The sequence below is a fragment of the Slackia exigua ATCC 700122 genome, assembly GCF_000162875.1.
GTDB classification, from domain to species: domain Bacteria; phylum Actinomycetota; class Coriobacteriia; order Coriobacteriales; family Eggerthellaceae; genus Slackia; species Slackia exigua.
Genome location: NZ_GG700630.1, coordinates 1154639 through 1269981, shown reverse-complemented (window position 1 = coordinate 1269981; position 115343 = coordinate 1154639). Strand labels below are relative to the sequence as shown.

Below are 115343 nucleotides of genomic sequence, written 5' to 3'. Positions count from 1 at the left end.
CCAACACGCTGTCGCGCCTGACCGACGAAGGCATCCGCGTGGATTCCGTCGAAGCGGCCGAAGACCTGGTCGCAACCTGGCAGTCCCAGGATACGAACCCATCTTCCTCCAAGAGCGCGGCTGCCCGCTCGTCGAGCGGCCCATCTTCGAAGGGAGGCGCCTGATGTCGCGTCGCAACACCGAACTCCTGCTCCTCCTGCTGGCAGCGCCTCTCGTGCTGCTGCTCTTCGCCATGGTGCTCATGCACGACGGCACAGCTCTCAACACCCAGACCCTCGCCGTGCCTATCGGCCTGTTCGGCGCCTTCGTCGTGGCCCACGCGGCCGTGCGCTTCTTCGCGCCGAATGCCGATCCGGCCATCCTGCCCGTCGTGTTCGCGCTTTCCGGCATCGGCATCGCGTTCGTCACCCGACTGGCTCCCGATCTGGCAGGACGTCAGGTCATCTGGCTGTTTGCCGGCATCATCTGCATGATCGTCGTGCTCGTGGTCGCGCGCAATCTCGACCGCATCGTGCAGCATAAGTACGTCTTCATCGGCATCGGCATCGTGCTTCTGCTTTCTCCGATGCTGCCCGTCGTCGGAACCGAGGTGCTGGGCAGCCGCATCTGGCTGACCATCGGCCCCTTCAGCCTCCAGCCCGGCGAGCTTGCCAAGATCGCCATCGTGCTCTTCCTCGCCGGCTATCTAGCGGAGAACCGAGAGCTCATATCGGTGTTCACCGTGCGCGTCGGCCGCTTCCGCCTGCCCGACGCCGAAACGCTGCTTCCTCTGCTCGCGATGTGGGCGATCTCGTTCGCCGTCGTCGCCCTTGAAAAGGACCTCGGCTCGGCGCTCGTCCTGTTCGTCCTGTTCATCACGATGCTCTATGTGGCATCCGGCAAGAAGATCTACCTGGTCATCGGTTTCGGCGCCGCAGCCATCGGCGCCGCGATCCTGTACATGCTCTTCTCTCACGTGCAGATCCGCGTCGCCACCTGGCTCAATCCCTTCGCCGACCCATCCGGCACGGGCTATCAGCTCTGCCAGACGATCTATTCGCTCGCCGACGGCGGGCTGTTCGGCGTAGGAATCGGCAACGGCCTGGCAAAGAACATCCCGGTCGTCGAATCAGACTTCATCTTCGCCGCTATCGCCGAAGAGGCGGGGCTTCTGGGCGGCGCCGGTGTGCTGCTGCTGTATCTTGCGCTCGCCATCAGGGGATTTGCAACTGCTGCGCGTGCCAAGAGCGACGTCAGCTCTTTCGTGGCCGTGGGCTCCACGATCATCATCGTGCTGCAGGCCTTCGTCATCGTCGGCGGCATCACGCGCCTCATCCCCCTGACCGGCATCACGCTGCCCTTCATCAGCCAGGGCGGATCGTCCCTGCTCGCCAGCTTCATCGCCATCGGCCTGCTGCTGCGCGCGGGCGACGAGGGTACCGGCCTTTCGTCCGAAATAGCCGACGGCACGTCGCGCATGGCGCCCGTCGGCAGCCACGCCGCCGCGGAATCCGGCGTGCTCGGACGCGTTGCGCTCGGAAAACGCCTGACCGCTACGATGATCGCCTTCGCCGTGCTCTTCGCCGTGCTCGTGGCCAACCTCACCTACATCATGGTCGTGAAGGCGGACGACTACCAGAGCTACCCGGGCAACAACCACACCCTTTATAAGGAAGCATCCACCGAACGCGGATCCATATCGACTTACGACGGGGTGGTTCTCGCCGAAAGCGAGGCGCAGGGCGACGGCACGTACGAGCGCGTCTACCCCGAAGGCTCGCTCGCGAGCCATGTGGTCGGCTACTATTCGCAGCGCTACGGCCTCTCGGGCATCGAAGCGTCCATGAACGACTCGCTCAAGGGCCAGGCGAACTTCGCGTCCTGGCAAGACGTGATCGAAAGCGCCGCGGGCATCGAGACGCCGGGCAACGACGTCACGCTCACGTTGAATTCCAATATCCAGGAAACTGCCGAAAAGCAGCTCGCCGGCTACAAGGGCGCCGTCGTGGTCATGGATCCGAAGACCGGCGCGATCCTGGCCATGGCCTCTTCGCCGAACTACGACGCCAACGACGTCGAAGACCTTCTGGACACGAGCGCCGACGACGATACCGGCACGCTGATCAACCGTGCGACGAGCGCGCTGTACGCCCCGGGTTCGACCTTTAAGATCGTGACGCTCTCGGGGCTGCTCGAAAACAATGTCGCAACTCCCGAGACCCAGGTTGATGCGCCGGCGTCGGTCGATATCGGCAACGCGAAGGTCACTAACGACGACGGGGCCGAATACGGCTCGGTCTCCCTCAAGCGCGCGACCGAGGTGTCTTCCAACACCGCCTTCGCCAAGCTCGGCGTCCAGCTCGGGGCAGACAAACTCGTGAAGACCTCGGAGGCGTTCGGCTTCAACAAGAGCTTCGGCGGATTCGAGCTGCCCGTCACGACGAGCCTCATGCCCAATCCCTCGGTCATGACCGAGTGGGAAACCGCCTGGGCGTCGGCCGGACAGCCCGTCGGCGAGCATCCCGGAAGCCCGGCGGGGCCCCAGGCGACGGTGCTGCAGATGGCGCTTGTAGGCTCGGCCGTCGCCAACGACGGCGTGCTTCAGAAGCCGTACTTGGTCGACGGCGTGTACAACGCCAAGGGCGAGCGCAGCTACACGGCGACCCCTTCGGCGATGTCAACCGTCATGAGCAAGCAGACCGCCGACGAGGTCACCGACGTGCTCGAAGGCGTCGTCGATGAAGGCACCGGCTACGGCGCATCCATCCGGGGCGTGCGCGTCGCCGGCAAGACGGGCACGGCGGAGACCGGCAAGGACTATGCGAACAGCTGGTTCGTGGGCTTCGCCCCGGCCGACGACCCATCGGTCGTGGTGGCGGTTCTCGTGGAGGAGGGCGTCAACCATTCGACCGACGACGATTCGGGCCTGGCGAGCGTCCGCGCGGGCGCCATCATGCGCAAGGCGCTCGAAGTGAACGGGACGTTGTGATTTTCGTACGCATCGCGCGAGAACGCACGGTGTGCGCCATAATAGGAGTTTGACGAATATTCGCCTGATGAATCGGTGTATATTCGGGCAAGGCCAGTATATGTCGGCGGACCTTCGGGGGCGCCGTTGGATTCGCGAGACGGAGCATAGGAGAAAACGTGATAGATAGGGTTCTCAACGGCCGCTACCGCATCACAGAGCGCATCGGCATCGGAGGCATGGCGGAAGTCTACAAGGCGCAGGATGAAACCCTGGGTCGCACCGTCGCCGTCAAGGTCATGCTGCCTCAGTATGCTTCCGACCCCGACTTCACCGCGCGCTTCCGCCAGGAAGCCGCGTCGGCCGCCAACCTTCAGAGCCCCTATATCGTCAACGTCTATGACTGGGGACAGGACAACGGCACGTACTTCATCGTCATGGAATACGTGCGCGGCATCGATCTGAAAAGCGCCATACAGGAGCGCGGCGCCATCCATCAGCGCAAGGTGGCCGAAATCGGCAGCCAGGTCTGCCAGGCCCTATCCGTCGCGCATGGCCAGGACATCGTGCATCGCGACATCAAGCCCCAGAACATCATGATCCAACCCGACGGCAATGTGAAGGTCATGGACTTCGGCATCGCACGTGCGAAGAACAGCGTGAAGGACCAGACCTCCAGCGTCCTCGGCACGGCACACTACATCTCCCCCGAGCAGGCACAGGGCAAAGACCTCTCGGGCACGAGCGACATCTATTCCCTCGGCTGCGTGCTCTACGAAGCTGCCACGGGCGTGCTGCCTTTCGACGGCCCCGATGCCGTCAGCGTGGCGATGAAGCAGGTCAACGACGAACCTGCTCCGCCTTCGCAGGAAAACCCCGGCATCAACCCCGACCTCGAAGCCATCATCCTCAAGGCCATGGCGAAAAGCCCGTACCGTCGCTTCACCACGGCGCACGACATGAAGGCCGCGCTCGACGAGTTCCTGCTCGGACGCCCCGTCATGCTCGCAGGCGCCGCCGCCCCGAGCGCAGCGAGCGCCGCGACCAACGTCATGGGATCGGTTCCGCCTATGAGCGCGACCGATGTCGCCGGCATGCCCGGAGGCACGGCCGTCATCCCTGCGATCGATTCCGAAAACGGCTCCCCACACGGCGCCACGGCATATCGCGCGAACGAAACCGCCAAAAAGAAGCGCGGTCCTATCGTGGCGGCCGCGGTGGCGGTCATCGCCGTGCTCATCATCGCCGGCATCGCGGTCTCTTCCCTCTTCGGGGGCAATGCCGTCGTGCCCGACCTGACGAACAGCTCGCAGGACGAAGCGAAGGCCGCGCTCGAGAAGGCCGGCCTCAAATTGGGCGACGTTTCTGAAGACTACAGCTCCGACGTGGTGTCCGGCCACGTCATGAAGCAGGATCCGAAAGCCGATTCGAAGGTCAAAGAGGGTACCAAGGTCAACATCGTCCTTTCCAAAGGGGCTGAAGAAGGCAAGGTTCCCAAGCTCGACGGCATGACGGCTAAGGAAGCCGAGAAAGCCATCACCGACGCCGGATTCGTCGCATCGTTCGGCGGCAATGAAAGCTCCGATGCCGACAAGGACACCGTGAGCTCCCAGAGCCCCGACGCAGGCACCAAGGCCGAAAAAGGCACCACGGTCACGTATAAGATCTCTTCGGGCCCCGAAACCGTCACCGTTCCCGACGTGACGGGGTATTCACGCGATAACGCCACATCAAGGCTTGAGGACGCCGGATTCACGGTCAGCGCGCTCGACGGCGATCACAGCACGAAATACGCAGCTGGAACGGTCATGCGCCAAGATCCTTCGTCGGGCAAGCTCGAAAAGGGCTCGACGGTCACCATCTACATCTCCCTCGGAGCCGAATCCTACGACATTCCCAATGTCATGGGGTTGTCCAAATCGGAGGCTATCGGGAGATTGCGCGAGAAAGGCTTCACCAACGTCGGAACGACCGAGGCTTATAGCAGCGAGTACGCATCCGGCACGGTCATGGGCATGAGCGATTCAGGCTCGACCGATTCCCAAGATACCTACATCGAACTGACCATATCGAAGGGGCCGCAACCTTCGCAGAACGGAAACGGCGACAACAGCCACGGCAGCCACGGCAACGGCGGGAACGGTTCCGATTCGAGCGGCGGCGGCGGAACGGGATCGAACGGAACGGGGCAGGCAGCGTAAGGAACACGCGCCAAGGCCCTTCGAGTCACAGCGGTATTGAAAGGGTCGGGTCAGCACACCATGAGCAAGCGTTTCCATATTCCTTCCTGGGGCTACAAGCTCTTGCTGCTCGTAGCGGCGGCGGTCTGGGGGCTTGGAACCGTCGTCCTGAAGGACACCGTGGATGCGCTTCCGCCATTCTGGCTGGTCGGCATAAGATTCCTGTTTGCAGGGATCATCCTGTCGGCCATCTTCGCGCGCCGCATCGCGCGCAACCTCACGACCGAGACGCTTATCGCGAGCATCTTCCTCGGAGCGCTGCTCGGGCTCGCCTACGGCGCGAACACATCGGGGCTCCTGTACACCACTGCTTCTAAGAGCACGGTCATCACCGCCATGCAGTGCGTTGTGGTGCCGTTTCTCGCCTGGGCCATCTCGCGCACACGCCCGACCCTGTTCAACCTCATCGCCGCCGGCATGGGCATCGTCGGCATCGCCTTCGTATCGCTCGATGGGACAGAAGGATTCACCATCGGGCTCGGCGAGGCCATCACGCTTCTGTCTGCCTTGCTCTTCGCCGTTCAAGTAGCCTTCATGGCGAAGCTCGGCGACGGGCGCGATGCCGTCGTCATGACAGCCGTGCAATTCCTGGTGGGAGGAATCGCCTGTCTGGCCGTAGGCGTGTGCTTCGAGCCTCTGCCTGATTTCACCGTGCTGGCCGACCCCGAGGTCGCACGCAATATCGCCTATATCATCGTATTCGCCTCGGTGCTGGCGCTCACGCTCGAGAACGTAGGGCTTGCCCATGTGGCCGCAGGTCCGGCATCGCTGATTCTCGCAACCGAAAGCGTCTTCGGCGTCGGCTTCGCCATCCTGCTTCTAGGCGAGGCCCTGACCCGCAATATCCTTGCCGGTTTCGTGCTCGTGACGCTTGCCATCGTCCTCAACGAGACCATCCCGATGATCCGCCGCAAACGCCACGTGGTCATGCATCTGGAAAACGAAAGGGCGTTGCGGTAGCGCGGGATGTGCGGGCGGAAGAGCGCACGCGCCGCCCATCCCGCAGCTCGCGCTTCGAAAAGCGGAGAAGCTTGATGCATATCGTCCAGCCGGCATCGACGCGCAAGAAAAACCCGAGAAATTGGATGCGTACCGCCTGACAAGCATGGCCAGACAAACGCCCGACAAGCATAGGTAGATAAGGGAAGGCCGAGAAGAAAAAGGAGGGGCGTCGCCCCGATCAGAGCGACGCCCCTCCTCATTGTAACCACGCAGAGACCCTCGTGCCGTTATTCACGCTCAAGCGGGAACGTCATGCAGTGGGGACCGCCGCCGCCCTTGAGGATCTGCTCGAGATGCGGCTTGATGACGGTAATGCCCAGCGCCTCCATTGCATCATTGACCTTCTTGTTGTTTTCGAAGGAAATAACGCGTTCGTTGCCGATATTCTGCAGGTTGCAGTGATGGCGATACACGCCTTCCTGAGGAACATCGATCAACGTGAAGCCTCGCTTTTCAAGCATGGCGAGGAAGTTGGCGGGAAGGGCATCCTTGCACACGACCGCAACCCTATCGGCAACGATATTGAAGCACATGTCGAGATGCAGGTTATCGCGCGTCGCCGGAACGCCGTACATGGTGTAGCCCTTTTCCTCCATCTGGCGCTTCACGTTCTCAAAGCCATCCCAATCGGTGCGGGCGATAACGCCATGAACGATGGTGTAGGGGTCTAGGAACCAGAAATCCCCGCCTTCGAATGCGCCCGCCGTGCAACGGGCGACGATAGGAACCCCAAGTTCCTTGAGCTTCGCCTCGTACTTTTCGGATTCACCCTGACGGCAGGGCTCACGGAAACGGCCCATGATGACGCCTTCGGCCACCGAGGCGCCGAAGTCACGCGCATACACTTCGTACGGCAAGCCAGGCGTCGGGTCCATCAGCACCACATCCACGCCGTTTTCCTTGTACGCCTGGATCAGCTCGGCATGTTCGCGCTTGAATGCCTCGAGATCGGCCGTTTCGCCCTTTTCCATCCAATCTTCCGTGATGACGTTGATGGGTTCGAAGTTGAAATATGTCGGCGGACATAGGATGACGCGTTTCATCGGGCTGACCGCGCTGTCGTTGTAATGCTTCTTGGACATTTCGAATCCTCCTCTATACGTAGACGGCATTCTTTCCAACTACCTTGGAAACCAATGGATCCTTAAGGCAATCACGGGCCTGCATTGCCAGTCGGCTCGAAGCTAGCTGCCTCGGCCTGGACTCTATCGGCTATATCCTGCTGCTCCTTTATTTCCGCAAACAGCCTCTTGGTGTTCGTTCCCGGCGGTGTCGATTTATCCCTTACCGCATAGAGAACGACACCGATGCACAGCAAGATCAACAAGAGCGGATACTCGACGACGGGATCTGGCAATGCCGCCGGATTACCCGGGAAGGGAATAAGGATCAGCAGGAAGAGAACTCCCGCAATGGCAAGGCCCATATACATAAGCGGCTTTCCACCGGGATAGCGCGCCGGACGCCTTAGGTCGGGATACTTGCTGCGAGCCCTCAGAACGGAGGCGAGCGTAGAGCCCCAAAGCACGATGTAGGAAACGGCAGCGACATCGATCAAGGGAACGAACATCGACTGACCTAAGAATAAGATCGCTGCAGAAATCACGGAGACAAGCAGTATGCACGATGTCGGCGTCTTGTATTGAGGATGAAGCCTTCCGAACACCTTCGGCACCAAGCCTATCTCACCCATGGCATACAGCTGTCGAATCGCTGCGAAGAACACAGCATTGTATACGCCCACGACACCGAGGCAAGCTGCCACGATCAAAAGCGCTCCCAGCACAGGGAAACCGATGGATCCCATCGCCCAGGCGAATGGGGCTGTGTGCAAGAACGCGCCCGTAGAATCTTGCTCGATCAGATCGGTCCAGGGCACGATAAGCGTCGGAGCCAGCACGGTCAGGATGTACAGAATCGTCGCGACCGCAACCGCAAGCACGAGCATCAAACCGATTTTCTTATGGCTTACCGAAGCGGACGCCTCTTGCGCGCCTTTCGCAACGCTTTCCCATCCTGCGACGGAAAACGGAAGCATGGCGAGCAATCCGATAGAGCCCGAGAACACGTCTTTGCCGGCGGAAGCCACTGCCGGATCCGCCATGCGCTCCGCCAATCGAGCGGAAATACCAGCGGGATTCCAGTTGGCAAACGAAACGATGACCATAACAGCGGCGATAGAGCTGACGATGATCGTGATCGTCGTGCCGAAGTTCGCCGAAATCTTCGCTCCTTTGTGCGCTATCACCCCGATGCCGCAGATGAGCAGCAAACCGAGCACGACGGCAGGAAGCGTTATATTGGATCCGAGGACGTTGTACATCACGCCCTGCGTCGTTACTCCTGGCCACAGATTGCCTATCAGCCTCGATAAAGCAAGTGCCTCCCAAGCGCACAGTATGATGTTGACAAGCACGCCAAACCATCCGACGATCATGCCCCAAAATCCTCCGAAGCACAGATATGCATATGACATCTCGCCGCCCGCAAGAGGCATCATGGGAACCGCTTCGTAGTAGGCCAAGATCATGGGAAGCTCGACTAGGAAACACAGGATGAACGCGATGACTGCGCATTCGGGACCGCCGGCGCGCGCAAGCCATGAATTCGTCGTGAGCAACCATGACGTCCCGAATACCGCCGAAAGTCCCAAGCCGAAAAACCCTATCGTCGTAATGGACTTCGCAAGCTTGACCTCAGTTTGCATGCCATCAGCGGTCTTATTGCCCTTCATTGCGTTCTCGCCTCCTCTCCTTCCTTTCGGATAACCCTCAGTCGACCTGAGGCCGTTCATCAGACTGCCGTTACGAACGAATCGTGGTGGCGACCAAAATGGCTTTCACCGCATGCATGCGGTTTTCCCCTTGATCGAAAATCACCGACTGGGGGCCTTCTTTCACATCTTCGGTCATGTCCTCGCCGATATAACCCGGCAGGCAGTGCATGAAGACGGCGTTCTTATCCGCCTTGGTCATCGCGGAGGAATTGATCTGATATGGCATCCAGTCTTTGATGCGCTTGTCCTTCTCTTCCTCGTTCTCGCCCATGCTGTGCCATGTATTGCCGTACACGACGTCTGCTCCGCGAAGCGCTTGGTCGAAGTTCTGGGTAACCTCGATTTTGGAGCCGGACACTTCCGCCTGCTTCAAAGCGCGCTCCCAAATGACAGGAGGAACGTCGTAGCCTTTGGGCGCCGCGATGCTCATATCCATGCCAAACATGGTGGCACCCAGCAGCAAGGAGTTGCACACGTTGTACACATCGCCCGCGTAGCAGATTTTCACGCCCTTGAAGTCACCCTTTTTTTCCTTGATGGTAAGGAGGTCGCACAAAGCCTGGCAGGGATGCTCCAATGCAGTCAGGGCGTTTATGACCGGATGCTTCATGTTCTGGGCGAATTCCTCAACGATTTCTTGGCCGAATGTACGAATGTACAGCCCGTCGAAATAGCGGTCGAGAATGCGCCCCGTGTCGGCGATCGATTCGCCACGGCTTGTCTGCAGCTCGTCGGGACGAAGGTAGAAAGACTGCGCACCGAGCGCCGTCGCGGCCGCATGAAACGAGTTGCGCGTGCGGGTTGATTTCTTCTCGAAGACCATCGCATACGCCTTGTCGCGCAGGTACGCATGAGGTTCACCCATGACCCATTTGCGCTTCAGATCCTGAGCGATCTCGATCAGCTCGTTCATTTGCTCGGAGGTGTAATAGAGCAGTCCGAGGTAATCTTTCCCAGCCAAGTAGTGCTTCATGATGAAACCTCCTACGTCTTTCCGGGGGATGTCCCATACAACCCCTGTTCAAAGGGTACCGACTGATGCACCGAAACATAGCTGTTCGAATCTCTATATATGATGCTGATTGCTGTTCAGTTCTATAGATCGTCTTTATTAATGTCGGCATCCTTGATTCGAGAACCGAGCAACGATACCGAGACCATGATTGCACCGCTCACGGCAAGGCCGATCATGATAGGCTCCACCGCGGTCGTCCCCATAAGGCCCAGACCGAGCAGGATGACGACGGACGAAACGACGATGGAGGCGAGTGCCGCCTTCGCCGTCGCCTTTTTCCAGAACATCCCTAAGATGATGGGAAAGAACAGTGCTCCGGAAAGAATCGCATATGAAGCATCCAATGCAGCGATCACGTTGTTCAGCCATACCGCGACGACTATCGCGACCGCCCCAACGCATGCCGTCATTCTTCTGCTGGCTTTCAGAAGCATTCGATCTTCTTCCAAATACTCCTTCGCGACAGCCTTCGACTTCGTCCTCAGGTATGCCAAAGCCGGCTTTATCACATCATTGGTGAGCAGCGAAGAAGATGCCAGCAATGTTCCTGACGCCGTGGACATAAGCACAGCAAGAACCGCGGTGAGAACCAGGCCGAGCGCACCTGTCGGAAGAACTTCGTCCGCCATCTTCGCGAAAACGAGCTGCGCATCATCGATTCCAGGCATATAAACGGCTGCAGCCATGCCCACCAACGTGCACGCGATCGCGTAGAACAGGATGAATGCTCCGGATGCGATTCCGCTTCGCCTCGCCACCTTCACCGATCGCGCGGTTAGGTATCTTTGCCATAGGTCTTGACCGACAAGGGCGCCAAGGCAGTAGAGGAAGAAGTATTGCACGATGGTCGGGAACCCTATGCTTGTGATGTCGAAGTATGACGAAGGCAATGTTGCCCCTATCGCCGAAAGGCCGCCGGCGGCATGCACGCATGCCGGCATCATCACAAGCGTCACGCCAGCAACGATTAAGATGAATTGAATGAAATCGGTGAGCGTGATCGCCCACATGCCGCCAAGTATCGTATAGGCGACGACAACGACGCCCACAACGAGCATCGATATCGCGGAATCCCATCCGGCAAACCCCTGCAGGATGGTCCCCATGGCGATAACCTGCGTCGCACACACCATCATGGTGTACAGCGCCGATACCAAAGCCGTGACTACGCCGGCCTTCGCGCCGAACCGTTTCGTCAGCAGCTCCGCCACGGTGAGCACCTCGAGTTCTCGAATACGCTTCACGAGCAGAATGCCGACCAGCATCAATCCGAGTCCCAGCATGGACACGAGCCAGATACCGGAAATGCCGTACCGATAGCCCAGCGCCGTGCTCCCGATAGTCGAAGCCCCGCCAAGCAAGACCGCGCTTAGGCAGGCGAATGTGATGCCATATCCGAGCCGGTGCCCCGCGACAAGATAATCGCTCGACGCCTGGGCCTTTCGCGAGGAATACACCCCCACCGCGATTATCACGAGAAAATAGCCGATCACGATTCCGATGTCTAACCCGGTCATAGGAGTGACCTCCGATCATTCGGTCATGACATGTCGAATCATCTCGATGTTCTGAACGGCGCGCTGAAGCCTACCGTTATTTTCCCATCGGAAAACAAGCTCCTGCGCCTGTAAAAACCTCTAACCGTGGAGCGTGATTCTGTACATATCCACATTCGTCGGGGTGATTCGGAGACAAAGCGCTATGGAATATACCGAGCAAGCACTGAGGCGATGAACAGCTCCACGCGCCCGAACGATGACTTGAAAGACCTGCCGCTGAGCGACTCGATCGACTTCAGACGAATCCTCAATGTGTTCTCGTGAATACCGAGCGCACGTGCCGTATCGGGTATCGACTCGTCGTTGAGAAAGAACTGATGGAGGGTGGCCTGGAGCTGAACCTTGCTCTCCTTGTCATGCAGAGCCACCTTGCCGAGCACGTCTTCGAAGAAATCGGAGATGAATTCCGTCTCCATGGACCGGGCATTCTTCGCCAGAACGCGCAGCAGCCCCAAATCATCGTAGAACAGGCATTGGTCATTGACGAGGCTCATGAAGTCTAGGCAGGACAAAGCCTCTTCGCAGGCAGATGCGATGCGTGCCACGGAGTGCACCCTGCTCACGGCGAATCGAACGTCGCCATCGCCTATATAGCGCCTGACCTCCTCGCAGACAGAACGCACGCGCTCGCGATCTTCTTTGCTCACAACCGGACAGAAGAAAACCGCCTTATCATCCTTCACGCAGTACATCACGTCTTTGACGAGGGCGTCGTCGTGGGCCTTCAAGGTCCGTGCGAACCCGTCGTAATCCACCCGCACGGCGGAATCGGATGACGAGACGATAAGCTGGTATGCATCATGAACGTTCCGACGCAGACGGCTTGCCCGTGCCTTGATTTCCCCCGTGGTTTCAAGCGCGCCGTCGATCAGCTCGCTGAGAAACTCGTAATAGTAATGCTCTTCGATCTGCCTAAGCGCCCGTTCCTTGATGAGGCAGAGCATAAGGGCGGAATTCACCTGGTCGATATCGAAATCGCTCACGGAAAGCTCCGGCGACCCAAGGCTCCAGTAGACGGCGTAATACCTGCTCGTCCTTTTATCGACGCGAACGACTTTGCAAGAACCTTCGATGTCGCGAAGAACAAAGGCGCCGGGAAGACTTGAGAATCCGCGCGCCTGCCCCTTGAGAAGGCCCGACACCGAATCCCAATCCATAGGGGACGACCCTCCGAGCACGTACCATCCATCGCTCGCGAATACAGCGACACCGCAGCCGAGGTGGCGACACGCCACATCGCATACCTGTGCGAGTTCTCCCCCGCGAACCATCGCGTCATTAAGGGCGTCACCGAGCTTCAAGGCCTCGTTAACCAGGTAGAACTGCTCTTTAATGATGTATTGCTGAATGGGAGTGCTCAGCCTGACCCATGAATAGCAGTTCGGCACTACCACGATAGGCAAATCAAGGCGCTTGGCGTGCTCAACGGCATCTTCCGGAATCGAATCCACGTAGTACTGCAGCTTGATGAACAACCCTGCAGACCGTTTCTTTGACAGCCCTTCGAAGAAGGCCTTCCATTCCATGGAATTCAAGGAGGTCAGCGACGCGCCGTTGGAAAAGAGGATCTCATAATCGGACATCCAGTTGAAGATCTCAGGATTGTCCATGATAGTCACTGACTTCACAGGCTGGGAAAGAGACACGCCAGGATTCAGCAGGCGGCATTCCTTGAGCTCCGATAGCGAGAGGATTTCGGCGATCGTCGCATCCATCGGATCCTCTTTCCTGGTTTGATTCGCTGGATGCTTGCAATCGCTGCTCAAGCATCCCTTCCGTCGAAGAGTATATCCTCTGCCGGGAGCATGTGTTTATCGAGACGGAAGATGCGACGTGCGCATTCGATTCGCGTACAGCGGCTCAAGGTTGCTACAATCGCGCGCATGAAGATCGTGGCGCCTGCATCCATCTGGTTCTATAAGACGCTCCTCGTCCTCGCGACGCTGTTCTGGGGCTTCTCCTTCGTCGTCGTCAAAGGAGCCTTGGACGACATGACGCCGGGATGGCTCACGAGCATCCGCTTCCTGCTGACCGCGATGATAGTCGGATTCGTCTGCCGGAAGACCATCCGTCGCCATTTCAACCGCGAGCACATCCTATACGGATGCGTGCTGGGCATCGTCGCGTTCTTCGCCTTCTGGGTGCAGAACGTCGGCCTGACCGACACGACCCCCGGACGCAACGCATTCCTAACGGGCACGTATTGCGTCATCGTCCCATTTCTGTACTGGGCCATCGATCGCAAGCGTCCGACTATCTTCAACATCGTCGCCGCGCTGCTCTGCATCGGCGGCGTCGGCTTCATCTCTCTCGGACACGACCTGTCTTTCGCCTTGCGCTGGGGCGACGGTCTGACGCTCTTCTCCGCCTGCTTCATCGCATTGCACATGGTGTTCGTCGCGAAATTCGCCAAGGGCCACGACATGTTGACCCTGACGTTCTTCCAGCTGCTCTCGAGCTCCGTCTTCGGCATGCTCATCAGCACCTTCGCAGAACCTCTTCCCGGCATGGCGGCATTCGCGTCAACCAGCTTCCTCGTCCAGATGGGCTACCTCGTCATCTTCGCGTCCGCGCTCGCGATGGTGTTCCAGAATCTCGGGCAGACACGGGTTCCGCCCACGCAGGCCTCGCTTATCCTGTCGCTCGAAAGCGTGTTCGGCGTGATATTCAGCGTGCTGCTCTACGGCGAAGACATGACCTTGCAGCTCTTCGTTGGATTCGCGCTCATCTTCACCGGCCTCGTCATCTCCGAAACCCTGCCGCGCCCGAAGAAATACCCCGATCCGCCGGAGAAATTCACCGGAGCCCTTGCCGACGACGAAGACTAGCGTCGCCTCTCCCGGCGGATCTCGACGCCGGCATACGCGAGCGGAAGCCCGATAGGAGCCCATGGCTTTTTGATCTGCACCTCAACGGCTTCAACCGTCGGGAATTGCGCAAGGATTTCAGATGCCAGGCCCTCGGCCGCCGCCTCGATCAGCTTGAAAACATGGGCGCGGAGGAAGCCATCAGCGAGGCGGCACACGGCGCCGTAGTCAACGCTGGCAGATAGGTCGTCACGTTCCCCTGCCGGCCTCAGATCAACCTCAAGGCGCAGCGAGACCAGAAGCTTCTGGCCAAGGGCGTTCTCTTCGGGAAACACCCCGTGATACGCGAACACTTCCAAATCGGATATGACGATGGCGTCCATAAGACCTCCTCTATTCAGCGCATTGCGACAGCCTCTAAATTTTGACCTCGAGATTCTTCTCGGTATCCGACCAGGAGCATTCCGCGCGCGCGGCGCAATCGAAGCAGAGCCTCGATGCCTTGTCGGCAGCATAGAGGATGCGCCCCAACTCGGAAGAATCCTCGGAAAAGCGTCGATGCTCCCGCACGGCCGTCACGATGGCATCCTTCTCGTCGGCGGTGAAGGCATCGATGCCTTTCAGAATCTCCCGCGCGTAGCGGGCGCCTGCCTCTTCATGCGGAGTGCCGTGCTCGTACTGGTCCGCCTTGCCGATATCATGCAGAAACGCTGCCGCATACACGACGTCCTTGCGATAGGAAATCCCCTGTTCGAGCACGTGAATATAGGCAATGCGCGCGACGGATGCCAAATGATCGGGACCATGCGTGCAGAAGACGCGCCGTTCCTCGCATGCGGCCAGCCGCTCCATCTGGAAACGGTAGATCGCATGCGCACGAATCTCGGCAATGACGGGCATTTCCGCGAAAAGCGTCTGCACGCGCGACATGAGAATCGTCCTGCGTCCTAGCGCACCATGGCGAAGAACTCGGTCACCAGGGAGGAATCGGTGGTGTATTCCCCTCGCTTGGCGACCGTGACGGTTTTGGTGCCCGGTTTTGAGACGCCGCGCATGGACATGCACATATGCTCGGCTTCGATCATGACGATCGCGCCGCGGGCGCCCGTATGCTCCATGATGGCGTCGGCGACCTGCGCGGTCAGACGCTCCTGCAGCTGAGGACGACGGGCGTACACTTCCACGGTACGTGCAAGTTTCGAGAGCCCGACGACCTTGCCGTTCGGAAGGTAGGCGATATGCGCACGACCGAAGAAGGGAAGCAGGTGATGCTCGCACAGCGAATGGAACGGGATGTCGCGCTCCAGCACGACTTCGTCGCTATCGACCGTGAACGTTGTGCTCAGGTGCTTCTCGGCGCTCTGGTCGAGCCCTCCGCACACCTCCGCATACATGCGCGCGACGCGCTCCGGCGTTTCAAGCAAGCCCTCGCGGTCGGGGTCTTCCCCGATTCCCTCAAGAAGGAGCCGCGTGGCGGCTTCGATTTTCTGCTGATCGATCATGGCACCCCTCATGCACGGGTTGAAATGACGTTCGGACGCACGTGTCGTTGATGCGAAATGCAAGGGTACCACCCTGGGCAGGCGGGCATGATCGAATCGTCGAATCCACATGCCGCGTACGCCGAACAGGAAAAGCTTTGATAGAATGGCTTGCGCGCCTCAGTAGCTCAGGGGATAGAGCACCGCTCTCCTAAAGCGGGTGTCGGCGGTTCGAATCCGCCCTGGGGCACCACCTCGCACCATCGCGGGCCGTCTTGCAGAAGGCGGCCCGTTTTTCGTAGGCAAGGTTATCTATCTATGCTGCGACGTACAGATCGACCCTATAAAATCTCTCATTGCCATTTGGCGCGGACGTTATAATGTCGCCCATATGCAGATCGATGCCGGGAATAGGCACGATCGGGAAGTCATCGGCATCTTCGATGCGGCCGCCGCGATGAGAAGTTCTAGCCTTCGAAGCCATCGGGGTTCATCGACTGCCAACGCCAGGAATCCTCGCACATGCGGTCGATGCCGAGCTTGGTTTGCCAACCCATCTCGCGCTTCGCCTTGGCCGGATCGGCCCAGAACGCCGGAAGGTCCCCGTCGCGGCGACCGTCCACTATATAGGGAATATCGTGGCCGCAGGCGCGTGAGAACGCGTGGACGAGCTCGAGCACCGAGGTGCCTTCGCCGCTGCCCAGGTTGAACGCCTCGATGCCATGGCGCCCCTCCATCCACCGCAAGGCTTCGACATGGCCCTGCGCGAGGTCGACCACGTGGATGTAATCGCGCTGGCAGGTGCCGTCGGGCGTTGGGTAATCGTCGCCGAAGACGTGAAGCACGTCGCGCTTGCCGATCGCCACCTGCGTGATGTAGGGCATGAGGTTGTTCGGGATGCCTTTGGGGTCTTCGCCGATGAGCCCGGACGGATGAGCGCCGACGGGATTGAAATAGCGCAGCAGCACGGCGCTCCAGCGGCCGTCGGAGGCGCAAAGATCGGCGATCATTTGCTCGATCATCCACTTCGTCCAGCCGTACGGGCTGCTGGGAGACCCTTTCGGCATGGTCTCTTCGTACGGCACGGGATTGCCGCCGTACACGGTTGCGGAGCTGGAGAACACGATGGACCGGCAGCCCGCCTCGTTCATCGCACGGAGCAGCTCCATCGTGCCGCCCAGGTTGTTGCCGTAATACTCGAGCGGCTTGGACACGCTTTCGCCCACGGCCTTGAAGCCGGCGAAATGAATGACCGCGTCGATCGGGAAGCGCTCGAAGACGCTGCGCATGGCCTGCGCGTCGAGCAGCGTCGCACGGATGAAATGGAGGCGCGCCGATGCGCCGGCCGGCGCCGTGCCCGTACGCTCATCGGCGACGACGATATCCCTGATGCGGTCGATCGCGACTTCGCTCGAATTCGAGAGATCGTCCACCACGACGACTTCGAAGCCCGCATCCAAAAGCTCGACGCAGGTATGGCTGCCGATGAATCCGGCGCCTCCAGTCACGAGGATGGTCTGCATGATGCCTCCGCCTTCCCTATCGGCTACGTTCGATTCAGTATATCCCGCGCGACCGACAAACCCGCTCTCATGCACGCGACATCGCATAACGCCCCTTTCGAAAGGGGTTGAACCGTTACAATCCTATATGACACACGACACGCACGCCGAGCACCTTTGGAGGCCGCCATGGCATACCGCAACTTCTCCCCTGACATGCAGAACCGTATAGAACACGACCGCGCGCACAGGATCATGAATCCGCATCGCTGCCTAGATGACGCCGCCATCAGGCGCGATCAGAAACGCGATGCGTCGCCGAGGCTGCATCGCCCGCCGTTCGTCCGCGACGTGGACAAGATCATCAACCTTGCGCCGTACAACCGCTATGCAGGAAAAACCCAGGTCTTCAGTTTCGTGCGCAACGACGATATCTCGCGCCGCGGGCTGCACGTGCAGCTCGTGGCGCGTACCGCACGCTCGATCGGGCGCGTGCTGGGGCTGAACGAAGATCTGATCGAAGCCATCGCGCTCGGGCATGACCTGGGCCATACGCCCTTCGGCCATGCAGGCGAAGCCATCTTGAACGACCTGTCCATGCAGAGCATGGGTCGCGCGTTCAACCACAACGTGCACAGCGTGCGCATCCTCGACGCGCTGTACAGCCGCAACGTCAGCCTGCAGACGCTTGACGGCGTCATCTGCCATAACGGCGAAAGCAGCCAGAAGGTTTTCCGTCAGGGAACCATCCATGACTTCGGCGCCTTCGACGACATGGTGGAACGCTGCTACACCGACCCCGAAAGCATCGGTACGCTGCGCCCTTCCACGCTCGAAGGCTGCGTCGTGCGCATCTCGGACATGATCGCGTATGTAGGCAAAGACCGCCAAGATGCGATCAACACCGGCTCCATCGAGTCGGACGACATGTTCTCCGGAGGCGTGATCGGCGTGCAGAATGCCGAGATCATCAATAACCTCACAGTCGACATCGTGGAACACAGCTACATGAAGGATCGCATCGAAATGAGCGACGAAGCCTTCCGCAGCCTGAAGACGGCCAAGGCCGAGAACTACGAGCGCATCTATCTGACCGGCGAGCAGGGCGATGTCTACCGCGATGAAATACGCCCGATGTTCGAAGAGATGTTCGAGGTCGTCGTGCACGACGTCCGGACGCGCAACGAGTCCTCGCCGGTGTGGCGCCATCTGGTCTTGCCGCTTGAACGCCAACGCAGCTGGTACGACAACCTGGAGCCCTACCGCGATGAGCGCCCGGAACAGATCGCTGTGGACTACCTGGCCGGCATGACCGACGAGTACTTCCTGGCGGCGCATGCCTTCATGTGCCCGAACAGCGCGCATACGGTGGAATTCCGCAGCTACTTCGACGGATTCGACTACCGCCGCTAGGTATTCGTGTGCCAACAGGCCGTTTGCGCCGGCACGTACCCTGGACCTCGCGGAGGCGAAGGCAGCTTCTCTCGCGTTGCGGCAGCGGTTGACGAAACGGGCCTGCGCGACGAATAGCGGGGTATCCCGCGCGCGGCGGATTCCTTTTAGTAGCGGCTGTCGAAGATCCGACGCGTCTTCTTGGTCGAGCGCGGAAGCTCGCCCAAGGGGACGCCCCTCGCCTCGGGCGTGCATCCGATCTTCGCCTTGAAGACGGCAGCCAGTTCGGATTCGCAATGCTCCTTGGCTTCGCCTTCAAGCTCCGTCTCGAAGATGAGCGTCAGGATGTCGTGGCCGGATATGGTTTCGATCAGCACCTGGTATTCGGACGACGCGCCGTCGACGAACTGAAGGCACTCCTCGATCTGGGCGGGGAACATGTTGCAGCCCTTCACCTTGATCATGTCGTCGGTGCGTCCGACGAGCGTGTCGATGCGCGGGAATTCGGCACGCCCGCACGGGCAGTCGCCGGGAACGAACCGCGTCAGGTCATGGGTGCGATAACGGATAAGCGGGGCGCCCTGCTTGCGCATCGTGGTCAGCACCAGTTCCCCGACCTCGCCGTCGGGCACGGGAACGCCCGTCTTGGGATCGACGATCTCCGCGTATACGTAGTCGGTGAACAGGTGCATGCCCGCATGCGCGTCGCAGCTGATGCCGATGCCGGGTCCGTAGATCTCGGTCAGCCCGTAGATGTCGTAGATGGTGATGCCCATCTCGTGCTCGATGCGTTCGCGGGTCTTCTGGCCCCAACGCTCGGATCCGATGATGCCGCGCTTCAGGTGGATCTTGTCGCGCAGGCCGCGCTTGTTGATCTCTTCGGCGAGCAGCAGCGCATACGAGCTGGTCGCGGTAATGACCGTGGATCTCAGGTCTTGCATCATCTGCAGCTGCTTGTCGGTATTGCCTGGACCGGTCGGGATGGCCATGGCGCCCAGGCGCTCGCAACCGAATTGAAAGCCGATGCCGGCTGTCCACAGGCCGTAACCTGGGGTTATCTGCACGCGGTCTTCATTCGTGACGCCGGCGATCCGATAGCAGCGGGCGAACATGTCGGCCCAGTCGTCCACATCCTGCCTCGTGTAGGGAATGACGACCGGCGTGCCCGTCGTGCCCGATGAGCTGTGGATGCGCACGACGTCGGCATCGGGAACCGCCTGGATGCCGAGCGGATAGGCGTCGCGCAGATCGGCCTTCTCGGAAAATGGCAGCCGCTCGAAATCCTCCTGGCTCTGGACGTCGTCGAGATCTATGCCCTCGAACTTCTTCGCATAGAAGGGGGAGCGCTCCTTGATGGTGGAAAGCAGCGTTTTGATCTGCGCAAGCTGATCAGCAGTCATGTCCATGGGAAGATCCTTTCGAACGGCGCATCGCATCAAGCGCCGATGCGAGAGACGACACGGTCGACGGCGGCGAGATTCATGTCCCTGAATCGGGGTTTCACGCAGGCGGCAACCGCGCTTTTCAGCTCGTCCGCCGTCAGGCCCAAGACACCTTTGGCGCAGGCCGACGCGAGCAGCACGACGTTCAGCGCCTTCGGATTCCCGATATCGGCGAGCAGCGGCACCTCGTCCACGACAATAAGGGAATCACACCGTTCGCGCAGGGAGGCGAGGGCGGATGCGGACGAATACCCGCTCTGGGCAAGCGCGGCCGTGACAGGCTGAATCGCACGCGATGCGGTCACGAGCGTTCCGGAGGAGGAGAGGAACCGCAGGCATCGAGCGGCCTCGCCCGGTTCGAACGCGATGACGAGATCGGCCTGGCCCCGCGCGACCAGAGGAGATGAAACCGTCTCGCCCGCATTCCCCATGCGCACGTGGCTCACCACGCTGCCGCCGCGCTGCGACATACCGATCGTCTCGGCGGTGCGCACCTGCCATCCACGAGCCTCGGCCGCCTGGGCGAGCACCTTCGCGGCGAGCACCGTGCCCTGGCCGCCGACGCCCGTGAGAACGATATTCCTCATGCGTGCGCCTCCTTGCCCGTCCGAACCTCGACCGGCATGCCGTCAGGCACCGTCATGGCGCCGTATGGGCAGACCTGCACGCACTGGCCGCAGCCCATGCAGATGGTTTCGTCGATCATGATGCGATCGTCCATGAAGCCGATCGCGGGGCACCCTATGGCGGTGATGCAGCGTCGGCACTTCGTGCACGCATCTTGATCGACGATGCAGGCGGATGCCGGGCGAATCAGATTCACGCAGGGCGCTTCGAAGATGACCGCGGAAGGGCCGGCGAAATCGAGCGAGCGCTTCACCGCGTCGATGCTTTCATCCAGGCAGTGCGGATTCGCATGCTCGATCATCCTGACTCCGAGGGCGAACAGCACGGCCTCCACATCGAGCGGATCGGATTTCGTGCCCATGAGCGTATCGCCGGTACCTGGGTGGGGCTGATCGCCCGTCATGGCAGTCGTACGGTTGTCCAGCACGCAGATCACGATATCGTGCGCGTTGTACACGGCGTTCGCGACGCCCGTCATGCCCGACGCGAAGAAGGTCGAGTCCCCGATGAAGGCGATCTGCTTCGCATCGGGCTCCGCAACCTTCAGGCCTTGAGCCATCGTGATACCCGCGCCCATGCATAGGCAGGTGTCGATAGCGTCCAGCGGCTTGGCGTTTCCCAAGGTGTAGCAGCCGATGTCGCCCGAGAAGACGACCTTGCGGCGGCGTGCCGCCCGCTTCGCCGCGTAGAAGGCGCCGCGGTGCGGGCACCCTGCGCACAGGACCGGAGGACGGACCGGGACCTCGATGTCGGGAAGATCGCGCTTCTCCGCGGTCTCGGCACCGGCGCGATCGGACGCCGCCGCCATTGCCGCGGCCGCTGCGGCGGCCGCATCGTCTGCGGCATCCGGCGCGAGCCCGAGCATCCGTTCAAGCTGGGACAGCACGTTGTCGACGAGATTCTCGCCCGCCATCTGCGTATCGCCCGTGCGCTTGCCGCGCACGCGTGCGACGGCGCGGCCGTCCATCGCACGACGCCCCATGAGCGCGCACAGTTCGTCTTCGATCACGTGGTCGAGCTCTTCGAAGACGATGATCTCGTCAAGGCCGTCCACGAATGAGTCGACCAGGTTGGCAGGGAACGGATACGGCGTTCCGATCTGCATGAACCGATAGGCGGGCAGGGCGTCGGAATGCATTGCGGCCAGAATCGCAAGCGCTTCACGCGTGTATGCAGTCGAAACGCCGCCGCACACGATGCCCAGGCGAGCGCTCTCTCCGTGATGTTCGACAGGGTTGAAGCGGCCGAGGCCGCGCGCATCCGAGAAATCCTCGGCAATACGCGCGAGACGCTCGACGATCTCGAGGTGGCCGCGATACGACCGCGCGGGGAAGATGACCCAGCGGCTATCGTCCTTGGTGAAGCCCCGCGCCGGACGGCCATGCGTTTCATCGGGCACATCGACATACGTAGACGAATGGCAGACCCGCGTGGTGGGCCGTACGATGACCGGCGTGCGATAGGCCTCGGACAGCTCGAAAGCCGCCGCCATCATATCCATGCCTTGTTCGATGTTCTCAGGATCGAACACGGGAACCTTCGCGAAGGACGCGAACCGTCGCGTGTCCTGTTCGGTCTGCGACGATATGGGACCTGGATCGTCGGCGACATAGAGCACGCAACCACCCTCGACGCCGACGTAATTCAAACTCATCAGGGGATCTGCCGCCACGTTCAGCCCCACCTGCTTGCAAGTGAAAAGCGTGCGGGCGCCGGCATACGACGCACCGGCCAACATCTCGAGCGCAGCCTTCTCGTTCGTCGACCATTCGACATGAACGTCGTGAGCGCCGCCGGAAGCGACGCGCGCGGCGACGGTCTCGATCACCTCGCTCGACGGCGTGCCCGGATATCCGGCGATGACGGATGCCCCCGCCGCCAACGCCGCATGGGCGAACGCCTCGTTTCCCATGAGAAGCTTCTTGGGCATGCGATTAAGCCTCCGCCATGCCCTGCTTGAAATCCTTGATCTTCCGACGGGCCTCCGCATCCCCCGTGCCGAGCATCTGCACGGCAAGGATGGCGGCGTTCTTCGCGCCGTTGATGGCGACGCAGGCTACCGGAACGCCCGAGGGCATCTGCACCATGGACAGCAGCGAGTCAAGCCCGCCCAGGTCGGACGTCTTCATAGGAACCGCGATGACGGGCAGCGGCGTGTACGCGGCAACGACGCCGCCCAGGTGAGCTGCCTTGCCCGCCGCAGCGATAATGACGCGCAGGCCGCGGGCCTCGGCGGATTCCGCCCATGCATGCACTTCGAGAGGCTTGCGATGGGCCGACGCGACTTTAGCCTCGTAGGCGATGCCGAATTCATCGAGCTGCTTCATGCACGGCTCCATCGCCGGCATGTCCGATACGCTGCCCATGACGATGCCGACGAGCGGCATGGCGCTTTCTCCCATGGGTTCCCCTTTCCAAGACGGTCGGTTACTCCGATGCGAGCTCCGGCATGGGCTCTCGATACGCCGCGGCCGATTCCTTTCCGACGGTGGCGCGCAGCACGAACAGCGTGCCGATCGTAAGCGCGATGCCGACCGGGAGCACGATGATCCAGTTCTGCACGAAGCCGGCGAGCACGTACATCGCGAACGAGATGCCGGCGACAGTCAACGCATAAGGAAGCTGCGTGGAAACATGGTCGATGTGATAGACGTTCGCGCCGGCAGACGCCATGACCGTCGTGTCGGAGATGGGCGAGCAGTGGTCGCCGCAGACCGCGCCCGCCAAGCAGGCGGAAATGCCGATGGTCAGCAGCGTCGGGTCGCCCTGGAAGATCGGCAGCACGATCGGGATGAGGATGCCGAAGGTTCCCCAGCTCGTGCCGGTTGCGAAGGCAAGACCCACGGCGACGAGGAAGATGATCGCGGGCAGCATGGACGCAAGCCCGGCCGCCGCACCCTCCATCAGGCCGGCAACGTAGACATCTGCGCCCAGCGAGTTGGTCGCAAGCTTGAGCGTAAGCGCGAACGTCAGAATGAGCAGCGCGGGAACCATGGCGATGAAGCCGTCGGAGATGGCGGCCGTCGCCTTCTTGAATGTGATGACGCGGCGGGCAAGCAGATATGCGAACGTGATCACGAGCGCGCAGAGCGTGCCGAGCGGCAATCCGACCGACGCCGTGGTGTTGGCGAAAGCGCCGGATACATCGCCGTAGCCTTCGGCGGCGGGATCCCAGAATCCGCCGACGTACATCATGCCGATAACGCAGCCGACGATCAGAACGATGACGGGAACGATCATGTCCCAGAGGGACGAGCGTTTGTTCTCCATGCTCTCATCGTTGCCCAGGCCGCCCAGGTCGCCCGTGCGATACGCTTCGAGCTCTTTCTTCGCCATGGGACCGTAATCGAAGCCCATGACCGAAAGGCCGATGACGAAGACGATGGTGAGCAGCGAATAGAAGTTGTAGGGAATGGCCTGGATGAACAGCTGGATGCCCGTGATGCCGCTGTCGAGGTCGTGAGCCGTGGCGGACACAGCGGCGGCCCACGAGGAAATCGGCGCGATCATGCAGATCGGAGCTGCGGTCGCATCGATGATGTATGAAAGCTTCGCGCGGGAGACGCGCCCGCCGTCGGTCACGGGACGCATGACCGCGCCGACCGTCAGGCAGTTGAAGTAGTCGTCCACGAAGAGCAAGACGCCCAGCGCGAAGGTGGCGAGCTGGGTGCCGATGCGGCTCTTGACGTGCTTCGCGGCCCACGAGCCGAACGCGGCAGAGCCGCCGGCGTTGTTGATCAGCGCGACCATGATGCCGAGCATGATCAGGAACAGGAAGATTCCCGCATTCCCCGGATCTCCGATGGCGTTGACGAAGCCGACGTTCGCCTCTTCCCCGCCGGCCGTGGTCACGGTGCCGGAGATGATGTAGGTAAGGGTGTTGACGGGATCGAACCCCGCAAGCAAGGCGGCGCCGACCACGATGCCGACGAACAGAGACGTATACGTCTCTTTCGTGATGAGGGCCAAAACAATGGCCACTAGAGGCGGGACGAGCGCCCAGAACGTTCCGACGAATTCCATGTCCTTCTCCTTCTACCCTGGCAGTGCAGGCCATGACGAATCACGGCCCGTGAGGAGGAATGGCACCCATCCGCGCCGGCCCTGATAGCTCATCCGCATCGGCGGCAGTCCGCAGGATATTGTCCTGCGTCCCAGGCTCGCAGCGTCGGAAACCGCTGCGCCCTTCGGCGGTCCGTCCCTTTCGCCCCGCGTCTTTCCGGACATGCATGCGGAGCTACTGATGAAGGCCGCGCCTCTATCACGCCTGTCACTTACAACAAGTCTTTACATTATATCCGCTGCCAAACGAAGGAACGGCGCATTTTCAATGCTTCGGGGAAAGGCATCCTGACCTGAAAACGGTATCGGATGATCCCGCGAGAGACGGCGCTTCCTTGCATATATCGAACGGTCAAGGTATCATTCGAAGGCATCTTTCACGGAGAGATGACCGAGAGGCCGAAGGTGCTCGCCTGCTAAGTGAGTATGCCCCAAAAGGGCATCTGGGGTTCGAATCCCCATCTCTCCGCCAGAACACGCAACGGCCCGAACTGCATTCCTGCAGTTCGGGCCTTTTTTGCTCAAAACCCGACGAACGCCCGGTTCTTTCGACCGAACTCCGTCTATCGGCGAATCGAAGTCACAGATGGCGCCATCTCCTCGATGGCCGCTGCGGACGCGCCTTCCCCCTCCTGCTTCACGCCGACGAGCCGCGAGAACACCTTCATCGCCACGGCGATGTTCGCGTCGGGGAAATCGTACGGGGTCGTATGCACGTCGGGATAGTCGAACCCGTTGCCGATGTAGAACATGCATCCCGGAGCTTTCTGCTGATAGTAGCCGAAGTCTTCGGATGCACGCACGGGCGACGGGTCGGGCAGGGTATGCCACGCAACGCCTGCGGCTTCCGCTGCGGCGCGCACCGCATCGGCGCACTGCTTCGCATTGATCGTCGCCGGGAAGACGTCGCTCAGCTCGAACTCGACGGTCATGCCCGCCTCGGCGGCATGCTCGCGCGCCAGGGATTCGAGCGCGGCTTGCAGCTCATCGATCTCTTCTTCGTATTGGGCGCGCAGGGTCATGAGCAGACGACCTTCGCCAGCGTTCACGCCGAAGTTCGCCGACCCGACGTCCACCTGCACGATCGTGCACATGACGTATCCCTTATGGTCCTCGGGCCGCGTCAGCCCCGGCACCGCATCCACGACCTTCGCGATGGCGAACGCCGGATTGATGCCGTTCTCAGGTTCGGCGGCATGCGAGGTCTTGCCGTGGAACGCGATGGCGAGCCCGCGGGATGCCGGCATCGTGGGGCCGTCTATCACGTTGACGGTCCCCGCCTCCATCCGAGACCAGTTGTGGAACGCGTACACCTCATCGACGCGTTCGCGCTCGATGACCTCGCACGCCACGCGTGCGCCGTCGCCGACCTCTTCGGCATCCTGGAAGATGAAAACGACGTTCTTGTCGGCGCCCTTCTGGTCGACCTCAAGCGCAAGCCCGACAAGGGACGCGGAATGCCCGTCGTGCCCGCACTTGTGCGAAACGCCGGGGTTGCGCGATGACCAGGGCATCCGGATTCCTTCATCGATCGGCAGCGCATCGAAGTCGGCACGCACGGCCACGGTCTCGCTCGAACCGTGGCAGATGTAACGCGCGTAGAAATATCCTTTGCCCTCGTCGATGATCTCCAGGTTGCGCGTATGGGCATGCAGGAAATCGATCAGGCGCCGGCGCGTCCAGACCTCATGGTTCGAGAGTTCGGGATGGGCGTGCAGCTCGTGACGGAGCTCGGTAACCAGTTCCACGTTGTCCATGCGCATTCCTCGATTCGGAAACGCAACCTCGCGACGCGGCGGCTTTCACCTGCGCCCCGTCTGAGGCATCGTTTTATAGAATGCGCAATTCTATGCACGCATGCATGGTGATGAAAGGAGAAATATCCATCTGCACGTATATTTTTCGCAACGCATACAGATTTGCATCGCGAATTCGACATGAGACGAGATCGCGCCGCTCCCTTACCACGCCCGCTTCTGGGCGCCGAGATTCGAAGAGCGTTCCTCGGGCATCACGCGCACGCCGGCCGACGAACAGGCGCAGCTGCGCGCCCACCAGCCCTTGAGCTTCGCCGCAGACACGATGGCCAGCGCCGATGCGATATCGTCGACCATGGCGAAGGTGGCCGATCCGCTTCCGGAAAGCAGGACTTCCGGCGCGCCCGTCGCGGAGATGCCGACGCCTGGCTGGGCGGCGAGCCATGCGCGTATCTCGGAAAGCTCGGGAAGCACCCGCTCGGATGCCTGCGCGAGGTTGTTGAACAACGCGACATCGGCTGCGTTCGTCACATACGCCGCCTGGACGCCCAGGCGTAAATCCGAACCATCCCTCGTGCCGGACGAGGCATCATCCATCGCTGCCTTCGTCTGCATGCCCGGGCCGGACGCCGATGCGGCTTCCTCCTTTGCTGCGCCGGCGTCCGCGGCTTCGTCGAATGCCCGATACGCCTCCGCGGTGGAAACGCCTGCATCGGGGCGCACGACGACAAGGCCGCGGCGCATAGGGACAAGCTCATGATCGAAGGCATCGCCCCTGCCTGAAAGCGCGACGCAGCCCCCGCGCAGGAAGAACGGGACGTCGGCCCCCAGAGAAGCGGCCACCCGCTCGACGCGCGCATCGGCCGACGGAAGCCCCCAGAGCGCGCATGCGCCCATGAGCGCGGCCGCTGCGTTGGACGACCCGCCGCCAAGGCCGGCGGCGTGGGGAATGCGCTTCTCTATGGCTATGACCAGCTTCTCGTCTGCCGCGCGGCCGAACTCCCGCGCAAGGGCCCGCACGGCTTTGGTCGCGATATTGTCTTCCGTTGCGACATCGAGCGCCTCGACTCCGCCTAGGCACGTAGCGGATGTCTCGACCGCAAGGCCCGATGCTTCGGGCGCGTCCCCAAGGGACATCGTCACGATATCGTGAAGCGTCAGGGCGTGCATGATCGAATACGCGTCGTGGTATCCATCGGGTCGACGTCGGCCTATCTCGAGATGAAGGTTCACTTTGGCGGGCGAGAACACGCGCACGGTCTTAGGCATCTGCATCTCCTTGGTCGGACGCATCGCGGCGGCACGCGAAGAAGTCCCGCATGAGGCTCCCGCATTGCGTCGCCCATACGCCTCCGGTCGATTCGAATCGATGGTTGAGCCGTTCATCGGCATGGATGGCATACAGGGATCCGAGCGCTCCGGCCTTGGGATCCGGCGCTCCCCAGACGCATCGGTCGATGCGCGCCTGATGCATGAGCCCTGCGCACATGATGCACGGCTCGACCGTCACATACACGGTGCAGCCCGAAAGTCGCCAGCGACCAAGGGCTTGTGCGGCGGCGCGCATGGCGGAAAACTCCGCATGCCCCGAAGGATCACGATCGGCTTCTCGGCGATTGTGAGCACGTGCGACAACGCGGCCGTCGCATACCACCACGGCACCGATGGGCACTTCTCCCTCTTCGAAGGCGCGACGCGCTTCGGCGTAGGCCTCGCGCATGAACGACTCGTCCTTCTCGATGCGCTCGTCTGCCGAGGGAGGAATCGCGTTATGAAGCTCGTTCGAATCCATGCCGCCATTATACGTGCACAGAAACGCCTGAAAACGCACGATGGGCCGAAGGCGGCGCGCCTTCGGCCCATCGTCATATGCGGCGAAGAAGCTTCGCCTGCACGACATCCTTCGTGCGGCGGCCTGAGAGAAGGGGGTGCCGTCGCGCGATTCGTGCCAAGAATCGTTCAATCGCGGCGTTACGCGCGCTTCGCGGCATTCGTACCGGCGACGCGCCCGTAGAACATGCACATCGACTCGCTCAGGCCCTTGAGGGAAATCGGATACTGGACGTTGAAGCGCCCGCCCTGGGGAGCGCCGCAGACGTACAGGCCGGGAATGATCTCCCGCTCGGTCGAATACACATGGCAGTTCTCGTCGGATTCCAGCCCGCCGAGGTTGGCGAGCGTCAGGGCGCAGCCGCATTCGGCCGCGTAGAAGGGGCCGTTCTCAAGCGCGAAGAGGCGCTTCGCGCTCTTGCCGAAGTCGGTGTCTTCGCCGGCCTTGCACAGCTCGTTGTAGCGATCGATGGAGGCCTTGGCGGCGGCGGTATCCATGCCCTCGATCTTCGAGAGCAGCTCGTCGAGCGTGTCGGCCTTCAGGCAGCGCCCTTCGTCGACGGCCTTCTGGATATCGGCATCGGTGCGCACGTTGATGCGCAGGCCGGACGCGGTGTAGTCCGGCAGGGCGTCTTCGCGGTAGATGCAGGCGACGCCGTGCGCGGCAGGGAAGAACTTGAGCTGCTCGGGCCACGACGCGTCGAAGAACTGGTAGGCCCTGCGCTGCGGCTGCAGTTCGACCTGGTTCTCGAGCTGCTGGCCGGCGATATCTTCGTTCATGAAGCGCTCGCCGTGGAGGTTGAGCCAGAGGTAGCCGTTGTTGCCGATGACGCCGCGGCCGTCGGCTCCGGCGCCGCCTCCCATGTGATGGATCATCGGGGCATGCCACTGCTCGATCGCGGCACCGGCCCAGACGCCCATCTTGTGGCCGTCGCCCACGTTCGTGTAGCTGCCCTTGGAATCCATATCCAGGCTGAGGATCTGGATGCCGTTCTCGACGCACTGGGGCGCATAGAACTTCATCATCTCTTCGTTGGCCAGGTAGTCGCCCGTCGCGATGACGACGCCTTTCGCATTGATCTTGATGTATTTGCCGGAGTCGGCCGCCTGGGCGTAGATGCCTGCGATGGCGCCGGCATCGTCCTTGATGAGCTCGACGCCCTTGGTGTTGTAGCGCACGTCCGCGCCGCCGTCGATGGCCACCTGAAGGTTGTCGGACATGACCTTCTCAAGGCTGCTGAACCCGATGGAGGTCGGGTAGCAGGGCATGGATTCCTTGGTGTAGTCGTATTCTTCGAGCATCGGATAGAAGTACGGATACAGGTAGTTCTTCTGGCTTTCCTCAGGAACCTCCGACCAGGTCTCGTCGGTGATATACAGGCTCTGGCTCGCGCTGATGAACCAGTCGAAGGTCTCGCCGACCTCGTCGGCCCAGCGCTTGATGATGCCGTATTTGCTGTGATGGCTGCATTCGGTCATATGCATATCCACCACGTCGAAAGTCTTGAGGAATCCGTCGCCGCGACCCCACTTCGCCATGGTCTGGCCGCCGAGGATGGCCATGTCGGATGCGACGCTGTTCATGCGGGGAGAGGCCTCGAGGCACACGAGCTTCGCGCCCGCCTCGACGGCGGCGCGGGCCGCAACGACGCCGGCGCCGCCCAGGCCGACGACGACCACGTCGGCGTCGATCTCTTCCTCGATGTCGGCGTCGGAAATGACCGGCGCCTCGCCGAGCCAAGGAAGCACGCCGGTGCCGTCGTATCCGACGGTAGCCGTCGACACCGCGGCTGCGCCGGGCTTCGATTCGGCAGCGGCTCCGTCGGACTTCGGCGCGCACCCGGCGAGCGCAGCGCCTCCGGCGATGGCGGCGCTTGCGATGGCGGCGCCGGACAGGAAATTCCTACGGCTCATAGAAGCAGACATGATGCGTCCTTCCCTTCGTCCGCCCATACGCGGACGGTTCGATCGTTCCCTGGCGAACATCCCTCCTCGGCCGCGGCGCGAATCCAGGCCGCCGCAAGCCCGATAGGAAGGGATTATGCCGAAGAAGACCGGCGCGCGCACCATCCCCTATGGTTGAAAATGCCGGGTATGAGAGCAGCCCACCTGGCTAAACGCAGAATTCATCCCTTTAGCTCCATGAGCCTCTGCGTAAAGAACGCCGCGTCGCGCCTATGCGATAATGCGCGTCGGGAGACGAGGGGTGATGAATGTCTACGCAGGAAAAGATCGAGCTATCGGCATCGCATATCGCCTACGGCACGGGTTTCGGCCTCATCAGCTGCTGGGCTACAGTCTCTCTGTTTTCTGGAGCGTTCAGCATCCTGTCGACCACGGCAGTCACCACGTATTCGATGCTGTCAGGAGCGATCGCCTGCCTCTGCGCGCTCGCGCTCTATGGACGCATGGCCCCGTTCTCGGGCCGCAGCCTTCGCGCGCTCGCATGCGCTGCGGCGATCGCGGTTGGCACGTTCCTCTACTCGTATCCCGCCTTCGCCGAAAGCCCGGCCATCGGCATGGTAGGAACGGTCCTTTCCGGAACGTTTACTATCCTCGTGCTCATGTCCTGGTTCGACGTGTTCGTCCGCATGATGCCGCGCGCGATTGTGACCTGCGCAGGCATAGCCTTGCTTATCGCTGCCGCCGCATCGATCGGAATCCTGGCGTTGCCGCCGCGCGCAGCAAGCGCCGCGATCACCGCCATACCCCTCGTTTCGTGGATCCTCCTGCCGCCCCCGAGCACGCTCGTCATGGAGGCTGGGCGGTCGGCGCAAGATTATCGAGATTTCCACGGATCGCACGGCCCCGTGGAAGCGGTACGGGAAGCCGTGCCGTCGCGAACGCTGCTCGGCATCGCCATCGTCTTCTTCGTCGTCGGAGCCCTAGGCGTTGCCACTGAAGAGTCGGACACGTTCGTGCATGCACTCAATCCCATCTATCTCCTCATTCCGCTTCTCGGATCGGCGTTCTTCATCGCAAGCGCCCGCATCGTACGTAAGACCATAGACACCTCGATGCTCTATAAGATGCTCATGGTCGCCATCGCGGCGCTCGCCTTCGTGTTGGGCAGCGTTCTGCACATCAGCGTGTCGCTCTTGTATTTCACCTACATCACGGCCGATGTCGTGCTATGGACCGTGCTCTGCATCGCCGCCCGCTCGACTCCGGTGCAAGCGTATGCGGTCTTCGCCGTGGGCTGGCTCGCCGAGGTCCTCGGAAACGTGCTCGGGCACAACGTCGCGGCGGCGATGGTCGACCAAGCCTTGTTTTCGGGCATCATCATCGTGCTCATCATCATCGCCGTCGGATTCGCATTCGGCGACGGCACGTTCGTCATCAACGTCGATGAGAACGGCGAGGCATCGAACGACGCGCCTGAATGCAGGCGATCCGACAATCCGTCGACGAAAACGAGCGACGGACGCGCCGAGCACGGCACGACGATAGGAAAAGGCGCGGAGATGCGGTGCTCGGAAGTCGTTTCGGGCGACCAAGACCGCACGAACCGCCCCGAGAATACGGCCGCGGAAACCTCCTTTGCGCAACCGCGCGCGATTCCTCAGGAAGCCGCAGCAGCATACGGACCCGACCCTATCGCCCGATTCGTCGACGCGTACGGGCTTTCGCGCCGCGAACGCGACGTTTTCGAGCTTTGGGTCACGGGACACGGCCTCAAACATATCGAGAACGCGCTCTACATCTCGGAAGCGACGGTGAAATCGCACCTGCGCAACATCTATCGCAAATGCGACACGCACAACCGCGCCGAGATCATCGATCTCTACGAATCGATGCCCGCGCCTCGCTAAAGGAAGCGCTCTTCATGGGCGAACGGCCCTCAGACGCACATGCGTTCCTTGCGCTCCTTGCACGCTTCTAGGAAAAAGCCCCGCACGAAGGCGGGGCGAATCATCTGGCGGAGGAAGTAGGATTTGAACCCACGAGAGCTTTCGCCCTGCTTGTTTTCAAGACAAGTGCCTTCAACCGCTCGGCCATTCCTCCGAAAGCTCCCAGCAGGATACCACAAGGACTCGAATGGGCATTCCTTCATGAAGAAAGGCGCCTGTCATCGATGGACGCTATAGCGTCCTCAACGCATCCACCAGCGCGGTCTTGGATTCGGTCTTCCCGTCCTTCATCTTGATGACCTTCGCAGGAATGCCGGCGACGACGGATCCGGGAGCCACGTCCGATACGACGACCGCGCCGGCGGCGACGACAGACCCGGCACCCACGCGGCAACCTTCGAGCACGACGGCGTTCGCGCCGATCATGACGTCGTCTTCGATGACGACAGGCGTGGCGCTTGCGGGTTCCACGACGCCCGCAAGCACGGTGCCGGCGCCGATATGGCAGCGTTTGCCGACGATGGCGCGCCCCCCGAGGACGCAGCCCATATCGATCATCGTGCCTTCGCCGACAACCGATCCGATATTGATGATGGCACCCATCATGATGACGGCGTTATCGCCGATCTCCACACGGTCGCGAATGATGGCGCCGGGTTCGATGCGCGCATTGACGCTACGGGTGTCGAGCAAAGGAACGCCCGAATTGCGGCGATCGAATTCGACGTCGAAATGTTCGATGGACGAGGCTTGGTCGGAAAGCATGCGGCTCGCATCCGACCAGTCGGCGAAGACGACCATGCCGTCGGGCGTTCCGTATGCACGCACGTCGGCACGGCCGGCATAGGCGCACGGTTCGAACGTGCGTCCATCCTTCATCTTGAGATAGACCTTGACCGGGGTCTTCTTTTCGGATGCGGCGATATAGGCAATGATGTCTTCGGCGTTCATCGAATTCCTTCCTTGTCCGCGAACAGCAAATCGTCGAACGTGTACATGCCGGCGGGACGCCCGGCGATCCTTCGCGCCGCCTCGACGGCGCCTTCGGCGAAGATGCGGCGACTCGACGCGCGATGCGTGAGCGACACCTCCTCTTCCTGCCCGAAGAAATGCACGGTGTGCGTTCCTGCAACGGTTCCTCCGCGGACGGCATGGATGCCTATCTCGGTCGGCTTGCGCGCGCCCGTCATGCCTTCGCGCCCGTGCACCACATCGGCGCGGGCCTCGGGATCGACGGCTGCGAGCAGCATCTTCGCCGTGCCGCTTGGGGCGTCGGCTTTCTTGTTGTGGTGCGTTTCCACGATCTCGATATCGAAACCTTCGAGCAGGCGCGCCGCATGCGAGGCGAGGTGACGCAGGGCGGCGACGCCGATGGAATAATTGGCGCTGTGAATGACGGCCGCTTTATGGGAAAGCGCCTGAAGTCGCGCCATGTCGCCGTCATCGTATCCCGTCGTGCCCGACACCAGCGCCGCTCGGGTTTGCGCGACGAAGGCTTCCACGTCCGCGAGCATAGCCTTATGCGAGAAGTCGACGACGACATCCGCCTCGACCGACCCATCGGAAAGCAGGCCCGCGGAATCCTTTCCTACGACGCCCGCCAGCTCGAGATCGGGTGCATCGCGCACGATGTCGCAAACGATGGAGCCCATGCGTCCATCCCCCACCACAAGCACCTTAGCCAACAAGACCAGCCTCCTTCATAGCCGTGGTCAGTCGGGCATCCGCCGTCTGCGATATGCAGTCGAGCGGCTGTCGGTATATCGCCCGCCCGTACCCCATCTTTTCAAGGGCGGCCTTCACAGGTATCGGATTGACCTCGCAGAACAGAGCATCGATCAGGTCAAGCGATGAAAGCTGGGTTGCGAGCGCCGCATCCGTGCGCCCCTCCATCCAATCCGTCACCATGCCATGGACGGTCGCAGGCGCGACGTTCGCCCACACCGATATGACGCCTTTGGCACCGAGCGCGAGCAGAGGAACCACCATATCGTCGTTGCCCGAATACATGACGAAGTCATCGGACAGATGCCGCGCGATCCTGCTCGCATACGCGATGGATCCCGAAGCCTCTTTGATGGCGACGGCGTTTGGATGGCGCGCCAGGCGCTCGACGACAGGCTCGGGGATGGAGCAGCCCGTACGGCCCGGCACGTTGTAGAGGATGCACGGGATGTCGACCGCATCGAGCACGGTCTTGAAGTGCCGATACATCCCTTCCTCGTTCGTCTTGTTGTAGTAAGGAGTGATGAGGAGCAGCCCATCGGCGCCCAACTCCTGCAGACGCAGGCTCTTCTCCTTCATCGTCTCGGTCGAATTCGAGCCGCTCCCCGCGATGACGGGCATGCGTCCGGCAACGCGCCTGACGACGAACTCGCAGACGGCGTCGTCCTCTTCATGGGTCATGGTCGACGATTCGCCCGTCGTTCCCAGCACGAGCAGCGCATCGGTTCCTGCCCCGAGATGCAAATCGACGAGACGGCCGAGCGCATCGAAATCGATCGAGCCGTCCTCCGCGAACGGCGTGACCAGCGCCACGATAGAGCCTTCAAGCCCTCGAATGTCCATAGCGGTCTCCCTTTCTCTCGCGCGAAAACCGATGCCTCGCGCATGTTTCGGCCCAAAAACGCCCGTGCGGACGCCTTATTTCCCTGCGAGCCGCTTGAACTCGTCGAAGCAGTCCAGGGTCGCGAAATAGTCCTGGGTCGTCTCGGCGCGGCGAATGAGCTTGACGGAGCCGTCGGGCCTCAAGAGAAGCTCCGCGGATCGCAGGCGGCCGTTGTAGTTGTACCCCATCGCATGTCCATGGGCGCCGGCGTCGTGGATGACGAGAAGATCCCCTCTGTCGATGCGGGGGAGAGCTCGATCGACGGCGAATTTGTCGTTGTTCTCGCAGAGCCCGCCTACGATATCGTAGGTATGGTCGCGCTCGGCGGCCTCCTTCCCCAGAACGGTTATATGGTGGTAGGCGCCGTAGATGGCGGGACGCATGAGATTCGCCGCGCAGGCATCGACGCCGATGTAGTCCTTGTATGTGTGCTTCTCCCGAATTGCCCGCGTGATCAGGCAACCATACGGCCCCGTCACAAAACGGCCGAGTTCCGTGAAGAGGGCGACATCGCCCATGCCTGCCGGCACCAGGATATCTTCGAATTTCCGACGCACTCCCTCGCCGATCGCCTCGATATCGTTCGGCTCCTGGTCAGGGGTATATGGAATGCCGATGCCGCCGGAGAGGTTGATGAAGCCGATATGCACGTCGGCCTCGCGCGCGACGCGCACGGCGACGTCGAACAGAATGCCCGCCAGCTTCGGATAGTACTCGTTCGTGACGGTATTGCTCGCAAGGAAGGCATGGATGCCGAACTCCTTGGCCCCCTTCGCCTTCAATATACGGAAAGCCTCTATGAACTGGTCATCCGTCATGCCGTATTTCGCATCGCCCGGGTTGTCCATGATGCCGTTCGCAACTTCGAACGTGCCGCCGGGGTTGTATCGGCACGAAATGGTCTTAGGGATGCGGCCGATAACGCTTTCGAGCACGTCGATATGCGTGATGTCGTCCAGATTGATCGTCGCGCCGAGCTGCGACGCCAGCCTGAAATCCTCTTCCGGCGTCTCGTTCGACGAGAACATGATGTCGGAGCCATGCGCACCGCAGGCATCCGCGAGCACAAGTTCGGCGTAGGACGAGCAGTCGCATCCGCAGCCGTATTCCTGAAGGATTTCGATGATGAACGGATTCGGCGTCGCTTTCACGGCGAAATACTCGCGAAAACCAGGGTTCCACGAGAACGCCCTGACGAGCGACTCGATATTTCGTCTGATTCCCGCTTCGTCGTAGAGATGGAACGGGGTCGGATAGCACGCGGCGATGGCCTCGGCCTCGTCGCGGCTTATGAACGGAACCTTCTCCATGCACGTCCTCCTTGTGAACCTCCTAGGCAGGATGCCCTGCCGGAAATCGAAAGAGGCCATGCGCGACGGCGTTCCCTCTTGGGCAGATAGCACCCCTGCGATCTCGCGCAGACAGTCCGTCCGGTATCCCCCGACGTCCCACCGTCGTGCCATGCCTGGCCCGCCGGTTCGGCGAACGCGCCCTTGCTCGGTGTCGTGGCCCGCCGGCTCGACCGAGCGCCCTCTTGTTCGCGCCTCTATCGTAGGAAGCAACGTATCATGCCCGATGCGTCTGGCATAGAGAATTTACGTCGACGCATAAAAGACCCGTTTTTCGGAGGGTCGCGGATATAATCCGACGAAACAAGCCGCTCACGCGAGGAGCCCCTATGATCGATACGCTCACACGCATCCGACGCGATCTTCATCGCATCCCCGAACTCGACTTCGATCTGCCCCAGACCATCGATTATGTGCGCACCGAGCTCGAATCGCTCGGATCGGACGCGGAGATCTTCTCACCTTGCAAAAGCACCGTCTGCGCATTCTTCGACTTCGGTTCCGATGCGACCACGGCGATTCGGTCGGATATGGACGCCTTGCCCGTCCGCGAGGAGACAGGAGTGCCGTTCCGTTCGACGCACGAGGGACGCATGCACGCATGCGGCCACGACGGCCATATGGCGATGGTTCTCGGGCTCGCCCATCGCATCGCCCACGATCCCGAAGGCATCGCGCGCAATGTGCTGCTCGTGTTCCAGCCGGCCGAGGAAACCACCGGCGGCGCGAACGTCGTCTGCAAGTCGGGCGTGTTCGAACGATATCGCGTGGATAGGATCTTCGGATTCCATCTGTGGCCCGACTTGCCGAAGGGCACCATCGCCAGTCGAAGCGGCGCGCTGCTGGCGGCCTGCAATGAAATAACCGTCACCATGAACGGGGTCTCGAGCCACATCGCCAAGGCGGCCGAAGGACGCGACGCGCTGGTTGCGGGGGCGATGTTCGTGCATGAGATGAACGTCCGCATGGATAAGGAGCGATCGGAGCCCTGCCTCTTGAAGTTCGGCCACATGACGAGCGGCACGGTCCGAAACGCCATCGCGGCCACGAGCGTCGTCGAGGGAAGCCTGCGCACGTTTTCCCTTGAGAAGCGTCAGACGCTGCAAGCCGCCATCAAGGACATCGCTCGAAAAGTCGCCGATGCGGAGGGTTGCACCTGCACCGTCGATGTTTCGGAAGGATATCCGCCGGTCATCAACGACGCCGCGCTCTTCGCGCGGGCGAAGGAATCCATACCTGAGCTCGAAACGATTCCCGAACCGCTTCTCATCGCCGAGGATTTCTCTCATTACCAGCAGCACCTTCCCGGCGTCTTCTTGCTGCTGGGCACGGGAACAGGCATCCCGCTGCATGCGAGCACCTTCGATTTCGACGAACGCGTCCTTGAAGCGGGATTGAGCGTCTACGAACGCCTCGTTCGCATTCCTTAAGAACGCGCCTTCAGCGCGCGTATGAACGAAGCCAGTCTGATCAGGCCTTCGTTCAAGGTCTCATCGTCGCATGCGTACGAGAGGCGTACGTGGCCTTCCCCGCCGAAAAGAGACCCAGGCACGAGAGCGACGCCGGCCTCTTCGATGGCCCTCTCGCAAAACTCTTCGGACGTAAGGCCGAAGGGGCGAATGGGGGGAAACGCATAGAATGCGCCTTGCGGTTCGACAAGATCGAGGCCCATCACATGAAGCGCATCGACGACCAAGCCTCGGCGGCGGCGATAGGCCTCCATGAATGCCGCGGTATCGTAGGAAAGCGCTTCGAGCGCAGCGTGCTGGATGAAGGACGGCACGCTCGACACGGCGAACTGGTGCACCATCGACAGCTTCGCGACAATGGGCGCGGCAGCGGCAAGCCATCCGAGCCTCCAGCCTGTCATGGCATACGGCTTCGAAAAGCTGTCGACAACGACGACTCGATCCCTGAGCTCAGGATGACGCACGGCGAAGCCTTCGTACCCTGCTTCGTATACAAGTTTTCTGTACACGTCGTCGCAGATGATGTATACACCATGTTCACGGGCGACGAAGGCCGCCGCATCCAGGCTTTCCTCGTCCAAGATGCTTCCGGTCGGGTTGTTGGGGCTTGCCAAGACGATCGCCTTGGTCCGCCTGGTCACGGCAGCCTCAAGCTTTTCCCTAGCCAGCTGAAAGGAATCCGCCTCGGTATCGACCAGGACAGGGCACGCGCGGCAGAGGCGCGCGATGGATTCATACAAGATGAAGGCGGGCGTGGGAATGACGACCTCGTCCCCCGGGTTCAAAAGCCCCATCATCGTCACGAACAAAGCCTCGGTTGCGCCGGATGTGACGACGATATCGTCCGCATCGTAGGACAGACCTCGCCTGACGCAATCGCGCGCGATGCCTTCGCGCAAGAACGCATGGCCGTTGTTCGGAGGATAGTGCGTCATGCGCGCATCCAGATCTTCCTGCACGCGTGACACGATGATATCGGGGGTATCCTCCCCCGGCTCCCCAAGCGTAAGCGAGATGCATCCAGGCGTCTCGGCGGCAAGACGCGAGAATCTGCGGATCCCCGAAGGACGTACCTGATCGAGCGCGCCGTTCAACGGCAAGGGCTTTGCCATATCGTACCCGGATGCAGGTTTCGAAAAGACCGTCTGCGCCATGCCGGGTTTCCTAATCGCGGTCTTCGATCGAAATATACGGACGTGCATGCCCGGTTTTTTTATACGCAGGCCGCATGATGCGCTTGCCGGATACGATCTCTTCGAACCTGTGGGCGCTCCATCCTGCCATGCGGGCGCACGCGAAGATAGGAGTCAGCATGTCGCGAGGGATTCCCAAAGCCGAGTACACGCATCCGCTGTACAGATCGACGTTCGCGCATACCTGCTTCGTCGTGCCCTTCTCGCGCATGAGATCGGGCGTAAGCTGCTCGATGAGCTCAAGCAGGCGGAATTCGCGTTCATACTCGGTGCCCGAGACGAGATCTTTCGCGTATTCATGCAAGACCTCGGCGCGCGGATCGGAGAGCGTATAGACCGCATGCCCCATGCCGTAGATAAGACCGGTACGGTTATAGGCCTCCTTGCGTAGGATACGACGCAGGTAATCGGCAACCTGTCCCTCGTCGGTAATGTCCTTCACGTGTTCTTCGATGTCGTCGGTCATGGCGAGCACGCGATTGTTCGCGCCGCCGTGCCGCGCGCCCTTCAGGCTTCCGATAGCCCCCGAGTATGCAGAGTACGGATCGGTGTCCGAGCTGGTGAGCGTGCGACACGTGAACGTCGAGTTGTTGCCTCCTCCATGTTCGGCATGGAGCATCAGCATGATGTCGAGAACGCGCGCCTCTTCCTCGGTAAAGGAACGATCGGGGCGAAGCATGGAAAGGATGGTTTCCGCCGTGCGTTCCCCCGGAACGAAATGATGGATATACAGAGACTCGCCGAGGAATTTATCCCTCATCGCGCAATAGGCAAGAACCGCGATGCGGGGCAGGCGGGACAGCAGCATGATCGCCGTGTCGATCTCATGAGCGTACGAGCGATCCTCAGCGTCCTCATCAAAGGCGTACAGCTGCAGAACGCTGCGGGAGAGGCAGTTCATCACGTCGCGTGTCGGCGGATGCAGGATATAGCTTGTCGTGAATCCATCGGGCAGGTCGCGCGCATCGTCGATCTTCCTTTGGAACACATCCAGCTCTTCTTGGCTCGGAAGCTCTCCGCCCATAAGAAGGTATGCGACTTCCTCGAAGCCGAAGCGCCTTTCGGATACCACATGATCGACAAGATCATGGATGTCGTACCCGCGAAACGAAAGACGGCCCCTATCGGGAGTCCTGTCTCCATCGCATACGACATAGCCATGAACGTTCGAGATGTTCGTCACGCCGGCGATGACGCCTGTGCCGTCCGCGTTGCGCAACCCGCGCTTCACGTCGTATTTTGAGAAATACGACGGATCGACGCGGTGCGTTTCTTCGAAATTCGAATAGAGAGGCAGTTCCTCGATCATGGCATCCCCTTTCATGCATGAATCCCTTCAAGGCATGCATGAAATTGTACCGTACCTTGCGTTTCAGGCATGCAGAACTCTATGAGCAGCGAAAACTCCGGTATAGCGATTGAGTTGCCGAAGCTGTTTCACGTGAAACATGTCCATCGAAACATACCTATCCGCGCGATCATCGATGCGACGATCGATCTGCGCGATGAGGCCAGCACCGGCCTTTCAAGGCGCTGCAACATGGCGCGAGCCCTATAACCCGAGAACCTGCATGATCAAAAGCGCCACCGTCAGAATCGTGACGATCGCGACCGTCGCCCACACCGCGATCTTTCCCGCAACGCCGCTTACATGGGTTCCCATAAGGCGCTTGTCGGCGGCAAGGAGAGCCATGAACACCAAAAGGACGGGGAGTATGACGCCGTTGATGAACTGCGCGGTCAGCATGATGCCCATCAGGTTCATATGAGGAATGAGCACGATTCCGGCGGATAGGAATATGACGAATGAAAGAATGCCTTTGAACACCGGTGCTTCACGCCACGTGAAGTCGACGCCCGCTTCCCAGCCGAACGCTTCGCACAGCACATACGATGTTGTCAGGGGCAGTACGCAGGCCGCAAGGAAGCTTGCCGCCGTCAGACCGGCGGCGAAGAGCACCTTCGCGTAGTGGCCTGCGAACGGAGCCAGGGCGCTTGCTGCGGCTTCTGCCGAATCGACGCTTATTCCCTGGGGGAAAAGCACCGCTCCTGTCGTCACGATAATGAACCACGCGACGATGCAGGCCACGATCGTGCCCGTTGCGACGTCGACCTTCTGCCCGAACATATCGTCCCGAGAAGCCGTGACCCCCTTATCGACCACGTTGCTCTGAGTGAAGAACATCATCCAAGGCGCGATAGTCGTGCCGATCATCGCAATGACGAGGGAGATGAAACGCATGTCTGCAGGAATCGCAGGCGTAACGGTCGCCTGGGCAACGTCTCCCCAATTCGGCCCCGCAAGGAACGCAGCGATGATATACGTGATGAAGACGAGGGAGACCGCAAGGAACACCTTTTCCACGCTCTTATAGCTTCCGCGCGTGATGAGAATCCAAACGATGCCGGCGGAAAAGGGGACGCTCACCCATCGAGGCATGCCGAAGAGTTCGGCCCCCGAGGCGATGCCGGCGAACTCGCTGAAAGTCGTCGCAACGTTGCCCACAAGCAGCGCAGCCATCGCAAGGGCAGCCAAACGAATGCCGAAACGCTCTCTGATAAGAGCGGCGAATCCTTTGCCTGTCACGGCGCCCATACGCGCCGCCGTCATCTGCACGACCAAGAGCAGCACGCACATGACGGGGATGACCCAAAGCGTCGCGTAGCCGAATTCAGCGCCCGCGGTCGAATAGGTGGATATACCGCCCGCATCGTTGCCCGCCATGGCGGAAACCACGCCGGGCCCCATAGCGCTGAGCAGAAGCAGGACGAACGGCTTCGTCGAAGAGGCGGAACGTGCGACGGAGCTGCGTTCGTCGCCCTCCGACACGCCGGTCATGAGCCGTTGGGCATCCTCGTCTCCTGAAGTCGCAGCCTGAACGACTTCGTCGTAGGATGCGTCCTTCTTTACCATGACGAGACTCCCGCCAGGTGCAGCACGAGCAGCGTGTACAAGAACAGGAGGATGACGCCTGCCGCGACAGCAAGCACCACCTTGCCGAAGGTGTCTATCGCCTTCTCGTCTTCAGAGCTGTCTTCGATGACTTCGATGGCATCGTCAACGGTGACGAGGCCGAGCATATGTCCGCTTTCATCGACGACAGGAAGCGCGACCATATCGTACTTCGAAATGTCAGCCGCCACTTCGTCTTCGTCTTCGTTCGGGTCTACCGTGATGACGTCGGTGAACATGATATCGCTGAGGACGGTCGAGGGCTGGGCGAGGACGAGCGTGCGCAGAGACAGAATGCCTGTCAACTTCTCGCTGTCCTCTTCAAGGACGTACACGTAATGAACCGTCGGGAAGTCTTCGTCCAATCCGCGCAGGACCTCGATGGTATCCCCTACCGTATCGTCTTCGAACATCGAGACGAACCGCGTCGTCATCATGCCGCCGGCGGTATCGTCCTTGTACCCCAGAAGCGAGCGGATCTCCGCCGCATCGTCGACGCCCATAAGACGGAGCAGGCGCTCGGCCTTTTCATAGGGAAGATCGCGGATAATATCCGCCGCATCGTCAGGATCCATATGTCCAAGCAGGCCGGATACTTCGGCTACATCGAGATCCTCGAGGGCCTCCGCCTGGAACTCGTCCTCAAGTTCGGCGATGACCTCGGCCGACCGCTCGGCATCCAGATGGCGGAAGACTTCGGCGCGTTGGCGGGGATCGAGCTGCTCGAGAATATCCGCGACGTCGGCAGGATGAAGCTCCTCGAGGCGTTTATGCGTGACGGACAGTTGGACTTTAGAGAGGTCACGATCGAGCAGGTCCATGTAATTCCAGGCAATGATCTGCTCTTTTATATCTATATTGAAGAGCCCGCCGATACCGACGACGGCCTTTTCCAGCAAAGGATGCAGGCCGCGCAAGATCCCGCGGACGCCGACCTCGGCGCCGAGCAAACGCAGCTGAGAGCCGCTGGGCGAGATCTTCAGGTCGTTCACGCGAACAATTTTCAAGCCCTGCGTATCGACGATCTGCTTATCGAGCAGATCGCGAGCGAGAAGGATCTCTCGCGGCTGAAGATAGCTGAACCGGATGTTGAACGCCTCGGTATTCAAGACCACCTTGTCGTCGGCGTAATCTTCGACATACTTGCGCCAACTGATCATGAATGGCGTTCGACCAGGCCCTTTGAATGCAAGCGATGTGATACGAGGAAACACCTCGCCTGTTGAAATGGCGAGATCGGATACGATTCCTAGTTTTTCACCCGTCGAATCGTATACGGGCATGCCGAGCATGGCGGATAAATAGAACATGGCTCCCCTTCATGCGCACGACCTTCCAGGCCCACGCATGAAGCGAAGGTGAAGGTCATGAGTGAAAATTAGATTTTCGAACCTTCAATGTCATCCTTTGAACGCATCCATAAAAAAAGGCGCCGCTGCGCCTTCGGTTCTGCAAGAAAATGGTGCGCCGTGGGGGATTCGAACCCTCGACGTTCTGATTCGTAGTCAGACCCTCTATCCAGCTGAGGTAACGGCGCACATCGATGCAGCGGAGTTATCTTAGCAATACCCCTACACCGTGTCAACGAGAAATCACAGGAGCGGATTCTCTGACGCCATATCTCATTCATATATCATCGGTATCCTCCTGTTTACAGTATTTGAACAGGTATTTCATAGAAAAAGACGCTGTGCCGGGGGATAGGCGAGATGGATTGTCGCGAAGCCATAGACGGTTGTTCGTGCCTGGCTCCCGAATAGGGAGCGAAACCCCCGAACGCACGGAGATATCCGAAGCTTCGTCGTGTTAACGCAAGAGAAATACTATGCTCCGACAAACCCTCGATGCGGAAAACGACATACCATGGACCTTCAGAAGCAAACGATGGAAAGGCGCGGCATGAACACAGCGCATAGCGCGGACTCGAAGCAGGAAGCGCGGAGCAAGGCCATTGCGGCTCGCGCAGCAATTCCCGATGAGATGCGCATCGTCAAATCACAGGCTATCGCCAAGAAGCTCTCATCGCTTCTGGAAGAATCGCATCGAGCATACGTCCGCAGCATCGATCGCCCCGATCTCACGTCTTCCGCTTCGTTTTGCGTCGCCGTGTATTCGGCGTTTCCGAAAGAAGTCGACCTGACCCCGTTCATCAAGGATGCCTATGCTTCGCATGTGCGCGTCGCATTTCCCTGCATGACGAAAACAGGCCAGGGATCGGAAATGATCATGAGAAGCGTTTCGCATGCCGCATGGCTCACGGAGGAAGCGCCCTTCGTCATGTCTCCTATCAATTCCTTCGCGCTCGATGATTCGCGCGTCCAGCCATTCAAGGTCGTGGCTCCCGAAGAGATCGATATGATCGTCGTCCCTATGGTCGCCTACGATGAAACCCATAACCGACTCGGATACGGAGGAGGCAACTATGACCGCTTCCTCCCCCGCTTGAAAGACTCCTGCGTGATCGTCGGCGTTGCATTTGTGGAACAGCATCTCCCCGGGATTCCCCGCGAATCTACCGATATCCCCCTTAGATCCATCTACACGGCATAGAAGGCCTGGCTTTCGTTTTATCAATTCTTTAGCCGATCATATGTGAAACGACCCCTCAGAATCGATTCTGAGGGGTCGTTTTTCGTTCGATCCGATGCGGTGCGCCTAGGTTCGTTCGCTGTCGAAATGCTCGCCGCCGAAATCCTAGTCGTCTTCGGTGGAAATCGCTACCGCAGTCACCTTGTCCTTGTTCGCGACATTCATGACGCGCACGCCTTGCGTGGCACGTCCGAGTTCGCTGACATCGGCCGCCTTCGTACGGATGATGATGCCGCTCTCGGAAATGATCATGAGCTCGTCGCTTTCGGCGACGACCTTCATCGCGGAAAGGTTGCCCTTCTTGGCCGTCATCACGATAGTGAAGACGCCCTGTCCGCCACGATGGTGGGACGGGTATTCGGAGACGGGCGTGCGTTTGCCGTACCCGTTCTCTGTGATGACAAGCAGATCGGTGTCGGGACGGGCGATCTCAAGACCGAGGACCTTCGTATTCGCCGGAACCGTCATGCCGCGCACGCCCATGGTGTCGCGTCCCATGGAGCGGACCTCTCCCTCGTTCCATTTAATCGCCTTTCCGGCGCTCGAAACCATGATGACGTCTTCACCTGATTTCACGCGGCGAACAGCGATCAGCTGATCATCTTCCTTAAGGTTGATGGCGATCAACCCGTCTCGGCGCGTGCGGTCGTACAGGTTCATGGATGTCTTCTTCACCATGCCCTGTTCCGTGCCGAACATCAGGTATTCGTCTTCAGGGAAGTCCTTCGTCGCGATGACCGCGGCGATGGACTCGCCTTTGACGAGCGGCAGCAGATTCACGATGGCCGTGCCGCGTGCATGACGGCTCGCCTCGGGAATTTCGTAGACCTTCAGGCGATAGACCTTGCCGGCCGTCGAGAAGAACAACATGTAGCTATGAGTCGATGCGACGAAAAGATGCTCCACGAAGTCGTTTTCTTTAAGATTCACTCCCTGCATGCCCTTGCCGCCGCGCTTCTGCTGGCGATAGGCGGATACAGGAATGCGCTTGACGTAGCCGGCCTTGGTCACCGTCACGGCAACCTCTTCATCGGCGATCAGATCCTCGACGTCGATGTCCTCGGCTTCGCCGCAGAGCGTCGTACGGCGCGGCGTATTGAAGCGCCCTTTGATCTCGAGCAACTCTTCCTTGATCACCTCGCGCACGAGGCTTTCGTCAGAAAGGATGCGTTTGTAATACGCGATCTTCTCTTTGAGTTCCGCCAGCTCGTCTTCGAGCTTATGGCGTTCCAGCCCGGTCAGGCGGCGAAGACGCATCTCGAGGATCGCCGCGGTCTGCGCCTCGGAAAGGTTGAAGCGTTCCTGCAAACGCTCGGATGCTTCGCGGTCGGTCTGGGAACCGCGGATGATCTTGATAACTTCATCGATGTTATCAAGGGCAATGAGCAGGCCTTCTAAGATATGGGCACGCTCTTCGGCCTTACGAAGATCGAAACGCGTCCTGCGTACGATGACATCTTCCTGATGCAGGATGTAATGCCGAAGCATCTCACGGAGAGAAAGCGTGCGGGGCACCCCGTCGACCAAGGCGAGATTGATGACGCCGAACCCGACCTGAAGCTGGGTATGCTTATAGAGCTTGTTAAGCACGACCTGGGGAATAGCATTCGACTTCAAATCGATGATGATGTCGACCGGGCTGTTGCGGTCGGCGCCGTCATGGACGTTCGAAATCTCGGGAAGCTTCTTGTCGCGTACGAGCTCTCCGATCTTCTTCATCAGGTTCGTGCGGTTGACCTGATACGGAATCTCGGTGATGACGATGCTCTTCTTGCCTGTCTTGCTCTCGATGATCTTATGGCGCGAACGAACCGTCAAGCTGCCGCGACCGGTCTCATACGCATCCTTGATGCCCTTGCGTCCCATGATCAGGCCGCCCGTCGGGAAATCAGGACCAGGAATGACCTGCATGAGCTCGTCGACCGTCACGTCGGGATTGTCGAGCATCAGGCAGGTGGCATCGATCGCCTCGCCGAGGTTATGGGGCGGAATATTCGTAGCCATACCGACTGCAATGCCGTTCGACCCATTGACCAGGAGATTCGGAAAACGGGCAGGAAGCACGACAGGTTCTTGCAGACTCTCGTCGTAGTTCGGTTGCCAATCGACCGTTTCCTTGTCGAGGTCGCGTAGAAGCTCCATCGCCGGTTTGGCCAGGCGAGCTTCGGTGTAGCGCATGGCCGCGGCGCTGTCGCCGTCGATCGATCCGAAGTTTCCATGCCCGTCGACCAGAGGAACGCGCATGGAAAAGTCTTGAGCGAGTCGCACCATGGTGTCATATACCGCAGAATCGCCATGGGGATGGTACTTACCGATGACGTCGCCGACCGTACGGGCCGACTTCGCATGCGGGCGCGTAGGCAGAATGCCGGAATCGTGCATCGCATAGAGAATGCGGCGATGCACGGGTTTCAGCCCGTCGCGGACGTCGGGGAGCGCGCGGGACACGATGACGCTCATCGAATATTCGAGGAACGACGTGCGCATCTCGCTGCCGAGCTCGGCCAGACGGACTCCGGTTCCGCCCGAATCCGCTTCGTTCAGGATGTCGTTATCAGACACGTTCGCACTCCTTCGTTAGATATCCAGGAACCGCACGTCGCGGGCATGTTTTTGAATGAATTCCTTACGAGGTTCGACAAGTTCTCCCATAAGCTCGCTTACCGCAAGCTCGGCAGCAGCTGCGTCTTCGATATCGACCTGCAGAAGCGTACGGGTCTCAGGTTCCATCGTGGTCTCCCAAAGCTGTTGGGGATCCATCTCACCAAGACCTTTGTATCGCTGCATCTCGTACTTGTCGGGATTCTCAAGCTTAGCGACCAATTCGTCTTTCGCCTCATCGTTGTAGATGTATTTGAGGATCTTTCCCGAGGCGGAATTCTTCTTCTTCAGACCATACAACGGCGGCTGGGCGATATAGACATAGCCGCGGTTGATGAGATCGGGCATATACCGATAGAAGAACGTGAGCAACAGGCAGCGAATATGGGCGCCATCGACGTCGGCGTCGGTCATGATGATGATGCGATGATACCGGGCCTTCTCGCCGTCGTAGTCTTCGCCGATATTGGTGCCGATGGCAGTGATGAGACTTGAAATGGTGTCGCTCGACAGCGCACGGTGGAGACCGGCTCGCTCGACGTTCAGAATCTTGCCGCGCAAAGGCAGAATTGCCTGGTATTTGCGGTCGCGGGCTTGCTTCGCCGACCCACCTGCGGAATCACCCTCGACGATGAAGATCTCGCATGCGGATGGGTCGCGGCTCGAACAGTCGGCAAGCTTGCCGGGCATGCTGAAACTGTCGAGCACTCCTTTCCGGCGAGTCATCTCGCGTGCCTTACGTGCTGCTTCACGCGCTTTCAGAGCTTGGGAAGCCTTGTTCACGATACGTTTCGCAGGCGTCGGATTCTCTTCGAGGTATTCGGCGAGCCCTTTGGTCACGGCTCCTTGCACCAACCCACGGATCTCGGTGTTGCCGAGTTTGGTCTTCGTCTGGCCTTCGAACTGTGGTTCATGGAGTTTGACGCTGATAACGGCGGAAAGTCCTTCACGCGCGTCATCTCCGGTCAGATTGCTATCCTTCTCCTTGAGCAGGCCCTTGGCACGGGCGTAATCATTGATGGTCCTGGTCAGAGCATTCTTAAAACCTTCAAGATGCGTACCGCCTTCAGTGGTGTTGATGTTGTTGGCGAACGCTTCGACGCCGTTTGCGCTGTAGCTCGTCGTCCACTGCATCGCGATCTCGACCGTGCCGTCTTTGTTCTCGGCCTCGAAATAAATAGGTTTATTCAGCGTCTCTTTACCGTTGTTCAGGTATTTTACGAAATCGACGATACCGCCGGCGTATTGGAACGAATCGGTATGGGGATTCCCTTCCTCGTCGAGATCCCTCTCATCATGCATTTCGATATGGAGCCCGCGGTTCAAAAACGCCATCTCGCGGAAACGGTTCTGCAGGATCGAATAATCATATACCGTGGTATCGGTGAAGATTTCAGGATCAGGCCAGAACGTGACGATCGTGCCCGTCTTCTTGGAATTTCCGATGCGCTTGAGCTTCTCGGTCGTGACACCTCGCTCGAAAACGATGCGATACCGCGATCCATCACGGCATACATCGACTTCCATACGCGTTGAAAGCGCATTTACGCAGGAAACGCCGACACCGTGCAAACCGCCGGAAACCTTATACCCTTCCCCACCGAATTTACCTCCTGCATGAAGTTTGGTGAGAACGACTTCGACAGTCGGAATCTTTTCCTTCGGATGCTTGTCCACCGGAATGCCGCGCCCATCATCGACGACGGTCACGGAATTATCTTCATGGATGGTCACGTCGATTTTGCTGCAGAACCCTGCAAGAGCCTCGTCGACCGAATTATCGACGACCTCGTAGACGAGATGATGAAGCCCGCGCGGGCCGGTCGATCCGATATACATGCCAGGACGTTTGCGAACCGGTTCCAAACCTTCGAGAACCTGGATATCTCTGCCGTCATAATGGCTCGGTTGCTTATCAGCCACGTACCTGCTCCTTTTCATGCATTGAATCGGTGCGATAAGAGACGAGCAAAGGCCGCTTCCGCGGCCTTTGCTGCCAACTCTCAAATTTTACCATAAATATACCTTTAATAACTTTATGGAAAACCCCTCTAAAAACTAATCGAAGGCGTTTTAAGCCCTTATGTTTACCTTTTTTGGTTACTTTCATCAAAATTCGACTCTAAATCGGAAATCATGGCTCTCACGAATGCTTTTCGAATACGGGGGTCCTCGATGGCCATAGCATCGGCTTCGATCGATTCCTTCTCCTCGGAAGAAAGCCGCCGCAAAGGCCCTGAAGCCTTCTTATCCCCATGTTCGAAGGAAGGCATATCCTCGATGAACGGATGAACGTTCTTATGCCTTCCTTTCGAGATTCTGATTTGGAACTCGTCGACCTCTTCCCCGAACCTGCCCGCAAGCTGCATCTTGATAAGTTCCCGACGCGCATTGAGCTCGGCAGCGAAGATGCTGTCGTCAACATACACGACGAGTTTCTTCACGCCTTGCTCGGTGAGGATGAACACGGAATTCGTATGTTCGAGAAATGCAGGTTCAACCAGGTGTTTCCATATATCGCGAACCTGAGCGGCGCGCGCGGCCTTGCGCAAGGCCCCCGAATCATCCGACATGTTCTTGAGAGTCGTCCTCATCGCCTCGCTGAGCGATTTCATGCGCCGCGGCATATCAATCCCTCCCATCGGCATGAATAGAGTGCATATCGACGACGCGCGCGCCGTTCGCGATTGATTTTTCGAACGCTCCCATATCCGTCGTCGTGATGAACGTCTGTATATCGTGATGAAGCAAACCGATAAGCGCTTCACGTCGTGATTCGTCCAGCTCGGAGGCAACATCATCGAGAAGGAGGATCGGCTTGAGACCGAGAACGTCCTCTATGAGGCCGATTTCCGCGATTTTCCACGACAAAGCGATCGATCGGCGCTGCCCCTGCGAACCGTAAAGCGTCGCATTCCTTCCATCAAGATAGAAGAACAGCTTATCCGCATGGGGACCGACGAGCGCACGGCCTCGGCGGCTTTCCTCATCATGTCGATTGAATAACGACCTGCGCATACGATTCGAACATTCCTCGACTTCGAAGAAATGCGCTGCATCCCGCATGCGATCGGAATAAAGATCCGCATCCTCCCACGACGGCACGTATCTCATATCGAGAGTCTCTCCCGATGATGAAATCTCGCTATAAGCCCGCGCGATACGCACCGCGAGATTATCGAACAGCGCTGCCCTATACACGTAGAGATGGGCGCCCGACGTTACGAGCATATCGTTCACAGAATCAAGAAGAGATCCTTCAATACCGTTTTTCATCAGGGAATTCTTATGTTTTACAATTTTCAGGTAATCGCGCCTCAACACGCGATGGGTACGGGAGAGCTGAGAACCCAAGGCATCCAACGCATCCCTGCGGAATCCATGGGCTCCCGTGACAAGCTGCATATCCTCAGGAGAAAACATCACCGAAGGAAGGATTCCCAGAACATCCTGACCATGCTTCCGTTTCCCGTTTACCGCGATGCTGCGGCTGCTTTCCGTCAACCTCATCGATGTCTCGAGATCACGGGTATCGGAGACAATATGGGCTTTCACATCCGCACAATCGCATCCCCATCGAATCATCTCCCTCGATTTCGCGCCGCGAAACGTCGTTGCGGATGTCACGAGCTGAATGGCTTCGAGCACATTGCTCTTTCCCGTGGCATTCGGTCCGATGAACATCGTGAGGGGGTCTACGTCGTCCATCTCGAACGACCGGTAGTTGCGGAAGTTTCTCAGCGAAAACGATTGAATGTGCAGATCCATCGGCGTGCTATATACGTACGGGCATAAGCAGGTACAGGAACCGCTCGGGATCCTGCGCGCGGAAGATGCCGGGCATCATGGACGTCCTCGTTTCCAAAAATACCTTGTCGGTAGGTATCGAGGATAATCCATCGACGACGTACTGGTGATTGAGCGCGATTTCGATGTTCTCTCCCTCAACGTCGCATGACAGGGATTCCTCGGCGCTTCCCATATCTTGAGATACGGTGCTGAGGAGAGCCGTGGCGGTAGATGATTCGATATCGAATTTGATCGGCGCGGAAAGGCTGCTCATAAGGCCGACGCGACGAACGGCGGCAAGAATGCCGGCCGTCTCGAATTCAGTGCGCGTCGTATAGGAATCCGTAAGAAGCTGCTGGTAATTCGGAAAGCGGGCCTCTATGCGGCGATTAATGAAAACAATCGATCCGTAGGTGAAAACCACATGGTTCGAACTAAGGCAGATCTCGATTGATTCTTCCTTCTCGGGAAGGGATGCGACTTCCTGCATGAAGGAACCCGAAACCAGGGCCTCGAATCCCTCGGTCGGATTCTCGCAGGGGATATCGTCCATGGCCAAACGATATGAGTCGGTTGCCACAAGTCGCATGCCGTCGGGAATCGTCGTGATAAGGACCCCTGTCAGCGCGGGACGGCCTTGATCTTTCGATGCGACTTTCGCAACGCGTTTCACAGCCTGGGAAAACGCTTTGAACGAGATGGATGCTTTCGTATTCACGTCGATATCGGGAAAGGCCGGAAAATCCGCAGGATCGAAAACCTTGAGCGTGAACGAGGTCTTATCGCAGGAAATGAGCGCCTGGGTTTCGTCTACCTCCATCGTAATGGCGGCATCGGGAAAGCTTTTGACGATGTCGTAGAGCAGACGTTCGGGTACGACGCATTCGCCGTCCTCGTCGATAAGCGCGGAAACGGTGCAACGGATCGCACGCTCGGAATCGGTTCCCTTGAGTTCGAGGGATGTTCCGAGCGTTTTTATATATACGCCTGAGAGGATAGGGATCGTCGACCTTGAAGCGATGCCTTTGCCGGCGATGCCGAGAGCGTTCAGGAACTCGGTCTTGTTGATACTGAATTTCACGGCAGATTCCTCCTTGAATATACTTTAAGAATAGTAGTAGTAATAAGGACGGTTGATACTGAGGAAATATACGTACTACCAGTTCATTACCTGTAAAGCGACGTGGATTACAATGTGGTCGGCCGCATGTCCATCCACCGATCCCCCACGCGCCCCTCCGTCTTGAACAATCTTGTCACACGTTATGCACCGTCTTTCCCCACGCTCAATTCTCTCGGATCATCTTCGTGATGATTTCTATCTCATCCCGTATTTCCTTATCTTTGCGCATCTTGTCTTCCACAGCCTTGACGGAATGCATGATGGTCGAATGATCTCGTTGGCCGAATTTCTTGCCGATCGATGCAAAAGGGACATCGAGCATGTTCCGACTGAGGTAAATCGCTATTTGGCGGGCATAGACGATATTGCGCGACCGTTTGACGCCGACGAGATCCGCATGGCTCACTTTGTAGTACTGCTCTACGACGTGCTGGATCGTTGCAACATCGGCCTTCTTCGTCGCACCTGATGAGAAATGGTCTGCCAAGAGTTCCTGCGCGTCCTCGACCGAAAAGTCTTTCCTGCCTTTGTAGATGATCTCGCTTAAGACGCGCGTGACGGCGCTCTTGAGCTCACGCACGTTCGAGCTGGAATTTTCCGCGATATACATCTGCACATCCTTAGGGATGCTTGCGGTGTCCTCGCCGCTTGCCCGTCGGTGCTCGGCGATGAAGCTCTTGATGATGCCGAGTTTGGTTTCCACTTCAGGCGGTTGGATATCGAAGGTGCCGCCTTGATTGAAACGACTCTGCATGCGTTCGTCGACATCGATGGTCTTCGGAGCGCGGTCAGCCGACAGAACCACTTGCTTTCCACGATCGATAAGTTTGTTGAGCAGCTGGAAGACGATATCCACCGTGGCCGATTTACCCTGGAAGAACTGCACGTCGTCGATGATGAGCACATCGGCGTTCCAATAGCGGTTTTGAAAATCCTGATAGCTCTTCTTGTCCTTGTCGTGCGACGCGACGGCGGCGGTGTAGTCGTTCAGGAATTCGGAGGAATCCACGTAGACCGCGTCCATCGTCGGATAGGTCGCATTGATGTAGTTCTGTATCGCCCGTAGCAAATGGGTTTTTCCAAGCCCGGAGTTTCCATATATGAACAGGGGATTCAACATGGGTTTCACGCCTGGTTGCTCCGCAACGGCGAGAGCCATGGAATAGGCGAGACGGTTCGAATCTCCAATAACGTAGTTTTCGAACGTCAAAGAGGAGACGATTCCCGAATAGGAGCCGCTTCCTTTCATGCGAGAGGGATCGGCGGATGTCTCCATATGATTCGAAGAGATCGATCGATCTCGATCGAGCGGTGGTTCGCTGATTTGGGTATCGGTACCCGCTGTGGAGGGATGAGGCTGCGATGCGGGTGAAGGCGGTGTCTGCTCCGTATGGGAAGGAATGGCATCCCCTGAAGATTGGGGGCGCACCTGAGCTGCCGAAGCAATGAAGCTCTCATCGACTTCTATTTCTATAAGGTAATCCATCCCCGTCAATTCCTTCAAGGCTCGCTTCATGGCGTTGGAATATCGTTTTTCCACCTGTTCCTTGATGAAATTCGTCTCTGCCGTCGCGATGAGAAATCCTTCTGACGTCGCCTGGGGATGCACGCGGCTGAAGAATGCATCCATCTGCATTCCGCTTACGTCTTCGTACGACTTCATGAGCGTGAGGACGTTTATCCAGGTTTCGAATAGTTCTGTCGAGGTCATCATCTATTCCTCAGGTTATCGTGCCGGCCGCACACGGATGTGCGCTTCATTATACCCGCCTTGCATGTTCGGGAATTCTAGTCAGGTTCGATCAGGAAATACTCTCAAGAGAGCGTTTTCCCTCGTCGGTAAGGGTGAACATCTTTCCGTCCTTATCCACGATGCCTGCTTCCTTCATTTTGGAAAGAACCCGGTACGTCGAGCTTTGAGGCATATCGAGCGTCTTGTAGATATCGGTCAGCCTCATTGCTCCGTTTTCATGAATGAGCAAGGCTATGCTCGCTTCGCGGTCGTCTAACCGAATCGCAGGGATAGGCGGCGTCGCTTCGGGATTTCGGTGCGTTGGGTAGGACGAAGCGGAATGCGTAGGTTCATGATCAGGGGCGACGCTTACGGTCACGACGGCGCCCGAATGCATGTTGTCTTCAATGCTGATACGTCCATGGGAGAACGAAAGGTATTCTTTAACCAAAGGCAATCCGCTTCCAACGCCTCGAATGTATCGTTTCATGGGCGATGTTGCAGAAGAAAAACCGGGAAGCTGGGCTTTCTCCTTTTCTTCGATGCCTGGGCCTTGATCTGCAAACCTGATCGTGTTCCCTCTATCGAAAATAGAAACGACGATTTCCTTGAATTGGGCGTGGATGAAATTCTCGCTTACTTCGCGGATGACGGTATAAGGAATGGTTCCCCCTGCCTGTTGAGCCTGGGTATATATAGTGCTCGCAAGATTTTCGATGTATTCGTTCGTGCGGCATGGGCTGATCTCGGTCACGCGCGGCGCGCTGCGGAAATCATCGTACGTCGCGATGCGAGCGGTGGTTACGGCTTGTGCGTAATCGCTCGTCACACCATCTTCAAAGGTATTTTCCATCTCATATGCCATAGCCAAAGGAATTTCTCTCGTTGCAGCGGTTCATTTCCATCCCTTTTCCGTGCGGATGAGATATGGAATCCGCTTTTTCCGACGGTGGAATCATTTTATAGGCTCCTATGGTGGATTTCATCGATAAATCCACCATTTGTGGAAAAACTATTCTTGCATGATACGGTATTTTCCAAGTTATCCACATTTTATTCCATAATTGTGTATAACCTGGAACATACCATAGGGAGAAATATGGAATGCCTGGTGGATAAATATATATCGAGAAGGGATTCAGGAAGATCCATCGTATTGGTGGAAGAAATTGGAAGAGTTTTTTCATATCACGAAGCTGTATAGAAAATAAATGGGAAGTATTTTTCAATAGTTTAAGTAATACCAGTTCAAATAATAAAAATATATCAGTACAGACATATGTTCTAGAAATTGGAGAATTGAAGATCGAAAATGGAGGGGAAAGAAATCCACTCTTTTGAGAATGTTGCATCTGGTCTTTCTTCTTTATCCACATTATCCACAGCTGCATAGGAACAGCCTTGTCGAAGATATCGGAATAAAGGGAGGGAGGAGATCCTTTTATGCAGGTAGGGTTTACATTCCTTATGCCTAGTATATAATTATGCGGCTACGCTCACTGTTCGATATATTCCTGATAAGAAAGGGAGACGAAATGAAGCGCACTTATCAGCCGAATAAGCGTCACCGTGCGAAGACGCATGGTTTTCGTGCTCGTATGGCGACCAAGGGTGGCCGCGCGGTTCTTTCTGCACGTCGTGCGAAGGGTCGTAAGAAGCTGACCGTTTAAAGAGAGGGATGCTCAGTGAAGTCCACGGTTAAGTCGGCCGCTGAGATGTCCCTTTTCTTTTCTCAGGGAAAAAGGATCAATACCCGATACATCACTCTTCTGGTATTGAACCATACACAACACGACCATTCGGGTCGTGTTGCTGTTATCGCAGGTAAGAAGATTGGTGGAGCGGTGGTGCGCAATGCTGCGAAGCGCCGGCTCCGAGCGGTCATACATGATATCGGCGGGCCTTGGAATGGCGTCGACGTCGCTTTCATGGCGAAACCTTTACTTCTGAACGCTCCGTATGACAAAGTGGTGGATGCATGCTTCCATGCATTGGAAGGGCATGAGTTCTTCGATTCCGCTTCGCGATAATGCTCCGGGTGGAATGAGGTGATTCTCTTGGGCGTGTATCAGACATTGCTCCGGTATATCAAGGGCATTCCTGCTCAAGGTGCTCTTTTTCTCATCACCTTCTATAGGGCTGCCATCTCTCCCCTGTTCCCCTCATGCTGTCGGTTCACGCCTACATGTTCGGAATACGGGCTCACTGCCATTCGCAGGTTCGGATTCTTGAAAGGGTCTCTTCTTACTCTTAAGCGAATAAGCCGATGTCATCCTCTCCATGCAGGAGGGTATGATCCGGTTCCGGAAAAGGATATGAGGGAGGAAAGGTATGTGGGACGCGTTTAAGGATTTGATTTTCGCGTGCGTCCAGTTCTTCTACAACATCGTGGGAGACTGGGGCCTAGCGATCATCATCATCACGGTGATTTTCCGAATCATCGTAGCCCCCATCATGCATAAACAGTCTAAATCCAGCTATCAGATGCAGAAGATGCAGCCTCTGATGAATGAGATTCAAACTAAATTCGCGGATGATCCGACACGCATGCAGGAAGAAATGCAGAAAATGTATGCGGAGACCAAATTCAATCCTCTTGCCGGATGCCTTCCCATGCTCCTTCAGATGCCTATCTTCATGGCTATGTTTCAAACATTGCGCAATATCGGATCATATGAAGACACGTCATACACGTTCTACGGTCTGGTTCCTGATCTGACGGCCGCACCTTCCACGATGTTTTCCCAAGGCATCGGCGCATTCATTCCTTATTTGATTCTGATGCTGGTTTTCGCGCTGGCGACGTTTATGCCGATGATTCTCCAGAACATCAAAAACGACAGCAAGCAGCGTAATCAGATGCTTATCATGGGTGTCATCATGACGGTCATGATGCTTTGGATCTCTTGGGGCTCTCCGGCCGGCGTTCTTCTGTTCTGGGGTGTTTCTTCTATTTTCGGTATCGCTCAGCAGCAGCTCACCAATCGATATCTTCGCAAGGCCGATGCCGAGCGCGAAGCCGAAGAACCGCTTAAGCCTGTTGAAGTCGATGTCGAGCGCAAGGTCAAAAAACAACGTCCTAAAAAGAAGCGTTAAACAATTTCTAGGCAACCTCGCAGTATTTTCGTAAGAGAGGAATCATCATGGCAGATGAACACCTGGTTGAAGAACATGGATCCGAGGAAGTCGAATTGACGGATGCCGTCGTGGAAAAAGATGATCAACCGGCTTCCATGCAGGTTGATATCGCGAACCTGACCGAGGAAGAGCTCGATCATATAGCCGATACGGCAATCGATGCTCTTCAGGGCATTCTGAAGTATTTCGATGTCGGCGAAGTCATGATCGATGAATACGAAGGCGATGAACGCGAGCTTATTCTCGATATCACAGGAGATAATCTTGCGGTTCTCATCGGTCGTCATGGGAAGACGCTCGATGCGTTGCAGTTCATCGTGTCTGCCATTACGACACGTGTCCTCGGGTTCAGGTATCCCGTGGTCGTCGATGTCGAGGGATATAAGAATCGTCAACGTCAAAAGATCGAATCCCTGGCGCGTTCTGCTGCATCTCGCGCAGATCAACAGCATAAGGCTATAAAGCTTCGCCCAATGACGCCGTACGAACGTCGTATCGTCCATATTGCCCTGCGCGATGACGATCGCGTTGAAACCGCATCCGAGGGAGAAGGAAGTTCGCGTCACGTCGTAGTGCTTCCTCGTTCGTAAAACTGTTTCGTACATCGGTTGAAAAGGACGCTTCCGAGCGATGTTGCCTGGAAACGTCCTTTTATCTTTGGTCAAGGAAAGGCATATGGGACTTCTTGCAGATACGATGCGTTCTACATATGGGATAGTCATTGCCCCTGAAAAAGAAAAGATGGTCGAAGACTATCTTGCATCAGTCATCAAGATGAATGAAAAGCTTAATCTTACGCGTATCGTTCATGAACAGGAAGCTCGTATCCTCCATCTCGAAGATAGCCTCACGGCCCTTCCTTTGGTAGAGGACGCTCTTCCAGGAAGATATGCTGATCTAGGAACCGGTGGTGGTTTCCCCGGCATCCCATTGGCTATTGCATCCGAACGGCCGACGCTCCTGGTCGACTCTGTATCAAAGAAGATCGCCGCCGTGAAAGCGATGGTCTCGGATCTTGCATGGGATTCGGATATCGCCTATTACGCAGGACGTATCGAAGATCTTGCACGGGAAGAGCGAAATGGATTTGCTGTTATAACGGCGCGCGCGGTAACGAAACTCGTTTCGCTTATCGAGCTCGCATCTCCTCTTCTATGCATGGGAGGAAGGCTTATCTGTTACAAAGCTTCCCTTGGAAAAGACGAGGTTTCTTCCGTTCAAGCTATCCAGAAGCTTGTGGGAATGAAGCTTATCGCATCGAAGGAGTTCGCACTTAGCAATGGTGATCCTCGAACTCTCGTCGTTTTTGAGAGAAGAGGAAGCGCTTCCGTGAAGCTCCCTCGTCGTGTAGGTCTTGCCCAGCATAATCCTCTGGCGTGATTTGCCAAATTCTTTCTATACAGAAACTTTTGGCACTCCCCTATGCCCTCTTTGAATTCTGTAAGATCTTGCAAGGAAATTTGCAGGGGATAGTTGATTTTGACGGAGAGGATGTTTCACGTGAAACATCCTCTATAATCGAGAGCGATTCTTTATCCAAACAGAGCAATATCTCCTGATGGAAATGAAATGCAGCACAAGGAGGGGGCTTATGGGATTGTTTGATTCATTTAGAAAGCAAAGCCAGAAACAGGAAGCCGAAGAAAAGCCTTCAGTCAGTCAAGAACAGGCTGTGTCGGAAACAGCTTCTTGCGAAACTTCAACTGAAGAAGATATTGAGTCCCAGACCGTCTCTTCCTCGATGTCTCTTGAAGATATAGAGAATGCCGAGGTTATAGAGAGGGATGTTTCACGTGAAACATCCGAGGATGCTGAATCCAGCCAGTTGGGTGAATATATTGAAGCATCTTTGAAGACGTATGCCGAAAAGAAACCGGTAAATCACGTCATTGGAACGACAAAGGTTCTTGCCATCATCAACCAAAAAGGTGGCGTCGGCAAATCTACAACAGCAATCAATCTGTCCGCCGCTCTTGGGGAAAAAGGCAAACAGGTTTTACTCGTTGATCTTGATCCCCAAGGCAACACTTCAAGCGGGCTTGGCATTGAGAAAGGAAAACTCGACGCCTGCATTTACGATGTCATTATCAATGGCGATCCTATTACAGACATCATTATCCCCGATGTGGTCGAAGGCGTTGATGTGGCGCCTGCGACCATCAATCTCGCCGGTGCGGAAGTCGAACTCGTATCCCAGATGGCACGGGAAAACAGGCTGAAGGAAGCCGTGTGGCCCATGCGCGGAAAATACGACTACATTCTTATAGATTGCCCGCCTTCATTGGGACTTCTCACTGTCAATGCATTAGTCGCCGCCGACAAGCTTCTCATTCCTATCCAATGCGAATTCTATGCGCTTGAAGGGGTCACGAAGCTTCTTGAATCCATGAAGAGGGTAAAGACATATCTGAATCCCAGTCTTGATATCTTCGGCGTGCTTCTTACGATGATCGATAGACGCACAACGCTGTCGAAACAGGTTGCCGATGAAGTTCGAGGCTATTTTGGCCGAATCGTCTTCACGACCGAGATTCCTCGCACGGTTAAAATTTCCGAAGCTCCCAGCTTCGGGCAGCCTATTACTCAATACGATCCGACCGGCAAAGGTGCCCAAGCGTATTCTTCACTTGCAGAAGAGGTGATCAGGCGTGGCTAAAAACACGAGGCGAGGTCTTGGACGGGGCTTGAATTCCCTTTTAGGGGTCTATGATCCGACTCCTGCGCCAACAAGAAAAGCCGAAGAGACGGAGCATAAGGCGGCTTCGCATCAACAGAACGATGCCGCGGAATGTGGATCTATGCCTGAATCTGCATCTTCTTCGAATATCGAACCTCGCTTCGAAGACGCATGGAAGAACGATGGTCAGCCTCAACATACGAGCGATGAATCGCTTGGGGTTGCAGAATCATTCGATTCCGAATCCGATGAAGCGCTGACGGCGAAAACCGATGGCGTCACCCTTAAAGGTGTTGTAGAGCGCGCCGCCCGCCACGAAGAACCGGGCTTCACCGAAGAACAGAGGGGGGATGCTGATGAATCGGTCGTCACGGCCCGTCATCCCATCAAGTCGACTTTCGTAGACGATCAAAAGGTCCTTCAAGGCGGACTCATGGAAGTCCCTGTAGCCAAAGTCTTTCCCAATCCGAATCAGCCGCGCATCCATTTCAAAGCGGAAGAGCTGGAAGAACTTTCGAGCTCCATCGAGAAGGATGGGCTTCTTCAGCCTATTCTCGTGCGTGAACAAGGCGACGTTTACCAGATCATTGCTGGCGAACGTCGCTGGCAAGCGTCTAAGAAGGCCGGCCTTGCCGCAGTTCCTATCCGTATCGTGGAAGCCGATGATGACAGAGCTCTTGAGCTTGCACTCATCGAGAACCTTCAAAGATCCGATTTGAATCCCATTGAAGAAGCCTATGGCTATAAAAGGATGATGGAACGGGGTAGGAAAACCCAGTCGGAAGTCGCCGCCGCCGTCTCGAAGGGACGCTCTACGGTCGCGAATGCGCTCCGTCTTCTCGATCTTCCGGAATCCGCTCAAGAGCTTTTGTACGAAGAGAAGATCACTGCGGGCCACGCGCGCGCTATTCTGTCCGTTCCGACAGAGGAGAACAGGCAGAAGCTCATAACGAAGATCATCGATGAGAAGCTCTCCGTTCGCCAAACTGAAAATATCGCACGTCTCTATGCAGGCAAGCAGAAGGGACTCGGAATACGTCAGAAGCCCGTCACGCCTCCGTTCTTCCGCACGGCCGCTCGCAGCCTAAGCTCAGCCTTCGGAACCAAGGTTAAGGTAAAGAGCTCTCGTGGAAAGAATAAGATCGAGATCGAATTCAAGGACGAAGAAGACCTGAAGGCTCTTCTTGAGAGGGTGGGAAAGTAATATATCCGGCCAATTGCTTCGATGCATCGAATGATTCCATGGATTTCAAAGGCGATCATATAAGGCTTCGACAGAGCAAGAAGATCACGGCATCCCTTTCAAGAAAGAGCGCGTGAGAGAAGATGCGTCCTTATAAGGAACTTTCGCTCGCAGAAGCCGCAACTGCGATCAAAGAATTGGATCTGCCGGCCTTTCGGGCACGGCAGATCGCCCAATGGGTGTATGGAAAAGGTGCGGCATCCTACGACGAAATGACCAACCTTTCCCGCTCCCTTAGAGAGCGGCTGGCCGTGGAACTGCCGCTTTATACGCCTCGTATCGTCGATAGGCAGATTTCCCAGGATGGGACGCGTAAATATATCGTTGCATTTCATGACGGTGCCTCGACCGAGATGGTAGCCATGCCGTACGGCAACAGGCTGACCGTGTGTTTCTCTACACAGGTGGGGTGCGCCATGCAGTGCTCGTTCTGTGCAACGGGTAAGGAAGGATTTACAAGAAACCTCGTTCCTGGGGAGATGGTCGATCAAATCATCCTTGCGGAAAAGGATATGGGAACGAGGGTAAGCAACGTCGTCAGCATGGGACAAGGCGAACCGCTTCTGAATCTCGAGAATCTTTCCGCAGCCCTGGAGATTCTGAACGATCCTGCATATCGAGGCATAGGGGCGCGGCATATCGTCGTTTCGACTTGCGGTATCGTGCAGGGGATTCGCGCGTTCGCCGATATAGGGGAGCAGTACGTGCTTGCGGTGTCCCTCCATTCGGCCATACAGGAGACGCGCGATATGATCATGCCGCGCGTCGCGAATCAGCCGATCGATGCGCTTATCGAAGCCATTCAGGAATATGATCGAAAGACGCATCGCCGTGTCACGTTCGAGTATGTGCTTATACAGGGGATGAACGATGATCGCCGTCATATCGATGCCTTGATCGACATATGTCGCCGAACTCATTCGAACGTCAATCTGATCGAATTGAATGAAATAGAGGAGTCGCCTTTCAGGCCTTCGGGAAGAAAGGTGTCGCTCGAATTCGTAAAGCGACTGAAATCCGCAGGCATCGAAGCCTCTATCAGGGATTCGAGAGGGTCGGATATAGCAGGCGCCTGCGGGCAGCTTAAAAACGAACGAGCGCGCCTCTGCTCGGATACATAACAAGAACCCGCGGTTGACCGCGGGTTCTTGCGTACGTGAATCTGTTGGGAATGTGCGGTGTGCGGCGAGCGCATCGGGTTTGGTCAGATACGCTTCGACTGCGGTTGCCTTCTGGCGTTGCAGCTACTTGAGCGCTGCAACGGCGTCGAGGTACCCCTTCTTATGCATACCTTCGAACTTGCCGGTCTTCTCGAAGAAGAACGCAATGTCCTCGAAACCTTCTTCGCGCGCGATGCGGGCGAATTCAGGGTACATATCCTCTTCTTCGTACTGCTCGCCGCCGGCGGCGTTCTCGAGGTTTTCCTTCACGCTGCCGAACATGCCGAGGTAGGCGGCTTCAGCGTGAGCATGCGCGGTTTCTTCGGCCAGAGGGCGATCGAATGCGGATGCGGAAGCTTCGTCGCCCGCCACCTGCGCGATATGCTGCCAAAGCAGGTACTTGCGGTTGGCCTGGGATTCGCCGGCGAATGCCGCAGCGAGGTTCTCGGCGGTCTTGGTGCCGGAAACGTCAGGAACCTGATATTCGGAAAATGCGACGCTGCCTTTGGCGTGGCACATCGGGCATTCCTCCGGAATTTCGCCGACCTCGAGATACCCGCAGAATTTGCAACGATAGACTTTCATGTGGACCCCCTTTATTAAGATGAATTACTGATAACGCTGAGTGGAATAATACTCCTTCGGTATGTTCTGTCAAAGAGCGGGATTCAACCTCTGACGTTGGGTTATAGTTCAGAATATGAAAACAGGCGGCGCATCCGTACAAAAGAATCTCACGTAAGCCGAAGGTAATGCATCCACTATGGGAACGAATGGAGCAAGCATGACATATTCCGGTCAACCCGAAGACTATTCCGTAGCGGTGCTCTACGGCGGTACGAGCGGAGAGCGCGAGATTTCGCTCAAATCCGGCGCGGCCTGCGCCGAAGCCCTTGCGGAGCTCGGATTTTCCGTCCAGCTCATAGACACCCAAGACTACGAGCAGCTCAAGCGCTTGATCGAAGAGAGCTTTGACGTCGCCTTCCTTGCGCTGCATGGAAAGGGCGGGGAAGACGGAACCGTTCAGGGGTTCCTCGAGACCATCGGCCTTCCATATACCGGCTCAGGCATTCTTGCGAGCGCCCTGGCAGTGAACAAGGCTCGTGCGAAAGAATCGTACGAGCGTGCGGGGCTTCTCGTCGCGCCGTCGGTGACCGTCGGCCGCGACGACCCTCTCGATGAAGGCTTCCTCGATGAGTGCATCGATATCTGTGGCATGCCCTGCGTCGTGAAGCCGACGACCGAAGGAAGCTCTCTCGGCATGACGATCGTGCGTGATGCCACCGACCTGCGCAAAGGAATCGAAACGGCCCTGTCTGTGGATGTCGAAGCGATGATCGAAGGGTTCATAGAAGGCACGGAGCTGACGGTCGGCGTCATGGGAAACGACGATCCCGTGGCGCTGCCGGTCATACAGATCGTGCCGACCGAAGACGAGTTCTACAACTTCCATGCGAAGTACGCCCAGGGCGGAAGCCGCCATCTTTGCCCGGCGCCGCTTTCCCCCGAGCTGACCGAATCAGTGCAGGAACTCGCCGTCGCCGCCCATAGCGTGCTCGGATGCCGGGGAATCTCGCGCACCGACATCATGGTGGACGCGGAGAACCGATGCTGGGTTCTGGAAACGAACACGCTTCCCGGCATGACGGGCACGTCCCTCGTTCCCGATGCGGCGCGCGTCGCGGGCATGGGTTTTTCTCGCGTCTGCGAACGGCTTATCGAGCTCGCGCTCGAATAGGAGAGCAAGGGACTGTCGAAGGACGCACGAAAGCGTTCGCCGTCGTTCAAGGCAGGGGCGAGACTCATGCAATGCCACATCGCGCACATCGCGCGCGAGCCCTGCGGCGCCAAGGGGCGGGGATTCCTAGAAGAGCCCGAGCGTATGGGCGATGAAAGCGGCGACTGCAATAAGGGCTGCGATGAAAAGCCAGCTCACGGCATAGCATCCCTTGTTTCCGGCCCTCGCCTGATCCAAGATCCTGTCGTGCGGCGTCCGATGGTCTTTCACGACGACTGTCGTCGAGCCGTTCTTCGGGATCTTCACCTTGCCGGTAAGCTTGAACGACGCAGGGTCCGCAGCAAGGGTGCGGACGGCTTCTCGGCTGAGTTCGGGGTCGGGTCTGAACCCTTCTCCCGCTCGTTCTGAGAACTGCTTCAAGAAGGCTCCGAACGTTGCTTCGTATCGCGGATCGAATGCGATGACGGCGGCTTGCGCCCAGTATTCGTTCGTTCCCTTCGATTCATCGATTGCGACGAAGCTGAGCACGTACGAGAGGGTCCAGCCCTTCGCGTGGTATACGGCGATCTTATACGAATCGGAAGCGGAAAGGCACCCGATACGGTTGCCGAACCGATTCACAAGCCAAGCCTGCTGCCGCGCGTGGGAATCGGTGTCCCACTCGATGGAGCCGATATCTCCTACGGCGTTGTCGGGTCCTGCGAGCTGCGACATGAGCTTCCGGTCGGGCGCCTCGACGCGCAGGTATGCGCCGAAATACAGGTCGCGGGCCGATGAGGCTGTCATGGTATTCCTTTCATGTTAGGCTACCAACGTCTGAAGAGGGGAGCAATAAAGCCTATGAGCGATGCTTTGACGAAGCTCAATGAATATATCACCGACGGCACGCCCGCCGACATTCGAGAGCGGTATGCCTCACTGAAGGAATATGCCGCCGTTTCCGATTTCGGCCGGCTCGACGAAGACGTCGTCGTGCTCGATACCGAAACCACCGGGTTTTCCCAGAATCATGATGAGCTGACGCAGATCGCCGCCGCTCGCATGAAGCAGGGCCGCATCGTCGAATGGTTCGTCACCTTCGTCAATCCCGGCAAGCCCATCCCTGAAGAGGTCGCTCGCCTGACGGATATTCATGACGAAGACGTTGCGGACGCCCCGTCGCCCGACGATGCGCGAATCCAGCTCGCTGCGTTCGTGGGCGATTCCTGCATCGTCGCGCACAACGCTGCATTCGACAAAGGATTCTGCACCAAAAGCCAAGGCGGCGCACCTTTATCCGACAATCTTTGGATTGACTCGCTCGACCTGGCGCGCATCGCGCTTCCGCGTTTGAAATCGCATCGTCTCATCGATATCGTGAAGGCGTTCGACGCGCCGGTGTCGACGCATAGGGCCGACGCCGACGTCGAAGCGCTCTGCGCCGCATACCGCATCATGCTCGCCGCTATTGCGAAGATGCCGAAAGACCTGGTCTCCTATATTGCCGAACTTGCAGATGCCGATTCCTGGCCGACAGGCGCCGTCTTCAAGGACATGACGAACTTCCAGCAGGCCGTCTGCGAAGCGAAGGCGGATTCCCCTGCTGTTCTCGAAAAGAAATTCCCCTTCACGTTGCGTGCTCTGCGTTCGGTGCGGTTCAGGGCCGCTTCCTGCGCATCGGCGCCCCGCGCCTCCGATACCGCCTCCGACGCCGGCTCGCCGAAAGACCGAGCGGAGACGGGCGACGACCTTGCGCGCCGCTCGGGCGAGATCGTCGATCTCTCATCCGCCGACCGTCCTTTGGAGCTGCCGAGCCAGCAGGATCTCGACGCCATGTTCGATGCGCGCGGCGTGGTAGGGGAGATGTACGCGGGCTATGAGCCCCGCATGGAACAGAAGATCATGGCATCCGAGGTCCTCAGGGCGTTTTCGACCTCGACGAACCTCGTGGTCGAAGCGGGGACGGGCGTCGGTAAATCCATGGCGTATCTGCTTCCTTCCGCCATGGCGGCACTGCGCAATGGTATTCCCGTCGGCGTTGCGACGAAGACCAATGCGCTTCTCGATCAGATCGTGTACAAAGAGCTTCCGCTGCTGCACGATGCCCTTGCCGCCAAGGGCTTCGGCGATCTCCAATACGTCGCCCTGAAAGGCTTCAGGCATTATCCATGCCTGCTCCGCATCGATTCGGTCATGAGGGACGGCGTTCATGATGTGAACGTATCCGGTCGAGACATCTCTCAGGCCCCGTCGCTCGCCGGCATGCTTTCATTCATCGAGCAGACCGAATACGATGACATAGACGGCCTGAAGATCGACTACCGCGTGCTTCCGCGATATGCGGTCACGACGGAATCCAGGGATTGCCTCAGGCGCAAATGCCCCTTCTACGGAACCTACTGCTTCGTTCATGGATCGCGCAAGAAGGCCGAGCGCTCCCATATCGTCGTGACGAATCACTCCCTGTTCTTCCGCGACGCGTCCTCCGATGGCAGCCTTCTGCCGAAGGCTCCTTTCTGGGTCGTCGATGAGGCTCATGGTGCCGAGGCCGAGGCCCGTCGCGCCCTTTCTGTTTCCCTTGACGCATCCGAGATGCTGAGGCTTTCCAGGCGCCTGGCCTCCGACGAAGGCGCGCGGAATCCTTTCGTGCGCCTTGAACGCCGCGCACCGGAATGCGAGGCCGTCCTGCCCGAAGCCAGCACGCTCTTCTTCGGTCTGACCGAGAAGGCGAAGAAGAGGGGAAAGGATTTCGCCGTCGCGGCGGCGTCTTTCGCGCATGGGATGAAGGATCTGTCCGCATGCGCCACGCAGCAGGACCGCCGCTATGACGTCTTCGACCTCTGGATCAACGACGATGTCCGTGCATGCGACGCGTTCGTCGAGCTCGTCAAGAAGGCTTCCCAGTTCAGGGAAGCCGCCGAGAGACTCGCGTCATCCGGTTCGGAGCTTGTCGCGTTCCTCGAGGAAACGGATGGCCTCGGCGATGTCCAACGAGATATCGCGACCATCGCGATCGATGTCAAATCGATGCTGCAAGCCTGCGAAGCCATCATGGAAACCCCTGATCGGAACTACGTGTATTCGGCCCATGTGTCTCGTAAGCCGGAGCACGTCGCCGAGCGCTTGGAGGCGATGCTCATCGACGTCGGCCAAGAACTCGATCAAACCCTCTACGAACGTACGCGCAGCATCGTCTATGCGAGCGCGACGCTTTCGGTCGGGCATGGGTTCTCCTCGTTCAATCGGGCGATGGGCCTCGGCGGCGATGGGCCGGCACGGGTGAACGAGTGCCTGCTGGGATCGAGTTACGATTTCGAGAACCATATGAGGGTCTTCGTCTTGAACGATATCCCCGACCCGCGCGACCCCGCATACCTTCCGATCCTCGAGGGGCTTCTTGCCCGCGCGCATATCGCGCAAGGAGGAAGCATGCTGACGCTTTTCACCAATCGGCGGGAGATGGAAACCTGCTTCGACGACATCAATCCTCGAATGAAGGAGGAGGGTCTGCGCGTCGTATGCCAGAAATGGGGCGTGTCGACCAAGGGGCTGCGCGACGAATTCATTGCGAACGAGACCCTCTCGCTCTTCGCGCTCAAAAGCTTCTGGGAGGGCTTCGATGCCCCCGGCTCGACCCTTAAGGGGGTCATCATCCCGCGCCTGCCTTTCTCAAGCCCCAACGATCCTCTTTCGAAGGAGCGCGCCGCCCGTGAGAAGGGCGCTTGGTCGAAGTACTGCCTGCCGGCCGCGGTCATCGATCTCAAGCAGGCGGCGGGACGCCTCATCAGGTCTTCGACCGATACGGGCATCCTGATCCTCGCGGACAGGCGCCTGGTGACCATGGGGTACGGCAGGACGTTTCTCCGATCGCTTCCTTCTCAGAACATCACCGTCTGTTCAACCGATGAGCTCATCGAGGCCATGACAGGCGGACTCTTCGGAAGCCTTTCGGGATAGGGGGTTCCGAGGCCTATGTTCGGACGGCGTACGCGGCAGGAAGGCGGGCTCGCAGGTATCGCGGGAAGCCTCCATATAAAGAAGAGGACGGCAGGGACGTCCAATGAGATCTCCGTCTCCATCCTGGAAGAGCGCAGCTCCAAGGCCGGCCTTTCCAAGTCCGGCCCGCGCGACGTGTTCATCGGCGATCTTGGAAGCGGCGTTTCCGTATTCGGCTCGCCCGACGGCAAGGGCGCGACCCGTTCGCAAGCGTCTTCCGGCACGCTTCCTTCGCTTCCCCGAAAGGCTCGCTTTGCCGAGAATAGCTCAAAGAAGGCAATGGACGCCCCTGCACGGCGTTCCGTCTTCGCACGCCTGCTTCTCGGCGCGGCGGATGCGGCGCAGGGCGGTTCGTCATCGGAGGCGTTCCAGGCGTCGAGGGGCTCGTCCGGACCGGCCGGTTCCCTTGCCAGCGCGTTCGACCTTCAACGCGAGGTCGAACGGCGAAAAGCCGCGCGCCGCCGGCGCCGCCTCGTGCTGTCTGCGTTCTTGGGCGGCGTGCTCGTCGTGGCGATCGGCGCAGCGGGCGTGTACGCCCATGGGCGATACGTCGAATACCAGGAGACCATGGGGCTTCTCCATCAAGGGATGTCGGAGCTGCAGGCCGCCGATGTCGCGGTCGTGCCCATAGACCAGGCCATCGTCGGCGATGTGACCGCCGGCGGCGCTGCGGGATTCCAGGATCTGATCGACCAGATCGATGCCGCGGAGGTCCATCTGAACGCCGCCAAGGGGCTTGCCGAGGAGTCATACGACCAGCTTTCCGACTCGGAATCGAAGGAGGCGGCCAGCCAGGTGATCAAAGCCGCCGATGCCCGCCTGGAGATGCTCGGCTACGGCAAATCCATCCTTCAGGAGGACATGAAGGCTTCGGACGCCATCGCGCTCCTCGGCGAATGCTGGGCGACGGTCGGCGAAGCCGATGACGCCATGCGCGAGTCGGCGCGTCTGGTCGAAGACACCACGGAGGCGAACACCAAGGAATCGGAGGAGAAGAGCAAGGAGGCCCAGGCGCTTTTTGAGAAGGCGAAGGACCAGTTGGAGGTCGTGAAGACCCGCTATCCGGCCGCAGGTCTCGACGCCGTCGGGAACTACATAGACAAGCGCATCGAGGAAATCGGCTACGCGATCGCATCCGACGAGGCCATCTACATTCAAGACAAGGCGACGGCCGACGCTCAGAACGAGCGGTACAACGAAGCGGACGACGAGGCGGTCTCCATTGCCGACGGCATTCCGAAACGAATAGAGAACGTCATCCTCGATCAGTACGACCTCAACGTGAAGGATGCGAACGAGGGGTACTTCTCCGCCCGTTCCGACGCGGCCGCTGCCGACTCCTTTTTACGGGAATACCTCGGGATATCGCAATAAGCGCCTTAGTGTATACTTCTAGCAGCCATATCCATATTGAGCGAACCATGAATCGATAGGCGAAACGATGACCAACCTCATAGACCACGTCGCGTACCTCTCCGATGAGATCGGCCCGCGCCCTTCGGGCACGGAGGAAGAGCAGCAGGCAGCTATCTATATCATGGATCGCCTGCAGAAAGACGCCCATCTTCCGGTCGAGGTGGAGGATTTCGCAAGCAGCACCGATTCCTCGCTTCCGTCTCTCATCTGCTACGGGGCAATGCTCGTCGCCGGCGTCCTGGCCGTTCTGGTCCAGGTCGCCATTATCCCGGCGGCCATCCTCGCGCTCGTCGCCTTCTCGCTGTTCGCGCTCGAATTCTTCGATCATCCCGTGCTGTCGCGCTTCTTTAAGAACGGGGTCAGCCAGAACGTCGTCGCCACGTATCGCCCGCCCCGCCGCGCGCATGCCGCCGGCAGCCGGCGGCGCAAGGTCATCCTCGTCGCCCATTACGACAGCGGCAAGGTCCATCCCGAATACCGCTCCGGTTTCGTGAAGATCCTGAAATACCTGCAGATCGCATCTCATGTCGCCATGGCGCTGGCGGCGCTGCTCATCATCCTGCGCGCCCTGTTCTTCCGCGACGCGGACGGAGCCGGCATCGGCGTTTTCAATGCGCTGCTCATCATCGCGCTCGTCGCCATCCTTCTTCCGGTCGTCCGCCTCGGCTACGGCCATATCGCCGCGTACAACGACGGCGCGAACGACAATGCGTCGGGCGTCGCGGTCCTGCTCGAGGTCGCGCGGCGTATCGGCAACGGCATGGTCTCCTCCACGCCGCGCCCCATGGACGGCATCGTGCACGACGAGGAGGCTCTCAGAGCGGAAGGCCTGGTCGGGCCGAACACCGCGCTCGTCTACTATGAAGATGCGTCTCCCGAAGAAGAGCTCGCCGCCGCCAAGGCGGCCATCGCCGCCCTGACGGGCAAACCGGTTGCCGGCGCTGCGGAATCCTACGATATCGCGCGCAATCTCGTTCACGTGACCGACGTCGCATCCATTCCCACGCCGTCCGAGCGGGAGTCGGACGAATCCCTCCAGGATGCCCGGGCCGAAGATGCCGCCGATACCGCCGTTCCGACAGAAGCCTCGAGCGGTGCTGCAGCCGCCGAGCCCGATGCCGATGCCGAATCAGAGTCGACCGACAAGGCCGTCGGCGGCATGCCCGAGCCGTCCGAGTCGCTCGCGCAGCCCGTTTCGTCCGCGCTCACCGCCTCCCCGCATAAGGAGCCTGCCGAGGTTCCCGAATGGTATGCGAAGGCGACGGCCCGCGCCCGCAAGGAGGCCGAGGAATCCACGGGCAAGGTGGAGCGTTCTCGTTATGCCGAGATTCCGGTCGTCCCTGCCGCCGAGTCGCCCGCCGTCGCCTCCGATGCAATCCATGCGGAAGAGCCCTGCACGACGCCTGTTTCGGATTCCACCGACGATGCCCCCGAGACGCCCGGCCAGGCGCCGAGCGATGCAGTCTCTTCCAGGGCGGAGGAGACGGATATCGCGCCGGCCGGAACGGACGAGATGGATTCCCGCGCCGATTCGGAAGGGGCCGGCGAACAAGAAATCCATGCGGAAGAGACGGCGATCGACGAGCGCGCGGCCGATGTCCGCGAGGAGGACACGGCCGTGTCCGAAGCTGCCGATCGGGACGAAACCGTCTCGCCTGACGAGACTGACAAGCCTGACGAACCTGTCGAAGAAGGACAGGCTTCCTCTTCCGATGATTCCGAGGCGGCTGAAGAAGAACCCTTGCCCGTCGATCCTCTGGCGCGGACCCAAAAGCTTCCTGCTTCGGTCAGCGCCGAGCGCAGCGCGGAGCTTGCCGACCGAGCCAAGAAGGAACGCGTGTCCGTCGCCTACGACGATTCGCTCCGGCCTGCGGCCGATCTCGGTGCCACGAGCATCATGAATCCCGTGGCGGCTGCGGCGTCGGCCCAGGACAATGCCATGCATGTATTCGAAATACCGCGCATTTCGCCCGCCCCGACGGCGGCGGAGCCTCTGAGTTCGTTCGATGACCTGCGCCAGCGCGCGCCTCTGGCGAGCGCGACCGAGTCCGTCTCAAAGGCGGCTGCGAAAGACCTGCTCTCGACCTTGCCTCCGATAGAGGATCCGAAATCGTCCGCGGATGCCACTGCGAAAATCGAGATCAACCGCGCGGGCACGTTTGCCGCCGCATCCGCCACGGGGGCCTTCGAGCCTTTGGGGGACGAACTCGTGGGCGGCTTGGCGCCCGAAGACCTCTATATCGACGATGCGGACGATTCGGCTCTGGACGAGGATTACAGCGAAACGGGAGCCATCGTCGGCGAAGGCTATGTCGATATGCCGAAGTCGCGCATCGGCCGTTTCTTCGATCGGTTCCGCAAGCCCAAGGAACCCGAGGAGAGCACGAGTGACTGGCTCGGCGTGGGTGAGGATTTCAACGCGCGCGATGCCGGTAAGGCGCGTGGCGGTTGGGACAGCTTCAAAGACGATGACGATTGGAAGGGCGGTGCTTTCAGCGATCTGCGGGCCAGGATAGCGGGCCGCATGGCGCACGATGATCAGGTCCTTTACTCCGACGAGGAGCTTGCCGGCGCCGAGGCGCCAGATGCCCCGTCCGACGCGGACGCTGTCGCGCTCGACGGCGCGCCGGACGGGACGACCCAGGCCATGCTCCCGCTGACGGATGCCGACACCCACGAGCCTCTTTCCGAAACGGCCGTCGCCCAGGCGGCCTCTCCGGCCGAACAGGACGCGGCGGCCCACGCAGACGAGATCGATCAGGTCTATTCCTTCGCCGCGGGCGACATCAACACCGAAATCTGGTTCGTGGCGCTCGGATCCCAGGTGGATTCCAATGAAGGAATCCGCGCCTTCCTCTCGCGCCATGCCGCCGAGATGCGCGGCGCCGTCATCGTGAACCTCGAGGCGCTCGGCGCCGGCGAGGTAAGCTACGTGGAGAAGGAGGGGGCCGTTCTCCAGAGTTCCTCTTCCAGCCGCATGAAGCGTTACCTCCGTCGTGCAGGCCAGTCGCTCGGCGTGTCCATCAAGGGCGCATCGATCGAATGGAAGGACAGCGCGTCGAGCTATGCGCTCAGACATCATATGCAAGGCATCGGCATCGTCGGCATGGAAGGCGACAAGCCTGCGGGCTGCGGAGAGGCCGGCGATACGGTCGAAGCCGTCGATCCCGCCCTGCTGAGCCAGAACACCGACGTGGTCATCGAGCTCCTGAAGAACATCTAGGTGGTTTCTTGCGATTTCTTCCGAGACGTCGGCGCGGCTAGGCTATACTATGCATGCTTCGCCGCAGGGCGAAATGCGGGTGTGGCCAAGTGGTAAGGCAAAAGCTTCCCAAGCTTTCATTCGCGGGTTCGAGTCCCGTCACCCGCTCCATACGATTGCGAGAGCCGCCTTCGGGCGGCTCTTTCCTTCTGCAATTGGCCTGATTAGAGGCGTGCATGCGATTTCGAAAATAATCGACGAAAGTGCTTGCAACTTCGGAATCCTTCGTTGTACTATAGCCAAGCACTTTTTTGCGGGCCTGTAGCTCAGGTGGTTAGAGCGCACGCCTGATAAGCGTGAGGTCACAAGTTCAAGTCTTGTCAGGCCCACCATCTCCGCTAATAAACGCCCCATCGTGAGCCACGAGCCGGTGGGGCGTTTATTGTAAGTGCGAACATATGGGGCATTAGCTCAGCTGGGAGAGCGCGGGCTTTGCAAGCCTGAGGTCAGGGGTTCGATCCCCCTATGCTCCACCATCTTCCTTCGGTCCGCGCAGTCGGGCCGTTTTCTTTTCCCGTTGCTGCCTCATGTGCATATTGCGCAGGCTAAAACCCTCGATTCATCAGGATGTATAATGCATTGCTTGCGTGCTTGCGTGCTTGCGTGCTTGCGTGCTTGCGTGCTTGCGTGCTTGCTCTTGCGCGGCATATGGCGTGAAGCGTGGGAAGAGGTGATCATGAATCGAATCGAAGCCCTGAATGTTCTCGGACTTGATTCCGATGCGACCGAGAAGGACATAAAGGTTGCTTATCGGGAATGCGCCCAGATCCTTCACCCCGATCGATTCGCTTCGAACGCGAAGCTCCAAGACCGCGCGACCGAGCAGTTCAAACGCCTGCAGGATGCATACGAGTATCTGACGGGCGACAAGGCCCGCCGTACGTCGGCATCCGGGTCCCGGTCAAGCGCGCCGTCGGGCGCGAAGGCCTCCTACCGTGCCGTCGAAGCCCGGCTTGCAGGTTTGGCCGCCGCAAAAGCCCAGCTCACCGCCCAGTGCGATGCACTTTCGGACGAACGCCGCAACGCGATCATCATGATCGTCGGCGGTGCGATCGTGGCCTTGGCCGCCCGTCGCATCGTGATTCTTGCCGGCGTGGCAAGCGCGCTTGCGGTATACGGCATCGTTTCGCTCGTAGGAACGATGCAGAACATCGGCACCATCGACGAGCATCTCAAAGACATGGAGATGCAGCGTCGCCGTCTCGAGGAAGAACTGGAAGAAGAGTAAATGAAGCAAGAGAACATCCGTAACGTAGCCATCATCGCGCATGTCGACCATGGCAAGACCACGCTCGTCGACCGCCTTTTGTACGCGGCCAACGTGTTCCGCAGCAACCAGCAGGTCGAAGAGCGCGTGCTCGACAGCAACGACCAGGAGCGCGAGCGCGGCATCACGATCCTTTCCAAGAACATCTCCATTCAATACGGCGATACCAAGATCAACGTCATCGACACTCCCGGCCATGCCGACTTCGGCGGCGAGGTGGAGCGCGTCCTCAACATGGCCGACGGCGCCCTGCTTATCGTCGACGCCTTCGAAGGTCCTATGCCTCAGACGCGCTTCGTGCTCGAGCATGCTCTTGACCAAGGGCTGCGCATTCTCCTTGTCGTGAACAAGATCGACCGCCCCGGCGCGCGGCCCGAGGAGGTCGTGGACGAGGTCTTCGACCTCATGGTCGAACTCGGCGCCTCTGACGAACAGCTCGACTTTCCCGTGGTGTACGCTTCGGCCGTCAATGGATTCGCCCGCTACGAGTTCGATGACGGCAATATGGACATGATTCCGCTGCTCGACACCATCATCAAGGAGATCCCGGCACCTGAGTGCGATCCCGACGGGCCTATCGCCCTGCAGATCTGCACGGTCGACCACTCGAGCTTCGTCGGGCGTATCGGCGTCGGCCGTCTGCATAGCGGCACCATCCACAAAGGCGAGCAGGTCCTCGTCATCAAGAACGACGGCACGCGCTATAACGCGGTCATGAAGCAGGTCTTCGCCTTCGAATCGCTCGGCAAGACCGAGAAGGAGGAAGTCACCGCAGGAGATATCGTCGCCGTCGTCGGAGTCGACGATGCCGATATCGGAGATATGGTCACGAGCGTCGACCACCCGGTCCGTCTCGACCCCATCAAGGTCGAAGAACCCACGATGGCCGTCGTCTTCGAGGCGTCCACAAGTCCGCTCGTCGGCCGTGAAGGCGATATCGTCGGCGGACGTCAGCTGCACGAGCGTCTGATGAAGGAGGCGGAAAGCAACATCTCGATGAGGATCTCCGATTGCGAGGACGGTCTCGGCGTCGAGGTCGCGGGACGCGGCGTCCTGCATCTTTCCGTGCTCATGGAAACGATGCGCCGTGAAGGCTTCGAATTCCAGGTCGGTCGCCCGCGCGTCATCATCAAGACTGACGAGCACGGTCATAAGCTCGAGCCTATCGAGGAAGCCACCGTCGAGGTTCCGAGCGAATACGCCGGCAAAGCCATCGAGGTCTTCGGCAACGCCGGCGGCGAGATGACCGACATGGTCTCCCGCGACGACCAGACGCACCTCGTCTTCAAGATTCCCTCTCGCGGTACGATGGGGCTCAAGACCCGCCTGCTCAACGCCACGCACGGCGAAGCCAACATGTTCCATCATTTCTCGGAGTACGGCGCCTTCCGCGGTGAATTCGCCGGTCGCAAGAACGGCAGCATGATCGCGATGTCGACGGGCAAGTCGGTCGCCTATGCGCTCGACACGCTGCAGCAGCGCGGCAAGATGTTCGTCGGTCCGGGCGAGGAATGCTACGAGGGCATGATCGTCGGAGAAAGCGCCAAGGAAGGCGACATGGTCGTCAACGTCGAGAAGGCCAAGGCGCTCGGCAACCAGCGCTCGTCGACGGCGGACAAGGCCATCCAGCTCACGCCTCCGACGAGGTACACGCTCGAAGAGGCGCTCGAATACATCCAGGACGACGAACTCGTGGAAATCACGCCGAAGAGCATCCGCCTGCGCAAGCGCCTGCTGTCCGCGACCGATCGTCGCAAGGCCAGCAAGCGGTAGCCGTTCGCCGTCATCCGCTCTGACGCGGCCATCGGCCATGCGGTCCCGTCGACGGGCATCCTAGGGCGCATGCTGCGTCCGAGCTCGCCGGCATGTCGTCAAGCATGCGGGCCGATAACCGCATCCGCTGTCGGCCGGGGTTTTCCGACGCCGTCCGCAGCCGTGCCTATGAACGTATTGTGACGCGGGGGCCGTCAGAGAACCGCATATGGGAAAATGTCGAAAAACATGCGTCTTACGACGCGAGAATCGAGAGGTGAAGGATGCCCATGGAAACGCTCCGTATCGCAAGAAACATCGCGGCGTTCGCCTGCGCAGCGGCGCTGAGCTTGAGCCTTGCCGCGTGCGGCTCGCACAATGAATCGGGTTCCGCCGGCGCTGCGCCCGACATATCGGACACATCGGGCGGCGTTGCTGCGACGGTCAATGGGACGGATATCGGCGAAAACGCCGTTTCATCCTATGTCGCGAACTTCCGCAACCTCAACTCGCTCAATGAAGACACCGATTGGGCGCAGTGGATGGTCGACAACGGCTATACCGCGGAAGACCTTCGCAAAGAGGTCATCAATTACTACGTGAGCCAGGAGCTCGTGCGTCAAGCAGCTGAGCAGAACAACGTCAAGGTGGACGAAGATGCCGTTGACGAGCAGCTCAACACCATGAAGATGAACTACGATTCCGATGGCGACGGCTCGCTGAACGCGGACGAGACCGCTTCGTGGAACAAGGCCCTCCAAGCTGTCGGCATCGCGTCCGAGGACGAATACCGCACGCTCCTTGAAATGTACTCGCTCGAGGCCAGCCTGCAGAAGGCCGTCGTGCCGGATACCGCTCCGTCCGATGAAGACATGCTTCAGTACGCTCAGATGTATGCGACGGCATATGACGGTGCGAAGAAATCGAGCCACATCCTGTTCGCCTCCGATGACCAGGCGACCGCCCAGGAGGTTCTGGACAAGATCAATTCCGGCGAGCTCGACTTCGCCGAGGCGGCGAAGCAGTATTCCACAGACACCGCTTCCGCGGCCGATGGCGGCAATGTCGGCTGGGATGTCCTGAATTCCTTCGTGAAGGAGTACACCGACGCGCTCTCCGGCCTTGGCGAGGGCGAAGTGAGCGGGCTCGTCACCTCCGAATACGGCATCCATATCATCAAATGCACCCAGGTCTTCAAGACCCCCGAAGAAGTGACGTCCGTCGATCAGATTCCCTCCGAATGGCTCGACTCCATCAAGGCATCGCTCCAGCAGGCGAACAAGACCTCGGCATACAAAGCTTGGTTCAAGGATTTCTATGACAGCGCCGACATTACGGTCAACGATATGCCCGAAGGCCTTCCGTACGATGTCGATCTGACCGGCTACACGCCGGCCGCCGGGTCTCCGGCCGCTTCGACGTCTGCCGGCGCCCCGGGTTCGGCTTCGTCTAACGACGCGGCTGCCGCCGACACGTCCGGAAATGGCGGGTCTGCATCCACGGGCGGCGCGTCGGCCTCTTCGGCTGCCGAACAGCCTTCCGAAACTGCTGCGAAGTAAGTCCGGAACGCGAATCGAATCGCCGGCAAGCCTATGCCCTCCGATGTTCCACGTGAAACATCGGAGGGCTTTTTCATGCTTCGCCATCATGGCTTTCGGTGATAGACGCATTATCTCGGTCGACCTTCGCGACCTCCCTGTGCTCCTTTCTTCATCTTTAGGGGACGCCGAAAAGAGTTCTGCCCATGGGGAAGGTTCTTTGGTATACTTCATTGCTGCTATGCTGCGCATAGCGATCGACCGAATGGAGAGATGTCCGAGCTGGCCGAAGGAGCACGATTGGAAATCGTGTATGCCCCAAAAGGGTATCTGGGGTTCGAATCCCCATCTCTCCGCCAGATTTTGCCGACGCCTCTGTGAATCACGGAGGCGTTTTTCCAAGCCCCGCGTACGTGGGCTTCACCCTACGGAGGGGTGGCAGAGTGGTTGAATGCGGCGGTCTCGAAAACCGTTTAGCCGGCTTAACCGGCTACGAGGGTTCGAATCCCTCCTCCTCCGCCAGTTTTCTTCTCGAGAGAGGCGCGAAAACGAAAGCCGGTCTCTCGTTTTGCAGCTCACATGGGGGTTTGATCTTCTAAAGCGATAGTGCGCATGCTGCGTTCGCACGACCTCTATAATTGTTTCCTGGATAAACTATCTTTCCAAAGGGGACATGCGTGAGCGTTACCACCGTATCCGATGCCGCCGATTCCGCGAGCTATCGGCTGGATTCCACGTACTTCATCTCGTTTTCCATGAGCCATGAAACGCTTCGGCGCGCGCTCAAGGCGTCGAGTCCGCTCAATATCATGCAGTATCGCATCCTTATCAGGGCGTTCCTTTCGTCACCCGCAGCGACGCCGCAATCGGTGCTCATCGATTCCTTAGGATTGAAGCCTTCGGCGGCCGCGCAGGCGACCGCCGTGCTCGAAGAGGCGTCGTTCATCGTGCGGCAGGCGGGGCGCTCGGATGCGCGTGCGCGGGACATCTTCATCACCGAAGATGGTGTTGCGCACATCGCCCAGGTCAATGCTGCGCTGGTCGATGAGCTCTATCGGTCGTGGCCGACCGACACGCCTTTGTTCAGGGATATCCTCGAGACGGTCGTGTATGCGGGCGCGCGTATCGATCCGATCCTCAGCTCGGGGAACTCCGAGCGCTTCCCCGCATCTCACGTTGTGACCACGGTCGAGCTCATCGCCCATAGGCTGGAGCACGATATCGTGGCGGGGGCGGGGGTGTCCCTGGGAGAATGCCGCATCATGCAGCGCCTGTGCGAGGTCGGCCGTCCTTTGCGCATCGGAGATCTGGCCGATCAGATATTCATGAACAATGCCACCGCTACGCGCAACGCATCGAAGCTTTGCGGTCGTGGATGGGCGCGCAAGCTTGTCGACCCGCATGACAGCAAGGCCGTCTACCTCGACCTGACCGAAGCAGGCGCGCAGGAAGCGCAGAGGATATGCCGCATCATCGACGAAGCCGCCTATACGCGCTTCTGGAGCATCATGAACGAAGAGCAACGCGAGGCCTTCCGTCAGCTGGGCAGCGTCGTCATTGCAGATTTGCGCAGGAAGAAGGAGGCGGAGCGTCTGTCTGCGCTGAGTCTGCTCCGCCCTATGGATTAGGAGTCCGCTGCATGGCTCGACCCCCGGAGGATGCCGTGAAGGCGTTCTCCGGGGGTCGAATGCCGATGCGCCGCATGAGGCGCCTGCCTCGGCCGATATGGGGATGGGCCGAGGCGCGGATATGTTCGTCGGATCTAGCCGAGGCGCTTAGCTCCGAAGGCCGTCATCGCGACGTTCGCCACGATGCCGCCTGCGAGCCAGGCAAACGCTGCTCCGGTAGAGACTTCCGCCTGATTGAGCGTGGCGAAGGTACCGACGGTCAGTGCGCAGACGATGGCGCCGCAGACAAGGGCGATGAGCCCGGTGCGCAGCAGCGAGGGAGCGAGAGCTTCTTCCCTGCAAGCGCAGGATGCGAGGATGCTTCCTGCGGCGGCGATGAGCGTGCCGAGCTCGATGACGAGCAGCAGCAGGACAACGCCTGTGGATCCGCCGCTCTTTCCTGACATCTGCGCGATCTGGATGCCGGAAAACAGCCCTGCGATGGTAGCCATGAGTCCCGCGAACGCGACGATTGCCGTGATCATGCCCCATACCAGGGCATTGGCGGTCATGGTCGACGAATCGGCCTTCGTTTCGCGGGCCTTGGCCGCCAGGATGACGACCGCGGCTGCGGTTATGGCGAACGCCAGGCCGGCGGCGAACATGAACCCGACGAGCGTGCCGCCCGTGAGCGCCCAGCATAGCTGGTCCATAAGGGAGCCTGCGGCTATGTAGGGCGAGGTTGCGCTCCAATAGCTGTAAGACAGGATGCCGGTCGCATCCATGACGGCGATGCCTATGCGGGCAAGGATCATGACGACGATCGCCAGGACATAGAGCAGCGCGAACGGCTTGGCATACGGTGCAAGCTTCTCTTTCATGTCAAAACCTCCTTCTCTGCTCTATGCGTCCAGATCGGCATCGTTCGCGAACGACGCCGCGAAGAAGCCTCCCGCGAATGCCAGGCTGACGTCGCCGAGAAGCGAACCCAGAATGACGTCGCCGACGTAGGAGTTTTCGCCCACGGCGCCGCCGGCGGTGTGCCAGCCGGCATACAGACCGGGGATGACGCGTCCGGACGTGCTGATGACCTGCATTCTGTCGTTGACCATCAGGCCCGCCTTGGTGCCATAGAGATTGCCGCCGATGCGGCAGCCGTAGAACGGAGGCGTCATGATGGGGTGCAGCCACTCTTTCGGCATGGGGTACATGAAATCGTCCTCGCCGGCCTCGCAGCATGCGTTCCATTTCTCGACGGCCTCCGTCAGGATGCCTTCTTCGAATCCGAGGTCGCGCTCGAGCTCTTCAAGGGTGTCGCGCTTCTTGAGGACGTCGGCTTCGATGGCGTCCTGGACGCCGTGGTGCCAGTCGCGGTAGTGCTCGGGAACCTTCTCTATCTGCTCGAGGTCGGGGGTGATGAGCTTGCGGCAGTGCTCCTGCCCGAAGCCCGCCAGGTAATCTTCATACTTTCCGTCGAAGATGATGTAGCCGCGGTGCCCCGGGTTGGACATCTGGACGGTGGCAAGGTCGCCCAGCGCATAGATGGCCGCAGCGCCGTCTTCGCCCACGCGGCTGTCCATGTAACGCAGGCGGTTGCCGGCACGGTCGATCGTGAACCACGGCTGGCGGGACAGCTGCGTCATGCCGTCGTAGAGGAAGCGCGCCCACTCCTTGCCTTCGCTCGCCCAGTCGACGCCGCCGTCGAAGGAAGCGGAGCTGTTGAATCCGGAGACGTCGGCGTTAACGCCCAGGCCCATGCGGAAGCACTCGCCGGTCTCGCCGAGCACCAGATAGCTTGAGGCGCAGCCCATGGCCGCCGTCGGGATGTACTTGTCGAGCAGCGATTTGTTGTTGCAGAATCCGCCTGCCGTCAGGATGACGCCCTTCTTCGCATGGATGTAGACCTCGCCCTCGTAGTTCTCGTTGGCCACGATGCCGACGACGGTGCCGGAGTCATCCTGCACGAGCGCGGTCGCGGGGGTGTTGAACTTGAAGTCGGCGCCTGCGTTCCGTGCGAACTTATACATGGCATCGGTCGCGTCCTTCATCTTCAGGACGTGGTGGTCGAGCGTCGATTTCTTAGGCGCGACGTAGACGGGGATCTCGCCGAGCCGCCATTCGACGCCGCAGTCGGCCATCCAGTCGATGCACTTTCCGCCGCCTTCGGCGATGCGGTAGATGAGCTTGGGGTCGGCGGCGAAATGGTATTCGTCCATGGCCCAGTCGGTCATCTTCTGCGCATCGAACGGGTAGGTGGGGAATGCGAACCGCTTGTCTTCCTGAAGGCGCGATCCGCCGAGGATTGCGCACATGCCGGCGGATTGCGCGTTTCCGCCCCAGAGGCCTGCCGCCTCGACGCAGATGGTCTGCGCGCCGAGCTCGATGGAGCGGGCCGCAGCGTTCAGGCCGCCGCCGCCGGCACCCACGACCACGATGTCGCATTCGTAATCCCAGCTGGCAGGAACGCTGCGCGGCGGGATGGGCGTCGCGTCATCGGCAGGGAAGGCCGATGCGGTGTGCTCGCGATAGGTGCCGTCGTCGGACGAGGCGTTGCCGCCCCTGCTGTTGGGCACGTCGACGGTTTCGCTGCCGTCGCGGGCCCAGTCGCCGACACGTCCGTCTTCGGTCGCGAACGCCTCGTTCGGATGGGCGATGGATGCCGCGACGCCTACGGTAGCCAGGCCGGCGAGGCCGAGGAAGTTGCGGCGCGAGAGCACTTCGTTCGTCTTCTCGAGCATATTATTTCGCCTCCTCGGTCTTCGTGGTGGATTCAGCTCCGGCTGCCTGCGCGAGCGCGTCGTCGACGGCCGTCCTGACGCCGACGGTGGTGACCGTCGCGCCCGAGATCGTGTCGATGTCCGATCCCTGCACCGCCTCGATCATATCGGCATACCTGCCGTCGCGGATGGCTTCGAACCCGCCGACGCTTTGCGTCTCGGCGGTTTGGACCATGCGGTCGACGGCGATGACGTTGCCTTTGACGGTAAGCGTGACCGAAATCGGCCCTCCCATGCCCATGCCGGTTCCGGTGTAGGTGCCGTCGATCAGGTTGCCTTCCGCCGATGTCCGCGTCTGCACGATGGCGGCATCCCATGGATCGTCGGTCGTCATGGCGAGCTGCTCTGCGCTTGCCGCGTCCTTCGACCCCGATCCTTCGTACGTTGCCGCACATCCGGTCATTCCGAATGCGAGCACGGCGGCGCCTGCGACTGCGAACGCCCTTCTGCTCATTGCTGCCTCCCTCATCCGTTTCTCTTGCCCTATACGTCGCAAATATTTTTGAAATAAATTCAAATCATTTCTAAAGTAAACTTTATGAGGTGAATTGTAGCAAGTTTATGAATAAAGGTCTAGGAATTTATGAAGAAAAGCCCTGTACAGAATCGGAGAAATGTAGAAGAGGGCGCATGGGCGCATGAAGAGGGCTCCGATGCACTTTGCATCGGAGCCCTCTTCTGATTATGCATCGCATGGTTCTCGACGGGCGATGGACGCGCATGGCAGGAGATGGACGGGCGCAGCTCGTGGCCGATGCGATGATCTGAATGCGCTTACAGGGCGGCGAGTTCTTTGCCGATCATGCGGCCGAACGTGACGGTGCGCCCCGCCGCCGCGCCGGTCGCTTGGTTTATGTAGCTGCGATCGAAGTAGCAGCCGGAGTCGTTGCCGGTGACGTAGAGGCCTTCGATGACGGTGCCGTCTTCGTGCAGGGCCTGGCATTTCGCATTGATGCGAATGCCGTCCATCGTGGCGAGAAGCGATCCGCTCTGGCGAACGCCGAAGTACGGCGCCGTATCGAGCTTCGAGAGGCGGTAGCCCTCTTTTCCGAAGTCCTCGTCGACGCCTGCATCGGTAAGCTCGTTGTAGCGATGGACCGTCGCGACGAAGGTCTCTTCCGGAAGCCCGAGGCCCTTCGCAAGCTCTTCGAGCGTGTCGGCTTGAACGAGCATGCCCTTCTCGGCGAGCTGGTCGATCTGGCTCTGGGCGAAGGCCGTGTCGTGGTTGGACGGCGCGCCGTTCTCGAAGGGGAACAGGCGGCTGCAGCCATGCATCACGAACTGCTCGGCATACGTCTTCCAATTGCTGTCGAAAACGGTGCAGTAGGTGTTGCCGGGTTGGTTGAGCGCCGAGTGGAGGATCCAGTCGTAGACGCCGGTGCCTTCGTTGGTGAAGCGTTCGCCGTTCAGGTTGACCTTGAGCCACGGCTGGCTGCCCATCCAGAACATGGAGCTTTCGGCGCCGGTGCCGGACAGAGCATCGGTCGCGATCGCGGCGCGATCGAAAAGCATGGAGGAATGCGTCTGGTCGAATGCGGCGCCCGCCCATATGCAGGCCTTGATGCCGTCGCCCGTGTTGGTCGGGGGAGCCCAGGTGGACGAGATCATTTTGAGCGTTTCGGGCTGAAGCGCACTCATCATCTCATCGTTTTTCGCATAGCCGCCGGTTGCGACGACGACGCCTTTCGAAGCGTTGTACTTCACGTATCCGCCGTCGGCATTCTGCGCGACCACGCCGGTCACCTTGCCGTTTTCAACGGCGAGTTCGACCATAGGCATCGAGAAGACGATCTGTCCATCGAGCCCTTGGATATATTCGCCGAGAACGGTGGCGCCGTTGATCTTCTTGTCCTTATCTTCGGGCCATGCGGGGCTGTGGCCCGTCGCCCAATGGGCGACGAGGCCTTCTTGGTCGCCGACGGCCGCTTCGTGCCACATCGTCACGCCTTTGGCGGCGATGAGGTCGGTGAACCAGTCGACGGTTTCGGCGGAATTGTCGAACCAGGCGTTGAACAGGCGCAGGTCGGTCCGTGCATTGGAATAGCGGTAATAGTCGAGCATCATCTGGGCGCGATCGAAGGTCGTGCCGTCCTCCTGCTGGAGCTTCGTATTCACGGCGCCCAGGTCGTCTTTGACGTTGCCGTAATCCTCGCCCTTTTCGATAACGATGACGGATGCTCCGCCTTCGGCCGCCGCCGCAGCGGCGAACATGCCGCCCGTGCCGGCGCCGACGACGACGACGTCGGCGGTCTGCTCGTCGGCGAACTCGGCGATGCTGGGCGCGGCGCCCAGCCATGCGGTCGCGTCGGCGGCGGTCGCTTCGGCCGCGCCTGCATCTGCGGCGGTGGTGGAGCTGCCGCATCCGACGAGTGCGGCGGCTCCCGCGAGCGCGCTCAGCGTCGCGGCGCCCGCAAGGAAGTTGCGGCGGGAAAGTTCGGTCGACATGGATACCCCTCCTTATGATGGTTGCGGCCACGCTTGCGGCCGCCTGATGCTTCTCAACCGTAGGGGCAGCGCTTCGGCGACGCATCACCCTGCGCCCCGTATTTCACGGCGCACGCTCGGGGATTTCCTCTCACCCTCGTCATATGAGATGCGCATGACCTGCGTTTCCGTAAGAATGGCCGGGCGTTTATAATGCGCGTATGTCAGATTCGATCTCGCAATTGCACAAGAGGGCGGGCGCCGATGCGCGCACGCTCGTTTTCTGCGTCACGGCGCTTTCGCTCGTGTTCATGTACGCATGGGTCTTGAACGCAGAGGTCCTTCCCGCGCTCGATCCCCTGTCGCCCGCAATGAGGGATGCGCTCGTCGGCGCGAAGGCCGTCACGCTCGTGGCGGTTGCGATTGCGGCGGGCGGCAGATATCGGGAAGTCCTTCTTCGCTCCCTCGTAGGCGTCTCGCTGCTTTCGATCGTGCTTGGCATCGCGGGATACATGGCCGCCCTCTTCATGCATTCGACCGGTCTGCATGTGTTCGGCGCCTTCGCGTCTTCCATAGGCGCGTCCCTCGCCGCGGTGGTCGTCGGCGTCGCATGCCTGTCCCTTTCGCTTCCGGTGCTCGGTGCCGCTGTGGCCGGAGCTTACGTGCTTTCGTTCGCGTGGCGCGCTCTTTTCGCGGTCGCGGCGGTTTCCGAGGGATATATGGTCGCGCCTCTGATTTGCATCATCGCCGTGCTTCTGGTGCATCGTCCCGCTCGCAGCGGGCTTGCGTGCATATCCGCCTCGCCGTCATCTCCCGATGCGGCGCTTGCGCAGCCGAACTCGTTTCTTTCCATGCTGAACCAGATCTTCGTCTGCATGCTGGTTTTTCGCGTGGTCTACGGGCTGGCCCTCACGGCAGGCGAAACCCTGCGCATCCCGGTGGATTCGAGCATCGTCTTCGCGCCCTTGGCGGCCGCGTTTCTCTACGCTCTTTTCTGTTTCGCGCGCCGTCGCAGCCTTGATGCCGACTTCCTGTTCTACGCGGCATCGCTGTGCGTGGTCGCAGGCCTGTCGCTCTTTCAGGCCGAATCTGCGTTCAGCGAAGGATTCGTGAACGCGTTCCTGTACACGGGTTCCGCCCTGTTCGATATGTTGAGCTGGTATGTTCTCGTGGCGCTCGGGTCGCGGAACCATGCAATGGCCATCAAGGCATTCGCATGGGGAAGCGCGATGAAGGCGTTCGGATCGATAGCGGGCGCGTTTTTGGGCCGTGCCATGAATGCGGGAGCCTTAGGGCCCATCGACCGATCGGTGCTCGTGGCGGTGACGACCGTCGCGTTCGTGTCGTATGTCGTGCACTTCGCGAGCACGTTTCGCATTACGCGAACCATTGCGTGCGTGGAGCCTGTTCAGGAGATTTCCGTCTCGCATGCCGTGCCCGACGAGACGTTCGAGGCGCGCTGCGCCGCGGTCGCCGCGGAGTTTTCGCTCACGCCGCGCGAGGCCGAAGTGTTCGAGCTTCTCGCGCGCGGCCGCAACGGCAACTATATAAAGGATGCGCTCACGATTTCGTACAACACGGTGAAGACGCATGTCGCTCATGTGTACGACAAGGCGGGGGTCCATAGCCAGCAGGAGCTGATAGACCTGGTGGTGGGCGCGAAAGGCTTCTAACGGCCGCGATCGTCGGGCGGGGACGCCATACGGATGGCTCGCACGGACGAGAAGGCCCTCCGACATTTGACGCGTCGGAGGGCCGCGGTGCGCGCAGAGGAGCCGTTCTATTCCTCGGATGCCTCCGCTTCGTCTTCAGATGCGGCTTTCATCGAGTCATCCTCGATTTTGGCGACCTTCACGGGAAGGAAGCTGGGGGCGGGTCCTAGATAGAAGGGCTCTTCGCTGAAGGTGATCGTATCGTCTTTTTCGGTATAGAGCAGGCCGATCGCGATGCCGTCCTGCCCGTCGGCGATGGCGCCCTCCACGATGATGGCGTCCACCTGCCCTTCGTCGGTGTCGAGGTACCCGTCGTAGCAGAATGCATAGGCGCGCGCCCCCCTCATGCCTTCGACGGTCCTTTCGGCTTCGGCGAAGCATTCGTCGGTGGTTCCCAGGTAGGTTTCCTCGAAGACGCGCTCGCCGATGAGCGTGGCGGTATACGGGCTTAGGACGCCGGACTTCTCATAGCGATCCTGGGCGTTTTCGAGCGTCTGGAGCAGGAGCGTCTCGAGCGTCTCGTCGATCTCGGGAACCTCGGTCGGAGCGATTTCGATATCTCTGTCGGCCATAGTGCCTGCCTTTCTTTGGGGAACGATGAGGATTCGTGCGTCCAGTATACGGTGGCGGGGCACGGTCTTCGGCAGCTTCGATCGCGTTCTCGTCCGAAAAACGCAAGGATTCGGCCGTATCGCGCGGAATCGCCGGAAGACGCCGTCCGGATCCGGGCAAGGATGCCATGATAGGGTCGTGTGCAACGCATGGAGCGATGGCCCGGCCGAAGGCATCGGCAATTGCAATGACGGAAACCTGCTGATAAGATAACGAAGTTTCCTGTCCCGAGCAGATGCCTTCATGAGCCTCGGGACCGTTAAGTCCAGAGGAGGTGACATCATGAAGGCTTATGAATTGCTGTTCTTCGTCTCGCCTACGATCGAAGACGAGGTTCGCCTTGCGGCAATGAAGCGCGTCGAGACCGCCATCAACGACAACAACGGCACGATCGACAACGTCGAGGATTGGGGCCGTCGCAAGCTCGCGTACGAGATCGCCGGCCTGACCGAAGGCGATTACACGCTCATCGATTTCCATGCGGATCCTGAAAGCATTGCGGAACTGGATCGCATCCTGCGTATTACCGACGCAGTCGTGCGCCACAAGATCGTTCGTCGCGACGACCGCGATTAATTCGGCGGCATGCATCCCGAAAGGATGCGGAACCGTCGAAATCTTGAGGAAGAAGGAAGAGGAAGACATGAGCATCAACAAGGTTCTCATCACGGGCAATCTCACGCGTGACCCTGAGCTCCGCCAGACCGCGAGCGGTTTTCCCGTTCTCGGCTTCGGCGTGGCGGTCAACGATCGCCGCAAGGATCCTCAGACCGGTGAATGGAAGGATTTCCCCAACTACATCGATTGCACGATGTTCGGGACGCGCGCGCAGAGCGTTTCGCGCTTCCTGAGCAAAGGCTCGAAGGTTGCCATCGAGGGGAAGCTTCGTTGGTCCCAGTGGGAACGCGACGGGCAGAAGAGGAGCAAGATCGAGGTCATCGTCGATGAGATCGAGTTCCTGTCCTCCCGCGACGGCGCAGGTCAAGGCCAGCAGGCTCCGCGCATGCAAGCTTCGTCGTACGCCTCTCCCGCGTCCTCCGCTCCGATGGTGGACACCTCCGTCTATGACGAGGACATTCCCTTCTAGGCTTCCCATACGTCTCAATGCGTTAGGAATCGAAAGAGGAAATCATGGCTGAATACAACAAGCAGCCTCGCCGTAAGTTCTGCCAGTTCTGCAAGGACGGCACGGACTACATCGATTACAAAGATACGGCCATGCTGCGTAAATTCGTGACCGACCGCGGTAAGATCAAGCCGCGCCGCGTGACGGGCGCTTGCGTCCAGCATCAGCGCGACATCGCTACCGCCATCAAGAACGCGCGTGAAATGGGCCTCATGCCCTATGTCGTGGCTGCCGTCAGCGGCCGTGGCGATCGCCGCAATCGCTAAGGAGGTACACCGATGAAGGTCATCCTGCTTACCGAAATCCCCGGAAGAGGCGGCGAAGGCGACGTGGTCGACGTCGCGCGCGGCTTCTTCAATAACTATCTCGGCCCCAGGGGCATGGCCGTCCTGGCCACCAAGGGCAACCTGAAGCAGCTCGAGCAGCGTCGCGGCTCCATCGCCAAGCGCGAAGAGACCCGCATCGCCCGCGCGAACGAGCTCAAGGCCGCCCTCGAGGGCAAGACCGTCGTCGTGCCTGCGAAGGTCGGCGAAGAGGGCGTCCTGTTCGGCTCCGTCACGGCTTCCATGGTCGCTGACGCCGTCAAGGCCGACCTCGATCTCGAGATCGACCGCAAGCGCCTTGTCATGCGCCAGGCCATCAAGACCGCGGGCGAGCACGTCGTCGAGCTTTCCATCTACCGCGACATCAAAGTCGGCATCAACCTGTTCGTGGGCGAGCCGAAGGTCGAAGAGGCTCCGGCTGAAGTCGAAGAGGCTCCCGCCGAGGAAGCTCCTGCGGAGGCCGCCGAGGTCGAAGAGACCGAAGCCGAGTAACGCGCTTTTACGGATCGTCTCCGGGTTTTTCCTGGTGGCGAAACGGCATGAAATCCCGCCGCATGCGCGGCGGGATTTTTTGTTTTCCACAGTCTAAAATGTGGAAAACGTTGATAAGTGGGAAAGGCGCAGTTTGTCGGTGTGGAAATCGGTTTTCAGAGGTGGATTGACGGAATGCGCATCGAGGGCTTGGACATGCGGCCGACACAAGACGCGCGCGATGGGGTAATATATCTGTTCTGCCAAAGCAAATTCGACTTGGTATCTCTAAAAGGCCAGGTCAGAGTGGAGTGATGGAGACCATGCCGAATTACCAGGATCCCTCGGCCTCGATAATGCAAAGCACTACCGGCAGACCCCTCCCGAGCAACGTCGAAGCAGAGAAATCGGTCCTCGCCGCCTGCATGCTCAACGAAGAGGCCGTGGATGAAATCGCATCGTCCCTTTCCCCAGAAAACTTCTATCGGCCTGCCCACAGGCTCATCTTCGAAGGCATCGCCAACCTTGCAAGCCGTCATATCCCCATCGACCAGATATCGCTTGCCGACCGCCTTGCTGCAGAAGGGCAGCTGGAGGCCGCCGGAGGACGTCCGTACCTCGTCGAGCTCGCCAACAACACGCTCTCGCTCACGAATTGGAAAAGCCATTCGGAAATCGTCAGGCGCGCAAGCCTGCAGCGCGATCTGATCTACGCATCCACCAATATAAACGCGCTCGCCTACGATGCCCCCGACGACGCCAGCCAGACCATCGAAGAAGCCGAGCGGATGCTCTTCAGCGTCACGCAGAAGCGCGTCGGGTCGTCGTTCACGAAGGTGGGCGATCTGCTGAGCACCGTCTTCGACCAGATCGACGAACTGGCACGGCATAAAGACGAACTTGCCGGCGTCGGCACCGGATTCAAAGACGTCGACGACCTGTTCTGGGGTTGGCGCGGCGGCGACCTGCTGATCCTTGCCGCGCGCCCCGCCGTCGGCAAGACGTCGTTCGCGCTGAACGTCGCCGTGAACGCCGCCAAGCACGGCGCCTCAGTCGCGCTGTTCAGCCTCGAGATGAGCGCAACCCAGCTCGTGCAGCGCATTCTCTGCTCCGAGGCGCGGGTGAACCTGTCGAAGCTGCGCACGGGCAGCCTGACCGATGCCGACTGGGCGCCCATCCTGAGCGCGACGGACTCCCTTTCCAAGCTCGATCTCTGGATCGACGATACTCCGGGCCTGTCCCTGCTCGAGATGCGCGCTAAGGCGCGCCGCCAACTTCGTGACAAGGAGCGCGGCCTGATCATCGTCGACTATCTGCAGCTCATGCAGCCGACCAAGGCCCGGCGCGACGGCAACCGCTCGGTCGAGGTGGCCGAGATATCCCGAGGCCTCAAAGTGCTTGCCAAGGAACTCGACGTTCCTATCCTGTCGCTTTCCCAGCTCTCTCGCGCGGTCGAGATGCGCGGCAACAAACGGCCGATGCTTTCCGACCTGCGTGAATCAGGTTCGATCGAGCAGGATGCCGACATCGTCATGTTCATCGACCGCAGTACCGACGAAGCCGAAGCCGAACAGGACGGCCGCCCTCCGTTGGGTACGGCCGACCTCATCGTCGCGAAGCACCGCAACGGCGCCACGCGCGATATACGCCTGTCGTTCGCGGCCGAATACACGAAGTTCGGCGACTACGTCGACGTTTCGATGATCTAGCATCCGCCGCGCTCGACGGGGTTTTGGTGACGCTCCGCACCTTGCCGCGGCATGCGGATGCAGGCGGATATAATCGCGGTTTAGTATGTTCGGCAGGATGCAATTCGATTTCTCGAAGAACGGAAGAGGAGAGCATGTCAAACGTAGTTCTGGTCGGCGCGCAGTGGGGTGACGAAGGCAAGGGCAAGATCACGGACCTCATCGCCCGCGAATTCGATTTCGTCGTCCGCTATCAGGGTGGCAACAACGCCGGGCATACCGTGGTAAGCGGCGACAAGAAGCTCGCGCTGCACCTCATTCCCTCGGGCATCATGTACGAAAACGCCATACCGGTCATCGGCAACGGGGTCGTTGTGAATCCCCAGGTCTTGGTCGAAGAGATGCGCATGCTCGAAGGGGAGGGCTTCCCGTGCGACCGTCTGAAGATCTCCTGCGACGCGCATGTGATCATGCCGTACCACATCGAGCTCGATAGGGCCTCCGAATTCAAGCTGGGCAAGAACGAAATCGGCACGACGAATCGCGGCATCGGCCCGTGCTATCAGGACAAGGCCGCCCGCAGCGGCATCCGTATCCAAGACCTGCTCGACGAGAAGGTGTTCCGCATGAAGGTGGCGGCTGCGCTCGAGGTGAAGAACGCCATCCTCGAAAAGGTCTATGGCAAGCGCACGTTCACCGTGGACGAGATCTGCGCGGCCTGCCTTCCCTACGCAGAGGTCATCCGTCCCCACATGGCGGAAACGGCCATGATGCTCAACGAGGCGCTGCGCGACGGCAAGCGCATTCTGTTCGAAGGCGCCCAAGGCACGCTGCTCGACATCGATCACGGCACGTATCCGTTCGTGACCAGCTCTTCCTGTTGCGCCGGCGGCGCAGCTACCGGATCGGGCGTCGGCCCGGCGGCCATCGATCGCGTTCTCGGCATCGAGAAGGCCTATGTCACGCGCGTAGGCGCGGGCCCATTCCCGACCGAGCTCCTGTATCCCGAAAACGGCGGGGAAGGCCAGGATGCCGTCGACGGCGACCTGATGTGCTCCGTCGGTCATGAGTACGGCGTGACCACCGGGCGCAAACGCCGTTGCGGCTGGTTCGACGCCGTTATCGCGCGCTATGCCGCCGAGGTCAACGGCCTGACCGACATCGCGCTCACCAAGCTCGACGTGCTGTCCGCGTTCGATGAGATCAAAATCTGCGTCGCATACGAATGCAACGGCGAGCGCTACGAGTATTTCCCGATGCAGCAGAGCGTGCTCTACCATGCCAAGCCCATCTACAAGACCATGCCGGGCTGGAAGGGGCAGGACATCACGAAGGCGACGGCTTTCGAGGAGCTGCCGCAGGCCGCTCAAGACTATATCGCCGAGATCGAACGTCTGAGCGGCGTCAAGGCGACCATCGTATCCGTCGGCCCCGATCGCCATCAGACCCTGATGCGCGGCTGGGATCGCTAGCGCGCATTCCGTTCAAGGAGAAGACCAAGACATGATGAACGTACTGGTTCTGGGCAGCGGAGGCCGCGAACATGCCCTCGCATGGTCCATTGCGAAGTCACCTCAGGTCGGAGACCTATTCATAGCCCCCGGAAACGGAGGAACGGTGCAGTGCGGCCGGAACGTGCCGCTCGATCCGTGCGATGCGGAGGCCGTCATAGGCTTTTCCAAAGACCAGGGGATAGGGCTTGTGGTCATCGGCCCCGAGGCCCCTTTGGTCGCAGGCGTCGCCGACGCCGTCCGCGCGGCGGGAATCCCCGTCTTCGGCCCGAATGCCGACGCCGCCCGGCTCGAGGGCAGCAAATCGTTCTCGAAGGAATTCATGATCAGGCATGGGCTTCCGACCGCGCGGTATCGCGCCTGCGATTGCGAAGCCGACGCCCTCGCGTTCGTGCGCGAGACGGGCGCTCCGATCGTGGTCAAGGCCGATGGTCTGGCCGCAGGCAAGGGTGTCGTCGTGGCGGACGACCTCGAAGAGGCGGAAGAGGCCGTCCATGACTGCTTCGCCGGTGCGTTCGGCACGGCAGGAAGCTCGGTCGTCATTGAAGAATGCCTGGTGGGTCCGGAATGCAGCATGCTTGCATTCATCACCGACGGCGAGGCGGTCTGCATGCCGTGCGCGCAGGATCACAAGCGCGCCTTCGATGGCGATCGCGGCCCGAACACCGGCGGCATGGGCGCGTATTCCCCGGTACCTGCCGTGGACGATGCGCTCGAGACCCGGATGGCGGACATCATGCGCACGGCAGCGGCGGCGACCAAGGAGGAATTCGGCGCGGGGTATCGCGGCGTGCTCTACGGCGGCTTCATGCTGACCGAGGAAGGCCCGAAGCTGCTCGAATTCAACGCTCGCTTCGGCGATCCCGAAACCCAGGCCGTTCTCGCACGCTTCGACGGCGACGTGCTCGACGCGTTCCTTGCCGTGGCCGAGGGCCGCGCTGGCGACGTGCGTCCTTCCTGGAGCGACAAGGTGTCGGTCTGCGTCGTGCTTGCGAGCGGCGGCTATCCTGGATCATACGAAAAAGGCAAGGTCATTCTCGGCATAGAAGAGGCCGAGGAGATGGACGGCGTGCTTGTGTTCCAGGCCGGCACGTCCTACAACGCCGATGACGAGCTCATCACGAGCGGCGGCCGCGTCCTGAACGTGGTCGCGCTCGCCGATTCCTTCGAAGAGGCGCGCGAGCTTGCCTACGAAGCCTGCGACAAGATCAACTTCGAAGGCAAGCAGATGCGGTTCGACATCGCGAAACGAGCGATAGAGGTTTAGATTCATTTATGCTTTCAGAACGACTTTTGAGCAAGGCGGTCCGTCACTACACATCAGGCAATCTGCGCATCGATAGAACCGAAGAGACGCGCATCCCCGGCCCTCAAGCCGGGATGCCGTATATGCTGTACATGCATATACCTTTCTGCGAGCGTTTGTGTCCGTACTGTTCGTTCAATCGGTTCCCTTTCAACGAAGGGCGCGCGAAGGCGTACTACGAGAACCTGCGCCGCGAGATGATGATGGTCAAGGAGCTCGGCTACGACTTCGACTCCCTGTACATCGGCGGCGGCACGCCGACCATCTTGCTGGACGAGCTCTGCAAGACGATCGATGCGGCGAAACGCGAGTTCTCCATCAAAGACGTTTCGTGCGAAACGAACCCGAACCACCTGACGGAACCTTATCTGAGCGAACTCGAAGGACGGGTGAACCGCTTGTCGGTCGGGGTGCAGAGCTTCGATGACGGCCTGCTCAAACAGATGGATCGCTATGACAAGTACGGCGATGCGGCGTCCATCATGGAGGCCGTTAAAATCGCCGCGCCCTACTTCGACTCGATGAACGTGGACATGATCTTCAACTTCCCGGCGCAGACCGAAGACATCCTCCGCCGCGACCTCGAAGCCGTCATCGAGACGGGATGCAACCAGACGACGTTCTATCCTCTGATGGCATCGCCTGCGGTCGAGCGCTCCCTGGCCGCTACCGTCGGTAAGGTCGACTACGATCGCGAGCAGCGTTTCTACCGGATCATCAGCGAGACGCTGACGGACGGGCCCGACGCGCTGTTCACGCATAGCAGCGCATGGACGTTCAACCGTACGGCCGATGCGCCCACGATGATCGATGAATACATCGTCGATTACGAGCAGTATCCGGCGATCGGCAGCGGCGGCTTCACGTATCTGGGCGATTCCCAATACATCAATACCTTCAGCGTGCGCGAGTACAATCAGGCGATCGACGCGGGACGCATGTCCATCATGGGCAAGACCACGTTCTCGAAGGCGAATCGCATGCGGTATCGCTTCCTGATGCAGCTCTTCGGCCTGCGTCTGGATAAAACGCGGTTCGAACGTGATTTCGGCTGCTCGGTGCAAAGGGGCCTGCCGGTCGAATACGCGTTCATGAAGGCGGTCGGCGGCATCGACAAGGACGATGACGAGCAGCTGACGCTCACGCCCAAGGGACGCTACCTCATGGTCGTCATGATGCGGCAGTTCTTCATCGGTGTGAACAACCTGCGCGACCAGGCGCGTTCGATTCTCCCTCCTGAAGAGCGCGAGCTTCTGTTCGGCAGCGGCTGCGCCATGAAGGAGTAGAGGCTCGCGCGAGCGAGCGGTGCGGAGCGCTTCGCGTGCGTTGCCATGCGGGTGCGAAGACGTCGGATCGCACGGTTCGAAACGGTGCGTCGTCTGGGGTCAGGTCCCTTGCGGCCCGCATGCAGGCCGAGGCAAAAACCGCTTGCGCAGACGGTTCGCTACAGGTATCATGCATACTCGCGTTTAACGAACCGGTCAGGTAGCTCAGTTGGTAGAGCAGGGGACTGAAAATCCCCGTGTCGGGGGTTCAAGTCCCTCTCTGACCACCATCGATGCTTGAAGCCGGGCTTTTACAGGCCCGGCTTTTTCTATGCGAAGTCGAGAATGCGGGACGGCGTGTCTATGAGCGTTCGGGCTCCGGCATCCGCAATGGCTTCCCTCGTCTGGTATCCCCAGGTCACTCCGATTCCGAAGACACCTGCGCGCACGGTCGTCCTCATGTCCGTCGTCGAATCTCCGAAGTACGCGATGCGGTCGAGCGGCGCGCCGATGCGTTCCGCCAGCATGATGAGTCCGGTCGGGTCCGGCTTGCGCGGAGCCGTGCCGTCGCCGATGGCGCAGTCCACGAGTCCGTCGAAGAAGCGCGCGATCATGGCGTCCACTCCCGCCTGGTACTTGTTGGACAAGACCCCGATCTTCTTTCCGCGGGCGCGCAGGTCGCGCATGGCTTCGACGATGCCGCCGTACGGGCGGGTGTGCTCGTCGCCATGCGTATCGTAATACGAGGTCCAGCAGGAATAGAGCTCATCGATATTTTCCCGGGGCGCATCCGCGGGAAGCGCCCGCTCAATGAGCGCACGGGTGCCGTCGCCTACCATGAAGCGGACATCCTCCTTCGTGCGCTCGGGGTAGCCGAACGTCTTCAGCATGGCGTTCGTCGTGGCGGTCAGGTCGTCGAGCGTGTACAGGATGGTGCCGTCCATATCGAACACGAATGCGTCGTAACATGCGGCCATTGCGGCCTCCTATCTTGAAAACATCTGTCATGCGCGGATTCATGGTACCCTTCGAAGACCGCCTATGCCACATGCCTACCGCGAAGGAAGGTTCGCCCTATGCAGATCATGGTTGCCAAGGATTCCGAAGAACTTGCCGCCTACGCCGCCGATTGCGTGGCGGAGGTCGTATGCGAGAAGCCCGGCTGTACGCTCGGGTTCGATGTCTTTCCCGACGGGGTGGACGTGTACGGCCAGCTGAGCGCCCGCTATGTCGAGGAAGCGCTCGATTTCTCGCGCGTTGCCGCATTCGGCGTGACCGAATCGCGCGTCGGCCGCAACGACGGTGGGGACGACGAGGCCTATCCTGTGCGCGCCAGGCTCGATGCCGAGCTCTTCGGCGCGACGAACATCCATTCCGAAAACGTCTGCACGCCGGGAGGCGCGGCCGCCGATCCCCATGCTGTCTGCGCCGCCTTCGAAGCCCAGATCAGGCTTCAGGGAGGCATCGATACCCTGATCCTTTCCCTTGGGCCGAACGGCGAGCTGGGAGCGAACGTCCCCGGGGATTTCTTCTCGAACGAGACCTGCTACAACGAAGAACGCGGGGAATTCACCATGGGCATCGGCACTGTCATGGAGGCCCGGCGCATCGTCGTCGTGGCATCCGGAGCGGCCTATGCGGATATCGTAAACCAGGCGTTTTACGGACCCATCACGCCGAAGGTTCCTGCATCCATCCTGCAGTTCCATCCTAACGCGATCGCCGTGCTCGACGATGCGGCGTTTTCCGCATGCGACGCCGCCCAGAAGCTTGAAGAGCAGGAGCATCATCACCATCATCACGGCGAAAACTAGGCTGCGGGCGAGGCTTTCGGGCCATGGCCCGAAAGCTCGACAAGCCGGTTTCGACGGGGATGGAAAGACGTCCGTCGCTTCATGCGTCTGCCCGCCCTCTTGCGCGGCTTCCGTTGAGCGCGCTCTCCAGCATCCTTCTGCTCGCTGTATTTTTTCAGAGCCTTCGGAGCGAATCCGGAGGTTCTTTTCCGTGCAACGGTTCGGTTTTAACGGCGTTCGGGCGAAAATGTTATTAAATTAGGAACAAATATCGTCATCGTCCCGTAATTTGGAGATTTCGAGTGTTATTATCTGCGCGTGCTCGCGTATGGGGACGAGTATGCAATTGGAACAACGTAAAGAGAAAAGGGGGTGTGGCTATGGAATTCCTGTCCGATGTTGCCGTGCTGTCGCGCATACAGTTCGCTTTGGTGGCTATCTTCCACTTCTGCTTCGTTCCGCTGTCAGTCGGCCTTGGTCTGATCCTGGCCCTCAATGAAACCCGCTACTACAAAACGCGCGACCCGCGCGACGCGGCTGCGACGAAGTTCTGGTCGAAGATTTTCGCGACCACGTTTGCCATCGGCGTGGCCACGGGAATCACGATGGAATTCTCGTTCGGCACCAACTGGGCCGATTACAGCCGCTTCGTAGGCGATATCTTCGGCGCCCCCCTTGCGGCTGAAGCCATCTTCGCCTTCTTCATGGAGTCCACGTTCCTCGGCGTCGTGATCTTCGGCCGCAAGAAGGTCGGCCCGAAGTTCTATCTGACCTCCGCCTGGCTCGTCTTCCTCGGCAGCTGCCTGTCGTGCCTCTGGATCCTCATCGCCAACTCCTGGATGCAGACCCCGGCCGGCGCGGAGCTTTCCGCCGACGGCACCAAGGCGGTTCTCACGGACTTCTTCGGTGCGGCGTTCAACGCCTCCACCGGCGTGCGCTATTTCCATACGGTCATGGCCCTGTTCGTGATGGGCGCCTTCATGGCCATCGCGGTTTCCGCCTGGTATATGCGCAAAGAGAAGTTCCGTTACTTCGCTGACAGGACTCTGCGTCTGGGCGCCACGGTCGCGCTCATCTCCACGTGCGTCCTTCTGGTGAGCGCGCATGCCTCGGCGGTCGAGGTCACCGAAGAGCAGCCTTCCAAGATCGCCATGATGGAAGGCCACTATGAAGAAGGCACGTTGCCGCTCTACCTCATCGGCTACGTCGACAAGGACACGCAGGAAGTCGTCGCGCCCCTCAAGCTCGAAGGCTTCACCAGCTTCCTCGCTTCCAATAGCTTCGATACGGAATACCCTGGCCTGAACGATCTCGCCAAGGAAAACGCCGACCTCGATGTCGACAATCTGCCGATCGGCGTGACCTTCGTGAGCTATCACCTGATGGTGCTTATGTTCGGCGCTATTGTGATCGTGCTGGCGCTCGCGCTTATAGCCTCCTATAAGAAGGGCAGCAAGCTCAAGGATAAGAAGTGGTGGCAGTGGATCCTGGTCCTCTCCCCGATCTTCCCGTTCCTCGCGATCGAATCCGGATGGACGGCCGCAGAGGTCGGTCGCCAGCCCTACGTCGTGTATCCTGCGACGAGCTCTCCCGATGGCCTGGGGCTTCTCACCAACGATGCGATTTCCTCGTCTCTTTCTTCCGTTGAGCTGCTTGTGACCATCCTGCTGTTCATCATCGTCTACACGTTCATCTTCATAGCCTGGGCCCGCCTCATCACGGGCTTCATCGGCAAGGGTCCTGTGGACGACCTTGAGGGCAACCCTGTCAGCGACGAGATCGAGGAGGCGAAATAACCATGACCGTACTGGGAATCATCTGGTTCATCCTCATCTTCGTACTGATCGCCGGATACTTCGTTCTTGACGGATTCGACCTGGGCGCCGGCGTCCTGAGCCCCTTCGTCGCCAAGACCGACGAGGAAAAGGCGCTCCTGCGCCGCAGCGTCGGTCCTGTGTGGGACGGCAACGAGGTTTGGCTCCTGACCGCGGGCGGCGCGCTGTTCGCTGCATTCGCGCCGGCATACGCCACCACGTTCTCCGGTTTCTACCTGGCCATCATCCTCGTGCTCATGGGCCTCATCGTTCGCGCGATCTCTCTGGAGTATTCCGCGAACGAAACGAAGCCCGGTTGGAAGAAGGCGTGGAACGCCCTGTTCTTCGTGGGTTCGCTGCTTCCGGCCCTGCTCTTCGGCGTCGCCATCGGCAACGTGTACGCGGGCATTCCGATGAATGCCAACGGCGACTACGTCGGCATTCCCCTGCTCGGCCTCGTCACGCCCTTCACGCTGCTGTGCGGCCTGCTCGGCCTGTCCATGTTCATTCTGCAGGGAGCATCCTGGCTTGCGCTGAAGGCTCCCGAGGGTAGCGCGATGGCCGTTCGCGCCCGCATGGCTCGTCGGACCTTCGCCATCCTGGCGATCGTGTTCTTCGCGCTCGTCACCGTCTACGCTCTGGTCATCATCAAGCCCGAGATGGTCGGCGGCCTGTCCATCCTGCGCATCGCCTTCGCCGTGCTCTTCGTCGCGATGCTTGCCGCCACCTTCATGAAGGCGACGGACGAGAAGGCTTCGCTCGTCGTGTTCCTCGCCTCGTCCGTTGCGTGCTTCGCTTTGGTTGCGCTGCTGGGTGCGAGCCTGTTCCCGAATCTGGTCGTGGCGGGTGCCGGCGATCCGTTCAATCTGTTCGCAACGGCCGCTTCCGGCGCGAATATCACGATCGAGACGGCTGCGTCCGAAGATTTGACGCTCGCCTGGATGCTTGGCATCACCTGTGTCGGTCTTCCCTTCGTGCTGCTGTACCACTTCCTGGTCTACCGCACGTTCGCAGGAAAGCTCACGAAGGAAGACGCGAGCGAGTACTGATGATTGACGGGCCGGGCGCCACGGCGTCCGGCCCGCGGCGTGCCGGAACACGCTTCGGCACGCACGTATATCGGATGGAGAGAAAGATCCTTCCAGTTGAACGAATGCCTCCCCTTCCCCGATGACGGGAAAGGGGAGGCATCGTGCGTCAAAGGGCGAGCGGACCTGAGGGGTTCAGCATCTTCGTCACCCTTCCATTCTTGGACGGGAGGGCGACGATGCGTGGGCACGCTCGCGATAAAGGGCGCCCGAGGAGGATTCCTGAATCGAGCGAGAATCCTCCTTCGTTCGTCTCGGAACGATTGCTTGGACTAACTCATTCGAAGCGCGGTGCCTTCGATATCGATGGATTCGATTTCGTCGAGATCAATGATGCGGTCGAAGACGATGTTCGTGGTGCAGGTCGGATGCTCGGTGTCCCCATCGATACGCCCGCCTCCGTTCGCGTCGCATTCGAAGGAGGTCCCGTCTTTCAGGGTTACGGTCGCGCGGGCGCCGAGCAGTTCGTTGGAAAGCCTCGCATCCTGGGCGTTTTCGCGGCCGGAAGCCTCGTCGCCTCGGAAGGAAGTTCCGTCCTTCAAGGAGATTCCACGGCCCTCATCGCTCCATGCGACGGGACGGTCGACCTGATAGGCGAGGTGCAGGGAAATGGGGGAGATGCTCGCGTCGACGATATGGGCGTCATATCCGTAGAGGTCGAACGATTCGGCGGCGGAAAGGGCGACGGAAGAGTCTTCGTAGGCGATGTCGAACCTGAGGTTCCATGTGCCTTCGGCGATGGTTTCGAATCCGGAGGCATCGTCACGCATCAGATTCTTCATGTGAGAGCGCACGACGCTTCCGGCCAGGCTCTCCGTTGCGTCGTAGCTCATCGTTTCCACATACTGGATGGCTGGGTCGTCAGGATCCGCATCGTAGAAATACGCGCTTCCGGAAGCGCCGCCCCAGTCGATGTCGGCCGTCGTATTCTGCTCGTAGAACATGAAGCCGGCAAGGATCCCGTTCTCGTTCGTGTCAAGATCGTCGAACGCGCTGCCGTCGTCCTTGGAGATCGAATAGACGATCGTGTAGGTATGCGCGTCGCCGATGATAGCATCCGCGCTGACGGTGATGCCGCCGTCGCTTGCGGTCGCTCCCAGGGGATGGCCGATCGATTCAACGACCTCGGTCTTCGCGGGTGCTCCGTTGAACAGGTCGTCCGTGGCGTTCTGCAGCGTGACCAAGTTGCCTGTCGCATAGGCGCCCCCTCCCCCGAGCGCAAGGGCGGCGACGACGGCCGCGGCAGCGACGCGCGCGGGATGCTTCCGGAACCAGGCGGCCGCGCGTGCTGCGGAGGCCGGGCGATCGACGCGGGGCGCATACGCGCGGCTCTGCCCTGACGCATCGCCCGCATCCGCTGCGCACGCGGCGCCCGCGCCTGCGATCGGGGCGCTGCGGGAGCCGGATCCTTGCGCTCGTGCATCGGCGGCATGCGCGAGCCTTTCCGCCATACGGTCCTTCTCTTCGGAAGGGAATTTCAAATCGTCAAGAGCTCGAGCGTAGGTCTCGGCGAAGCCTTCGTTCATGATGCGCTCCTTTCAAGCATGGCGCGCAGCTTCTTGCGTCCGCGGCTCAGAGCCGCTCCGACGGCGGATTCGCTCCTGTCGGTCATGCGCGCGATTTCGGCTATGGAGTATCCCTCGTAATAATGCAGGTAGATCGCTTCTCGGTAGATGAGTTGGAGCTTCTGCACCGCCTCAAGCGTCTCGTCGTGCGGGTGCCCAGGAGCTTCCGCATAGCGGGCCTCATCCAGGCTGACGAATCGTCCCCGCCCCTGCTTCAGACGGTCCTTGCAGGCATTGATCGTGACGCGGATGATCCAAGCCTTCTCATGTTCGGTTCCGGCGAAGGGGACGGTTCGTGCCAGGGTTTTCAGAAGGACGTCCTGGCATACGTCTTCCGCGTCGCAGGTCGAGTTCAGGTAGGTGTAGCTCAGCCTGAGAATGAGGTCGGCATAGTCATGGACCAGGCGTCTTGCCTCGGAATCCGCGTCTGTCGGTCTCGATGCCCTCATCCGGCCTCCTTTCGAATCGCATTGAATCATGCAACGTTGCTTACCTACAACACGATTCGCGGCGGCGATTCTTGACAGCGAAATGCGAACGGCGTCAGCTGCATGCGGAACGACGTTTCGCCGATCGTTATGCAGTACGCCGCGGGAATGGTGTTCCATCGGTCGAGACGAGGCATGCGTATCGCGGCAAAGGGCATGCGGCAGGGCTATAGTGGAGGGGCAACGAAACCGGAGATAGGAGCCGCCATGCGCTACGATGAGCTGAAAGACATGATCAAGGACGCCATGAAGGCCCACGACAAAGTGCGGCTCTCCATCCTGCGCCAGCTTCATGGCGAGATCAAGAACATCGAGGTCGACGAGCGGCGCGAAGCGACCGAGGCCGATGTCGACGCCATGACGAAGCGCCTGATCAAGCAGACGAAAGAGACGCTCGAAGGGTCCGTTAAGGCCGGCACGAACGAAGAGCGCACTGAGACGCTTCGCATCCAGGTCGCCATTCTCGAAGATCTGCTTCCCGAACAGCTTTCAGGAGACGCGCTCTGCGAGCTCGTCGACGCGACCATAGCCGAGCTCGGCGCGACCACGAAACGCGACATGGGCAAGGTCATGGGCGCCCTCACGAAGGCGACCGGCGGGAACTTCGACAAGGCCGCTGCCGCCAAGATCGTCGGCGGGAAGCTGGCATAAGCCGTTCTGCGGTTCTTTCTCGGGATGTCGAGGCGACCGGGACATTCGTTTCGCACTCCGATGCCGACCGCGGTCGAACCGCATGACTTTCGGCCTATCCGTCAGTCGCACGCTGCATCGGGCTGCGGTGCGCTAGAGTCTGCCCCGATTCACGGTGCGGGTCTTGCGATGCTTCACCGGTTCGCGAAAATCGATCTCGATCTGGTTGTCGAGCACATCGCTCTTGGCCCGCTTGACCTGCACGTCATCGATATTCCAGGTCACGGCTTCATTGCCGTAGGCAACGAGCATATGCATGCGCGCATCGCGCAGGTTCTGCTTCGATCCCGCGCGGTGCTCGCTTTCGAATTCGAACGATCCTGACGTGGGGTTCTCGTTCTGCGGAGAGCGGTAGTGAGCGATGTAGACGGCCATCGTCGGATCCTCCCTAGGCGTCCTGCGCGACGCCGAGGCATTCGCGTGCGATATGCAGATCCGATTTGACTTCGGGAAACGAGTCTCCCCTATGCTGGCGGGTCTCGTCGCCCTTCGCAAGCAGGCAGACCACGGCATCGTTTTCACCCGCCACCTCGAACGCGCGGATGATGGCCTGCTCGCGGTCGACGATGATTTCGCACGGCGTATCCGCCGGCGTGTTCGCCGCCAGCTCCTCGGCGATAGCGCGCGGATCTTCGTGCGCAGGGTCCTCCTCGGTGTAGATCAGGTAGTCGGCGAACTGCGCGGCCACGCGGGGCAGAACCTCGCGACGTTCGAACGCCTTGTCGCCCGGCGCGCCGAACACCGCCACGACCTTCGCCGCAAGGTGCTCTTTCCTGACCGATGTGAAGAACGTCTTATAGGAAAGCTCGTTGTGGGCATAGTCCACGAGCGCGATGGTGCTGCCTGCGGCAGACCGCACGACCTCCATGCGGCCGGGTACGCGGACATGCGCGAGGCCTGAGGCGATGTCTTCGAAGCCGATGCCCGCGATGCGCGCCATCGCGATGGCGGCCAAGGCGTTTTCCGCATTGAAGAGGCCGGCCATGCCCAATGTCATAGGGCGTGCCCCCCCTTCGCAGGCCAGATCGAATGCGATGCCGTCTCGGCACGGCCGTACGTCTCTGGCGCTGTAGTCGGCTTCCGGCCGATCGACGCCGAAGGTCAGCAGGCGCTCGGCGCGTCGTGCATGTTCGAGCACCTCGTCGACGAGGTCGGAATCGAGGTTCACGACGGCGGTGCGGCATTGGTCGAAGATGCGCAGCTTCGACGCGAAATAGTCCTCGAACGAGGGATGCTCGCTCGGGGAGATGTGGTCGCGTCCGATATTCAGGAAGCACGCGACGTCCAGCATGAGGCCGAGCGTGCGGTCGTATTTAAGGGCATGGCTCGAGACTTCCATGACCAGGTGCTTCCTGCCGGATTCGGCAGTATTGAAGACGTGGCGCCACAAATCGACGGCCTCGGGCGTCGTGTTATGGCTTTCGAACGCGTCGATCCCGTCGTCGGTTTCGATCGATCCGATGATGGAAGGCCGCATGCCCGCCGCCGCGAAGATCGACTTCAGCAGGAACGACGTGGTGGATTTGCCTTTCGTGCCCGTGATGCCCATGATATCGATGCGCTTATCGGGACGCCCGTACGCCGCGCGCGCGGCGTAGGCCATGGCCGGTCGGATGTCGTCGGTGACGAGGTGGGAAACGCCTTCGGCATGCGCGCTCAGATCAGGCTCCGAGGATTCGTCGCAGAGGTACGCCGCCGCTCCTGCGTTCAGCGCATCTTCCAGGTAGGCGGGCTTGAACGCGGCGCCCTTGCAGGCGAACAGCGCTTCCGGGCCCACGGCCCGCGAGTCTATGGACATCCCGCGAACCGGCCGATCCGGTCCGACGAGCCGGATCTTCACGCCCTGCGCGGCGATCGCGTCGGCGAGGGATGAGAGGGTCGTTTCAGGCGGAAGGCAGGATGTCATGGCGTTCCTTCTTTTGCGATTTGGCTTAAGTCTCAAGCATAGCCCATGGAGGGCTTCGGAACGTCTGATATATTGATGGGAAATCATCGAGCCAACCCCCATTTCGAAGGAGCGAAGGATGAGGGCACTCCCTTCCCAATTGCTTGACGGTCGCATGAGGATCGTCTGGATGGCATCCGGCGCGCTCAAGGCGCTTGTCGCCGTCGCCGTCATCATGGGCGCATATGCGGCCGTCTCTTTCAACGGCATCGTGCCGCCTTCGTGGGTCCTGCCGACGCTCATCGCGCTCGCCGTTGTCGCCGTCATCGTGTACGCCGTAGCGTATCCCATGCTCAAGTATCGATTCTGGCGATACGAGGTTGCCGAGAACGATCTGGATATCGTGCAAGGGGTCGTCTGGCGCACCCGTACCGTCATTCCGTTCGTGCGCGTTCAGAACACCGACACGGTGCAGGGCCCGATTCTGAGGATCCTCGGATTGGCGAGCGTGACCGTGGCCACGGCGGCCGGATCGCACGTCATTCCGGGCCTAGCCTTCGATGCGGCGGACGCTCTGCGCGACCGCATCGCCGAGCAGGCCCGCCTCGCTCAGGAGGACGTATGATTCCCGAGACCCTGAAGCCGGGTGCGCATCGCGTCCATTCTTCATATGTCTGGCTCGGCAGCCTGCCGATCATCCTGTCCCTCATAGTCGCCTCGCTGCCCGGATTGGTCCAGGTTCTGACGCTGGTCCTTATCGTTCCTCTTATGGCCCTGATCGCCGTGCTCGTGCTCGGTCTGCGCGTCTTGGGATGGACCCGCCTGTCATACGAGCTGTCGGAAACCGAATTCCGCAAGTCGTGGGGCGTCGTCTTCAAGCGCAAGACCCATGTGCCCTACCAGCGCATCCAGTCGGTCAATCAGTCCGCGCGCCCGCTGCAGCGCGTCGTGGGCGTCTGCGACGTGCGCATCGAAACCGCGGGCGGCTCGTCCAACGAGGCCATCGTTCTGCAATGCATGCGCGTCTCCGAAGTCGAGGCCCTGCGCGGCGAGCTGTTCCGTCGCAAGAAGGTCCTGCTCGACGGCGGATCGCTCGATGCCTGGGGAAGCGCCACCGTGGACGGCGTCGTCTATCCGTCGCAGTGGGCATGCATCCAGTACGGCGTCGATCCGTCTCAGGCCCGTCCGGTTCGCGTCGACGGAACGCCCGTCGACGTCGCGTCTTCAACGCGCGCTTCCGCCCCTTCGGCTCCATCCGGCGGCATCTCCGTCGCCGGCAGCGCGCAGCCCGGAGCCGAGGCCAACCTTCTCGGAGGCGTCGCCGCCGCGTCCGACCGGTTTCGCGGTCTCGATGGCGGGGAAGCCGTGGAGACGGGTCCTGTCTCGTATGAAACCGGCCTTTCCAATGTCGAGCTGCTGCTTGCGGGGCTGACGGGAATCGGGTCGTCCGTCGGCGTCGTTCTTGCGGCGCTCTTCGGTGCCCTGGGATACCTTCCCTCGGTCGTGAACGATCGGCTCCGTGCGTATTTCGAGGAGATGGCGGGATCTTCTCTCGACCCCGCGCTCTCCCTGCAGGCAGGCGATATGGCCTCCTTTTCCGCGAACGGCCTTGTCGGGGCGATCGCGATTGCGCTGCTCGTCCTGTTCATCCTGCTCGTCTTCTCGGCTCTCGGATCCATGCTCACGTACGGCAGCTTCCGCCTGCGTCGCCGGGGGTCTCGCATCGAAATCGAATCGGGTCTTGTCAGCCGCGCGTTTCACGGCATCGACGTCGATCGCGTGCAATCAATCGTCATCGATCAGTCGTTTTTCCGTCGTTTGATCGGGTACTGCGAGATCAGGGTCGAGAAGATCGACACGCTCGATCCCTCGCAGAAGCAGGCCGGCCAGGCGGCGCACGGAACGATCCTGCATCCGTTCATCAAGCTTTCGCGCGTGCCGTCCCTGCTCGAGGGCATTCTTCCCGAATTCGCTTCCTATCCCGATCTTGCTGTCAGACCGGCCCCCGCGGCTCTGCGCCGCGGCATCATGAGGATCGCCGTCTGGCGGAACTTCGGGGCCTACGCGGCGATCGCCATGGGCGTTTTGCTTGCGGTTTCGTTCGCCTTGGATCCGCTGGTTGCTTCCGACCAGGCTCTCGTCGTCCTGATTTCCATCGCGCGCGGCATCATAGGGGTCCTGCTCGCCTTCTGCCTGATCGACGTCGTCCTCTCCATCGCGCGCGCCGTGCTCTGGTTCAAGGGCTCGGGCATCGGATACGACCGCCGCTTCATGACGCTCGTGAACGGCGGGTTCTCGCGGCGCACATCCGTCGTCCCTCGTCAGAAGATCCAGTTTGCCACGCTTTCCGCGAATCCTTTCCAGCGCGCCTCGAAGGTTCGCTGCGCATCGGTGCGCACGGCCGCCGGCATCGACGGCAAGACGACGACGCTCTGGGATCTCTCGCTTTCGGATGCGAACGCCTGGCTGGAATGGGCGCGTCCGCGCGGTTAACGGCCCTGTGCTAGAATCCCGACATGGGAAGCGAATGCGACAGAACATCCGTCCGCGCGCCGCGTTCGGTGCGTGAGTACCGCCTGGGCGAGGAAATCGCCAACGCGATCACGCACGGCATCGGCGCGCTGCTCGCCATCGCCGCCATCCCCGTCATGATCGTGACCGCCGTGTCGCACGGCGGAGGGGCGCATCTCGCATCCGCGATCGTCTTCGGCGTATCCATGCTGCTCGAATACCTCGCCTCGACGCTGTACCATGCGCTCGCGCACGAAGGCGCCAAGCGCGTCTTCAAGGTCATGGACCACTGCGCCATCTACTTGCTCATCGCCGGATCGTACACGCCTTTCTGCCTGATCGCCCTCGCGGACCACGGAGGGTTCGTCCTGTTCTGCGTCGTCTGGGCGGCCGCGCTCGTCGGCATGGCGGTCGAAGCGTTCTGGGTCTTTCGTCCGCGGTGGGCCTCCGCTCTTCTGTATCTGCTGCTCGGATGGTGTGTCGTATGGTTTTTGCCCGTGCTTTACGCATCTTTGCCGCGTCCGGGCTTTTTCTTGCTGCTCATTGGCGGCATCCTGTATTCGATCGGAGCAGGGTTCTACATCCTGAAGAAGATCCCGTACATGCACACGGTCTTCCATGTCTTCGTGCTTGTCGGGACCATCTGCCATTTCTTCGCCGTCGAGCTCTTTCTCCTGTGACCGGTAGCGCCGGGTAGGCGCATCTTGTAAGAAGGTTGTGACGCAACTTCCATGGACGTAGGCATATCCATCCTAGTCACGCTCGTCCTCATCGTCGTCAACGGGTTCTTCTCGGGCTCGGAGATGGCGCTCGTCAGCGCCAAGCGCGTCGTTTTGCAGAAAGAAGCCGAGGAAGGCTCCCGACGCGCGCAGAAGGCGCTTGCGCTCTCCGAGGATCCCGATCGGTTCCTCGCGGCCATCCAGGTCGCCATCACGCTCGTCGGATTCTTCGCCTCCGCGACGGCGGCGACGAACCTATCGGCCCCGCTCTCCTCATGGCTCTCCTCGTTCGGCATCGACTGGCTTACGGCGGCTTCCCAGGTGGCGGCTCCTATCCTGATCACGCTCATCGTCTCCTATGCGAGCATCGTCTTCGGCGAACTGGTGCCTAAGCGCCTCGCTCTCGCCGATGCGGAGAAGATGGCAGGCGCCGTGGCCGGCCCCCTGACGGCGTTTTCGACCATCGCCTCGCCTCTCGTGCGTCTGACGGCGGCTTCGTCCGACGTGGTCGCGCGCGCGATGGGCATCAAGAGCGCTGCGGATCGCCAGGACGTCTCCGAGGAGGAGATCCGCTACATCGTGGCCGACAACGACGAGCTCGATGACGAAGAGAAGCGCATGATCCACGAGGTGCTCGACCTCGGCGATACGACGGCGGAGGAGGCCATGACTCCGCGCGTCGATATGGTGGTCATCGAGGCGGCGGACACGGTCCTGCATGCTATCGAGCTCATGCGGAAAACCGGGTATTCCCGCCTGCCGGTGTTTTCAGGAGATCACGACAACGTCGTCGGCATGGTGCGCTACAAGGATCTCATCGGCCCGCTGCTCGAGGATCGCGAGAACGATCCCGTGTCCTCCTGTTTAGCCCCCATCAGCTACGTTCCCGAGAGCAAGGACCTCATGCCCCTGCTCAACGAGATGCAAACGAATCGTCAACAGATGGTCATGGTCGTAGACGAATACGGCGGCACCGCTGGTTTAATTACCATCGAAGACATCGTGGAGGAAATCGTCGGCGACATCATCGACGAGACCGACCTCGAGAACCGCCATATCATACAGACGGCTCCGGACGAATGGCTCGCCGACGGAGCGTTCACCTGCGACGATGCCGCCGATCTCGGTTGGCCTGTCGAGGTGAGCGATGCGTATGAGACCATTGCCGGCTGGCTGATGGACACGTTCGACCGCGTTCCTCAGGTCGGCAACGAGCTCGTGTTCGAGGGCTATGTCTTCAGAGTCCAGCAGATGCGTCGCCGTCGTATCGCGAAAGTGCTGGTCAGGCGTCTTGAAGAATCGGCGTCTGAACCTGAGGCGGAAGACGGGGCGACGCGCGAGGCGCACGAGGCGTGAGCGCGCCTCCGGGCAGGGTCGAAAGGAGGCGGGCCGCCATGGAGAGGTCGATCGGGGATTTCAATATCAGGCGGTCCCGCGACGACGTCGCCATAGCCGGCATCTGCGCAGGCCTTGCCGATTATTTCGACGTCGATGCCCTCGTCGTGCGCATACTTGCGCTCCTTGCGCTCCTTGCGAGCTTCGGCGCCGCGGCATTCGCCTATCTGGTTCTGTGGGCCGTCATCCCCATGCGGGAGGACGGCGATCCCATCACGGTGCGTGCGGAAGGCGCGCCCGACCCGAGCATGTCCCCGATACTGACGCGCAAAGCCTGCCTGGTGATCTGGTCGACCGCCTTCGTCGCCTGCATCGGCTTCGCCGGCGCGCTCGATATCGTTCTCGTCGATTCTCACTGGTGGCAGTTCTGGCCCATCATCCCGTTCTCGTTCGGCATCATGATGATGGTGTTTCCCGTCCGTCGCCGGTTCCACGCCGATCTTATGGCATGCGGCATCGCGTTCGTCGGCATCGGGCTGCTGCTGCTCTTCTGCTCCATCGATCTGCTGTCGTGGACGACCGTTCCCGAGGCTGCCGGCGATCTCTGGCCGCTCCTTGCCGTGTCCGTCGGCTGCTCCGTCTACGGGCATGTGCGGAGAAGCAATCTGATGATCTTCGCGAGCGGGCTCTTCGTTCTTGTCGCAGCGATTCTTGCCGCGACGGTCTTCGGCATCCCGGGCGACGTGGACGCGCTGGCGTTCCGGGTTCTTCCCGGGTCCGAGTACGAGATTACGGCAGCGCCCCTGATGGAGGCCAAGGGTTAGCGGCGCGGCGTCTCGTCCGGTGCATCCGCCTTCGTCGCCCTCCATGCCATTCTTACTAAAAATACATATCTGACCTTGTGATTTGTTATTGACAGCCCTTCTACGCTAGAATGTCGCGGTTACCTATTCACAGCCTTTCGAGTCGATGCGAAGGAGGGGGCTTGGCAGCAACGCCGATACATACGGGCGCTCGTTCGAACGCGAAGCTCTTCTTCTTTTTCGTGAAGGCCGCGGCCGTCACCGTCGTCGCCGTGATCGTCGCGTCGGGCGTCTGGCAGCCTGCGTCGGCATCGCTCAAAGTCGATCTTTCCACCATCGGCATCGGTGACCGCCAGAGCACCGCGTCCGATATTTCGGGTTCGAATCCGTCGAGCCGCCTGTCGGGCACGACGGACGCGTCGTCTGCCCGCAAGGGCGCTTCCGCCGCCCGCAGCATCTCGGTGAAGGATCCCGATCCCGTCGTCGTCCTCGCCGCCATCGATGAATCCAACGCCCATACCGTCGCAGCTGCCGAAGAGGTCGGCACGATGACCCCGCTGCCCACGGCGCCCCATGTCCTTCCCGATGTTTCGGACGGCTGGTCGACCGGCAGCGCATCCGCGTACAGCATCGTCGACAACGACGATGGCGAAGGCAACTTCAACACCACCGCCACCGCATCCGGTCGCAAGCTCGATGACGGCGGCATCACCGTCGCCGTTCCCGAGTCCCAGTCCTGGCGTCTCGGCCAGGCGGTCGCCGTCATGTGCGGGGACAAGGTGGTCGTCGCGACGGTCACCGACACCGGCGGCTTCGCCCCGTACGGGCGCGACCTGGACCTCGCGCCCGGAACATGGAAGGCGCTCGGAGCACGGAGCGTCGGCGACTGGGGCGTTCGCACCGTCTACTACAAATTCCTGTAAGATGCGCTTTCAAGGCGCATCTTCCATGTAGAGGGAAAGAGGTCCAATGGCCAACGTCATCGTCGTGGGATGCGGGCGCGTCGGCTCGTCGCTCGCAACGATGCTGTCGTCGAACGGGCGCAACGTGTGCGTCATCGACACGAAGGCCGATGCGTTCTCCGCGCTCGGACGCAACTTCAACGGAGCCACGCTTCAAGGTCTCGGCTTTGACGAAGGCGTGCTCGTGCGCGCCGGTATCGAGGATTGCGATGTCGTTGCGGCCGTGACCAGCAACGACAACACGAATCTTATGGTGGTCGAGGTCGCTCGCCGCATCTTCGGCGTCGAACATGCCATCGCCCGCCTGTACAATACGAACAGGGAACGCGCCTACGGGCAGCTCGGCATCGATTACGTTTGCGGCACGTCGCTCATCGCCGAGGAGGTCTTCTCGAAGATCATGTCGGGCCATGGTTCCCACCTCGATACGTTCGGCCAGTACGAGATTCTGCGTTTCTCCCTCAATCTGGAATGGGCCGAGCAGAGGGCCATTCGCGTCAGCGAGCTCGAAAAGAGCCACGGCGTGCGCATCGTATGCTTCGAACGCTCCGACGGCAGCGCGAATTCGATCCCTTCGCCGACGAGCGTGCTCTACCATGGCGATACGATCATCGCTTGTGTGCGCCATGACCTGCTTAAACGATTCCAACGTTTTATTCGGGAATAGGGGGCGGCGTGTATATCGTCATCATGGGCGGAGGCAAGGTCGGCGAATACCTCGCCAGCGTCCTTCTCGGGCAGGGCCATCAGGTTGCCGTCATCGAGCAGGACCGCCGCACCGCCGACCGCCTGAGCATGAATCTCACCGGCGACTACCTGATCATCTGCGGGGACGGCTGCGATTCCGACTATCTGGAAGACGCCGGCGTGCGCAAGGCGGACGTGCTTGCGGCCGTGACCGGCCACGACGATGCGAACCTCGTGTCGTGCGAGCTTGCGACCCAGATCTTCAAGGTGCCGCGCTGCATCGCCCGCGTCAACAATCCCAAGAACCGCCGCGTGTTCCGCGAGGTGGGCATCGAAAGCGTATCGTCCACGATGCTCATCGCGAACATGATCGAGGAAGAGGCCATGATGGGCTCCGTCGGCGTCGTATCCGCGCTCTCCCGCGGCGACGTCGTGCTGATCGAGGCGGCCATCCCGAGGAACCCGCGTCGCTTCGACCCGAAGCGCGGCCTGCTCGCCGCGCGCATCAAGATGCCTCGCGGCAGCGCCCTGGTCGCCATCGATCGCAAGGAATACAGCAATGCCGAGATCGTCACGTCCGAAACCGTGCTTCGCCCGGGGGACAAGGCGGTCATCCTCGCGGAACGCGACTCCATCGAGGCCGCTCGCGCGCTGTTCGCCAGCCTCTGATCGGGCCGGCATGCGTCTCGCGTCAACCCTCGAGCCCGCCTGTCGGGCCTGACCCAAGGAACGGCCGCCGTGCGGCCAGGAAGGAAACCGATATGATTCCTCGCTATACCAGGCCGGCAATGGGAAGCATCTGGGAGCCCGAGAACAAGTTCGCCGTCTGGAAGGAAATCGAGATCCTGGCATGCGAGGCCCAGGCCGAGCTCGGGCAGTGCGGCATCACGAAGGACGAGGCGGCATGGATCCGTGCGCACGCCGATTTCCGCGTCGATCGCATCGACGAGATCGAAGCCGTCACCAACCATGACGTCATCGCGTTTCTGACCTGCATGGGAGAATACATCGATGCCGATATGCCCGAGGGCGCCGAGAAGCCGAGCCGCTGGGTCCATTACGGCATGACGTCGTCCGACCTGGGCGACACCGCGCTTTCGTACCAGATCACGCAGGCGCTCGACATCATCATCGAAGATGCGCGCAAGCTCGGCCGCGTGGCGAAGGACCGCGCGTTCGAGCTTGCGGACGCACTCTGCGTCGGACGCACGCACGGCATCCATGCCGAGCCGATGACCTTCGGCATGAAGTTCGGCAGCTGGGCCTGGGCGCTCAAACGCTCGCTTACCCGGCTCGAGCAGGCGCGTGAAGTCGCCGCGATCGGCGCTATCTCGGGCGCCGTGGGCACCTATTCGAGCATCGATCCTTTCGTGGAGGCCTACGTGTGCGAGCATATGGGCCTCGTTCCCGACCCGCTCTCCACGCAGGTCCTCGCCCGCGACCGTCATGCGCAGGTCGCATCCACGCTCGCCGTGGTCGCGTCCACGCTCGAAAGCATCGCGATGCAGGTGCGCCTTATGCAGCAGACCGACGTGATCGAAGCGGAAGAACCGTTCAGGCCCGGTCAGAAGGGGTCTTCGGCCATGCCTCATAAGCGCAACCCCATCACGGTCGAACGCGTCTGCGGGCTTTCGCGCATCGTGAAGGCGAATGCGCAGGTGGGCTTCGACGACGTGGCGCTGTGGTATGAACGCGACATCTCGCACTCGGGCGCCGAGCGCGTCGCCCTGGCCGACAGCTTCATCGCGCTCGACTATATGTTCGCGAAGATGCAGTTCATTCTCGAGGGTCTGCAGGTCTATCCGGAGAAGATGAAGCTCAACCTCGATCGCACGCGCGGGCTCATCTTCTCGTCGAAGGTGCTGCTGGCGCTCGTCGATACGGGCATCACGCGCGAGGCGGCCTATGCGATCGTCCAGCGCAACGCGATGGCGGTCTGGAGCGATATCCAGAACGCCGTCGTCGGCCCGACGTATCGCGAACGTCTCGAGGCCGATCCCGAGGCGAACCTTGCGCCCGAGAAGCTGGACGAGATCTTCGATCCCTGGGCGTTCCTCGCGCACAAGGACGTCGTCTTCAAGAAGCTCGAGTCGCTCACGTTTTAGACGTCGGCATCGCGCCCGACGCGGCACGCGTCCGTTCTACGCTTCGATTGCAGGAAAGGCCCCGATCCCAGGGCCTTTTCGTCGCTTGAGGCCGATAAAGGGCCTGGATGGACGGTGGACGCATCGAAAGGAACGGCCTTCCTATGCCTGCAGGGGCCGCCAGGTGCGCAGCAGGGTGTATTCGTCGGTATCCGAACGGCTTACGTGCGCATAGGTCGCGACGATCCCGCGCGTGCCCGTGGAGGCGAGGTAGTCGCCGAAGTCGTCGCTGCGGTCGGGGCAATCGAGCGCGAATACCAGGCGATTGACTGGATCGACGCCCGAGACGGATTTGGTCGATTTCACGACGAGCCATTGACCGGCCCATGCCGGCGGCGCGGACGGATTGCGACTGAAGCGGAACCACTCATCGCCTGGCTGAGGCGCCCCCGACTTGACCGGCGCATAGGTGCCGAGGTTCGCGATGCCGCTTTTCACGTTGTAGATGGCGTCGAAGGAAAAGGCGAAGCGATCGCTCGCGTAGCCCGCCTCGAGCGGAGACATGGACGCGGGCAGGACGAGCGCATCGCGCTGGTCCATGGACGTTCCGTCGACGAGCGTGATCTGGTAGGCGACCGCCGATCCCTTCGTGCGCGGCGTGATCACCACGCCCTCGTCGCAGGAATACGGGGGCGTGGCCATGCGCCCGTTCGACCGGTAGGCGATATCGGTCCCCTTCGTGCCGTACGTCGATGACTTGAGCAGCGATTCGACGCCTTTCGTGCCGGCCGACGGCAGCACCTGCCAGAACGCGCGCGCCTCGGAGACGGCGAGCGTGGGGATCTCGTAGTCGGTCGTGCCGTGGTCGGCAAGCATCGGATCGCCGATGGATTCGCCCGAATGGGTTGCGTGGTAGACGCGCCATTCTCCGGTGAAGGCGTTTGCCTCGGTCCAGATGATGCCTCGGGAGCTGCAGCGCACGTCGTAGATGTCGTAGCCGTTTTCCGAGGAGATGGGCCCGTCGAGCACCGTCGCGAGGCTTCCGCTGTCAAGGTCGAGGATGCCCGCCTTCGTGATGGGCGCGGAACCCGAGGTCGGAACGAGGCAGCTTGCATAGGAGTCATTGCAGGCCCACACGAGCGTGTGGTAGGGAAGCTTGAATTCGGATACGAGGCGCATGCAATCGGATGCGTCGGCTTCCGTGCAATCGGATAGGGTGAAGACGCTGTCGGGGGCGACGGAGAGGGCGGAGGAATCTTCCGCGGCTTCTTCTTTCTTAGAGGTGAGATGCGCGATGCCCGACGAGGCGAGCGCGATGCCCGCGATACCGGCCGCGCCGGCGATGAGCTGCCGCCTCGAAACGGCGATGGACGGGCGTTTCGCCGCATGCGAGCGAGGCCGGGCATGACGACGCGCCCCGGCGGTTCTCGACGAGGATCGCGTCCGTCGCGAGTCGGAACGCATGCGTCGCGCGGTCGCGTTCGAACGCGTGCGCGGTCGTGGATGTCTGGGTTGCTGAGACATGGCCGCTCATTATGTCATTTTTCCAAAAGCGCTGCAGATGGACGGGTCAAAAATCGCTACAATAACGTCAAACCGTATCTTGAGGCCTTGCGCCTTGACGTACCGTACGACCTGAGGAGCACCGGATCATGAACACCACCGATACGCGTCGAATTCTACTTGTTGAGGATGAAAAGGCCATTCGCGATGCCGTGGCCGCCTATCTCGAGCGCGAGAACTATTGGGTCACCGCCGTCGGCGACGGCCAGGACGCCCTCGATGAATTCGGCAAGCATCACTTCGATCTGGTCGTGCTCGACCTCATGCTTCCCCGCGTCCCGGGCGAGCGCGTCTGCCGCGTCATCCGCGACAATTCCGACGTGCCCATCATCATGCTGACCGCCAAAGGCGAGGTCGAAGACCGCATCATCGGTCTCGAGCTGGGCGCCGACGACTATCTGGTCAAGCCGTTCTCGCCGCGCGAGCTGGTCGCCCGCGTCCGGGCGCTGCTTCGCCGCGTCCATGCGGACAGCGAGCCTCAGCGCGAGGTTCTCGAGTTCGGCGAGCTCACGATCGACGTCTCGGGCCACAAGGTCCTCGTCAACGACAAGGAAGTCGACCTCACGGCCAGCGAATTCAAGCTCCTGACCACCCTTTCCCGCTATCCTGGCCGCGTGTATTCGCGCATGGAGCTGGTCGAGAAGGTCTTGGGCTACGACTTCGAAGGCTATGAGCGCACGATCGACAGCCACGTGAAGAACCTTCGCGCCAAGATCGGCGACAATCCGCGCAATCCGAAGTGGCTGCACACGGTTCACGGCGTCGGATACCGTTTCGAGGATCCGACCAAGCAGCCTTCGCAGCAGTAATCCCGGCTGCGCCGGCTCCTTCGTCAATCCATCGTGGTCGATCGCATCAATACCCGCATACGCGGCCCGATCGCGGCCATCAAGGCATGGGTCTTCGGGCATTCGTACACCGCGCGCGTCACGGTGACGTTCGCGCTGATCGCCGGGCTGACGGCCATCGTCGCGATGGGCGTGCTCTCATTCGTGTGGGAGCAGCATTTCCAGAACTATACGCACGAGAACATCCAGGCATTGGCCGACCGCACTGCGTCGGCCATCGCCGACAAATACGAGAAGTCGAACGGGCATGCGCTCGATATCGTGAACACGACGGGGAAGGGCACCTATCCCCCGCTCACGATGTCCGACGTTTCGCCCGCTTCCGCCGCTCATACGCTCAATCAGACGATGGGCATCCAGGTCGTCGGCATCAACAATACGATCGTGTACGATTCCACGGTCGTGATGACGGGCAGCGACGCATTGGCGCCGAACAAGACCCAATCCTTGGCGCCCGGCTCGGATGCGACGATGGCCCACGCCGACATCATGGTCAACGGCACCGCCATAGGTCGCGTCAACATGTGGGTATACGGCTCCGACGTGCTTCTATCCAAAACGGACCAGGAATTCCGCAACCGAAGCTACCAGGCGATGGCCTTCGCCGCGGTGCTGTCCATCGTGCTCGCTTCGCTTCTCGGCTTCCTTTTCGCGCGCAGCTTGGTGCACCCGATCAGCCGCATGACGGAAACCGCGGCCGCCATCAAGGAAGGCGATCTTTCCGCACGCACCAATCTCGAGGGCGATGACGAGATCGCCGAACTCGGCAAGACGTTCGATGCCATGGCGGCGAGCGTGGAGAAGGATCGCGAGCTCGAACGCCG

General features: G+C 60.0%; 97 protein-coding genes, 10 tRNA genes and 2 riboswitches (2 of these 109 running past the window's edge). Of the genes, 58 read left to right on the top strand and 49 right to left on the bottom strand.

Going from position 1 to position 115343, the window contains the following annotated elements:
- From HMPREF0762_RS05500 to HMPREF0762_RS05485, 4 genes are all read left to right on the top strand, one after another.
- Positions 1-164: the end of a Stp1/IreP family PP2C-type Ser/Thr phosphatase gene (locus HMPREF0762_RS05500; RefSeq protein WP_040619072.1), read on the top strand. It extends 997 nt beyond the left edge of the window; 164 of the gene's 1161 nt are visible here — the last part of the coding sequence; the start codon falls outside the window, past its left edge; its stop codon occupies positions 162-164.
- Positions 164-2968, top strand: coding sequence for an FtsW/RodA/SpoVE family cell cycle protein (locus tag HMPREF0762_RS05495; protein WP_006362515.1), 2805 nt, complete (start codon positions 164-166; stop codon positions 2966-2968). Before HMPREF0762_RS05500 ends, HMPREF0762_RS05495 begins: the two co-directional genes overlap by 1 nt.
- Positions 2969-3126: 158 nt before the next feature.
- On the top strand, positions 3127-5148 hold the full coding sequence (gene pknB, locus HMPREF0762_RS05490) for a Stk1 family PASTA domain-containing Ser/Thr kinase (RefSeq protein WP_006362514.1): 2022 nt from the start codon (positions 3127-3129) through the stop codon (positions 5146-5148).
- Positions 5149-5208: 60 nt separating this feature from the next.
- Entirely contained in the window at positions 5209-6147 is a 939-nt protein-coding gene (locus HMPREF0762_RS05485) for a DMT family transporter (protein WP_006362513.1), read from the top strand.
- A gap of 269 nt (positions 6148-6416) precedes the next feature.
- On the opposite strand, the gene HMPREF0762_RS05480 is transcribed toward HMPREF0762_RS05485, so the two are convergent.
- From HMPREF0762_RS05480 to HMPREF0762_RS05460, 5 genes are all read right to left on the bottom strand, one after another.
- Entirely contained in the window at positions 6417-7271 is an 855-nt protein-coding gene (locus tag HMPREF0762_RS05480) for a dimethylarginine dimethylaminohydrolase family protein (RefSeq protein ID WP_006362512.1), read from the bottom strand.
- Positions 7272-7342: 71 nt separating this feature from the next.
- Positions 7343-8896 (bottom strand): APC family permease, encoded by a 1554-nt coding sequence (locus HMPREF0762_RS05475; protein WP_245935555.1) that lies wholly within the window; start codon positions 8894-8896, stop codon positions 7343-7345.
- A 97-nt stretch (positions 8897-8993) separates the two neighbouring features.
- Entirely contained in the window at positions 8994-9938 is a 945-nt protein-coding gene (argF, locus tag HMPREF0762_RS05470) for an ornithine carbamoyltransferase (RefSeq protein ID WP_006362510.1), read from the bottom strand.
- Between the two features lie 122 nt (positions 9939-10060).
- Positions 10061-11497 carry a sodium:solute symporter family protein gene (locus HMPREF0762_RS05465; protein WP_006362506.1) on the bottom strand — a complete coding sequence of 479 codons (1437 nt, stop codon included), beginning with the start codon at positions 11495-11497 and terminating at the stop codon, positions 10061-10063.
- A 182-nt stretch (positions 11498-11679) separates the two neighbouring features.
- On the bottom strand, positions 11680-13254 hold the full coding sequence (locus HMPREF0762_RS05460; RefSeq protein WP_006362505.1) for a PucR family transcriptional regulator ligand-binding domain-containing protein: 1575 nt from the start codon (positions 13252-13254) through the stop codon (positions 11680-11682).
- A gap of 168 nt (positions 13255-13422) precedes the next feature.
- Here HMPREF0762_RS05460 and HMPREF0762_RS05455 point away from each other — a divergent pair, with 168 nt between their 5' ends.
- A complete protein-coding gene (locus tag HMPREF0762_RS05455) occupies positions 13423-14367 on the top strand; it encodes a DMT family transporter (RefSeq protein ID WP_006362504.1) in 945 nt (314 codons plus the stop codon).
- Here HMPREF0762_RS05455 and folB read toward each other — a convergent pair.
- The 3 genes from folB to folE are packed head-to-tail and all read right to left on the bottom strand — an operon-like array spanning position 14364 to position 15848.
- Complete coding sequence (gene folB / locus HMPREF0762_RS05450) at positions 14364-14729, bottom strand: dihydroneopterin aldolase (protein ID WP_006362503.1); 366 nt, start codon at positions 14727-14729, stop codon at positions 14364-14366. The two genes, HMPREF0762_RS05455 and folB, sit on opposite strands and share 4 nt — an antisense overlap.
- A gap of 34 nt (positions 14730-14763) precedes the next feature.
- Positions 14764-15276, bottom strand: coding sequence for an HD domain-containing protein (locus HMPREF0762_RS05445; RefSeq protein ID WP_006362502.1), 513 nt, complete (start codon positions 15274-15276; stop codon positions 14764-14766).
- Positions 15277-15293: 17 nt separating this feature from the next.
- Positions 15294-15848, bottom strand: a complete 555-nt coding sequence (gene folE, locus HMPREF0762_RS05440) for a GTP cyclohydrolase I FolE (RefSeq protein ID WP_040619068.1) — start codon at positions 15846-15848, stop codon at positions 15294-15296.
- A 156-nt stretch (positions 15849-16004) separates the two neighbouring features.
- On the opposite strand from folE, the gene HMPREF0762_RS05435 reads away from it, so the two are divergent.
- Positions 16005-16080 (top strand) — tRNA-Arg (locus HMPREF0762_RS05435).
- A 214-nt stretch (positions 16081-16294) separates the two neighbouring features.
- On the opposite strand, the gene galE is transcribed toward HMPREF0762_RS05435, so the two are convergent.
- Positions 16295-17350, bottom strand: a complete 1056-nt coding sequence (galE, locus tag HMPREF0762_RS05430) for a UDP-glucose 4-epimerase GalE (RefSeq protein ID WP_006362500.1) — start codon at positions 17348-17350, stop codon at positions 16295-16297.
- Between the two features lie 168 nt (positions 17351-17518).
- Between galE and HMPREF0762_RS05425 the strand changes: the two genes are divergently transcribed.
- Complete coding sequence (locus tag HMPREF0762_RS05425) at positions 17519-18742, top strand: deoxyguanosinetriphosphate triphosphohydrolase family protein (RefSeq protein WP_006362499.1); 1224 nt, start codon at positions 17519-17521, stop codon at positions 18740-18742.
- A 146-nt stretch (positions 18743-18888) separates the two neighbouring features.
- Here HMPREF0762_RS05425 and HMPREF0762_RS05420 read toward each other — a convergent pair whose 3' ends face one another.
- Genes HMPREF0762_RS05420 through HMPREF0762_RS05400 form a run of 5 tightly spaced genes read right to left on the bottom strand, consistent with a single transcriptional unit; the run spans position 18889 to position 24813 of the window.
- Positions 18889-20127, bottom strand: coding sequence for a phenylacetate--CoA ligase family protein (locus HMPREF0762_RS05420; RefSeq protein WP_006362498.1), 1239 nt, complete (start codon positions 20125-20127; stop codon positions 18889-18891).
- A 29-nt stretch (positions 20128-20156) separates the two neighbouring features.
- Positions 20157-20750, bottom strand: coding sequence for an indolepyruvate oxidoreductase subunit beta (locus HMPREF0762_RS05415; protein WP_006362497.1), 594 nt, complete (start codon positions 20748-20750; stop codon positions 20157-20159).
- Entirely contained in the window at positions 20747-22720 is a 1974-nt protein-coding gene (locus HMPREF0762_RS05410; RefSeq protein WP_006362496.1) for a thiamine pyrophosphate-dependent enzyme, read from the bottom strand. The genes HMPREF0762_RS05415 and HMPREF0762_RS05410 overlap by 4 nt, the downstream gene beginning before the upstream one ends.
- Positions 22721-22724: 4 nt before the next feature.
- The gene (gene purE, locus HMPREF0762_RS05405) at positions 22725-23192 is read right to left on the bottom strand and encodes a 5-(carboxyamino)imidazole ribonucleotide mutase (protein WP_006362495.1); all 468 of its coding nucleotides are present in this window, start codon (positions 23190-23192) and stop codon (positions 22725-22727) included.
- A gap of 25 nt (positions 23193-23217) precedes the next feature.
- A complete protein-coding gene (locus tag HMPREF0762_RS05400) occupies positions 23218-24813 on the bottom strand; it encodes a Na+/H+ antiporter NhaC family protein (protein ID WP_006362494.1) in 1596 nt (531 codons plus the stop codon).
- A 77-nt stretch (positions 24814-24890) separates the two neighbouring features.
- A riboswitch (Lysine riboswitch) is annotated at positions 24891-25059 on the bottom strand.
- Positions 25060-25233: 174 nt separating this feature from the next.
- Here HMPREF0762_RS05400 and HMPREF0762_RS05395 point away from each other — a divergent pair.
- Positions 25234-25324 (top strand) — tRNA-Ser (locus HMPREF0762_RS05395).
- Positions 25325-25415: 91 nt separating this feature from the next.
- On the opposite strand, the gene HMPREF0762_RS05390 is transcribed toward HMPREF0762_RS05395, so the two are convergent.
- The 4 genes from HMPREF0762_RS05390 to HMPREF0762_RS05375 all read right to left on the bottom strand — a co-directional run bounded on the left by HMPREF0762_RS05390 (position 25416) and on the right by HMPREF0762_RS05375 (position 30365).
- Positions 25416-26609 carry a M20 metallopeptidase family protein gene (locus HMPREF0762_RS05390; protein ID WP_115314225.1) on the bottom strand — a complete coding sequence of 398 codons (1194 nt, stop codon included), beginning with the start codon at positions 26607-26609 and terminating at the stop codon, positions 25416-25418.
- Positions 26610-26813: 204 nt separating this feature from the next.
- The gene (locus tag HMPREF0762_RS05385; protein WP_040619066.1) at positions 26814-27878 is read right to left on the bottom strand and encodes a 4-(cytidine 5'-diphospho)-2-C-methyl-D-erythritol kinase; all 1065 of its coding nucleotides are present in this window, start codon (positions 27876-27878) and stop codon (positions 26814-26816) included.
- On the bottom strand, positions 27871-28401 hold the full coding sequence (gene tadA / locus HMPREF0762_RS05380) for a tRNA adenosine(34) deaminase TadA (RefSeq protein WP_040619299.1): 531 nt from the start codon (positions 28399-28401) through the stop codon (positions 27871-27873). The genes HMPREF0762_RS05385 and tadA overlap by 8 nt, the downstream gene beginning before the upstream one ends.
- Positions 28402-28580: 179 nt before the next feature.
- Entirely contained in the window at positions 28581-30365 is a 1785-nt protein-coding gene (locus tag HMPREF0762_RS05375; RefSeq protein ID WP_040619297.1) for an FAD-binding protein, read from the bottom strand.
- Positions 30366-30652: 287 nt separating this feature from the next.
- On the opposite strand from HMPREF0762_RS05375, the gene HMPREF0762_RS05370 reads away from it, so the two are divergent.
- A complete protein-coding gene (locus HMPREF0762_RS05370) occupies positions 30653-32251 on the top strand; it encodes a helix-turn-helix domain-containing protein (RefSeq protein ID WP_006362487.1) in 1599 nt (532 codons plus the stop codon).
- A gap of 105 nt (positions 32252-32356) precedes the next feature.
- On the opposite strand, the gene HMPREF0762_RS05365 is transcribed toward HMPREF0762_RS05370, so the two are convergent.
- From HMPREF0762_RS05365 to HMPREF0762_RS05345, 5 genes are all read right to left on the bottom strand, one after another.
- Positions 32357-32444, bottom strand: a tRNA-Ser gene (locus tag HMPREF0762_RS05365).
- Positions 32445-32521: 77 nt separating this feature from the next.
- On the bottom strand, positions 32522-33241 hold the full coding sequence (gene dapD / locus HMPREF0762_RS05360) for a 2,3,4,5-tetrahydropyridine-2,6-dicarboxylate N-acetyltransferase (protein WP_006362486.1): 720 nt from the start codon (positions 33239-33241) through the stop codon (positions 32522-32524).
- Positions 33238-33978, bottom strand: coding sequence for a 4-hydroxy-tetrahydrodipicolinate reductase (gene dapB / locus HMPREF0762_RS05355; protein WP_245935510.1), 741 nt, complete (start codon positions 33976-33978; stop codon positions 33238-33240). The genes dapD and dapB overlap by 4 nt, the downstream gene beginning before the upstream one ends.
- The gene (dapA, locus tag HMPREF0762_RS05350; RefSeq protein ID WP_006362484.1) at positions 33968-34858 is read right to left on the bottom strand and encodes a 4-hydroxy-tetrahydrodipicolinate synthase; all 891 of its coding nucleotides are present in this window, start codon (positions 34856-34858) and stop codon (positions 33968-33970) included. The genes dapB and dapA overlap by 11 nt, the downstream gene beginning before the upstream one ends.
- Before the next feature lie 75 nt (positions 34859-34933).
- Positions 34934-36208 (bottom strand): diaminopimelate decarboxylase, encoded by a 1275-nt coding sequence (locus tag HMPREF0762_RS05345; protein ID WP_040619065.1) that lies wholly within the window; start codon positions 36206-36208, stop codon positions 34934-34936.
- Between the two features lie 79 nt (positions 36209-36287).
- Positions 36288-36455, bottom strand: a riboswitch (Lysine riboswitch).
- A 121-nt stretch (positions 36456-36576) separates the two neighbouring features.
- Between HMPREF0762_RS05345 and HMPREF0762_RS05340 the strand changes: the two genes are divergently transcribed.
- A complete protein-coding gene (locus tag HMPREF0762_RS05340; protein ID WP_006362481.1) occupies positions 36577-37677 on the top strand; it encodes an amidohydrolase in 1101 nt (366 codons plus the stop codon).
- On the opposite strand, the gene HMPREF0762_RS05335 is transcribed toward HMPREF0762_RS05340, so the two are convergent.
- From HMPREF0762_RS05335 to HMPREF0762_RS05310, 5 genes are all read right to left on the bottom strand, one after another.
- Positions 37674-38870: a pyridoxal phosphate-dependent aminotransferase gene (locus HMPREF0762_RS05335; protein WP_006362480.1), complete on the bottom strand. Its 1197-nt coding sequence runs from the start codon at positions 38868-38870 to the stop codon at positions 37674-37676. The genes HMPREF0762_RS05340 and HMPREF0762_RS05335 overlap by 4 nt on opposite strands.
- 10 nt (positions 38871-38880) lie before the next feature.
- Complete coding sequence (locus HMPREF0762_RS05330) at positions 38881-40233, bottom strand: citrate/2-methylcitrate synthase (RefSeq protein WP_006362479.1); 1353 nt, start codon at positions 40231-40233, stop codon at positions 38881-38883.
- 228 nt (positions 40234-40461) lie between these two features.
- Positions 40462-41823 carry an Nramp family divalent metal transporter gene (locus HMPREF0762_RS05320; protein ID WP_006362477.1) on the bottom strand — a complete coding sequence of 454 codons (1362 nt, stop codon included), beginning with the start codon at positions 41821-41823 and terminating at the stop codon, positions 40462-40464.
- The gene (locus tag HMPREF0762_RS05315) at positions 41817-43172 is read right to left on the bottom strand and encodes a magnesium transporter MgtE N-terminal domain-containing protein (protein WP_009079326.1); all 1356 of its coding nucleotides are present in this window, start codon (positions 43170-43172) and stop codon (positions 41817-41819) included. The genes HMPREF0762_RS05320 and HMPREF0762_RS05315 overlap by 7 nt, the downstream gene beginning before the upstream one ends.
- Positions 43173-43322: 150 nt before the next feature.
- A tRNA-Arg gene (locus HMPREF0762_RS05310) sits at positions 43323-43399 on the bottom strand.
- A 362-nt stretch (positions 43400-43761) separates the two neighbouring features.
- Here HMPREF0762_RS05310 and HMPREF0762_RS05305 point away from each other — a divergent pair.
- Positions 43762-44412, top strand: coding sequence for a 5-formyltetrahydrofolate cyclo-ligase (locus tag HMPREF0762_RS05305; RefSeq protein ID WP_245935509.1), 651 nt, complete (start codon positions 43762-43764; stop codon positions 44410-44412).
- A gap of 144 nt (positions 44413-44556) precedes the next feature.
- Here the strand turns inward: HMPREF0762_RS05305 and gyrA are convergent, their stop codons facing one another.
- The 8 genes from gyrA to HMPREF0762_RS09220 all read right to left on the bottom strand — a co-directional run bounded on the left by gyrA (position 44557) and on the right by HMPREF0762_RS09220 (position 55087).
- Positions 44557-47013: a DNA gyrase subunit A gene (gyrA, locus tag HMPREF0762_RS05300; RefSeq protein ID WP_006362473.1), complete on the bottom strand. Its 2457-nt coding sequence runs from the start codon at positions 47011-47013 to the stop codon at positions 44557-44559.
- Positions 47014-47028: 15 nt separating this feature from the next.
- Complete coding sequence (gyrB, locus tag HMPREF0762_RS05295) at positions 47029-48975, bottom strand: DNA topoisomerase (ATP-hydrolyzing) subunit B (protein ID WP_040619063.1); 1947 nt, start codon at positions 48973-48975, stop codon at positions 47029-47031.
- Between the two features lie 164 nt (positions 48976-49139).
- The gene (locus HMPREF0762_RS05290; protein WP_115314223.1) at positions 49140-49679 is read right to left on the bottom strand and encodes a DciA family protein; all 540 of its coding nucleotides are present in this window, start codon (positions 49677-49679) and stop codon (positions 49140-49142) included.
- Position 49680: 1 nt separating this feature from the next.
- On the bottom strand, positions 49681-50820 hold the full coding sequence (recF, locus tag HMPREF0762_RS05285; protein WP_006362469.1) for a DNA replication/repair protein RecF: 1140 nt from the start codon (positions 50818-50820) through the stop codon (positions 49681-49683).
- A gap of 7 nt (positions 50821-50827) precedes the next feature.
- Positions 50828-51922, bottom strand: a complete 1095-nt coding sequence (gene dnaN, locus HMPREF0762_RS05280) for a DNA polymerase III subunit beta (protein ID WP_006362468.1) — start codon at positions 51920-51922, stop codon at positions 50828-50830.
- 205 nt (positions 51923-52127) lie between these two features.
- Entirely contained in the window at positions 52128-53675 is a 1548-nt protein-coding gene (gene dnaA / locus HMPREF0762_RS05275; RefSeq protein ID WP_040619062.1) for a chromosomal replication initiator protein DnaA, read from the bottom strand.
- A 91-nt stretch (positions 53676-53766) separates the two neighbouring features.
- Positions 53767-54561, bottom strand: coding sequence for an ATP-binding protein (locus HMPREF0762_RS05270; protein WP_006362466.1), 795 nt, complete (start codon positions 54559-54561; stop codon positions 53767-53769).
- Positions 54551-55087: a hypothetical protein gene (locus tag HMPREF0762_RS09220; protein WP_147286822.1), complete on the bottom strand. Its 537-nt coding sequence runs from the start codon at positions 55085-55087 to the stop codon at positions 54551-54553. Before HMPREF0762_RS09220 ends, HMPREF0762_RS05270 begins: the two co-directional genes overlap by 11 nt.
- Positions 55088-55231: 144 nt before the next feature.
- Between HMPREF0762_RS09220 and rpmH the strand changes: the two genes are divergently transcribed.
- From rpmH to rlmN, 9 genes are all read left to right on the top strand, one after another.
- The gene (gene rpmH, locus HMPREF0762_RS09125; protein WP_006362464.1) at positions 55232-55366 is read left to right on the top strand and encodes a 50S ribosomal protein L34; all 135 of its coding nucleotides are present in this window, start codon (positions 55232-55234) and stop codon (positions 55364-55366) included.
- 15 nt (positions 55367-55381) lie between these two features.
- Positions 55382-55726 carry a ribonuclease P protein component gene (gene rnpA, locus HMPREF0762_RS05265; protein ID WP_006362463.1) on the top strand — a complete coding sequence of 115 codons (345 nt, stop codon included), beginning with the start codon at positions 55382-55384 and terminating at the stop codon, positions 55724-55726.
- Between the two features lie 18 nt (positions 55727-55744).
- Positions 55745-56044 (top strand): membrane protein insertion efficiency factor YidD, encoded by a 300-nt coding sequence (gene yidD / locus HMPREF0762_RS09120; protein ID WP_369791718.1) that lies wholly within the window; start codon positions 55745-55747, stop codon positions 56042-56044.
- Complete coding sequence (locus tag HMPREF0762_RS05260; protein WP_006362461.1) at positions 56028-56792, top strand: YidC/Oxa1 family membrane protein insertase; 765 nt, start codon at positions 56028-56030, stop codon at positions 56790-56792. Before yidD ends, HMPREF0762_RS05260 begins: the two co-directional genes overlap by 17 nt.
- 137 nt (positions 56793-56929) lie before the next feature.
- Positions 56930-57424: a Jag family protein gene (locus HMPREF0762_RS05255; RefSeq protein ID WP_369791719.1), complete on the top strand. Its 495-nt coding sequence runs from the start codon at positions 56930-56932 to the stop codon at positions 57422-57424.
- 85 nt (positions 57425-57509) lie between these two features.
- Positions 57510-58214 carry a 16S rRNA (guanine(527)-N(7))-methyltransferase RsmG gene (rsmG, locus tag HMPREF0762_RS05250; protein WP_050759678.1) on the top strand — a complete coding sequence of 235 codons (705 nt, stop codon included), beginning with the start codon at positions 57510-57512 and terminating at the stop codon, positions 58212-58214.
- 211 nt (positions 58215-58425) lie between these two features.
- Positions 58426-59490: a ParA family protein gene (locus tag HMPREF0762_RS05245; RefSeq protein ID WP_322785207.1), complete on the top strand. Its 1065-nt coding sequence runs from the start codon at positions 58426-58428 to the stop codon at positions 59488-59490.
- Positions 59483-60715, top strand: a complete 1233-nt coding sequence (locus tag HMPREF0762_RS05240; protein ID WP_245935508.1) for a ParB/RepB/Spo0J family partition protein — start codon at positions 59483-59485, stop codon at positions 60713-60715. Before HMPREF0762_RS05245 ends, HMPREF0762_RS05240 begins: the two co-directional genes overlap by 8 nt.
- Positions 60716-60837: 122 nt before the next feature.
- The gene (gene rlmN / locus HMPREF0762_RS05235) at positions 60838-61875 is read left to right on the top strand and encodes a 23S rRNA (adenine(2503)-C(2))-methyltransferase RlmN (protein WP_006362455.1); all 1038 of its coding nucleotides are present in this window, start codon (positions 60838-60840) and stop codon (positions 61873-61875) included.
- 123 nt (positions 61876-61998) lie between these two features.
- Here the strand turns inward: rlmN and HMPREF0762_RS05230 are convergent, their stop codons facing one another.
- Positions 61999-62499 carry a ferritin family protein gene (locus HMPREF0762_RS05230; protein ID WP_006362454.1) on the bottom strand — a complete coding sequence of 167 codons (501 nt, stop codon included), beginning with the start codon at positions 62497-62499 and terminating at the stop codon, positions 61999-62001.
- 199 nt (positions 62500-62698) lie between these two features.
- Between HMPREF0762_RS05230 and HMPREF0762_RS05225 the strand changes: the two genes are divergently transcribed.
- Positions 62699-63652: a D-alanine--D-alanine ligase family protein gene (locus HMPREF0762_RS05225; RefSeq protein WP_006362453.1), complete on the top strand. Its 954-nt coding sequence runs from the start codon at positions 62699-62701 to the stop codon at positions 63650-63652.
- Positions 63653-63778: 126 nt separating this feature from the next.
- Here the strand turns inward: HMPREF0762_RS05225 and HMPREF0762_RS05220 are convergent, their stop codons facing one another.
- On the bottom strand, positions 63779-64438 hold the full coding sequence (locus tag HMPREF0762_RS05220) for a hypothetical protein (RefSeq protein WP_006362452.1): 660 nt from the start codon (positions 64436-64438) through the stop codon (positions 63779-63781).
- A 12-nt stretch (positions 64439-64450) separates the two neighbouring features.
- Here HMPREF0762_RS05220 and HMPREF0762_RS05215 point away from each other — a divergent pair, with 12 nt between their 5' ends.
- The 12 genes from HMPREF0762_RS05215 (at position 64451) to HMPREF0762_RS05160 (ending at position 78490) form a co-directional block, all read left to right on the top strand.
- Complete coding sequence (locus tag HMPREF0762_RS05215; protein ID WP_006362451.1) at positions 64451-67588, top strand: helicase C-terminal domain-containing protein; 3138 nt, start codon at positions 64451-64453, stop codon at positions 67586-67588.
- Positions 67589-67603: 15 nt separating this feature from the next.
- Positions 67604-69001, top strand: coding sequence for a hypothetical protein (locus HMPREF0762_RS05210; protein WP_006362450.1), 1398 nt, complete (start codon positions 67604-67606; stop codon positions 68999-69001).
- Between the two features lie 67 nt (positions 69002-69068).
- Positions 69069-72266, top strand: a complete 3198-nt coding sequence (locus tag HMPREF0762_RS05205) for a M28 family peptidase (RefSeq protein WP_006362449.1) — start codon at positions 69069-69071, stop codon at positions 72264-72266.
- A 75-nt stretch (positions 72267-72341) separates the two neighbouring features.
- Positions 72342-72416 (top strand) — tRNA-Gly (locus tag HMPREF0762_RS05200).
- A 144-nt stretch (positions 72417-72560) separates the two neighbouring features.
- Positions 72561-72637: transfer RNA gene (locus HMPREF0762_RS05195), tRNA-Ile, on the top strand.
- Positions 72638-72705: 68 nt separating this feature from the next.
- Positions 72706-72781, top strand: a tRNA-Ala gene (locus HMPREF0762_RS05190).
- Between the two features lie 200 nt (positions 72782-72981).
- Positions 72982-73533, top strand: a complete 552-nt coding sequence (locus HMPREF0762_RS05185) for a J domain-containing protein (RefSeq protein ID WP_040619291.1) — start codon at positions 72982-72984, stop codon at positions 73531-73533.
- On the top strand, positions 73534-75345 hold the full coding sequence (typA, locus tag HMPREF0762_RS05180) for a translational GTPase TypA (RefSeq protein ID WP_006362447.1): 1812 nt from the start codon (positions 73534-73536) through the stop codon (positions 75343-75345). It begins immediately after the preceding gene.
- Positions 75346-75614: 269 nt separating this feature from the next.
- Positions 75615-76883 (top strand): peptidylprolyl isomerase, encoded by a 1269-nt coding sequence (locus HMPREF0762_RS05175; RefSeq protein ID WP_040619058.1) that lies wholly within the window; start codon positions 75615-75617, stop codon positions 76881-76883.
- Between the two features lie 246 nt (positions 76884-77129).
- A tRNA-Ser gene (locus HMPREF0762_RS05170) sits at positions 77130-77221 on the top strand.
- A gap of 70 nt (positions 77222-77291) precedes the next feature.
- Positions 77292-77384, top strand: a tRNA-Ser gene (locus HMPREF0762_RS05165).
- Between the two features lie 155 nt (positions 77385-77539).
- Entirely contained in the window at positions 77540-78490 is a 951-nt protein-coding gene (locus tag HMPREF0762_RS05160; protein ID WP_006362445.1) for a MarR family winged helix-turn-helix transcriptional regulator, read from the top strand.
- A 134-nt stretch (positions 78491-78624) separates the two neighbouring features.
- Here the strand turns inward: HMPREF0762_RS05160 and HMPREF0762_RS05155 are convergent, their stop codons facing one another.
- The 4 genes from HMPREF0762_RS05155 to HMPREF0762_RS05140 all read right to left on the bottom strand — a co-directional run bounded on the left by HMPREF0762_RS05155 (position 78625) and on the right by HMPREF0762_RS05140 (position 83691).
- Positions 78625-79350, bottom strand: coding sequence for a hypothetical protein (locus HMPREF0762_RS05155; RefSeq protein ID WP_006362444.1), 726 nt, complete (start codon positions 79348-79350; stop codon positions 78625-78627).
- A gap of 21 nt (positions 79351-79371) precedes the next feature.
- Positions 79372-81207 (bottom strand): FAD-dependent oxidoreductase, encoded by a 1836-nt coding sequence (locus tag HMPREF0762_RS05150; protein ID WP_006362443.1) that lies wholly within the window; start codon positions 81205-81207, stop codon positions 79372-79374.
- A gap of 1 nt (position 81208) precedes the next feature.
- On the bottom strand, positions 81209-81700 hold the full coding sequence (locus HMPREF0762_RS05145) for an FMN-binding protein (RefSeq protein WP_040619056.1): 492 nt from the start codon (positions 81698-81700) through the stop codon (positions 81209-81211).
- 320 nt (positions 81701-82020) lie between these two features.
- Positions 82021-83691 carry an FAD-dependent oxidoreductase gene (locus HMPREF0762_RS05140; protein WP_006362441.1) on the bottom strand — a complete coding sequence of 557 codons (1671 nt, stop codon included), beginning with the start codon at positions 83689-83691 and terminating at the stop codon, positions 82021-82023.
- A gap of 200 nt (positions 83692-83891) precedes the next feature.
- Here HMPREF0762_RS05140 and HMPREF0762_RS05135 point away from each other — a divergent pair, with 200 nt between their 5' ends.
- The gene (locus HMPREF0762_RS05135) at positions 83892-85343 is read left to right on the top strand and encodes a helix-turn-helix transcriptional regulator (RefSeq protein ID WP_006362439.1); all 1452 of its coding nucleotides are present in this window, start codon (positions 83892-83894) and stop codon (positions 85341-85343) included.
- 107 nt (positions 85344-85450) lie between these two features.
- Here HMPREF0762_RS05135 and HMPREF0762_RS05130 read toward each other — a convergent pair whose 3' ends face one another.
- Entirely contained in the window at positions 85451-85954 is a 504-nt protein-coding gene (locus tag HMPREF0762_RS05130; protein WP_006362438.1) for a hypothetical protein, read from the bottom strand.
- A 322-nt stretch (positions 85955-86276) separates the two neighbouring features.
- On the opposite strand from HMPREF0762_RS05130, the gene rpsF reads away from it, so the two are divergent.
- The 9 genes from rpsF (at position 86277) to HMPREF0762_RS05085 (ending at position 93974) form a co-directional block, all read left to right on the top strand.
- Entirely contained in the window at positions 86277-86570 is a 294-nt protein-coding gene (gene rpsF, locus HMPREF0762_RS05125; RefSeq protein ID WP_009077202.1) for a 30S ribosomal protein S6, read from the top strand.
- A 67-nt stretch (positions 86571-86637) separates the two neighbouring features.
- Complete coding sequence (locus tag HMPREF0762_RS05120) at positions 86638-87081, top strand: single-stranded DNA-binding protein (RefSeq protein WP_009077173.1); 444 nt, start codon at positions 86638-86640, stop codon at positions 87079-87081.
- Positions 87082-87125: 44 nt separating this feature from the next.
- The gene (rpsR, locus tag HMPREF0762_RS05115) at positions 87126-87386 is read left to right on the top strand and encodes a 30S ribosomal protein S18 (RefSeq protein ID WP_006362435.1); all 261 of its coding nucleotides are present in this window, start codon (positions 87126-87128) and stop codon (positions 87384-87386) included.
- A gap of 12 nt (positions 87387-87398) precedes the next feature.
- The gene (rplI, locus tag HMPREF0762_RS05110) at positions 87399-87935 is read left to right on the top strand and encodes a 50S ribosomal protein L9 (RefSeq protein WP_006362433.1); all 537 of its coding nucleotides are present in this window, start codon (positions 87399-87401) and stop codon (positions 87933-87935) included.
- A gap of 293 nt (positions 87936-88228) precedes the next feature.
- Positions 88229-89623: a replicative DNA helicase gene (gene dnaB, locus HMPREF0762_RS05105; RefSeq protein ID WP_006362430.1), complete on the top strand. Its 1395-nt coding sequence runs from the start codon at positions 88229-88231 to the stop codon at positions 89621-89623.
- 134 nt (positions 89624-89757) lie between these two features.
- On the top strand, positions 89758-91074 hold the full coding sequence (locus HMPREF0762_RS05100; protein WP_006362429.1) for an adenylosuccinate synthase: 1317 nt from the start codon (positions 89758-89760) through the stop codon (positions 91072-91074).
- A 31-nt stretch (positions 91075-91105) separates the two neighbouring features.
- Complete coding sequence (gene purD / locus HMPREF0762_RS05095; RefSeq protein WP_006362427.1) at positions 91106-92380, top strand: phosphoribosylamine--glycine ligase; 1275 nt, start codon at positions 91106-91108, stop codon at positions 92378-92380.
- Between the two features lie 8 nt (positions 92381-92388).
- Complete coding sequence (locus HMPREF0762_RS05090) at positions 92389-93705, top strand: coproporphyrinogen III oxidase family protein (RefSeq protein WP_006362425.1); 1317 nt, start codon at positions 92389-92391, stop codon at positions 93703-93705.
- Positions 93706-93898: 193 nt separating this feature from the next.
- Positions 93899-93974, top strand: a tRNA-Phe gene (locus tag HMPREF0762_RS05085).
- Between the two features lie 39 nt (positions 93975-94013).
- Here the strand turns inward: HMPREF0762_RS05085 and HMPREF0762_RS05080 are convergent.
- Positions 94014-94661, bottom strand: a complete 648-nt coding sequence (locus HMPREF0762_RS05080) for an HAD family hydrolase (protein ID WP_006362424.1) — start codon at positions 94659-94661, stop codon at positions 94014-94016.
- A 99-nt stretch (positions 94662-94760) separates the two neighbouring features.
- On the opposite strand from HMPREF0762_RS05080, the gene HMPREF0762_RS05075 reads away from it, so the two are divergent.
- The 3 genes from HMPREF0762_RS05075 to cydB all read left to right on the top strand — a co-directional run bounded on the left by HMPREF0762_RS05075 (position 94761) and on the right by cydB (position 98340).
- Entirely contained in the window at positions 94761-95498 is a 738-nt protein-coding gene (locus HMPREF0762_RS05075; protein WP_006362423.1) for a sugar phosphate isomerase family, read from the top strand.
- Between the two features lie 359 nt (positions 95499-95857).
- Positions 95858-97273, top strand: coding sequence for a cytochrome ubiquinol oxidase subunit I (locus tag HMPREF0762_RS05070; RefSeq protein ID WP_006362421.1), 1416 nt, complete (start codon positions 95858-95860; stop codon positions 97271-97273).
- Positions 97274-97275: 2 nt separating this feature from the next.
- Positions 97276-98340 (top strand): cytochrome d ubiquinol oxidase subunit II, encoded by a 1065-nt coding sequence (cydB, locus tag HMPREF0762_RS05065; protein WP_006362420.1) that lies wholly within the window; start codon positions 97276-97278, stop codon positions 98338-98340.
- A gap of 311 nt (positions 98341-98651) precedes the next feature.
- On the opposite strand, the gene HMPREF0762_RS05060 is transcribed toward cydB, so the two are convergent.
- Both HMPREF0762_RS05060 and HMPREF0762_RS05055 read right to left on the bottom strand, forming a co-directional pair.
- The gene (locus HMPREF0762_RS05060; protein WP_006362418.1) at positions 98652-99905 is read right to left on the bottom strand and encodes a DUF4179 domain-containing protein; all 1254 of its coding nucleotides are present in this window, start codon (positions 99903-99905) and stop codon (positions 98652-98654) included.
- Positions 99902-100393 carry an RNA polymerase sigma factor gene (locus HMPREF0762_RS05055; protein ID WP_006362417.1) on the bottom strand — a complete coding sequence of 164 codons (492 nt, stop codon included), beginning with the start codon at positions 100391-100393 and terminating at the stop codon, positions 99902-99904. The genes HMPREF0762_RS05060 and HMPREF0762_RS05055 overlap by 4 nt, the downstream gene beginning before the upstream one ends.
- Positions 100394-100639: 246 nt before the next feature.
- Here HMPREF0762_RS05055 and HMPREF0762_RS05050 point away from each other — a divergent pair, with 246 nt between their 5' ends.
- On the top strand, positions 100640-101083 hold the full coding sequence (locus tag HMPREF0762_RS05050) for a GatB/YqeY domain-containing protein (RefSeq protein WP_040619054.1): 444 nt from the start codon (positions 100640-100642) through the stop codon (positions 101081-101083).
- Positions 101084-101215: 132 nt separating this feature from the next.
- Here HMPREF0762_RS05050 and HMPREF0762_RS05045 read toward each other — a convergent pair whose 3' ends face one another.
- Both HMPREF0762_RS05045 and HMPREF0762_RS05040 read right to left on the bottom strand, forming a co-directional pair.
- A complete protein-coding gene (locus HMPREF0762_RS05045; protein WP_006362415.1) occupies positions 101216-101497 on the bottom strand; it encodes a hypothetical protein in 282 nt (93 codons plus the stop codon).
- Positions 101498-101510: 13 nt separating this feature from the next.
- Positions 101511-103028 (bottom strand): Mur ligase family protein, encoded by a 1518-nt coding sequence (locus HMPREF0762_RS05040; RefSeq protein ID WP_006362414.1) that lies wholly within the window; start codon positions 103026-103028, stop codon positions 101511-101513.
- A gap of 118 nt (positions 103029-103146) precedes the next feature.
- Between HMPREF0762_RS05040 and HMPREF0762_RS05035 the strand changes: the two genes are divergently transcribed.
- The 9 genes from HMPREF0762_RS05035 (at position 103147) to purB (ending at position 112129) form a co-directional block, all read left to right on the top strand.
- Positions 103147-103632: a PH domain-containing protein gene (locus tag HMPREF0762_RS05035; protein ID WP_006362413.1), complete on the top strand. Its 486-nt coding sequence runs from the start codon at positions 103147-103149 to the stop codon at positions 103630-103632.
- Positions 103629-105500, top strand: coding sequence for a PH domain-containing protein (locus tag HMPREF0762_RS05030; protein WP_006362412.1), 1872 nt, complete (start codon positions 103629-103631; stop codon positions 105498-105500). The genes HMPREF0762_RS05035 and HMPREF0762_RS05030 overlap by 4 nt, the downstream gene beginning before the upstream one ends.
- A gap of 23 nt (positions 105501-105523) precedes the next feature.
- On the top strand, positions 105524-106198 hold the full coding sequence (trhA, locus tag HMPREF0762_RS05025; RefSeq protein ID WP_040619052.1) for a PAQR family membrane homeostasis protein TrhA: 675 nt from the start codon (positions 105524-105526) through the stop codon (positions 106196-106198).
- 51 nt (positions 106199-106249) lie between these two features.
- Entirely contained in the window at positions 106250-107593 is a 1344-nt protein-coding gene (locus HMPREF0762_RS05020; protein WP_006362410.1) for a hemolysin family protein, read from the top strand.
- Between the two features lie 38 nt (positions 107594-107631).
- Positions 107632-108396: a PspC domain-containing protein gene (locus HMPREF0762_RS05015; RefSeq protein ID WP_006362409.1), complete on the top strand. Its 765-nt coding sequence runs from the start codon at positions 107632-107634 to the stop codon at positions 108394-108396.
- Positions 108397-108557: 161 nt separating this feature from the next.
- Complete coding sequence (locus HMPREF0762_RS05010) at positions 108558-109298, top strand: RlpA-like double-psi beta-barrel domain-containing protein (RefSeq protein ID WP_006362408.1); 741 nt, start codon at positions 108558-108560, stop codon at positions 109296-109298.
- A 46-nt stretch (positions 109299-109344) separates the two neighbouring features.
- On the top strand, positions 109345-110004 hold the full coding sequence (locus HMPREF0762_RS05005; RefSeq protein WP_006362407.1) for a potassium channel family protein: 660 nt from the start codon (positions 109345-109347) through the stop codon (positions 110002-110004).
- Between the two features lie 8 nt (positions 110005-110012).
- Positions 110013-110693 (top strand): potassium channel family protein, encoded by a 681-nt coding sequence (locus HMPREF0762_RS05000; RefSeq protein WP_006362406.1) that lies wholly within the window; start codon positions 110013-110015, stop codon positions 110691-110693.
- Positions 110694-110785: 92 nt separating this feature from the next.
- The gene (gene purB, locus HMPREF0762_RS04995; protein ID WP_040619051.1) at positions 110786-112129 is read left to right on the top strand and encodes an adenylosuccinate lyase; all 1344 of its coding nucleotides are present in this window, start codon (positions 110786-110788) and stop codon (positions 112127-112129) included.
- Positions 112130-112270: 141 nt separating this feature from the next.
- Here the strand turns inward: purB and HMPREF0762_RS04990 are convergent, their stop codons facing one another.
- Positions 112271-113572, bottom strand: coding sequence for a hypothetical protein (locus HMPREF0762_RS04990; RefSeq protein ID WP_245935507.1), 1302 nt, complete (start codon positions 113570-113572; stop codon positions 112271-112273).
- Between the two features lie 188 nt (positions 113573-113760).
- On the opposite strand from HMPREF0762_RS04990, the gene HMPREF0762_RS04985 reads away from it, so the two are divergent.
- Together HMPREF0762_RS04985 and HMPREF0762_RS04980 are read left to right on the top strand one after the other, a co-directional pair.
- Positions 113761-114480 (top strand): response regulator transcription factor, encoded by a 720-nt coding sequence (locus HMPREF0762_RS04985; protein ID WP_006362401.1) that lies wholly within the window; start codon positions 113761-113763, stop codon positions 114478-114480.
- Positions 114481-114513: 33 nt separating this feature from the next.
- Positions 114514-115343, top strand: the 5' portion of a protein-coding gene (locus HMPREF0762_RS04980; protein ID WP_006362400.1) for a sensor histidine kinase. 757 nt of this gene lie beyond the right edge of the window; only the first 830 of its 1587 coding nucleotides appear in the window; its start codon is at positions 114514-114516; its stop codon lies off the right edge, out of view.

What these genes read in the sequence shown, in the direction of transcription:
- HMPREF0762_RS05495 (WP_006362515.1), top strand. Translation starts at nt 164, where the DNA reads ATGTCGCGTCGCAACACCGAACTCCTGCTCCTCCTGCTGGCAGCGCCT.
- HMPREF0762_RS05485 (WP_006362513.1), top strand. Translation starts at nt 5,209, where the DNA reads ATGAGCAAGCGTTTCCATATTCCTTCCTGGGGCTACAAGCTCTTGCTG.
- HMPREF0762_RS05480 (WP_006362512.1), bottom strand. Translation starts at nt 7,271, where the DNA reads ATGTCCAAGAAGCATTACAACGACAGCGCGGTCAGCCCGATGAAACGC.
- HMPREF0762_RS05475 (WP_245935555.1), bottom strand. Translation starts at nt 8,896, where the DNA reads ATGCAAACTGAGGTCAAGCTTGCGAAGTCCATTACGACGATAGGGTTT.
- argF (WP_006362510.1), bottom strand. Translation starts at nt 9,938, where the DNA reads ATGAAGCACTACTTGGCTGGGAAAGATTACCTCGGACTGCTCTATTAC.
- HMPREF0762_RS05465 (WP_006362506.1), bottom strand. Translation starts at nt 11,497, where the DNA reads ATGACCGGGTTAGACATCGGAATCGTGATCGGCTATTTTCTCGTGATA.
- HMPREF0762_RS05460 (WP_006362505.1), bottom strand. Translation starts at nt 13,254, where the DNA reads ATGGATGCGACGATCGCCGAAATCCTCTCGCTATCGGAGCTCAAGGAA.
- HMPREF0762_RS05455 (WP_006362504.1), top strand. Translation starts at nt 13,423, where the DNA reads ATGAAGATCGTGGCGCCTGCATCCATCTGGTTCTATAAGACGCTCCTC.
- folB (WP_006362503.1), bottom strand. Translation starts at nt 14,729, where the DNA reads ATGGACGCCATCGTCATATCCGATTTGGAAGTGTTCGCGTATCACGGG.
- HMPREF0762_RS05445 (WP_006362502.1), bottom strand. Translation starts at nt 15,276, where the DNA reads ATGTCGCGCGTGCAGACGCTTTTCGCGGAAATGCCCGTCATTGCCGAG.
- folE (WP_040619068.1), bottom strand. Translation starts at nt 15,848, where the DNA reads ATGATCGATCAGCAGAAAATCGAAGCCGCCACGCGGCTCCTTCTTGAG.
- galE (WP_006362500.1), bottom strand. Translation starts at nt 17,350, where the DNA reads ATGCAGACCATCCTCGTGACTGGAGGCGCCGGATTCATCGGCAGCCAT.
- HMPREF0762_RS05425 (WP_006362499.1), top strand. Translation starts at nt 17,519, where the DNA reads ATGGCATACCGCAACTTCTCCCCTGACATGCAGAACCGTATAGAACAC.
- HMPREF0762_RS05420 (WP_006362498.1), bottom strand. Translation starts at nt 20,127, where the DNA reads ATGGACATGACTGCTGATCAGCTTGCGCAGATCAAAACGCTGCTTTCC.
- HMPREF0762_RS05415 (WP_006362497.1), bottom strand. Translation starts at nt 20,750, where the DNA reads ATGAGGAATATCGTTCTCACGGGCGTCGGCGGCCAGGGCACGGTGCTC.
- HMPREF0762_RS05410 (WP_006362496.1), bottom strand. Translation starts at nt 22,720, where the DNA reads ATGCCCAAGAAGCTTCTCATGGGAAACGAGGCGTTCGCCCATGCGGCG.
- purE (WP_006362495.1), bottom strand. Translation starts at nt 23,192, where the DNA reads ATGGGAGAAAGCGCCATGCCGCTCGTCGGCATCGTCATGGGCAGCGTA.
- HMPREF0762_RS05400 (WP_006362494.1), bottom strand. Translation starts at nt 24,813, where the DNA reads ATGGAATTCGTCGGAACGTTCTGGGCGCTCGTCCCGCCTCTAGTGGCC.
- HMPREF0762_RS05390 (WP_115314225.1), bottom strand. Translation starts at nt 26,609, where the DNA reads ATGGACAACGTGGAACTGGTTACCGAGCTCCGTCACGAGCTGCACGCC.
- HMPREF0762_RS05385 (WP_040619066.1), bottom strand. Translation starts at nt 27,878, where the DNA reads ATGCCTAAGACCGTGCGCGTGTTCTCGCCCGCCAAAGTGAACCTTCAT.
- tadA (WP_040619299.1), bottom strand. Translation starts at nt 28,401, where the DNA reads ATGGATTCGAACGAGCTTCATAACGCGATTCCTCCCTCGGCAGACGAG.
- HMPREF0762_RS05375 (WP_040619297.1), bottom strand. Translation starts at nt 30,365, where the DNA reads ATGTCTGCTTCTATGAGCCGTAGGAATTTCCTGTCCGGCGCCGCCATC.
- HMPREF0762_RS05370 (WP_006362487.1), top strand. Translation starts at nt 30,653, where the DNA reads ATGTCTACGCAGGAAAAGATCGAGCTATCGGCATCGCATATCGCCTAC.
- dapD (WP_006362486.1), bottom strand. Translation starts at nt 33,241, where the DNA reads ATGAACGCCGAAGACATCATTGCCTATATCGCCGCATCCGAAAAGAAG.
- dapA (WP_006362484.1), bottom strand. Translation starts at nt 34,858, where the DNA reads ATGGACATTCGAGGGCTTGAAGGCTCTATCGTGGCGCTGGTCACGCCG.
- HMPREF0762_RS05345 (WP_040619065.1), bottom strand. Translation starts at nt 36,208, where the DNA reads ATGGAGAAGGTTCCGTTCATAAGCCGCGACGAGGCCGAGGCCATCGCC.
- HMPREF0762_RS05340 (WP_006362481.1), top strand. Translation starts at nt 36,577, where the DNA reads ATGATCGATACGCTCACACGCATCCGACGCGATCTTCATCGCATCCCC.
- HMPREF0762_RS05335 (WP_006362480.1), bottom strand. Translation starts at nt 38,870, where the DNA reads ATGGCGCAGACGGTCTTTTCGAAACCTGCATCCGGGTACGATATGGCA.
- HMPREF0762_RS05330 (WP_006362479.1), bottom strand. Translation starts at nt 40,233, where the DNA reads ATGAAAGGGGATGCCATGATCGAGGAACTGCCTCTCTATTCGAATTTC.
- HMPREF0762_RS05320 (WP_006362477.1), bottom strand. Translation starts at nt 41,823, where the DNA reads ATGGTAAAGAAGGACGCATCCTACGACGAAGTCGTTCAGGCTGCGACT.
- HMPREF0762_RS05315 (WP_009079326.1), bottom strand. Translation starts at nt 43,172, where the DNA reads ATGTTCTATTTATCCGCCATGCTCGGCATGCCCGTATACGATTCGACG.
- HMPREF0762_RS05305 (WP_245935509.1), top strand. Translation starts at nt 43,762, where the DNA reads ATGAACACAGCGCATAGCGCGGACTCGAAGCAGGAAGCGCGGAGCAAG.
- HMPREF0762_RS05290 (WP_115314223.1), bottom strand. Translation starts at nt 49,679, where the DNA reads ATGCCGCGGCGCATGAAATCGCTCAGCGAGGCGATGAGGACGACTCTC.
- recF (WP_006362469.1), bottom strand. Translation starts at nt 50,820, where the DNA reads ATGGATCTGCACATTCAATCGTTTTCGCTGAGAAACTTCCGCAACTAC.
- dnaA (WP_040619062.1), bottom strand. Translation starts at nt 53,675, where the DNA reads ATGACCTCGACAGAACTATTCGAAACCTGGATAAACGTCCTCACGCTC.
- HMPREF0762_RS05270 (WP_006362466.1), bottom strand. Translation starts at nt 54,561, where the DNA reads ATGGCATATGAGATGGAAAATACCTTTGAAGATGGTGTGACGAGCGAT.
- HMPREF0762_RS09220 (WP_147286822.1), bottom strand. Translation starts at nt 55,087, where the DNA reads ATGCAGCTGTGGATAATGTGGATAAAGAAGAAAGACCAGATGCAACAT.
- rpmH (WP_006362464.1), top strand. Translation starts at nt 55,232, where the DNA reads ATGAAGCGCACTTATCAGCCGAATAAGCGTCACCGTGCGAAGACGCAT.
- HMPREF0762_RS05260 (WP_006362461.1), top strand. Translation starts at nt 56,028, where the DNA reads ATGTGGGACGCGTTTAAGGATTTGATTTTCGCGTGCGTCCAGTTCTTC.
- HMPREF0762_RS05255 (WP_369791719.1), top strand. Translation starts at nt 56,930, where the DNA reads ATGCAGGTTGATATCGCGAACCTGACCGAGGAAGAGCTCGATCATATA.
- rsmG (WP_050759678.1), top strand. Translation starts at nt 57,510, where the DNA reads ATGGGACTTCTTGCAGATACGATGCGTTCTACATATGGGATAGTCATT.
- HMPREF0762_RS05245 (WP_322785207.1), top strand. Translation starts at nt 58,426, where the DNA reads ATGGGATTGTTTGATTCATTTAGAAAGCAAAGCCAGAAACAGGAAGCC.
- rlmN (WP_006362455.1), top strand. Translation starts at nt 60,838, where the DNA reads ATGCGTCCTTATAAGGAACTTTCGCTCGCAGAAGCCGCAACTGCGATC.
- HMPREF0762_RS05230 (WP_006362454.1), bottom strand. Translation starts at nt 62,499, where the DNA reads ATGAAAGTCTATCGTTGCAAATTCTGCGGGTATCTCGAGGTCGGCGAA.
- HMPREF0762_RS05225 (WP_006362453.1), top strand. Translation starts at nt 62,699, where the DNA reads ATGACATATTCCGGTCAACCCGAAGACTATTCCGTAGCGGTGCTCTAC.
- HMPREF0762_RS05220 (WP_006362452.1), bottom strand. Translation starts at nt 64,438, where the DNA reads ATGACAGCCTCATCGGCCCGCGACCTGTATTTCGGCGCATACCTGCGC.
- HMPREF0762_RS05215 (WP_006362451.1), top strand. Translation starts at nt 64,451, where the DNA reads ATGTTAGGCTACCAACGTCTGAAGAGGGGAGCAATAAAGCCTATGAGC.
- HMPREF0762_RS05210 (WP_006362450.1), top strand. Translation starts at nt 67,604, where the DNA reads ATGTTCGGACGGCGTACGCGGCAGGAAGGCGGGCTCGCAGGTATCGCG.
- HMPREF0762_RS05205 (WP_006362449.1), top strand. Translation starts at nt 69,069, where the DNA reads ATGACCAACCTCATAGACCACGTCGCGTACCTCTCCGATGAGATCGGC.
- HMPREF0762_RS05185 (WP_040619291.1), top strand. Translation starts at nt 72,982, where the DNA reads ATGAATCGAATCGAAGCCCTGAATGTTCTCGGACTTGATTCCGATGCG.
- typA (WP_006362447.1), top strand. Translation starts at nt 73,534, where the DNA reads ATGAAGCAAGAGAACATCCGTAACGTAGCCATCATCGCGCATGTCGAC.
- HMPREF0762_RS05175 (WP_040619058.1), top strand. Translation starts at nt 75,615, where the DNA reads ATGGAAACGCTCCGTATCGCAAGAAACATCGCGGCGTTCGCCTGCGCA.
- HMPREF0762_RS05155 (WP_006362444.1), bottom strand. Translation starts at nt 79,350, where the DNA reads ATGAAAGAGAAGCTTGCACCGTATGCCAAGCCGTTCGCGCTGCTCTAT.
- HMPREF0762_RS05150 (WP_006362443.1), bottom strand. Translation starts at nt 81,207, where the DNA reads ATGCTCGAGAAGACGAACGAAGTGCTCTCGCGCCGCAACTTCCTCGGC.
- HMPREF0762_RS05145 (WP_040619056.1), bottom strand. Translation starts at nt 81,700, where the DNA reads ATGAGCAGAAGGGCGTTCGCAGTCGCAGGCGCCGCCGTGCTCGCATTC.
- HMPREF0762_RS05140 (WP_006362441.1), bottom strand. Translation starts at nt 83,691, where the DNA reads ATGTCGACCGAACTTTCCCGCCGCAACTTCCTTGCGGGCGCCGCGACG.
- HMPREF0762_RS05135 (WP_006362439.1), top strand. Translation starts at nt 83,892, where the DNA reads ATGTCAGATTCGATCTCGCAATTGCACAAGAGGGCGGGCGCCGATGCG.
- HMPREF0762_RS05130 (WP_006362438.1), bottom strand. Translation starts at nt 85,954, where the DNA reads ATGGCCGACAGAGATATCGAAATCGCTCCGACCGAGGTTCCCGAGATC.
- rpsF (WP_009077202.1), top strand. Translation starts at nt 86,277, where the DNA reads ATGAAGGCTTATGAATTGCTGTTCTTCGTCTCGCCTACGATCGAAGAC.
- HMPREF0762_RS05120 (WP_009077173.1), top strand. Translation starts at nt 86,638, where the DNA reads ATGAGCATCAACAAGGTTCTCATCACGGGCAATCTCACGCGTGACCCT.
- rpsR (WP_006362435.1), top strand. Translation starts at nt 87,126, where the DNA reads ATGGCTGAATACAACAAGCAGCCTCGCCGTAAGTTCTGCCAGTTCTGC.
- rplI (WP_006362433.1), top strand. Translation starts at nt 87,399, where the DNA reads ATGAAGGTCATCCTGCTTACCGAAATCCCCGGAAGAGGCGGCGAAGGC.
- dnaB (WP_006362430.1), top strand. Translation starts at nt 88,229, where the DNA reads ATGGAGACCATGCCGAATTACCAGGATCCCTCGGCCTCGATAATGCAA.
- HMPREF0762_RS05100 (WP_006362429.1), top strand. Translation starts at nt 89,758, where the DNA reads ATGTCAAACGTAGTTCTGGTCGGCGCGCAGTGGGGTGACGAAGGCAAG.
- purD (WP_006362427.1), top strand. Translation starts at nt 91,106, where the DNA reads ATGATGAACGTACTGGTTCTGGGCAGCGGAGGCCGCGAACATGCCCTC.
- HMPREF0762_RS05090 (WP_006362425.1), top strand. Translation starts at nt 92,389, where the DNA reads ATGCTTTCAGAACGACTTTTGAGCAAGGCGGTCCGTCACTACACATCA.
- HMPREF0762_RS05080 (WP_006362424.1), bottom strand. Translation starts at nt 94,661, where the DNA reads ATGGCCGCATGTTACGACGCATTCGTGTTCGATATGGACGGCACCATC.
- HMPREF0762_RS05075 (WP_006362423.1), top strand. Translation starts at nt 94,761, where the DNA reads ATGCAGATCATGGTTGCCAAGGATTCCGAAGAACTTGCCGCCTACGCC.
- HMPREF0762_RS05070 (WP_006362421.1), top strand. Translation starts at nt 95,858, where the DNA reads ATGGAATTCCTGTCCGATGTTGCCGTGCTGTCGCGCATACAGTTCGCT.
- cydB (WP_006362420.1), top strand. Translation starts at nt 97,276, where the DNA reads ATGACCGTACTGGGAATCATCTGGTTCATCCTCATCTTCGTACTGATC.
- HMPREF0762_RS05060 (WP_006362418.1), bottom strand. Translation starts at nt 99,905, where the DNA reads ATGAACGAAGGCTTCGCCGAGACCTACGCTCGAGCTCTTGACGATTTG.
- HMPREF0762_RS05055 (WP_006362417.1), bottom strand. Translation starts at nt 100,393, where the DNA reads ATGAGGGCATCGAGACCGACAGACGCGGATTCCGAGGCAAGACGCCTG.
- HMPREF0762_RS05050 (WP_040619054.1), top strand. Translation starts at nt 100,640, where the DNA reads ATGCGCTACGATGAGCTGAAAGACATGATCAAGGACGCCATGAAGGCC.
- HMPREF0762_RS05045 (WP_006362415.1), bottom strand. Translation starts at nt 101,497, where the DNA reads ATGGCCGTCTACATCGCTCACTACCGCTCTCCGCAGAACGAGAACCCC.
- HMPREF0762_RS05040 (WP_006362414.1), bottom strand. Translation starts at nt 103,028, where the DNA reads ATGACATCCTGCCTTCCGCCTGAAACGACCCTCTCATCCCTCGCCGAC.
- HMPREF0762_RS05035 (WP_006362413.1), top strand. Translation starts at nt 103,147, where the DNA reads ATGAGGGCACTCCCTTCCCAATTGCTTGACGGTCGCATGAGGATCGTC.
- HMPREF0762_RS05030 (WP_006362412.1), top strand. Translation starts at nt 103,629, where the DNA reads ATGATTCCCGAGACCCTGAAGCCGGGTGCGCATCGCGTCCATTCTTCA.
- trhA (WP_040619052.1), top strand. Translation starts at nt 105,524, where the DNA reads ATGGGAAGCGAATGCGACAGAACATCCGTCCGCGCGCCGCGTTCGGTG.
- HMPREF0762_RS05020 (WP_006362410.1), top strand. Translation starts at nt 106,250, where the DNA reads ATGGACGTAGGCATATCCATCCTAGTCACGCTCGTCCTCATCGTCGTC.
- HMPREF0762_RS05015 (WP_006362409.1), top strand. Translation starts at nt 107,632, where the DNA reads ATGGAGAGGTCGATCGGGGATTTCAATATCAGGCGGTCCCGCGACGAC.
- HMPREF0762_RS05005 (WP_006362407.1), top strand. Translation starts at nt 109,345, where the DNA reads ATGGCCAACGTCATCGTCGTGGGATGCGGGCGCGTCGGCTCGTCGCTC.
- purB (WP_040619051.1), top strand. Translation starts at nt 110,786, where the DNA reads ATGATTCCTCGCTATACCAGGCCGGCAATGGGAAGCATCTGGGAGCCC.
- HMPREF0762_RS04990 (WP_245935507.1), bottom strand. Translation starts at nt 113,572, where the DNA reads ATGCGTTCCGACTCGCGACGGACGCGATCCTCGTCGAGAACCGCCGGG.
- HMPREF0762_RS04985 (WP_006362401.1), top strand. Translation starts at nt 113,761, where the DNA reads ATGAACACCACCGATACGCGTCGAATTCTACTTGTTGAGGATGAAAAG.